The sequence below is a fragment of the Corynebacterium halotolerans YIM 70093 = DSM 44683 genome (genome assembly GCF_000341345.1).
Lineage (GTDB): Bacteria > Actinomycetota > Actinomycetes > Mycobacteriales > Mycobacteriaceae > Corynebacterium > Corynebacterium halotolerans.
The window spans coordinates 1,713,567-1,828,491 of sequence record NC_020302.1 but is presented as its reverse complement, the minus strand read 5'-3'; the positions used below and the strand labels follow the sequence as shown (position 1 = coordinate 1,828,491).

Sequence of the window (114,925 nt, the reverse complement as noted above, 5' to 3'; positions counted from 1 at the left end):
CCTCCGGGTCCGCCAGTGGGCGCAGGTCGTGGACCTCGTTGAGGTACTGCGGCTGCCACAGCGGGGTGACGAACCAGTCGCCGTTGTCCATCCGCCGGTTCACGGTGTCGATGATGGCGTGGAGGTCGCCGATCTCCTGGCGCCAGCCGAGCGCAGCGAGTCCGTAGGTCTCCAACAGCGCGTCCCCGCGCATGGTCAGCCCCGCCGCGGCGGTGGTGCCCTGGACCGTCAGCGTGGTCATCCTCTCCCTGACCTCGGGGCGGGCGAGATCCGACAGCGAGGAGACCAGTTCGGCGGGGATGTAGGCGGGCACGGCCCAGTAGAAGGCCGCCCCGTCGTAGAGCGAGGCGACCTCCACCACCGAGTCCTTGACCTGCTCCCAGTACACCTCGTGGCCACCGGGCAGCCACGCGTCGGCGAACAGGTGCTGCCTCCTCGCGGCCAGCTGCGGGTACATCCGCGGGTGCGGTCCCTCGACGACGTCGACCTCGTGCCCCAGCCGCCGCAGCACCTCCTCGACGACAGCCGCGGCGACCTGGTGGAAGGACTCGTCGATGCGCCCGTAGACCACGGGGCCGGGGAACTGGTGCCCAGGTGACGTCATGCTCGGATTCCTCGTCTCTTATGGGAGGTCACGGTCGTGTGCCGGCGATCCTACGGCGGTGGCGGCGCGAAAACGGGCGAACCGGGAAATGACGACGGCTCCCCGTGCCGGGAACCGGGACGGGGAGCCGCAGGGAGTGGCAGAGAGGAGCACCTATCCGGCGTCGAGGTCCTGCTCGATCAGACCGGCGATCTTCTCCACGGCCTCGGCGTTGTCCGAGGTGACGGTGACCTGGTCGCCCTGCTCCGCGCCCAGGGCCATGATCATCAGGGAGGAGGCCGCGTCGGTCTCCTCCGGATCCTCGTCACCCACGAGGGTGAGGAAGATGTCGTCGTCGTACTCGCCGGCGGCGTCGGCGATGATGGAGGCCGGCCGGGCGTGCAGACCGACGGCGGATCCGACGGTCACGGTCTTCGATGCCATGGAGTGTCCTTTCGTCCGGGGCACGCGGCCCGCGGTGGTTGGTTGATCCGGCGCCGCCACTAGAGGGGCGGGCTCACCGGTGTCCGTTCCTGAGTCTAGGGAGTTCATACTCCGCCCGCCACGGCCGGGGTGGGTCCCCGCCCACTGCGGACGGGTGGGGTTCAGCCGGCTACCGGAGAGCGCTCGGCCGCATCGTCGGCGGTGGCCGCTGCGGCGTTGGCCTCCTTCACCGCCCGGCTCGGCCAGAACTGCTTGAGGGCGAGGACCGCGACCGCGGAGACCACGGTGCCCACCAGGATGGACAGCAGGAAGCCCCACCAGGGGTCGATGGCGAACAGGACGAACACGCCGCCGTGCGGGGCGCGGGAACCGACGCCGAACGCCATCGACACCGCACCGGTGGCGGCACCGCCGGCCATCATGGACGGGATGACGCGCAACGGGTCGGCCGCCGCGAAGGGGATCGCGCCCTCGGAGACGAAGGACAGTCCCAGCAGCCAGGCGGACTTGCCGTTCTCCTGCTCCGCGGGGGAGAAGAGGTTCCTGCGCACCAGGGTCGCCACGGACAGGGCGATCGGCGGGACCATGCCGGCGGCCATGACCGTGGCCATGATCTCCATGCTGGCCTGATCACCCGTGGACAGGCCGGCGGTGGCGAACAGGTAGGCCGCCTTGTTCACGGGGCCACCCAGATCGAAGCACATCATCAGGCCCAGGATGACGCCGAGCAGGACGGCCGAGGAGCCGGACAGGGAACCCAGCCACTCGGTCAGGCCCGTCATCACCTGCTCGAGGGGGCGGCCCAGCAGGAGGAACATGGCCAGGCCGACGGCCAGCGAGGTCAGCAGCGGGATGATCACCACCGGCATCAGCGAGGCCACGATGCGCGGCACCTTCCAGCCGCCGATCCAGCGGGCGATCAGGCCGGCGAGGATGCCGGTGACCAGACCGCCGATGAAGCCGGCCCCGACCAGGACGGAGATTGCGCCACCGACGAAGCCCGGGGCGATGCCCGGGCGCCCGCCCAGGGCGAAGGCGATGTAGCCGGACAGTGCGGAGACGATGAAGCCCATGGCCATCTGCCCGGTGGCGAAGAGCACCGCGCCGAGGTAGAGCGACAGCCCCGAACGACCGAAGGACACCGGTTCCCCGTCGACGACGACGGTGTTGCCCGGCAGGTCGGCCAGCGAGTGCCCGAGGACGATCTGCTGCCAGCCGTTGGCCATGTCGTAGCCGCCGACGAGGAAGCCCAGGGCCAGCAGCAGACCACCGGCCGCGACGAAGGGGATCATGTAGGACACGCCCGTCATCACCGCCTGCTGGATGCGCCGCGCCCAACCCGGCTCCCCGCTCTCCCCGGCACCGGCGGCGGCGTCCTGCGCGCCGCTTGCCGACGCCCCCGACACGCGCCGGGCGGAGGGGTCACCGGCGGCCGCGACGGCCTCGTCGAGCATCACGCCGGGTTCGTTGATCGCGCGCTTGACGCCGGACTCGATGACCGGCTTGCCCGCGAAGCGCTCGCGGTCACGCACCCCGACGTCGGTGGCGAAGATGACGGCGTCGGCCGCCTCGACCAGGGCCGGGTCCATGGGCCTGGTCGACGACGAGCCCTGGGTCTCGACGGTGAACTCGAGGTCGTCGCGGTCGGCCGCGGTCTGGCTGAGCGCGTCGGCGGCCATGTAGGTGTGGGCGATGCCGGTGGGGCAGGCGGTCACCGCGACGATGCGGGTGACCCGGGGACCCTCCGCGGACACCGGTTCCGACGGGGCGGGTTCGGGGGCCGCGGTTGCGGTGGCCGCGGGCTTCGCGCGCTTTTCGGCGGTGACGACCTCGGTGACCGCGGTGACGATCTCCTCGTCGGCCTCCGCCTCCCGGAGCCGGGTGACGAAGTCCCCGCGTACCAGGGCGCGGGCGAGCTTCGAGAGGATCTTCAGGTGCTCCTTGCCGCCCCCGGCGGGCGCGGCGATGAGGAAGACGAGGTCGGCGGCGCCGTCGGGGCCACCGAAGTCCACGGGATTCGACAGGCGGGTGAAGGCGAGGGTGGGTTCGCTGACGGCCTCGGAGCGGCAGTGGGGGATGGCCACCCGACCGGGCACACCGGTGCCGGACTTCGATTCGCGGGCGATGGCGTCCTCGGCGAGTGTCGCGGCATCGGTGGCGCGGCCGGCGGAGTGGACGAGTCCGGCCAGGGCGGTGATCACCTCAGAAGCGGTGGACCCCGAGTCGACGTCGAGCCGGACCAGCTCGGCGGTGATGATGGGAGATGACATGGCGTATCCTCAGAGGGGAGCAGGGACGGATGGGGAAGATCAGCGGGATGCGGGCACGGCACGCACGTGCGTGTCGGCCAGGTTGACCAGGTCGGGGGTGGGCAGCGTCGTGCCCGGCAGGGCGGTGGCGGCCGAGCCGTAGGCGACGGCGCGGGCGAGACAGTCGGCGGGGGAGGCTCCGGCGCGGCGGGCCATGATGTAGCCCGCCAGGGAGCTGTCACCGGCGCCGACGGTGGAGTTGACGGTGGTCGGCGGCGGGGAGGCGTGCCAGGTGCCCTCGGCGGTGACCAGTACGGCGCCGGCGGCACCGAGGGTGACGAGCACCTCGCGCACACCACGGTCGAGGACGCGGCGGGCGGCCGCGACGACCGGGGCGAGGTCGCCGTCCGCGGCGGCGGTCTCCAGGGCGTCGCCGTCCTCGCCCACCAGCTGCCCGAGCTCCATGCCGTTGGGCTTGATGAGGGTGGGGGCGGCGTCCTCGAGGCCGCGGCCGAGCTCGACCATCGCGGCGTCGGAGGTGTCCACGGCGATCGGCACGTCCGGGTGCACCGAGCGCACGGCGTTGACCAGCGTGGTGTACCAGGTGGCGGGGATGCCCGGTGGCAGCGAACCGGCCATCACGATCCAGTCGGCCTCGCCGGCCAGCTCGACGACGAGCCCCTTGATGCGCAGCCGGGTCTCCCGGTTGATGAACGCGCCGGGGCCGTTGATCTTCGTCGTCGTGCCGTCCGGCTCCGCCAGGGTGTTGTTGATCCGCACGCTCTCCGCGACGGGAACAGACCGGTAGGGCAGGCCGGCCTCCATGACCAGGGCGATGAAGGGATCGTTGTCGCGGGCGGGAAAGACGGCCAGGGTCTCCTCGCCGGCGAGGTGCACGGCGTGTGTGACGTTCACGCCTTTGCCGCCGGCCACTCGCGTGACCGTGTCCGGCCGTTGCACGGCACCGCGCTTGAGCGGCCCCTGCAACTGCATCGTGGTGTCCATGCTCGGGTTCGGGGTGAGGGTGAGTATCACGGGTGTGCTCCCTGTCCGGTCGGAGGTGCCGCGGCGGACCGTCGTGGTTGACGTGGCCTGGAAAAGATGACCCCGGGTGATCCCGCTGAGATGCCCACCCGTGAGCGGCGTCAATGTTAACGGGCGGTTTTCAGGTGACTCTCAGGACACTGGCGGGAACGCCGGTAATGTGAGGGACCTCACTATGGGATTGTCTTTGTGATGATTTTTGTCCGGTTTTGCCCGTTTGTCAAGTGCGCCGTGTCTGCTTTGTTGCGAACGGGATAAAATTGTGGTGATCTGGGGGATAACTATTCCTGTGACGTGAGATTCGGAGACCGGCATGAGTGACGCGCTGTCCACCACTGTCATGAAGGGGACCGGCGTCGTCGCCGGCACCGCCTACGCCCGCGCGGTCCGGGTCCGACCGCGCCCTGAACTGCCCACCGCCGACGGCACCGTCGCCGAGGGGGACCGTCCGGCCGAGTACGATCGTTTCATCACCGCCGCAGACACCGTGGCCGCGCGTCTCGACGCCCGCTCGGAGCAGGCCGAGGGTTCGGCCGCCGAGGTGCTCAAGGCCACCGCCGGCATGGTCGCCGACCGCGGCTGGCGCAAGGCGGTGCGCAAGGCCGTCAGCTCCGGCCAGTCGGCCGAGTACGCCACGGTCGTCGCCACCGACAAGTTCGTGGCCATGTTCGAGGCCGCCGGCGGAGTCATGGCCGAGCGCACGACCGATCTGCGGGACATCCGCGACCGCGTCATCGCCGAGTTGCGCGGGGAGGCTGAACCCGGCCTGCCGGAGATCGACGGCGAGGGCGTGATCTTCGCCGAGGATCTCTCACCCGCCGACACCGCCACCCTCGACACCGACCACGTCGTCGCCCTGGTCACCGAGCTCGGCGGCCCGACCAGCCACACCGCGATCATCGCCCGGCAGCTCAACCTGCCCTGCATCGTCGCCGTCGGCGCCACCGTCCGTGACATCCCCGCCGACGAGATGGTGCTCGTCGACGGTGCCCTGGGCACCGTCACCCGCGGCGCCGATCCGGATCTCGCCCTCGCCGCCGTCGCCGAGTCCCGCGAACGCGCCGCCCTCATCGCGCAGTGGCGCGGCCCGGGCCGGACCTCGGACGGGCACCGGGTGCAACTGCTGGCGAACGTCGCCGACGGCAACGCCGCCCGCCTCGCCTCCGACGCCCAGGTGGAGGGGGTGGGCCTCTACCGCACGGAGATGAGCTTCCTGTCCACGACCGAGGAGCCGGGCGTCGATGAGCAGGCGAGAGTCTACCGCCGGGTCTTCGACGCCTTCCCGGAGTCCAAGGTCGTCATCCGCACCCTCGACGCCGGCTCCGACAAGCCGATCGCCTACGCCAACCTCGACGAGGAGGAGAACCCGGCCCTCGGGGTGCGGGGTCTGCGCATCGCCCACGGCAACGAGGGGCTGCTCACCCGCCAGCTCGACGCGATCGCCCGGGCCGCCGAGGGGCGCGGCGACAACGCCCCCACCTGGGTCATGGCGCCGATGGTCGCCACGGCAGAGGAGGCGAAGTGGTTCGCCGGTCTGTGCCGGGAGCGGGGCCTGACACCCGGCGCCATGATCGAGGTCCCGGCCGCCGTGCTCATGGCCGACAAGATCATGCCGCACCTGGACTTCGTGTCCATCGGCACCAATGACCTGACCCAGTACACGATGGCCGCCGACCGGCTCTCTCCGCGCCTGGCGCATCTGACCGATCCCTGGCAACCGGCCGTGCTGCGGCTGGTCCGCCACACCTGCGAGGCCGGCGCCGAGGCCGGTATCCCCGTCGGCGTGTGCGGTGAGGCCGGCGCGGACCCCGCACTCGCCTGTGTGCTCACGGGCCTGGGCGTGAACTCCCTGTCCGCGGCCGCCACCGCGGTGGCCGGGGTGGGCGCCCAGCTCGCCGAGGTTGATCTGGAGCGTTGCCGGGAGATCGCCGACGCCGCACTGGCGGCCGAGGGGGCCGCTGAGGCCCGCGAGACCGTGCGCACCATGCTGCGGGCATAGTCCACGCAGAGACCAGGGGCGGGTCCCGGGGAGAGAATTCCCCGGGGCCCGCCCCTGTTCGTCCACGCATATCAGTCGGCGACGACGACCTCGATCTCCCGGTCGCGCAGGGCTGTGAGGAAGGACTCGGGGGCCGAGGGGTCGGTGATCACGACGTCGATGTCGTCGATGCCGGCGAAGCTGACCAGGTAGTCGTTGCCCAGCTTGGTGGAGTCGCACAGCACGACCACCTTGTGGGCGTTGGTGACCATCGCCGCCTTGATGGCGGCCTCCTGCGCGTCGGCGGTGGACAGGCCGTGGTCCAGGGTCAGGGCATTGGTGCCGATGAAGGCGACGTCGGCACGCATCAGGGCCAGCGTGCGCAGTGCGGTGTCGCCGACGACGGCCTGGGTGATGGCGCGGACGCTGCCGCCGAGCAGCTGCACCTCGGGAAGGCCCTTGTTGGCCAGGTTGAGGGCGATGGGCAGGCTGTTGGTCACGACCGACCAGTACCGGGACTGTGGTCGCTCCGCGATGAGCTCGGCCAGGGTGCCGATCGTCGAGCCGGAGTCCAGGAACAGTCCGCCGTCCGACTCGGGGAGGAACTGCAGGGCGGCCCGGGCGATCGCGGACTTGGCGGTCGGGGCGGAGCGGAAGCGGGCGTCGAGCGAGAATTCGGTGGTCTGGAAGGTCTGGCTGGCGACGGCGCCGCCATGGACACGGTGGACCACGCCCTCGCGGTCGAGCACGGCGAGGTCACGGCGGATGGTCTCGGCCGTCACGTCGAACCGGTTCGCCAACTCGGTGACGTTGACACGCCCCTCCACGGCGGTGAAAGAGGCGATCTGGCGGCGGCGCTCCTCTGCGTACATGTTTCCTCACAGACAAACAAGGTGATCGGGCGGATGCCCACGCCTGCCATTGTGGCAAATTTGTCCGCCCCGGTGGCGGGTTTTTCCACGTCGGCAGTGGGCAGGGGAGCGGCGGAATGGCTCGAAGGGGCGGAAGATGCGGGTCAGAGGGTCCGGAACCACCTTCCGTTCACGTGGGAACATGTGACTTTTCCCGTCGGACAGCTCAACCCAATCCGGGGGTGAGAGAGCAGATCACGGGGCGCGCCCCATGTGGGCGCCTGAAGGCGGGAGGGGAGGGCCGGCCCCGTGGGTGGGCCGTGGCCCGGAAGCTAGAGCTTGCGCATCACGGAGACAACCTTGCCCATGATCTCGGCGTTCTCACCGGGGATCGGGGCGTAGGCGTCGTTGTGCGGCAGCAGCCACACGCCGGTGGAATCGCGGTGGAACTCCTTGACGGTGGCCTCCCCGTCGATGAGCGCGGCGACGAACTCGCCCTCCTCGGCCACGGGCTGGGAGCGGACGACGACCCAGTCGCCGTCGAGGATGCCGGCGTCCCGCATGGACTCGCCGATGACCTTGAGCATGTAGAGCTCGCCGTCGCCGACGATCTCGGTGGGCAGCGGGAAGTAGTCGTCGACGTGCTGGTCGGCCAGGATCGGGGAGCCGGCGGCGATGTTGCCCACCACCGGGATGTAGTTGGCGGCGCCGGCGTCGGCCGGGGCTTCCGCGGCGGGGGATGCCTTGCGTCCCGGCTTCGAGGGGCCGTCGGTGTCCGGAAGGTGGCGCACGTCCACGGCCCGCGGCTTGTTCGGGTCCCGGCGCAGGAAGCCCTTCTTCTCGAGCTCCTTGAGTTGATAGGCCACCGAGGAGGTGGACTGGAGGCCGGCCGCGTCACCGATCTCGCGGATGCTCGGCGGGTAGCCGCGCAGCACCACGGCGTCGCGGATCACCTCGAGGATGCGACGCTGGCGGTCGGACAGGGAGGCGGGATCGGGCTTGCCGGTGGGGGAGGTGGTGACTTTGGTCCTCGAGCTCTGGCGTGCCATGTCTGCGGACTCCTTTGTGGGTGGCGGGGCGTGGTCGGCTCGGATTGGCGGGATCGGCGTGGCCGGTCGAGTTGTTCGAATCGGCGGATGGCCGCGGGCCATTCATCTAATACATGTCTATCACGAACTGGCACTAATGTTCGACTATTTCCCCGGGCGGTGTGGACAGGTGTTCGAGTGGGTGCTATAAATCGAACACGAAAGCGGTATCGAACACCTGAACGGGCGTTCTGTTCGAGACCGTCCGGTGCCCGGATATGCTCGACGGCGACAGGAAGGACGACGCCATGACCACCTCGCTGAACCAGCTTAACCCAGCTCACCCTGCCCGTACATCCTCCTCGTCCATTGTCCCGGCTGCGGCTGTCTGGGATCCCGTCCGGGGCGGGCAGGGGGAGGCGGACGTGGCCGATGTTCGAACTCTGCGTCCAGCGAATCGAACGGAGGGACGAGTTCAGTCTCGGCTTCCAGGCCGCGCTGTGGGGCGCGACCGCGAGACTCCGCAGGGCACGGCGGGTGGAGCCTATCTGACGGGGGCGGTCTTCGGGCTGTGCGTCGTGCTCGGCACCTTCTTCATCGGCGGCGGCGGGGAAGCGGCGCCCCCTGCGCAGCCGAGTTCGCTGACCACCCCGGTGCCGGATCCCCGGTGACGCGGCCGCCCCGGAGGGCCGGCGGGGGAGAGGTAGGCTGATAAGCCGAGCCCCGCCCGTCATCGACACCGGAAAGGCCAGGGATTCCTCCCCGTGTACTGCCCCTTCTGCCACCACGACCACTCCCGCGTCATTGATTCACGCGTCGTCGAGGGCGGGTCCGCCATCCGCCGTCGCCGGGAATGCACCAGCTGCCAGGGACGCTTCACCACCATCGAGAAGGCGGTTCTGCTGGTGGTCAAGCGCAACGGCCTGACCGAACCCTTCAGCCGGGAGAAGGTCATCCTCGGCGTGCGTCGGGCCTGCCAGGGCCGGGACGTCTCCGATGACGCGCTCAAGCGTCTCGCGCAGGAGGTCGAGGAGACCGTCCGCAGCCACGGCAGCTCTCAGGTGAACGCCAACGAGATCGGCCTGGCCATCCTCGAGCCGCTGCGCGAGCTTGACGAGGTGGCCTACCTGCGCTTCGCCTCCGTCTACAAGTCCTTCGAGAGCGCCGAGGACTTCGAGTCCGAGATCCGCCTCATGCGCCGCCGCAACCGCGAGCGGCCCGAGCGGGTCTGATCAGCGGAGCTTGTCCACCGCCTTCTCGATGCGGCGTCGCGAGATCGGTCGGGCGGTGCCCAGCCGCTGGGCGAACAGGCTCACGCGCAGTTCCTCAATCATCCAGCGGATCTCCCTGACCTCCCGGGTCTTCCCCCGGCCCTTCGGGAGTTTGGCCAGCTTCCGGTCCAGGTACTCGCGTGCGGCGGCGACCTCGTCCTGCCGGTCGGCGTCCTTGTCCGGGTCGAGCGCCATCTCCTCCAGCCGGATGCGCATCGCCTGCAGGTAGCGCGGAAGGTGCCGCAGGTGCGCGATCCCGTGGAGCGTGACGGCGTTCTGCGGCAGGAGGAAGGCCAGCTGCGCGGTCATGTCCTCGATCGCCTCACCGGTCCAGTTCTTCAGCTCCTCGACCACCGACTGGTACTCGACCAGCGCCGGGGCCAGCGCGACGACCGTGCGGCGCACCATACCGGGCACCTCCGGCTTCACCTTGTTCCGCAGCTCGGTGAACGCCTCGGGATCGCGCACCGGCCCGCCGTGCTCGAGCATCAGGTCACGGATCGCCGCGACACGGGCGTCCTCGACCAGTCCCGCGGCCCCGCCGTGCGGGTAATGGTCCACGGCCACGCGCTGTTGCAGCGGCAGCCCCTTGACCATCTGCTGCGGATTGACGGTGATCTCGCGCATCAGCAGCGTCAGGGTGGTGGTCATCATCGCGGCGTCGGCGGCCGCCTTCGTCGGGTGGACCTTGACCTCGACGCCCTCGGCCGTCGCCACGAGCGCCGGGTAGGCGGTGACCTCGTGACCGTCGACGGTGGTGGTGACCTCCTCGTCGACCGCACCTATCGTCTCGGCGGTCCACTCCGGGACGGCCTTCGACTCCGACTTCCGGCTGGCCCGGCTAACCGACGAGCGGATGTGCCCGGCCTGGCGCTCGACGAGCGCGGCGAGACGCTTGTCCGTGTCGATGACCTTCCCGCGCCTGTCCACCGCGCCGTAGGTCATCCGCAGGTGCGGCGGCAGCGCCGAGGGCCGGAAATCGGAGGCGTTGATGCCGCTGCCACCCAGCTCGCGCAGCACATCGGCCAGCTGGGCGGTCACCGGCCCCTCATAGGGCACCAGCTTCGGCAGGGCGCGGGCGGCGAAGTCGGGGGCGGGCACGACGCTGCGTCGCAGCGCCTTGGGCAGGGTCCGGATGAGCTCCGTGACCAGTTCCTCGCGCAGCCCCGGCACCAGCCAGTCGAAGCCCTCGGTGTCCATGCCGGCCAACAGCGGCACCGGCACCAGCACCGTCACACCGTCCTGCGGGTGGCCGGGCTCGAAGCGGTAGGCCAGGTCGTAGTCGATGCCGCCCTTGCGCCAGCGGTCGGGGAAGGCCTGCTCGGTGACGGTCTCGGCGTCCGCGCTGACCAGATCGGCCGGATCGAAGTCCAGCAGTCCCGGATTCTCCTGCCGGGTCTTCTTCCACCAGGAGTCGAAGTGGCGGCCGGTGGTGACCTTGGCCGGGAGGCGGGCGTCGTAGAAGTCGAAGAGGGTGTCCTCGTCGACGACGATGCCGCGCCGGCGCGCCTTCTCCTCGATCTCCGCGGCCAGTTCGAGTTTCTCGACGTTCGCGTGGAAGAACGTGTGGTGGGTGCTCCAGTCACCCTCGATCAGCGCATGCCGGATGAACATGTCGCGCGCTGCCTCCGCGTCCACCCGGTGGTAGGGGACCAGGCGGTCCGCGATGACGGTCACCCCGTAGAGCGTCGACTTCTGGTGCGCCATCGCCGCAGCCCGTTTCCGTGACCACGTGGGCTCGCTGTACTGGTGCTTGAGCAGGTCGCCGGCGAGCTTCTCCACCCAGGCGGGGTCGATCTTCGCGACGTCGCGCGCCCACAGCCGCGAGGTCTCCACCAGCTCGGCGGCCATGATGAACTCCGGCGGCTTCTTCGCCAGGGAGGACCCGGGGAAGATCATGAAGCGGGTGCCGCGGGCGCCCTTGTACTCCTTGGTGTTCCCGTCGCGGGCACCGATGTGCGAGAGCAGGCCGGAGAGCAGTGACTGGTGGATGGCGTCGGGGTTGCGCTCCCCGGCGACGTCCCGGTGGTGGGTCCAGCCGAGTTGCTTGGCGACGTCGCGCAGCTGACGCACCAGGTCCCGCCACTCGCGGATGCGCATGTAGTGCAGGAACTCGGCCTTCATCCGCTTACGGAAGGCATTGCCCGTCAGATCGTCACGCGACTGGCCGATGTAGTCCCACAGCTTCAGCGACGACAGGAAGTCACTGCTGGTGTCCTTGAAGCGGGCGTGGGCCTGGTCGGCCTGCGCCTGGAACTCCAGGGGGCGTTCGCGCACGTCCTGCACGGTCATGGCGGAGACGATCACCAGCACGTCGTCGAGGCAGCCCAGCCGGTTCGCCTCGACCAGCATGCGGGCCATGCGCGGGTCCACCGGGATGCGGGCCAGGTCGCGACCGACCGGGGTGAGCACGGGCTGCCCCTCGTTCTCCCGGGAGGTCAGCGCCCCGAGCTCGTGGAGAAGCAGCAGACCGTCGCGCACGGCGCGGTTGTCCGGCGGCTGGACGAACGGGAACTCGGAGATGTCGCCCAGCCGCATCATCGCCATCTGCAGGATGACGCTCGCGAGGTTGGTGCGCAGAATCTCCGGATCCGTGAACTCCGGGCGGGAGTTGAAGTCCTCCTCCGAGTAGAGGCGGATGGCCACGCCGTCGGCGACGCGGCCGCAGCGGCCCGAGCGCTGGTTCGCGCTGGCCTGGGAGATCGGCTCGATCGGCAGACGCTGGACCTTCGTGCGCACCGAGTAGCGTGAGATGCGTGCGGTACCGGTGTCCACGACGTAGCGGATCCCGGGCACGGTCAGCGAGGTCTCGGCGATGTTGGTCGCCAGGACGATGCGCCGGCCGGAGTGCGGCTGGAAGACCCGGTGCTGCTCCTGATTGGACAGGCGGCCGAACAACGGCGTGACCTCCACGCCCCGCCATTTCCGGCCCTCGATGGTCTCCATGGCGTCGCGGATGTCGCGCTCACCGGCGAAGAAGCAGAGGATGTCGCCCGGCCCCTCCGCCATGAGCTCCTCCACGGCCTCACACAGCGCGTCGAGCGGATCCTGGTCGACGATCCTGCCGCCCGCCTCGAACTCCAGCGGACGGTAGCGGATCTCCACCGGGTAGGTGCGCCCGGAGACCTCGATGATGGGGGCGGGTCCACCGTCGGCGTCCGCGAAATGCTCCGCGAACCGTTCCGGATCGATCGTGGCGGAGGTGATGATCACCTTCAGGTCCGGCCGCCGCGGCAGCAGCTTCTTCAGGTAGCCGAGCAGGAAGTCGATGTTGAGGCTGCGCTCGTGCGCCTCGTCGATGATGATCGTGTCGTAGGCGTTGAGGAAGCGGTCCCGCTGCATTTCCGCGAGCAGGATGCCGTCGGTCATGAGCTTGACGGCGGTGGTGCGCGAGACGCGGTCATCGAAACGGATGGCGTAACCGACGGAATCGCCGATCTCCTGGTCGAGCTCGTCCGCGATGCGCTCGGCGACGGTGCGGGCGGCCAGGCGGCGCGGCTGGGTGTGGCCGATCAGGCCCCGGCGGCCCCGGCCCAGTTCCAGACAGATCTTCGGGATCTGGGTGGTCTTGCCGGAGCCGGTCTCACCGGCGATGATGACGACCTGGTTGTCCCGGATGGCCTCGGCGATGTCCTCGCGGCGACCGCTGACCGGCAGCGATTCGGGATAGGTGATCTCCGGGACGCCGGCGTCGATGAGCGCGACCTTCTCGCGCGCGGCACGCATATCCTCCGCGATGGCGGTGAGCGCCTGCGGGGCACGGGCCTTGCGCAGACGGCGTCGGAAGGAGCGCTCGTCGGCGAGCGAGACCTCGTCGAGCTGATCCAGCAGGTCCTGGCGGGCGGGGTGGGTGGGGGAGTTAGTCATGGCTGACTGTGGATGATACCGTGGCCGGCTCCTTCATCCCAGGTGGGCAGGGTAGGTGCGGTACCGTGGGGCGGGTACGACAGCAGCGGAGACGAGAAAGGTGACCGTGTATGACCACGCCTCCCGGTAACGGCGGCAACCCCTGGGACGACGAGGATCGATCCGGGGACCGTCCTGAGGACCGGCCCGAGACCAACCGGGGTGCCGGGCCCTCCGGGCCCACCCCCTCCCCGGACGCCGGCGGACAGGGTTACCCGAGTTACCCCTCCTACCCCTCGACCCCGCACCCGGAGGACAATCCCTCCTACGGCGGCTACGGTGCGGGTGGCGCAGGTGGTCAGGGGTACCAGGGCTACCAGGGGTACCAGGGCTACCAGGGGTATCAGGGTTACGGTGGCGCCGCAGGGCAGCCCGGGCAGGGCACCGGGAAGGTGACCGTCACCGACGCCGTCGGCTGGGCCTTCCGGGCCGTGTTCGCCAACTGGCCCATCTGGATCCTCGGCACCCTGGTCCTGCTCGTCCTGACGTTCGCGGTGTCCGCGTTGATCGAGTTCACGCTCGGGGGACCGCAGTCCGGCGTGTACCTCATCGCTCAGCTGCTCTTCGCCGTGGCCTCGGGACTGGTGACGGTGCTCATCTACACCGGCGCCCTGCGGGAGATCGACGAGCCGAAGGTCGGGCTCGGTGCATTCGTGCGGGACGTGAACCTGTGGCCGTCCTTCATCGTGCTCATCCTCGTCCAGATCTTCACCTTCGTGGTGATGATGGTCATCGCGCTGCCGCTGATCGGCCCGGCCTTCCTCGGCTCACCGATGGAGCTCCAGACCGAGGAGGCCGCCCTGGCATTCGCCGGTCGTGCCCTGGCGTTCGCCGGTCTCACGATGCTGGTGGCGGTTCTGTTGTCCCCGCTGACCGCCTTCCTGGCCTGGTACGCCGTCGACCGCCGGGCGGGCGTCGGGGGCGCCATCGGCACCGGCCTGCGCGACGCCCTCCGCAACTACGGCAAGTTGCTGCTGTTCTTCCTGGTGAGCTTCATTCTCATCGGCCTGGCCGCCATCATGACGTTCGGCCTGGCGATGCTGGTGCTGGGCCCGGCCATGCTGCTGATCCAGGCGCACCTGTACCGGCAGATGTCGGGTGGGCGGCTGCCCGCCCCGGCGGTCCGGTAGGACCCGCCCGCCCAGGGCAACAATGAAACGACCCCCTGGCCGGTAGGTTCACCACCTACCGGCCAGGGGGTCGGCTCATGCCTGACACCGGGTGTCAGGCGGTGGCCAGTTGATTGCTGACGGCGTCCTGGTGGGCCGCGGTGACGAGTTCGCCGAAGGCCCGGAACTCGTCGGCGCGGGAGCTGGAGTTACGGAAGACCAGGCCGATCTGGCGTTCGGCCGTGACGTCGTCACTGAAGTGCGCGATGGCCAGGCCCGGGCGGGTGCACTCGGTCTCCAGCGCACTGGCCGGCACCAGCGTCGATCCCAGCCCGCCGATGACCAGCCGCATGATCGTCGTGAGGCTGGAGGCGCGGGTGACGGAGTTGGTGGCCTCGCTGGGGTTGATGTCGGCCTTGCGGCACAGATCCACGATCTGGTCGTGGAGGCAGTGCCCGTCGTCGAGCAGTAGCAGATCCAGTTCGTTGAGGGTGCTCAGGCTCAGGTCGCGGCGGCCGGCGAGCGGGTGGTCGGAGGGGACGACGACGGCGAAGTCTTCGCGGTAGAGCGCCACCTCGGTCATGCCGGAGGCCTCCGCCGGGACCGCCATGATGCCGAGGTCGAGCTGGCCGTCGCGCAGCATCTGGACGAGGTGCCGGGTCTGGTCCTCGACGAACCGCGGCTCCAGATCGGGGTAGTGCTCCTGGATGGAGGTCAGCAGGGAGGGGAGGATGTAGGGTGCGACCGTGGGAATGATGCCGATCGTCAGCGGTCCCGAGAGGGTGCCGTTGGCGCCGCGGGAGTGGGCGAGGAAGGCATCGGCGGCGTCCAGGGTCGCCTTGGCGTAGGGGAGCAGCTCCTCGCCTGCGGCGGTGACGATGACCTTGCGGGTCGAACGCTCGATGAGCTGGACCCCGAGGCCGTTCTCGAGTGCGACGAGTGCCTGGGACAGTGAAGGCTGGGAGATGCCGAGCTTGGTGGCCGCGGTGCCGAAGTGCTTGTTCTCCGCGATAGTGACGAAGGTGCGCAACTGCGAGAGAGTCGGCTTGTAGTCCTTATTGCTCATGCCTATGACTATACACAGAATGCAAGCGGATTACTATTGACGCAAGCGGTTATTGACGTATACTGGAATGCGGCCTGCAGAGCGACCCATTTCACAGTGGGTGGCATGCTGGAGGTGCACCGCACTCGCGGCCGGGTGGAGCCGGAATGGTACCACCTGAATCCCCGATCATTCTGAGGAGACACACATGGCTATCCTTACCGTTGGAGAGAAGTTCCCGGAGTTCAAGCTGACCGCTCTCAAGGGCGGCAACCTGCAGGGCGTCAACGCCCAGCAGCCGGAGGACTACTTCGAGACCGTCGGCCTGGACAACTACCCGGGCAAGTGGAAGATCGTCTTCTTCTACCCGAAGGACTTCACCTTCGTCTGCCCGACCGAGATCGCTGCCTTCGGTAAGCTCGACGAGGAGTTCCAGGACCGCGACACCCAGGTCCTCGGCGGTTCCGTCGACAACGAGTTCGCCCACTTCAACTGGCGCGCGACCCACCCGGAGCTGAAGGACGTCCCGTTCCCGATGTTCTCCGACATCAAGCACGAGCTGATCCGCGCCCTGGGCGTCGAGAACGCTGACGGTGTCGCCGACCGCGCCACCTTCATCATCGATCCGGACGGCATCATCCAGTTCGTCTCCGTCACCCCGGACGCCGTCGGCCGCAACGTCGACGAGGTCCTGCGTGTCCTCGACGCGCTGCAGTCCGAGGAAGTCTGCGCCTGCAACTGGGAGGCCAACGACCCGACCAAGAACATCGACAAGATGGATGTTGTCCAGGGAGCCCTCAAGTAATGTCGATCGAGAATCTGAAGAACTCCCTGCCGGAGTACGCCAAGGATCAGAAGCTCAACATCGGCACGCTGACCCGCTCCACCGAGCTGAGCGAGCAGCAGCTGTGGGGCACCCTGGTCGCCTCCGCCGCGGCAACCCGCAACGACACCGTCTTCTCGGAGATCTCCGAGGAGGCCAAGGAGCACCTGTCCGAGGAGGCCTACGAGGCCGCTCTCGGTGCCGCCACGGTCATGGCGATGAACAACGTCGCCTACCGTGCCAAGGGTTGGCTCGGCGATGACTACACCCAGGTCAAGTTCGGCCTGCGGATGAACATCATCTCCAAGCCGGGTGTCGAGAAGGTCGACTTCGAGCTGTGGTCCCTGGCCGTGTCCACCATCAACGGCTGCGAGCACTGCGCCGTGGCCCACGCCAACACCGTGCGTGAGGCCGGACTGACCAAGGAGCAGGTCTGGGAGTCGGTCAAGGTCGCCGGCGTCGTCCAGGCCCTGGCCCAGGCCATCCAGATCGAGGCCGCCCGCTAGGGAGCATCTGAGTCTCTCCACAGAGGCTGACGCACCAGCAAGCGCCGCCCCGGAATATTCCGGGGCGGCGCTTTTGCGCTTCTCGGTGCTGCACACCGCGCGGCCCTGTTGACTGAGCTGTTAGGTCGCCGGGACGGTCAGCTCGGTCAGATCGTTGCGGTCGGCGTCGTCCAGGCTGATCTCCCACCGGAGGTTGCCGTCCTCCTCCTCGAGCTCGGCGTCGTCAAGCACGCCGTCCGGGTGCTGATCCAGTGCCTGGCGGATGGCGTCGGTGGCGGTGACGGTGGCCTCCTGGGCATGAGCGACTACTTCGTCCCCGCTCTCGCGCTCATCCTCCCGCACGGTGCCGTCGGCGCCGACCTCAAGCTCGATGACCTCGTTGCCGGTCACGACGTCGATGTCGTAGGTGTCGCGGTCGTCCTCGCGGTCGACGGTGACGATGATGCCGTCGGAGTGCTCGTTCAGGACGGCGCCGATCGCCCCGAAGACCGGATCCTCGCCGGTCTGCTGATTGCCCTGGTTGTCCTCGGTGGTGGTGGCCGGGGACTCGGTGGGGGATTCGGCCGGGGCGGTGGTGGTGGCCATGGTGGTGTCGGCGCCGTTGTCCGGGGTGGCGGTGTCGCCGGTGTCGCCGCACGCACTGAGGAAGAGGCCGGCACTGACGGCGATGCCGGCGGTGATGATCGTCCGGGAAGCCATGATGGATTCACTCCTGATGCTTTCGGGAACGTGTGGTATTCGGTTCTGCCCCCCACCATAGGGAAACGAGATGAAATGGGCATTGAAACTTTCGATGCGCCTTGATGCCGCGTTGTGGTGAGGCGGCCGCCTGGGAAGAATCCACGATGATACGACACAGATTGGACTCGGTGTGGACTCTGTTGCTGACGACGGGGAAATCGACGAGGAGTGGATGGGGCACATCGCAGGGAAGAAGGAGATTGAGCTTGCCCGGATCATCACAGGAGAAGCACCTTCGGGCGGATGGGACGAAGGTGCTCGTTGCGCGGTCCTTCCGTGATGGGGCGATCCAGGCCGCCCGGAACCGCGGTGACCAGGATCCTTCCGCTTGTCTCCCGCTTCGCCCCGACCGGAGGCCACGGGGAGAAGAAGAGCAGGGTGCTGAAGAAGCTGGGCGGGTTCTTTGATCGGTTGAGCGCGGTGTCAACTGCCGGCGGGTCTCCGCTCGCTGTCAATGGCGCGGGGACCGCCGACCTGATCAGTCCCTCGTCTCATCTCCAGTACGAGTTCGCTGCTGCCCGGAGCGGGCAGACCGTGAGGTAGGTCGGGGCCAGGCCGGTACCACCTGGCAGTACCTACCTCTGCTCCAGCTCGAGCTTCGCCAGCCGCACCTCGCCGGCCTCGTCGGAGGCGTCGAGGTCGACCGTGGCCACGAAGGCGAAGGAGTTGTCGCCCTCCGGATCCTTGATGATCTGCCTGGCGGTCCACTCCCGTCCGGTCTGCTCGAGGAGGAAGTACTCCTTCCCGCGGGCGTCCGCCCCGGTGTCCAGGTCGGCGTACTCGTCGAAGTAGGCGTCCATACCGGCGGCGAAATCGGGTTTGTCGTCCCGTTCGAGGTAGTCGGTCAGCTCGGCCAGGCGGTCCTCCTTCTCGAAGGCGAACAGCTCGACGATCCGGAACATCAGGTTGCGGACCATGATGGTGAACGCGCGGCGGTTCGAGGTCAGCGCGGCCGGATCCTCGGTGCCGAAGGCCAGCTCGCGCTCGAGGGCGTCCTTCGAGATCGGGGTGTCCTCGTCGGCCATGTGCGCCCACTCGTCCACCAGCGAGGAGTCGACCTGACGGATCAGCTCGCCCAGCCACTCGATGACGTCGTCGAGTTCATCGGTCAGGTACTCCTGCGGGACCGAGTGACGCAGGGTGCGCCACGCGTCGGTCAGGTAGCGCAGGACCACGCCCTCGGAGCGGGCCAGTCCATAAGTGGCCACCAGATCCGAGAAGGTCATCGCGTGCTCGATCATGTCGCGCACGACCGACTTCGGGGAGAGTTCGAACTCCCGGACCCAGGGGTGGCCCTTGGCGAAGGTCTCGTAGGCCTCGTCGAGTTCATCGCGCAGCGGCTGCGGCCAGGTGATGTCCTCGACGATGGCCATGCGTTCGGTGTAGTCCACGCCCTCGGCCTTGAGTGCCGCGATCTCCTCGCCGCGCTCGGCCTTCTGCTGGGCGACCAGGACGGGGCGGGGATCGTCGAGAATCGACTCGAACACGGAGATCACATCGAGGGTGTAGCTGTCGGACTCCTTGTCCAGCAGCGTGAGTGCCGCCAGGGCGAAGGGGCCCAGCGGCTGGTTGAGCGCGAAGTCGCGCTGGAGCTCCTGGGTGAGGTGGTAGACCCGGCCCGCCTCGTCGGTCCCGTCCTCGGCCTTGACCACGATCCCGGCGTTGAGCAGGCCGCGGAACAGGTCGAGGGCGGTAAGGATGTCCCGGTTCTGCTTCGCGCGGGTGTCGTGGTTGCCGCGCAGCAGCCCCTTCAGGTGCCCGTAGCCGTCGCCGGGGCGGGCGATGACGTTGAGCAGCATCGAGTTCGACACCCGGAACTGGGAGCTCATCGCCTCCGGCTCGGCCGTCGTCAGGCGTTCGTAGGTCTTCTCTGACCACGTGACCTCGCCCTCGCGGGCGGACTTCTTGCGCAACTTCTTCAGCTTCTTCGGATCCGTCCCGGCGCGCTGGCGCAGCCGCCAGTTCTCGATCTCGTGCTCGGGCGCCTCAACCACGACGGTGCCCTCGGTGTCGTAGCCCGCCCGGCCAGCGCGCCCGGCGATCTGGTGGAACTCGCGCGACTTGAGGATGCGCTGGCGGGTGCCGTCGAACTTGGCCAGCCCGGTCATCAGCACGGTGCGGATGGGCACGTTGATGCCCACGCCCAGGGTGTCGGTGCCGCAAATGACCTTGAGCAGACCCGTCTGGGACAGCCGCTCGACCAGGCGGCGGTACTTCGGCAGCATGCCGGCGTGGTGGACGCCGATACCGCGGCGCAGCAGCTTCGACAGAGTCCTGCCGTAGGTGCTGGTGAAGCGGAAGGAGCCGATCTCGGCGACGATCCTGTCCTTGGTCTCGTCGTCGATGATCTTCAGCGAGGTCAGTGCCTGGGCGCGTTCCGTGGCCTCCCGCTGGGAGAAGTGCACCACGTAGATCGGCACCTTGCCGGACTCGAGCAGTTCCTCGATCGTCTCGTGGATCGGGGTGTGGACGTAGGAGAAATCCAGCGGCACCGGACGGGTGGTACCCGCCACCAGGGTGGTGGTCCGCCCCGTGCGCCCGGTGAGATCCTCCTCCAGGAAAGTCGTGTCCCCCAGAGTGGCCGACATCAGCAGGAACTGGGCCCGGGAGAGTTCCAGCAGCGGCACCTGCCACGCCCAGCCGCGCTCCGGATCGGAGTAGTAGTGGAACTCGTCCATGACCACCTGGTCGATGGCGGCGTTCTCCCCGTCGCGCAGCGCGATATTGGCCACGACCTCCGCGGTGGCGCAGATGATCGGGGCGCGGCCGTTGACGGTCGCGTCGCCGGTCATCATGCCGACGTTCTCCGGACCGAAGATCTCGCACAGGGCGAAGAATTTCTCGCTCACCAGCGCCTTGATCGGGGCGGTGTAGAAGGAGCGCTGCCCACGGGCCATCGCGATGAAGTGGGCGGCGGTGGCCACCATCGACTTGCCCGAGCCCGTCGGGGTGGACAGGATGACGTTGTCGCCAGCGAGAATCCCCAGCGACGCCTCCTCCTGGGCGGGGTAGAGGGTGATACCGCGCTGCCTGGTCCACGCCAGGAAGGAATCGAAGATCGATTCCTCCAGCAGGGATTCGGGGACGTCTGTCAGGTCGGGCAGCATCTGGCTAAGATTCACACCCTCCAACCTAGCCGTTTCCGCCCCCGCCACGAGGAACGCCCCCGCGACGCGGCCACGGAATTGACCGTGGCTGCGTCGCGGGGGCGTCGCCCGGCGCCCTGAGGAGTGGGGACTACTCGTCGTCGTCCGGGGAATCCGGGTCCGGGCCGGTGTCCGGGGTATCGTCCCGGTCCTCACCCAGGTCGCTGTCGTCCTGGTTGTCGGGGGTCTGGGCGTCGCCCCGGCCGTCACCGCTGCCCTTGTCGAGGGTGGCCAGGAAGCGCTCGAACTCCTCGCCGATCTCATCGCCGGTGGGCACGTTGTGCTCCCCGGGCAGCATCGCCTGGGGGTGGGCCTGGCGGTAGCGCTCGACCTCCTCGTCGTACTGGATCTCCAGCGCGCGGACGACCTGCTGGATCTCCCCGGAGTCGTCGACCTGCTCGGCCAGCTGGCCGGCCACCTTCGTCATGTCATGCTCGAGGCTGCGCAGCGGAAGAGCCAGGTCGGCGGCCTCCGCCACCGACTGCAGCAGCTGGTGGGTGGCCTCGGGGTACGGGGAGGCGGCCAGGTAGTGCGGCACATGCGCCGTGTACCCGGCGACGCTGCGCCCGCGCTTGTGCAGGGTGCGCTCGATCATCATCGAGGCCGAGCCCGGCATGATCACCCGGGAGTCATAGGTGAACATGCTGCCCACCAGCTCGACGGAGTTGCCGTGCGCGGAGATCACCAGCGGACGTGTGTGCGGGACCGCCATGGGGGCGGCGTACAGGCAGATGGTGCGCTGCACCCCGAAGCGGTCGACGAGGTCGGCCACGGCCTCCGTGAACGTCTCCCACCGCAGGTCCGGCTCCGGTCCGGACAGCATCAGGAAGGACTTGCCAGCGGTGTCGCGCAGCACGCGGATACCCAGCTGCAGATCCTCCATGTCGATGAGACGGTGGTTGTCCATCGTCACCGCGGGACGCCGGGAGCGGTAGTCGATCAGCTCGTCGTTGTTGAAGGACGCGACGGGGCGGGAATCGAGCGCCGCCAAAAGATGATCGGCGCTGCCCTCCACCGCGTGTCCGGCATCGGCGTATCCCTGGAGTGCGACGATGAGGGTCGGGCCGTCGGCGGATTCCGAGCCCACCTCCGGTGCCGGGTACTCCAGCTCGTACATGCGGCGCTCTTTGTCCTGCATGCCCATTGTCCTCCTTCACTGTCGGGCCGCCGTCCCGGTCAGTCCCAGGGGTGGTGTGCCATGTTCCCCCGTGGCCGGTAACGGCGTGTCACCTGATCCAACATCTCTGCCCCCGGAAATAATCCAGGCCGGGGACCACGGCTCAACCATCGTGCCGGGACCACCGGTGACACCCGGCGTCCGGTTCGGCGGATGGTGTCCGACAATTCTAGCCGCATTATCCTGCCCGATGACGAGGGACACCGCCACCCGGCACCGGATCGCCTGTGGATAAGAAGACGTTATCCACAGAACCGGCCCGCTGCGGCCCCCGGCCCGCTGACAACGCGCGTGAGCTGCGGGATGCTCGGCCCATGACCACACCACTTCAGTCACCTGGACAGCTCCTCGCCAACCTGCCCGGCATCCTCGGCTTCTACCCGCACGAATCCGTCATCTTCGTCGCCTTCCACCAGGGTGCCTCGCCGCACCGCTTCACCCTCGGGCCGGTGCTGCGCATCGACCTCGACGACCTCGCCCTGCTCCGGGAGGTCGGGACCACGCTCACCGACACCGACTGCGACCTCGTCTTCGCCTTCGTCATCACCCGGCGCGACCGCGGCCACGTCGAGCAGGTCGTCGACCGGCTCTTCGAGGCCGCCGAAAACGGGGAGGTGGACATCCAGGCCTGCTGGCTGACCCGAAACATCCTCACCGGTGAGCCCTACCGCATCGCCTTCGGCCCCGAACCCGTGGAGGACCCGGACGGCGCCGACCGGACCGGCCGGAGCGCGTGGGGCGCCGGGGAGATCGCACCGGTGTCCCAGGCGCAGGCCATGACACCCCTGCTCGAACACGGCCAACTGCCCGAGCTCACCCGCCGGGAGGCCTTCGACCACTTCGTCCGCTTCAACCCGCACCTGAGCGTCGACGACGCCGACCAGCTCGAGGGGTTCGCCCACCGCCACGCCGCCGACCTGGTGGCCGTGATCCGTGGTGAACGGCGTCCCCACGGACCCAGGTCCGGGCCCCAGGGCAGCGCCCCGTGGGGGATTCTGCGTGGCCTCATCGACGACCACGCCCTCCTGCTCGACGAACTGGCGGAGGAAAAGCGCCACAGCGGGGAGATCACCGGACTGCTCATGGCGGACGAGGAGACCCTGGCGGGAGTGGCCGTGCTGCTGTCCGACAGCCTCCTGCGCGACGCCGTCCTGGTCGACGCGCTCCGGCGGCCGGACGCGGCGGCCGACCTGTTCCTGGCTGTCGCGCGCACCTTCGGCGGGGAGATCCGCGCCAACGCCTTGTCCTACTACGCGCTGGCGGCGGTGCGGATGCGGCTGTCGATGCGGGCCATTCCCGCCCTCGCGGCGGCGCTCCAGGAGATGCCCGGGCACTCCCTGAGCTCCCTGGTCCTGCAGAGCTGCCGCGCCGGGGCCTTCGAGGAGGTGTTGTCCGCCGCCGCCCGCGGCAGTCATATCGTCCGCTCGCGGTACGCGCGCCTGGACGATGAGGGAAACGGGGCGGATGACAGTGACAACGCCCCCGACGACAGTGCATCGGAGGCGTTCAGCGTGGAGGGGGACCAGACCGTGGTCCGCGGCGACGCCGCCTGACTAGCGGCGGGCCGCGGAGTGCGCGCGGTCGCCCAGGCGGCCGGTGAAGTCCCAGGCATCGCGCACGATCGTCCCGAGGTCGGTGCGCGCCGGGTTCCACCCCAGCTCCTCCTTGATCTTCGCGGAGGAGGCGATCAGGACCGCCGGGTCGCCGGCCCGCCGCGGCGCCACCTCGGCGGGGATGGGGTGGCCGGTGACCTCCCGGCACATCTCGATGACCTCGCGCACGGAGTAGCCGTCACCGGAACCGAGGTTGTAGATGCGGTGCTCACCCGGGGTGTTGGACTCCAGGGCGAGGACGTGGGCGTCGGCGAGGTCCCGAATGTGGATGTAGTCGCGGACCGGGGTGCCGTCCTTCGTCGGCCAGTCATCGCCGAACATGTAGATCTTGTCGCGGTGGCCCAGCGCCACCTGCAGCACCAGCGGAATCAGGTGGGTCTCGATCTCGCGGTTCTCACCGATGGAACCGTAGGCGCCGGCGACGTTGAAGTACCGCAGGCTCGTCGCGGCGAGACCGTGGGCGGCGGCGTAGGAGGAGATGGCGTAGTCGATCGCCAGCTTCGTCGCCCCGTACGGGTTCGTCGGGGCGGTCGGCATGTCCTCGGTGATCGGTACGGTCTCCGGCTCGCCGTACGTGGCCGCAGTGGAGGAGAAGACCAGGTTGCCCACCCCGTGTGCCCGCATGGCGTCCAGCAGTGCGAGCGTCGTCACGACGTTGTGCCGCCAGTACTCCTCGGGCTTGTCCATCGACTCGCCCACCAGGGAGCGGGCCGCGAAGTGCACCACGCCCTCGAAGCCTCCCTCGGCGAGGACCCCCTCCGCGGTGTCGCGGACGTCGCCCTCGACGAGGCGGGCGCCGGCAGGCACCGCCTCCCGGTTACCGGTGGAGAAGTTGTCGATCACGGTCACGTCGTGGCCGCCCTCGATGAGGACGGCGGCGCAGACGCTGCCGACGTAACCGGCACCGCCGGTGACGAGAAGCTTCATGGAGAAGAGTCCTTTCGGAAGGCTAGATTTTCTCGATCCGGATGGCGTGGCTGAGGTCGGGGTGCAGCTCCACCTCGTGACCGCCGGAGCTCAGTCGCACGGTCCCGTTCTCGTTGACCACCGTGACGGTGGCGCCGACGCAGATGCCCGCATCCTCGAGCTTGCGGAACTGTTCTGCGTCCACCTGCAGGATCTCGTTGAGCTGCAGGACGCGGGCCTCGACGGGTCGGCCCTCCGGCAGGTCGACGATGCGGATGCCGTAGTCGGCGTTGTCGGCGGAGGGGAAGCCGAGTTCCTCGAGTCCCGGGATCGGGTTGCCGAAGGGGGAGCGGGAGGCGTCCCGGAGGACGGCCACGACCCGCTGCTCCACGGCCTCACTCATGACATGCTCCCAGCGGCAGGCCTCGTCGTGGACCTGGTGGATGTCCAGGCCGAGGACATCGGTGAGCAGTCGCTCGGCGAGGCGGTGCTTGCGCATGACGGCGGTGGCCAGGGCGCGGCCCTCCGCCGTCATCTCGAGGCTGCGGTCGGGGCGGACGATCACGAGGTTGTCGCGCTCCATGCGGGCGACCGTCTGGCTCACGGTGGGGCCGGACTGTTCCAGGCGCTCGGCGATGCGGGCCCGCAGGGGAGTGATGCCCTCCTCCTCGAGTTCGTAGATGGTACGCAGGTACATTTCGGTGGTGTCGACCAAGTCCTTCACGGTGGGAGAACCTTTCTGCAGTAAAGCGGGCACGCACGGCACCGCCGACGGTGTACAGGCTGCGGACACATCGGGCGAAAGTGACGGTGCAATCTCGGATTATCTTACCTCATGCCCGTACCGGGGTCGGACGGGAAGACGGGTACGGGGGAGGTGGGAAAACGGAGGCATCCCGGCTCCGCGTGACGCGGAGCCGGGATGCCGGAAGGGGTGACTGGTGGTGTTACAGCGCGTACTCGCGCAGGCGGGCGGCGCGCTCGCCGTCCCGCAGCTTGCTCATGACCTCACGCTCTATCTGACGGACCCGCTCACGGGAGAGACCGAACTTGCGGCCGATCTGATCGAGGGTGCGGGGGACACCGTCGTCCAGGCCGTAGCGCAGCCGGATGACGTCCTGCTCGCGCTGCTCCAGCGTGCCGAGCACGGAGCGGATGTCGGAGTGGCGCAGGGAGGCGACGACGGCGGTCTCGGCGTCGGTGGCCTCGGCGTCCTCGATGAAGTCGCCCAGCGGGGCCTCCTCGTCCGCCCCGACCGGCATGTCCAGGCTCACCGGGTCGCGGGACTGGCGCAGCAGCATCTCGATCTTGGACTCGTCGATGCCCGATTCCTCGGACAGCTCCTCATTGGTGGCCTCGCGGCCCAGGTGCTGGTAGAGCTCGCGCTTGATGCGGGAGAGCTTGTTGACCTGCTCGACCAGGTGGACGGGCAGCCGGATGGTGCGGGACTGATCGGCCATGCCACGGGTGATGGCCTGCCGGATCCACCAGGTGGCGTAGGTGGAGAACTTGAAGCCCTTGGCGTAGTCGAACTTCTCCATCGCACGGATGAGGCCCAGGTTGCCCTCCTGGATCAGGTCGAGCAGCGGCATACCGCGTCCCGTGTACCGCTTGGCCAGGGAGACCACCAGGCGGAGATTGGCCTCCAGCAGGTGGGCGCGGGCCTTGTTTCCCTCCTTCGCCAGCACCTTCAGGTCGCGCTTCTTCGCGCGGGTCAGAGGCTCCTCGGAGTTCTTGAGCAGGTAATCGGCGTACAGTCCCACTTCGATGCGCTGGGCGAGTTCCACCTCGTCCTCTGCGGTGAGCAGGGCGGTCTTGCCGATGCCGTTGAGATAGACACGGACAAGATCGGCCGCCGGGTTATCGTTGGTCTGGCCACGACGGCTTCCGCGGTCGTGCTCCTCTGCGTCGTACTCCTGCGGGGAAGGAATAGTCATAAAGCCTCCTCAATGTCGCCAGTCTTACAAGTACAACGGCACCGGGTCGGAAATAGTTCCCTGCTTTTCCGAATTGAAATTCTTTTATGATCTGACCTGCTCCTCACCCGGGGAAACGGCGGCAAGGAGACGGGGCAGATTTCCCGACGGTAGGGCTCAGCACTCGACGAGGACCGTGAAGGGGCCCTCGTTGACGGAGGTGACCTTCATCATGGCGCCGAAGACGCCCTCCTCCACGTGGATCCCACGCTCCCGCAGGCCCGCGGCGATCTCGCCGATGACCGGCTCGGCCTGCTCGCCCGGGGCGGCGTCGGACCAGGAGGGACGTCGGCCCTTCGCGGTGCGCCCGTGCAGGGTGAACTGGCTGACCAGCAGCACCGGGGCACCGGCGTCGCTGACGGAGCGCTCTCCGTCGAGGATGCGCAGCTCGGCGATCTTGCGCACCATCGTCTCCCAGGCGTCGGGGGAGTCCTCCCGCCCCACGCCCACCAGTGCCAGCAGGCCACCGGTCCCGGGGCAGTCGATGGCGCCGACGACCTCGTCGTCGACGGTCACGGAGGCGGAACTCACGCGCGTCAGGACGGCCTTCACCCGGTCACCTCCACGAGGTCGGCGGGCAGGACCAGCCCGTGCCGGATGAGGTCGATGACGGCGGGCACCGCCGTGTCCACCAGCTCCTGCGCGTCGAGCCCCTGCGCCAGGGCGTAGAGCTCGACGGTCTCCCGCAGGCTCAGGCCCTGCGGGTGCAGCCCGGCCACGATGGCGGCGAGGTGCCCGTCCACGTCGTGGGACCAGCGCGGTCCCTCGGTGCGGGTCAACCGCAGGGCCGCAGGGGCGAAACCCACGCCGGCGTCGGTGTCGGCGAGGGAGACCTCCTCCCGGGCCAGCCCCGGACGGGCGAGGTAGGCGGCATCGGCGACCTCGTCCTTCGTGCGCTGGCGGAGCCACGAGACCCGGGCGAAGTACTCCTCGACCTCGGCGCCCAGCGGATCGGTGAACGGCTGCGTCAGCTCCTCCGCGAGGACGTCGGAGGGCTGGTCGCCGATCTCCTGGATGGCGACGAAGCCGAAGCCGACACCGGTGACCCCCGCCCGGGTGAAGTGCTCCAGCCAGGCCCGGGTGCGTTCGGCGGACTCGCGGCTGCGCGGGTCGAGGGACTCGTCGCGCAGCCAGGTGCCCACGTACAGGGCGGGATCGGCGACATCACGCTCGGTGATCCAGGCGGCGACCCCCCGATCGGGCAGCCAGGAGGCCACCCGGGACTGCCAGGACTGGTCGGCGGTGTGCACCCAGGCGGCCAGCAGATGGGCCGTACCGCCCTCGGTGAGGTGCTCCGCCGCCTGGGAGACCACCAGCCGGCTGGCGCCGTCCAGGTCGAGACCGGAGTCCCGGTAGACGTGACCGACCTCCGGTGGCCCCACCACGAACGGCGGGTTCGCCACGATGCGGTCGAAGCGCCGCCCGGCCACCGGCTCGAACCAGGGCCCCTCGAGCAGCTCGACGTCGGCCCCGGCACCCGCGAAGGTGGCCTCCGCGAGGTCGAGTGCCCCGGGGTGGACGTCCGTGGCGGTGACGGTCTGCGCACAGCCGAGCTGGCCGAGCGCCTGGACGCCGGAGCCGGTGCCCAGGTCGAGCACCGACTCGACGGGGGAGACCGGCGTCGACTGGAGCAGCGAGAGGCTGGCGGCACCGACGCCGAGCACGTGGTCGCGGCCGGGGATGTGCTCGGTCATCGAGGCGTCGGCGTCGGAGAACACCCAGCGGTTCTCGCCCACGATCACGTGGGGGCGGACGTCGAGCGTGACCGTCAGCGCGCCGTTGGCGTCGGCGCGGAACAGGCCGGCGTCGAGAAGCCGCGAGACCAGCGGGGCACCGAGCAGTGCGGCGACCTCGGTGGCCGGCGCCGGGTCACGGAGGATGAACAGGCGGATCAGCCGCGACAGGCGGGAGCGGCCGTCGGCGGCGTAGCGCACGGCGGCGGGCTCCCCGCGGTGGAGGGCCTCGGTGTAGGTGGGGCCGAGATGGGCGGCTATGCCGTCGGCGGTGAACCCCGCGGCGGCGAGGATGCGCGTCAGCTCGGGGGCGAGTTCGGCCAGCGGGGTTCGGCTCGGGCGGGTGGTCACGATCGGCTCTCTCCTGGATGGTCGGTGTCGGTGTCGGGGGCTCCGGGGTCCGGTTGGTCGTCCACACCATTGTCCCCCGCGGTATTGTCGCCCGTGGCGCGGGAGCTGTCAGCGGCGGAGTCGCCGTCGCCCGGATCGTCGAAGATCTCCGGCTCCGCCGCCGCCTCGAGTTCGGCCTGCCGGGAGGCCGCGAGCTGGCGCCGGATCTCCGCCTCACGCGCGATGCCGGGCTTGTACACCTGCGGTGCCCGCCTGTCCCGCGGCTCGCCCTGCGCGTTGGCGAAAACCACCGCGATCCACGGCATCGGAATGGAGATGACGAACAGCAGCGCCGAGATGATCCAGTTCTCCCACCACAGGAACGCCACAACGGCCAGGATCAGAAACGGGATGCGCGACAGTTGCAGGATCATGTACAGCCGTTCGCGGTGGCGGAGGTTCTCCGCCGGGGATCGGCGCTTGTCGGTGATCAGCTCGGCACGTCGCGGCACCAGACGCCGCAGCCGACGGCGCGTGCGGTCGGCCTCCTCCGCCTGCCCGGCGGAATCGTCGTCGTAGGTGTCGTCGCTCATACCGGACAGGGTAGCCCCCGACTGCCCCTTTTCCGGATGATGGGGCATGATGGGAGGGGTGAAAACGAGTACGAAGACCATCGAACGCCCCGACGTCAGGGAGGACACCGGCCTTGACGACGACACTCCGAAGTTCTTCCACTACGTCAAGAAGAACCAGATCGTCGACTCCGCCGTCAGCGGAAACATGGTCGTCGCCCTGTGCGGCGAGACCTTCCCGGTGACCAAGCAGGCCAAGCCGGGTTCGCCGGTGTGCCCCGACTGCGAACGGATCTACAAGGGCCTGCGTAAGAAGTGAGTGGGGGAGCCAAGGGGCAGCTGCGCGCATGGCAGCGCCAGGCGCTGACGAAGTTCCTGCTCCATAAACCGAAGGATTTCCTGGCGGTCGCGACCCCGGGTGCGGGTAAGACCACCTTCGCACTGCGGGTGGCCACGGAGCTGAAGGCGGCGCGCACCGTCGACCGGATCATCGTGGTCGTGCCGACCGAGCACCTGAAGGTGCAGTGGTCGGCCGCCGCCGCCCGGAACGGACTGGCGCTCGACCACGAGTTCACCAACTCATCGGCGGTCAACCCGTCCTATGACGGCATCGTGGTCACCTACGCCCAGGTCGGCATGCACCCCTACAAGCACCACGCCGTGGCCTCGGCCCGGCGCACGCTGGTGATCCTCGACGAGATCCACCACGCCGGTGACGCCAAGAGCTGGGGCGACGGCATCCGCGAGGCCTACGCCGACGTCGAGCACCGGCTGTCACTGACGGGTACGCCCTTCCGCTCCGACGACTCCGCGATCCCCTTCGTCCGCTACGAGGAGGACAGTGAGGGCCACCTGGTCTCGCGGTCCGACCACAACTACGGCTACGCCGACGCCCTCGCCGACGGTGTCGTCCGTCCGGTGGTCTTCCTCGCCTACTCGGGCGAGGCCCGCTGGCGCGACTCCGCGGGTGACGAGTACGCCGCCCGGCTGGGTGAGCCGCTCAACGCGGAGCAGACCGCCCGGGCGTGGAAGACCGCGCTCGATCCGAAGGGCGAGTGGATCCCCGCCGTCCTGCAGGCGGCCCACACCCGCCTGCAGCAGATCCGCCGGAACATGCCCGACGCCGGCGGCCTGGTCATCGCCACGGACACGAAGACCGCCCGCGCCTACGCGAAGATCCTGGAGAAGCTCTCCGCGACCCCGGTGGCGCTCATCCTCTCCGACGAGCCGGGCTCCTCGGAGCGCATCGACGAGTTCTCGAATTCCACCGACGAGTGGATGGTCGCCGTGCGCATGGTCTCCGAGGGCGTCGATGTCCCGCGGCTGGCCGTGGGGGTCTACGCCACCTCCGCGTCCACGCCGCTGTTCTTCGCCCAGGCCATCGGACGCTTCGTGCGTTCGCGCATGCCCGGCGAGACCGCGAGCGTCTTCCTGCCGAGCGTGCCCGTCCTGCTGGACCTGGCCTCGAAGCTGGAGACCTCCCGCGACCACGTGCTGGGCAAGCCCGACCGTCCGAAGGAGGGCTGGGACGATGACCTGCTCGCCGAGGCCAACCGGGAGCAGAACGAGCCCGACGAACAGACCGGCTACGAATCCCTCGGCGCCGAGGCTGAGCTCGACTCGCTGATCTACGACGGCTCCACCTACGGCACGGCCACCCTCGCCGGTTCAGCGGAGGAGGCGGACTACCTCGGCCTGCCCGGGCTGCTCGACGCCGATCAGGTCCGCGCCCTGCTGCGCAAGCGACAGGAGGAGCAGCTCGACTCCCGCGAGGAGGAGGAGAAACGACGCCGGGAGCAGGAGGAGGCGGCACGCAACTCCAAGGGCAACCAGGCCGCGGCCGCCCGCGTGGCCAGCGAGGAGATCCCGAAGCTGCGCAAGGAGCTCAACGCGATCGTCTCCATCACCGCCGGGCGCACCGGACGCCCGCACGGCTCGATCCACAACGAGGCCCGCAAGGCCTGCGGTGGACCACCCACGGCCATGTGCACCGCTGAGGAACTCCGCGACCGCATCGCCTACCTGCGCCGCTGGTGACCGTCCGGAGCCGGGGGAGGGGTGGTGGGGGAAACCCTGATTTCGCCCCCGCCCGCCGCCCGGGCGTGCGGGAGCCGTTATACCCTGGGCGGGACACGGATTCCACGCCCGTTCCGGCCAGCGCGCCGGGGCAGGGCGACCCGCGACGCGAAAGGTGACAGACAGTGACGAACCCCTCCGACCCCCGCGACCCCGGCCCCGGCCCCGGTTCCGGCCCCACGGATTACGGCGCCTACCAGTACCCGGTCGGCGGCTCCGGCCCGCAGCCGGGGAATGGTTACCAGGGTGGGCACCAGGACGGGTTCTCCTCCCACCAGGCCTATCCGGGCGCTTCCTCCGGTTCCCACGAGCAGTTCAACTACGGGGGAGCGGGCACCTGGGCGATCAACGAGGAGAAGAACTCCGTCGCCCCCTGGGCGCTGGGCGTGTCGATTCTGGCCGTGGTGGTCGGCCTGACCATCATCGGCGCCCCCCTCGCGTTCATCCCCGGCCTGATCGGCCTCGTCCTCGGCATCATCGGCGTCGTCCGGGCCCGCAGGATCCGGGGGCCGCGCCGGCGCATGGGCATGTCGGTCACCGCCATCGTGCTGTCGGTGATCGCGGTGCTCATGACCGTCGCCCTCGTCGTGCTCGCGTTCTTCGTGGCGGGCTCCGGGGCGATGGATTGCTTCATGCTCTCGACCCCCGAGGAGCAGCAGGCCTGTCTCGACGAGTGGGCGCGGAGCACCAACTAACCGGAAAAGGACGTCACCGTGAGTGAATCCCACTCTCAATCTCCCGCCGTGCCGGCGACCGTCGGTCAGCCCCGTGGTGGTCAGCTCAGCGCCCAGCAGCGGCGCATCATCGCCCCGGACCTGGCCCGCGGCCTGGCGCTGCTCGGCATCGCCCTGGCGAATATCGCCACCGCCTGGACCACCGCGGAGGGCGCCGAGCGTGCGGTGAGCCTCGGTGGCGTGTACGACGGCAGCGCCCTGGACCGGGCGGCGGCCGTCTTCAGCGCGATGTTCGTGCACGTACGCGGTCTGCCGATGTTCTCCACGTTGCTGGGCTTCGGTGTCGGCCTGATCACCATGAGCCTGTGGCGCCGTGCGTATCCGCGCTCGACGGCCCGCTGGGTGCTGGTGCGCCGCTACGGACTCCTGGCCGCGTTCGGCGCACTGCACATGGTGCTCCTGTTTTTCGGCGACATCATGGTCCTCTACGGATTGTCGGGCATCGTCCTGGCGCTGCTGATGCCGCTGCGGGACAGGACGTTGATGTGGATCGCCGGTGTGCTGCTGGGGCTCCAGTTCATCGGCTTCACCGCCATGGGCGTCGTCTCCGTCATCTTCCCGGAGGCCGGGGCGGCGGCGGACACGCAACTGCCGGTCGCCGAGAGCTACGGCGGGTGGGTGCTCAACAATCTCCTTGTCCTGCTTCTCGCGCCAGTCTCCTTCATCCCCCAGGCGCTGACGCTGATACCGGTGATGATCATCGGTTTCGTCTGGGCCCGCCGGGGAGTGCTCATCGATCCGGACGCCCACGCCCGACTGCTGTGGCGGTGGGTGTGGGTCGGCGCCGCCGTCGTCCTGCTGATCGGCCTTCCCCGCGGCCTCGCCGAGATCGGGGTGATCGCGCCGGGGAGCACCGGGCTGTGGTCGATGCTCAACACGAGCTTCGGCCTGCTCACCGGCCCGGCCATCGTCGCCGGTGTCACCCTGGCCTGCCGCGGGCTGCAGCGGCGCATTGACGACGCCCACGCGGACGGACGCGGCGCGCGCCTCTCGCCGCCACTGGTGGCGTTGACGGCACTGGGCAAGCGCTCCATGAGCGGCTACATCCTGCAGTCGCTGCTCTTCGTCATCCTGGTCCTGCCCTTCGGTTTCGGGCTGGGGCAGAATGAGGGTGCCTTCCAGCTGCTGATCTGGGCCACCGTCGTCTGGCTGATCACCCTGGCGGCCGCCTACGGACTCGAGCTCGCCGGCAAACCGGGCCCCTTCGAGTGGGTCCACCGACGGCTGAGCTACGGCCGCGACGGGCTCCGGGAGCGCTACGCCCCCACGGCGGGGCAGCCGATGCCCCTGCCGCCGCGGCAACCGGGGCCGCCGGAGAACCCCCACCGCCGGGGCTGACCTCCCGGTCCGATCCCGGGAGCGACGAGGCCCCGCCTCCCGCGCACCGTTGAGACGGTGCCCGGGAGGCGGGGCCTTCTGCGCCGCTGGGGGGGGACTAGTCGAGGTAGTCGCGCAGCACCTGCGAGCGCGACGGGTGGCGCAGCTTCGACATCGTCTTCGACTCGATCTGACGGATACGCTCACGCGTGACGCCGTAGACCTGGCCGATCTCGTCGAGGGTGCGCGGCATGCCGTCCGTCAGGCCGAAGCGCAGGCGGACGACGCCGGCCTCGCGCTCGGACAGCGTCGTGAGGACGTCCTGCAGCTGGTCCTGCAGGAGGGTGAAGGAGACGGCGTCGACGGCGACGACGGCCTCGGAGTCCTCGATGAAGTCGCCGAGCTGGCTGTCGCCCTCGTCACCGATGGTTTGGTCCAGGGAGATCGGCTCGCGCGCGTACTGCTGGATCTCGAGGACCTTCTCCTCGGTGATGTCCATCTCCTTGGCCAGCTCCTGCGGGGTGGGCTCGCGGCCCAGATCCTGCAGCAGCTCGCGCTGGATCCGGCCCAGCTTGTTGATGACCTCCACCATGTGCACCGGAATGCGGATGGTGCGGGCCTGGTCGGCCATCGCGCGCGTGATGGCCTGGCGGATCCACCAGGTGGCGTAGGTGGAGAACTTGTAGCCCTTGGAGTAGTCGAACTTCTCGACCGCGCGGATGAGGCCCAGGTTCCCTTCCTGGATGAGGTCCAGGAAGGCCATGCCGCGGCCGGTGTAGCGCTTGGCCAGGGAGACCACGAGACGCAGGTTGGCCTCGAGCAGGTGATTCTTGGCCTTGCGTCCGTCACGGGAGATGGCCCGCAGGTCACGCTTGAGCGCCGGCGTGAGCTTCGCGTCCTTGTCGCCGGCGGCGAAGGCCTCCTCCATCTGCTGCATGCGGTAGTCCGCGTACAGGCCGGCCTCGATGCGCTTGGCCAGGGAGACCTCCTGCTCGGCGTTGAGCAGGGCGACCTTGCCGATCTGCTTGAGGTAGGCACGCACGGAGTCGGCCGAGGCCGTCAACTGGGCGTCCTTGCGGGCCTGCCGCAGAGCGGCGGACTCGTCCTCGTCCCAGACGGAGGCGCCGGCGTCCTCCGCCTCCTCTTCCTCCTCGTCATCATCCTCGGTGAGGTCATCGCCCTCGAGGTCGGTGTCGAACTCCTCGTCCTCGTCGGCGATCGCCGGATCAAAGTCCGGGTCCTCCTCGACGGGTTCGAGCTCGTCGACCTCGAGCTCCGGATCCTGGGCCTCCGCCTCCGCCGTCGCTTTCTTGGCGGTGGTCTTCTTGGTGGTCTTCTTGGCCGTCTTGCGGGCGGTCTTCTTGGCCGCCTTCTTCGCCGTCTTCTTGGCCACCTTCTTGGCGGCCTTCTGCACCGGAGCGGCCTCCTCGCTCAGGTCCGCTCCGGTGGTGTCCCCGGACACGCCGGAATCGGCGGAGCCGACCGCAGCCGCCGGTTCCGGTGCCGGAGTCTGCGCCGGTGCCGGGGTGGTTGTGCGGGGGGCCGCCTTGCGTGCGGTCTTTCTGGCGGTCTTCTTCGCCGTCTTCTTGGCGACGGTCTGCTTCGCGGCGGTCGCCGCGTTGTCTTCGCCGCCGTCCGCGAGTGCCTTGCCTGAAGATTCAGTGGCTGCCACGTACGCCCTTTCGCCTTGCTAACTCGTCCGTGTGGTCAGGTGTCGACGCCCCTGCGGTGCCGCACCACGTTATGTCTAGGCCACACTAGTGAAAAAATAGGGCCGCCTGCCCGTCGACTTGCCCCGCTCCGTTCCCTCCGGGACGGTGGGGTGGCGACGACGACGTCCCACTTTCAACACGATCGACCGCCCAGTATAGAGGATCCCCTGCGGCAACGCCGCAACAGGCCCGGTAACCCCGTATCCCGGGGCAGTTCCGGGACCGGTGGATTCCCGCTGTCGGGGCTAGGGTGCCAGATGCGTGGAGACGGCCATCGCGGCCCCCACGATGCCGGCGCGGTTGCGCAGCTCGGCCGGGATGACCGGGGTGTCGATGGTCAGGTGCGGGACCCAGCGCTCGTGGTCACGGGAGATGCCGCCGCCCACGACGAAGGCGGTGGGGGAGAAGAGTCGCTCGTACTCGGCGAGCACCTTCGAAACCCGCTTGGCCCACTTCTTGAAGCTGAGCTCCTCGCGGTCCTTCGCGGCCGACGAGGCCAGCCACTCCGCCTCCTCGCCGTCGACAATGAGGTGTCCGAGCTCGGAGTTCGGGAACAACCGGCCCTCGGTGAGGAAGGCGGAGCCGATGCCGGTGCCGAAGGTGAGGAAGATGACCGCACCCTGGGCGGCGGCGGGCTCGCCGAAGGAGACCTCGGCCAGGCCGGCCGCGTCCGCGTCGTTGAGGACACTGATCTCCCGGTCCTCGCCCAGGTGCCGGTGGAACAGCTCGTGGACATTGGTGCCGATCCAGGAGGGGTCGATATTCGCCGCGGACAGCGCCACCTGCTCCCTGATGACCGACGGCAGTGCGATGCCGACCGGGCCGTCCCACTCCTCCTGCCGGAGGATCTCCGCGACGACCTCCGCGACCGCGTCAGGGGTCGCCGGCTTCGGCGTCGCGATCTTGGCGCGCTCGCCGATGAACTCCCCGTCGTCGAGGTTCACGCGCGCCCCCTTGATGCCGGAGCCGCCGATGTCGATGCCGAAGCCGATATTGGTCATGGCGGTCAGTGTACAAAGGAACACACACGCGCGCGTGACGAATGGCACGGGCACAATGGATGGTATGGACTACACCGAGCAGCCCTCCACCGGCGTGCCCGATTCCGCCGTTCTGCGCGACATCGCCGTCGACGTCGCCCTCCGCGCCGCTGGGCGGGTGAGCGCCAAGCGCAGTGAGCTCGGGGACGTCCGGCAGTTCGCCACGACGAAGTCCTCGGCGGTCGATCCGGTGACGGTCGTCGACACCATGGCGGAGGACTTCATCGCTGACCGTCTCGAGGTCCTGCGCCCCGACGACGGGCTCATCGGCGAGGAGGGGGCCGAGCGGGCGTCGCTCAGCGGTGTGGCGTGGGTCGTCGACCCCATCGACGGGACCGTGAACTTCCTCTACGGGGTACCGCAGTACGCCGTGTCCATCGCCGCCGCCGTCGACGGCGAGGTCGTCGCCGGGGCCGTCGTGAATGCCGCCACCGGGGCGGTGTACTCGGCCGCGGCGGGCCACGGGGCGACCGTCGAACGCGGGGGAGTGCGCCGCGATCTGCGGTGCAACCCCGTCGCCGATCCCGCTCTGGCGTTGGTGGCCACCGGCTTCGCCTACACCTCCACTCGTCGGCAGGCGCAGGCCGACCTGCTGGGCCGCGTGCTGCCGCAGGTGCGTGACATCCGTCGCATGGGTGCCGCGGCCCTGGATCTGTGCCAGGTCGCCGAGGGCACCGTCGACGCCTACTACGAGCACGGCATCCACTGCTGGGACTACGCGGCAGGCATGATCATCGCGCGTGAGGCCGGGGTAATCGTCCACGCACCCGGCCTCTCGACGCCTGGGGTCTCCGGCGAGCTGACGTACGCGGCCGCCGGGGCATTGGAGCCCGCGTTGTCGGCCCTGCTGCGCGAGGCGGGCGCCTTCGCCGCGCTACCTCGCTGACACCCCCTCGGTCCAATCCCCGTAAGAGCCGTCTGAGCTGGGCATATGACAGGGGGCGGATTGTCGTTTAGTATGCGCCTCGACATACCGAATTACCGGGCATTTTCCAGACCCCCGGTGGAACAAATTGAGCGAGCAGAGGATTTTGCGCATGGCCACTGATTACGACGCCCCCCGCCGCCGGGCGGAGGACGAACTGGACGCCGACTCCCTCGAGGGCCTGAAGGCCGCGGAGACCGACAACAACGGAATGGACGAGGACGGCGAGATCGTCGAGCCCTTCGAGCCGCCGACCGTGGACCTGACGGGTGAGGAGCTCAACGTCACCGTCGTGCCGCGCCAGGCCGACGAGTTCACCTGCTCCAGCTGCTTCCTGGTCCAGAAGATGAACCGCAAGTCGCACACCGAGGACGACGGCTCCGTCATCTGCCTCGACTGCGCCTGACGCACTCCGCCGCCGGGATCTGCTGGCCCGGCGGCCGTCACTCTGTCACTTTGAGGGGTAGTGGGACAGCGACGTGTCCGTCTGCTCCGGCAGGAATGCCGCCAGCAGTTTTTCGGGGTTCTTCGTCGCGATGAGCCAGTAGGGGGTGGGGTCCTCCGGATCATCGAGCACCAGCATCACCATCTCGTGGATCCAGCCGTGGGAGACCACGAAGGCCGCCGGATCCAGTTGACGCCCCATGGCGTTTCGCTTCGCCGTCGCCGGCACCGCCAGGGAGCGGGAGACCACATCGGACGGCAGTGCCGCCGACTTGACCAGGAGCCAACGGGTGCCCTCCGCGTCCTTCTCCACCTGGACGACGGTGGAGGACAGGGACAGCAGCACCCAGATCGCCACGAGTGAGAGCACGACCGCGGGCACGATCAGCCACCAGATGTTGCGGTTGAGGGCAACCTGCGCGGTGGTCAGGGCGACGAGGAAAGCGGCCAGTACCCACCAGTAAACGGGCACCCATTGCCGCTCGCGGTACAGGATCTGCGTGTCAGGGGAACCGGTGTCAGTCACGGTTAACCACTCTACTGCACCCTCGTGGGGGCCCAGCCGCGCCGGTCGGGCACCCCTGCGTACCCTGAGCACCGTGACTGACTTCCACGATGAACCCCCGGCCCCGGCCTCCTCCGACCCCCTCGGGCCGGTTCGGGTCCACCGCCTCGATCCGGAACTTCCCCTCCCGAAGCGCGCCCACCCGGGGGACGCCGGAGCGGACCTGTACTCCACCCACGACGTCGAGCTGGCCCCGGGCGAACGGACCCTGGTGGGCACCGGCGTGGCCGTCGCCCTGCCCCTGGGCACCGTCGGTCTCGTCCACCCGCGATCCGGGTTGGCGGCGCGGGAGGGGCTGAGCATCGTCAACGCCCCCGGCACCGTCGACGCCGGCTACCGCGGGGAGATCAAGGTCTGCCTGATCAACCTCGATCCCCGCGAGACCGTCCGGATAACCCGCGGCATGCGGATCGCTCAGCTGGTGGTCCAGCGCGTGGAGCTGGTGGACTTCCTGGAGGTCAATGAACTCGACGACACCGAGCGCGGGGCCGGCGGCCACGGCTCTACCGGCGTCAACTAGGCGGACACGAGTTATCGCCCCCGGTAGAGTGGGGCCGGTACTCCGGGTCCCTTCGTGCTGCACAGGGGCGGCCCGGACCACGAGAGAAAGGATGTGAGCGGACCATGGCACTGTGGCCATTCGGCAAGAAGAAGGACGACGAGGCCGCGGAGGCCGCGGAGACCGCCGACGCGGCGGGCCGGGACGTCCCCGCACCCGCCCCGGGAGCCGCTCCGGCAGACTCCCCGGCGGACGCGGCCGCGGCCAGCACCGCCGCCCCGGCCCCGGGAACCGGGCCCGACGACGAGCCGGACCCGGTCCACGACGCGGTCAACGGCTCCACGGGGCCGTTCGACGGTGATTCCGTCGACATCGCCGACTTCGACTTCTCCGACTTCGCCAGCGGGGTGCTGAACCTGGGTTCGATGCAGATCCCGCTGCCGAAGGAGTCCCAGGTCCAGGTGGAGATGGGTGAGCAGGGGCCGAAGATGCTCCACATCGTCACCCGCCACGGCCGGATCACCCCGGTCGCCTTCGCCGCCCCCACCTCGGCCGGCCAGTGGCGGGAGGCCTCGCAGGAGATCGCGGAGGGCATGAGCCGGGACGGTATGACCGTCCGCATCGACCGCGGTCCCTGGGGCCGGGAGGTCGTCGGCGAGGGGCCGGCCGGCATCATCCGGATCATCGGTGCCGAGGGGCCGCGTTGGATGCTGCGCATGACCCTGGCCGCCCCGGCCGACCGCGCCGAGGAGCTGGCGGCCCTGGGCCGCGAGGTCACCGCCCGCACCTTCGTCTACCGCGGCGACAACCCGGTGCTCGCCGGTAACTCCCTCCCGGTGGCGCTGCCGCAGCAGCTCGTCGACCAGGTGCAGCAGGCGATGCAGCAGCGCGCCCGGCAGCAGGGGCAGGGCAACCAGCCCCAGCCGGGCGCCGCACAGCAGAACCGGCAGGACCAGCAGGCCGTCGACGAGGCCTCGCAGGCGCTGCGTGATCTCGGTGGGGCCACTCCGCCGGACAAGCCCACGGAGAAGTGACAGTGACCGAACCCAACCGAGCCACCGACTCGGCGGCCCACGTCGCTCCGGGGCAATCCGACGGAGCAACGGATCTGCCGGAGACCCCGCAGCCCACCCTGTTGGAGCAGATGGGCGGCATCTCGGGACTGGTGTCCTCGACGCTGCCGATTCTCGTGCTCGTCCCCGTCAACAACTCCTACGGGCTCATGCCCGCGTTGTTCGCCGCGCTCGGCGTCGCCCTGCTGATCTTCCTGTGGCGGCTGGTGCGCAAGGAGAATCTCCAGCCGGCGTTCTCCGGCCTGATGGGGGTGGGCATCGGCGCCGCCATCGCCTGGTGGACCGGCGACGCGAAGGGGTACTTCCTCTACGGCATCTGGATGTCGCTGCTGTTGTGCATCCTCGCCGTCGGTTCGGTGCTGCTGCGCTGGCCGCTGGTCGGCGTGGTCTGGAAGGGCATCAACGGCGACGGCATGACGTGGCGTTCCAACGCCACCGCCCGCCGCGCCTACGCCTGGGCCACCCTCGGCTGGGCCGTGGTGTTCCTCGCCCGCTTCATCATCCAGAACGGCTTCTACAACGCCGACGACACCAATGCGCTCGCGATCGCCCGCATTCTCATGGGGTGGCCGCTGACCGGCCTGGTCACCCTGTTCACCTTCTTCATGGTCCGCCGCGCCAACCGGGCGATGCGCGCCGACAGGCCTGGGGACACCACCGACCACACCGATAACGACGACACCGACGACACCGAAGACACCGACGATGCGGGGGAGGTCGGGGGAGCGCAGGCGGAGCCCGGCACCGGATCCGTTTCCGGACAGGAGAACCGACCATGACCGAGATTGCACAAGGAACCACCCTCACGCTGACGGTGGAGAGAATGGCCCACGGCGGGGAGGGTATCGCCACCCATGAGGGGCGCGTCATCTTCGTGCGCGGCGCCTATCCGGGCGACACCGTCACCGTGACGGTCAGCGAGGTCAAGAAGCGCTTCGCCCGTGCGGGCGTGGACACCGTGGTCGAGGCGGGCGAGTTCCGCGCCCCGCAGGCCTGCCCGGCCGCGGCCGCCGGAGCCGGCTGCTGTGACTACGGCGACGTGGATCCGGCGGGCGAGGCACAACTCAAGGCCCGGGTCCTGACCGATCAGCTCACCCGTCTCGGAGGCGTGGACGAGCTCCCACCCACCGAACACCTCGACCTGGTCCCCGCCCGCGGCTGGCGCACCCGTGTGCGTCTCGGCGTCGACGAGCAGGGGCGCGCCGGTGTCCGGGCCCGCGGTTCCCGCGAGTTGGTCACCTCCGTGGCGTGCACCCAGGTTGTCCCCGGGCTGCTCGACGGCCTGGTCGGGGAGGGGGCGCGCACCTTCACCCCGGGTGCGGAGATCATCGTCGTCCTCGACGGTGAGGGCCAGCGCCACATCGTCGAGACCCGCCGCGCCCCGCGTGGGCGCCGGGTGGAGAAGATCACCGATGTGCTCGAAGGTTCCGGCACCGTCACCGAGACCGCCGACGGGCACACCTTCACCTTCCCGGCCACCGCCTTCTGGCAGGGCCACGTCCAGGCCCCCGACGCCTACACCGGCCTCATCCGCCGCTGGCTTGAGGATCTGCCGGCCGCCGAGGATACCGGGAACACCGCGAACACCGGCTGGGACCTCTACGGCGGCGTCGGCCTGTTCGTCCCCGCCCTGGGCGACAGCCTGGGCGCGGGTGCGCGGATCATCACCGTCGACTACTCCCCGGCGGCCGCCGGCCGGCCGCAGGGCTCGCTGGCGGACTACGACGTCCAGTTGCGCAACGCGCGCGTCGAGAAGGCCGTGGACACGCTGCCCGCCCCGCGCGTCGTCGTCCTGGATCCGCCGCGCACCGGCGCCGGCCGCGAGGTCGTCGCCACGGTGGCGAAGGCCGGTCCAGAGCGCATCATCCACATCGGGTGTGATCCGGCCACCTTCTCCCGCGACATCGCCTCCTGGCGGGAGTCCGGGTACCGGCCCACGCGCATGGCCCTGATCAACGCCTTCCCGGGCACCCACCACTTCGAGGTCATCGCGCAGCTGGAGCGGTGAGTCCGCAGGTCCGTGCACCCCACCGGCCCGGGCGCCGGTTTAACGCCGCAGCGGTGGCGCGGGGTACGGTTGCGGGCAGGTATGATGACCGGATACGGCTGTCCGAACCGCGGACCGCGTTCCGGCCCGTGGGTCGACGATGGCGGCCCGAAGTCCGGACCAGTCTCCGGTAGCCGAGCACGAATAGGAGTTGGAGAGCGTCTCCATGGGAATCCTCAGCGGACTGTCCTCGCCGAAGGACCTCAAGGCCCTGGCACCTGAGCAGCTTGACGACCTCGCCGCCGAGATCCGGGAGATGCTGATCGAGAAGGTCTCCGCCACCGGCGGGCATCTCGGTCCCAACCTGGGCGTGGTGGAACTGACCATCGCGCTGCACCGGGTGTTCGACTCGCCGGAGGAGCCGCTGATCTTCGACACCTCCCACCAGTCCTACGTGCACAAGATGCTCACCGGGCGGGTCCACCAGTTCGACACCCTGCGCCAGAAGGGCGGGCTGTCCGGCTACACCTCGCGCGCCGAGTCGGAGCACGACTGGACGGAGTCCTCGCACGCCTCGGCGTCGCTGTCGTACGCCGACGGCCTGTCCAAGGCCTTCGCGCTGACGGGGCGCGGCGAGCGCAACGTCGTCGCGGTCGTCGGTGACGGCGCCCTGACCGGCGGCATGTGCTGGGAGGCGCTCAACAACATCGCCACCGGGCGTGACCGCAATGTGGTCATCGTGGTCAACGACAACGGTCGCAGCTACTCGCCGACGATCGGCGGCTTCGCGGAGAACCTCGCGCAGCTGCGCATGCAGCGCGGCTACGACGAGATCATGGAGCAGGGCAAGAAGACGCTGAAGTCCATGGGGTGGGTCGGGGAGCGCACCTTCGAAGCACTCCACGCCTTCAAGGAGGGCGTGAAATCCACGGTGTTGCCCACGGAGATGTTCCCCGAGCTGGGCATGAAGTACATCGGCCCGGTCAACGGCCACGACCTGGACTCCCTCGACAACGCCTTCCGTTACGCCAGGACCTACGAGGGCCCGATCATCGTACACGTGGTCACGGAGAAGGGCCACGGGTTCGCCCCGGCCGTCAACGACATCAAGGACCAGATGCACGCCACCGGCATCATCGACCCTGTCACGGGGGTGCCGAAGTCGAAGTCCGCCCCGGGGTGGACCAGCATCTTCTCCGAAGAGCTCGTGGCGGCGGCGGAACGCCGCGACGACATCGTGGCGATCACCGCCGCGATGGCCGGGCCGACCGGACTGACGGGCTTCGCCGACCGCTTCCCGGCCCGTTTCTTCGACGTCGGCATCGCCGAGCAACACGCGCTGACCTCCGCCGCGGGGCTGGCGCTCGGTGGCCTGCACCCGGTGGTGGCGGTCTACTCGACCTTCCTCAACCGCGCCTTCGACCAGCTGCTCATGGACGTCGCGCTGCTCGACCAGCCGGTCACCCTGGTGCTCGACCGGTCGGGTGTCACAGGCTCCGACGGAGCGAGCCACAACGGGGTGTGGGACATGTCGATCACCTCGATCGTCCCGGGCATCCGGGTGGCCGCCCCTCGTGACGGCGCACAGCTGCGGGAGCTGTTCAACGAGGCCGTCGAGATCACCGACGGTCCCACCGTGGTGCGTTACCCGAAGGGGTCGCTGCCGGCCGAGCAGGAGGCGCTGACCCGTTTTGACGACGGCGTCGACGTCCTGCGGTACACGGACAGCACCGGCGCCGAGGGCGACGGCGACAGCGTGGACGTTCTGCTGGTCTCCGTCGGCAGCTTCGCCGAGGTCGCCGTCCAGGTGGCCGACCGGCTCGGCGAACTCGGCGTCAACGTCACGGTCGTCGACCCGCGCTGGGTGGTGCCGGTCGCCCAGTCCCTGGTCGCCCTGGCCGACGACCATGACCTCGTGGTCACGGTCGAGGACGGCGTCGTGCGCGGCGGCGTCGGCTCCCTGATCGGCGAGGTGCTGTCCGCCGCCGAGGTGGACACCCCGCTGCGCCAGCTGGCCTTCCCCGATGTATTCCCCGAGCACGCCTCCCGCAACGAGCTGCTCGCCGACGTTGGTCTCGACGCCGACGGCGTCACCGCCTCGATCACCGACTGGCTGGAGAACCTCTTCGGCGACGCCGCCGCAGCGGCACCGACCGAGTAGGGCAGGCACGCCCGGGCGGCACGGGCAAGGGCATCCACACCGCGCAGATGATGCTCGGCCCGGAGCCCGAACCGTTGTCATCGATAGCCGAATCCCGGCTGGACAACCCCCGGCGGTACCGGTGGACCTCGGTGGGTGCTTTCCTCGGCTGTCCGCTCAGCGGCGCCTCTCCGTCTGCGTTCGCTCACCCGGGAGCGGTGACGCCCGTCCCGGGGTGGCGCGGGTCCGGAGCCCGCGTCCTAGCGGAACAGGACGTCGGTGAACAGCGGGTAGGTCAGCTCGATCTGCCAGTCCCGGGCCCCGTGGTCACGCAGCAGGTCGGTCAGCTCGTCGCTGGTGCGGATCTGCCCGCCGTCCGTCGCGGCCCACACGGCCGTCCGCAGGGTCGCCGGGCGCAGGATGTTCTCCGTCGGGACCTCGATCTCCGCGGCCAGTTCCTCGATCGACTCCCGCACGCGCTGCAGCAGATCGTAGGAGGCGGGGTAGGAGTTCGCCCAGGTCTGCCTGCTCGGCAGTACACGCTCCATGCGCGGGCGGGTGGGCCAGGTCGCCGGGTCTGATTCCAGGGCGCGCTCGACGGCCTCGTACCAGAAGGTGGCCGCCGACTTCCGGCGGGCGGGAAAGCCCCGCACCCGTCCGAGTTCCCGCGCGCTGCCCGGTGGGCGGCGGGCGATCTCCACGAGCACCTTGTTCGGCAGGATCCGGCTGACGGCCCGGTCCTCGTCCACGGCGATGGCCTCGCGGATCATCCACAGCTCACGGGCCACCACCAGCTGCTCGGGACGGTGGAGGGTGGCCACTCCCTTGGTGGACCGCCAGGAGGGCTCCGGTGGGCCGGTGATGTCCGCGTGAATGGCCCGGATGTACTCGAACTCCTCCTCGGCCCACTCGAGCTTGCCCTGGGCGTCGAGCAGTTCGGCCATGGCCTCCGCCAGCTCCAGCAGCAGTTCCACGTCGAGGGCGGCGTAGATCAGCCAGTCGGCCGGCAGCGGACGCTTCGACCAGTCCTCGGCCCCGTGCCCCTTCTCCAGGCGGAGATCGAAGACCGTCCCGATCATCGCGGCGAGGTTGACATGGTCGAACCCGGCCAGCCGCCCCGCGAGCTCGGTGTCGAAGATGCGGCCCGGGTGCAGCCCCAGCCACGCCAGGCTCGGTAGATCGGAGGCCGCGGCGTGGATGACCCAGTCGTGGCCGCCCAGCACCGGTGCGAAGGCCGCGGTGAACTCCTCGCGGTAGCCCTCCGGGTCGATCAGGAGCGTGCCGACGCCGCGGCGGCGCAGCTGGACGAGGAAGGCACGGTCGTCGTAACGGAAACCGGAGGCACGCTCGGTGTCGACGGCGACGGGGCCCTGCCCGGAGGCGAGCGCGGCGGCGGCCTCACGGAACTGTTCCGGGATGTGCAGGAGCGGAGGAACCCCGTCACGCGGGGTCGACAGGAGGGTCGCCATGAATATTGAGCCTAGACCCCGCCGTGCGGCGCGCGTCAGCGACCCAGCTCGGTCACGCCCTCCGGGGGGAGGCCGGCGACGTGCGCCAGAACCCGGGAGAAGGCGGTGACGTGGGTGGTCAGGTCGGTGCCGGAGGCGGTCCAGGAGGCGCGCATCTCCAGCTGGTGGGCGCGCGGTGGGCCACCGATCTCACCGAAGCGCACCGAGGTCGTGGAGGTGACTGTGCCGCCCAGGTTGGTGTACTCCGCCCGCGCGCCGGACAGTCCCTCAGTCAGCCACTGCCACGCGACATCGGGCAGCAGGGGATCGGAGGCGACCTCGTGATCCATGTCCGCCTGGATGTAGGCGACCAGCCGCATCGAACCCTCCCAGGCCTCCTCGGCTTGCGGGTCGTGCAGCAGGATGAGCCGGCCGAAGGCGTCGCCCTCGGTGTCGGTGGCGATCTCCCCGGTGTTCTCGTGGACCACCTCGAAGCCGACGGCGTGACTGAATGGAGCCAGCCGCTGGGGTGGCCGGATGGTGCCGAGGGCGATCTCGGGGCGGAGGCGGGCGGCGTGCATGGACTCCACGGCGTCGGTGAACGCCTGCGGGGTGGCGTTCCTGCCCGTGTCTGCGGAGTCGTCGGCGGTGCGGGACGACAGTGCCGAGGTCGGCGTCGAGGAGGCATCGGAGTTCATCACGCCCCAAAACTATCGACGGCAGTGCCGTACGCGCGGGAGGCGCGCCGTGGAGCCGCAGGTGCGGGTCGGGTGGGGCGGTCCGTCCCGGGTGGGGGCATCCAACTTATGATGGGGGTCAACGCCGCGTTCCACCGGCCGCCAGGGGCCGTCAGGTGCGGCAGCCGACCCCCAAGAAAGGACACGAGACGACGTGAGCAAGCTCAACTTCGAAGAGCTCAACAGCATTCAGCGCTACACCCAGTGGGCCACTTTCCGGGTGATCCCGGGTGCCCTCGGAAACGATCGCTCCGAGATCATCACCGAGGCGCGGGAGTTCTTCTCCCGTCTGGCGGAGGAGGGGACCGTCACCGTCCGCGGCATCTACGACATCTCCGGCACCCGTGCGGAGGCCGATTTCATGATCTGGTGGCACGCGGAGAAGTTCTCCGACATCCAGGCCGCCTACAACGCCTTCCGCCGCACCACGGTGCTCGGCCAGTCCAGCGAGGTCTTCTGGATCGGCAATGCCCTGCACCGTCCCGCCGAGTTCAACAAGTCCCACCTGCCGTCGTTCATCATGGGCGAGGAGCCGCAGGAGTGGATCACGGTCTACCCGTTCGTCCGCTCCTACGAGTGGTACCTGATGGAGCCGGCCGATCGCCGCCGCATCCTCGCCGAGCACGGCCAGGCCGCCCGCGACTACCCGGAGGTGCGCGCCAACACGGTCCCGGCCTTCGCGTTGGGTGACTACGAGTGGCTGCTGGCCTTCGAGGGGCCGGAGCTCGAGCGCATCGTGGACCTGATGTACAAGATGCGCTACACCGAGGCCCGCCTGCACGTGCGTGAGGAGACCCCGTTCTTCACCGGCCGCCGCGTGGCCGACGTCTCCGAGCTCATCGAGGTTCTTCCCTGAGTTTTCCCCTCGCGTGGCAGGAATCAAAGCCCCGGACCTTGGTTGGTCCGGGGCTTTGGGGTTCCTCTGTCGCGGCGCCTCGTGCGGCGCGCGGTCCCTAGTCCTGGGCCGCGGTGTCCTCGACGGGCTTCTCCTCGAGCCGGATGCTCAGGGAGTTGATGCAGTAGCGCAGGTCGGTCGGGGTGTCGTAGCCCTCACCCTCGAAGACGTGGCCCATGTGCGACTCACAGTTGGCGCAGAGAATCTCGGTGCGGACCATGCCGTGCGAGCGGTCCACGCGCTCGATGATGCGGTCGCCGGCCAGCGGCGAGAAGAAGGACGGCCACCCGCAGTGGGAGGCGAACTTCTCCGTGGAGCGGAACAGCTCGGCACCGCATGCGCGGCAGGAGTAGACGCCCTCGGTGGTGGTCTCGGTGTACTCGCCGACGTGCGGCGGCTCGGTGCCCGCCTGGCGCAGGACGTAGAACTCCTCGGGCGAGAGGCGCTCGCGCCACTGGTCGTCGCTGATGAGCTTGAAATCGGTCATGGTGATCCTCCCCGATGTGGCGGTATGGTCGTAGCCCTCTAGTCTAACGCCTCGCGGGTGGGCCGGAAAGGGCCGGTCGGACGCTCAGTCCGAGGGGCGGGAGACGCGGTCGTCGGCGAGCGTGCCCGTGCCGGGCACGGTGCCCGCCTCGGACGCGAACGGGCGTTCGCCGCGCCACCACACCACCGCGCAGGTGGTGACGGCGATCAGCAGAATCCCCCAGCCGATCGTCGCCTGGAAGAAATCGGCCCAGCGCCCCCAGTCGACCCACCGGTTGGAGTGCCAGGAGTCGGGGGAGAGGAACAGGTAGGCGCCCACCCAGGCCGGCCACGTGTGGAACACGCTGCGGCGCAGCAGGAGGGTGAAGAACATGGGGAAGATCATCATCGAGTAGTACATCTGCCCCAGCGACGACAGGAAGAACACCCCGGTCAGCAGTAGCCCGGTGGTTGTCGTGGCCCACAGCAGCGGGTCGGAGTAGCGCCAGCGCAGCAGCACGATCACGCCGACGCCGACGACCGCGGCGAACAGCAGCCACACCAGGGTCTCCAGGGCGGCGGGCATGCCGAAGTAGACGGCCATGCCGGTCAGGGAGGAGTTGGCGTAGTCACGCACCTCGCCGAGGTAGGGCACCAGCCGGGTGAGGTAGTCCCCGGCACCGGGCACCAGCGGCCAGGCCACCACGTTGGCGGCCACCGGCACTGCGAGGCCGCCGACCAGCGTGCGCCAGTCCAGCTTGACCAGCGGGAGGAACAGCAGCGGGGCGAACATCGGCTTGATCAGGATCATCACCCCGATGACCAGCCCGGCCCACCAGCCGCGCCCGCTGAGCAGCAGCCAGAGGAACACCGCCAGACCGAGCAGCAGGAGGCCGTTGATGTTGGAGAAGATCAACGTGTTGCGCACGGACTCGGTGAGGAAGGCCGCAGTGATCGACGCCGGCCAGACCAGTGAACGCAGACTGAAGTCGAACAGGCGCGTCAACAACGCCAGGGCGGCCACGATGGCCGCCGCGTTGACCACGATGAACGCCAGGCGCGCCAGCTCGAAGTTGCCGACCATCCCCAGCGGGGAGAGCAGCAGCGTTGCGCCCGGGTTGTAGAGGTAGTGCGGGTCGACGTAGTGGTAGACCTCGTTGTAGACCGGCACGCCGTCGAGGAAGCGGCGGACCGCCGAGTAGACGGTGGTGAAGTCGTCGGTGACCGAGCCGTTGACCGCCAGAACCGCGATCCGGTGGATCACGAGGATCACGGCCAGGGGCCAGGCCACCGCATTGCCCACCCGATCCCAGGGGGTGCGCCGCGGTTGGGCGGGCTCCGGGTCTGTCAGCGGCGTCTCGGCCACCCAGAGCTGTTTGAGTCGGTCGGCTGCTGGCGAAGTCACGGGCCCACATTATCCGAGGAGTCGCCGGGCGACCGAGACCAACACTCAGCGTCGGCGGCGGTACCGCAGGAACAGGGAGCTGTCCGCGGTGGCCCGGAAGTCCTCGAGCTCCAGGCGGTGGGCGAAGGGTTCGGTGCCCCGCAGCATGCGGACCAGCGGCTGCTCGACGGGGGCGGTGGCAAGCGGATCGAGCGTCAGGTGCAGCACGTCGATCAGGTCGGCGCTGAAGAACAACCCGAGGACCCCGGGGCCGCCCTCGCAGCTCAGTCGCACCAGGCCACGGTCGTGGAGGGCGGCGATGACCTCGGCCGGGGAGCCGGAGCCGGTGGAGATGAGCTCCGCGCCGGCCGCCTCGAGCTGCTCCCGCCGTCTGGCCTGCACGGCGTCGGTGAGCACCCGCTCGGGCACCAGGATGAGCGGGGAGTGCTCCGGATCCGTGAATATCCGGGCGGACGGGTTGAAGTCGAGGGTGAGGGAGAGGACCGCCATGACCGGGGTGGGCGCCTGGCCCCGGGCGACGCGCTCGGCCTGCTCCCCGGAGGTGCCGGTCGCCGGTCCGTAGTCCTCGGTCCGCACGGTCTCCGCCCCGACGAGGACGGCGTCGGACCACTGGCGCACACCCAGGAAGAGAGCGGTGTCCGTGGCGTTGCCCAGCTTCTGGGTGTTGCCGCCCCAGGACGCGGACCCCGTGGCGGTCGAGATCATGACCGCGCGGGTCTCGGGAGTGCCGACGGGCTGCGTCGGGCCGATGAGGGTCTGGACGGGGATCTCGACGGGGTAGGGGCGCATGGGCAGCATGCTACCCAAAAACGAAACCCCGGAGCCTGAATCAGGATCCGGGGTGGTGGAGCGGATGACGAGACTCGAACTCGCGACCCTCACCTTGGCAAGGTGATGCGCTACCAACTGCGCTACATCCGCATCGAGGATTACTCCTCAGTGCGCGATACTGGGATTGAACCAGTGACCTCTTCCGTGTCAGGGAAGCGCTCTCCCGCTGAGCTAAACGCGCTTGAACTACGAGGTGGAAACGGGAATCGAACCCGTGTGCACGGTTTTGCAGACCGTTGCCTCACCACTCGGCCATTCCACCGTGGCGCTACCGCCTCAGGCACAAAGTACCAGAGCGGATGACGAGACTCGAACTCGCGACCCTCACCTTGGCAAGGTGATGCGCTACCAACTGCGCTACATCCGCATCGAGGATTGCTCCTCAGTGCGCGATACTGGGATTGAACCAGTGACCTCTTCCGTGTCAGGGAAGCGCTCTCCCGCTGAGCTAATCGCGCGGATTCATTTCATCGAATTGGCCCGGTGAAATGAGAGCGGATGACGAGACTCGAACTCGCGACCCTCACCTTGGCAAGGTGATGCGCTACCAGCTGCGCTACATCCGCATTGCACTGTCCGCCGTTGTTCTCGGTGGCTTGGTGCGAGACAAAACTTTATCCTGAACGCCGCTCACTTTACAAATCCCGAGGTTACGGCGCTTATTTGCCGAATAGTCGCCGAGGGTCGAACCCGGGGTTGAATTACACCGGTGTCATTCCACCCGCCCGCCGGGATCCCGGAAGGTTCCGGGGGTGGCATGGAGTGGAGGGGGCGACTGCGGGGTGGGGGGCAGGGTGAAATTAGCGACGCCCCTGGGTGCCCGGGGACCCGCCCTACTGGGGCCGTTACTTCTTGGCTGAATCGGTACCGGCCGTGGGGAGCCTGGAGGGGGTGTGGAAGTTTGTGCGCCTTCCGTTCCGTGTTGCCCCATATCCGGGATGCGGCCACCGGTAGAACCGTCACTGTGTCGTTGATGTCGTGGGCGTCGCTGCGGGGCCGTCGGCAGCTCGCCGTCATTTCAGCGGTGGACGAGCGGGGGTTCCACCTGCGGATTAGGAACCCCATCGATGGTCGTGCTAGGTTTTCTAGCGCAGCCACGGACGCCCGTGGTCATCTGCAGCACTACGGTCCCATGGCTCAGTGGAAGAGCGTTCCGTTCACACCGGAAAGGTCGCTGGTTCGAACCCAGCTGGGACCACCACAGACAGTCCCGGTACCCCAGTGGTACCGGGATTTTTTCGTTATCCGGAAAGCTGGGCAGGGGAGCGATCCCGTACCCGGTGCGGAACGGGCATCGCCGTTGCGGGCGGCCGAATGTGCATGGAAACACGTTGCCGGTCGGAGCTGCCCGGGAACTTTCCCGGTCCGGGCTCCGACCAGTCTTCTGGTAGCTCCCGCCGGGAGGTACCGTGTGCCCAGCACCCCTTCAACACGATCTGACCAGTCCAGGAGGACCTTTCGTGATCATCCCGCGCACGCTCCAGCGACCCGCCCTGGCCGCACTCGCGGCGGCCGGCGCCGTCACCATCGCGGCCGCCCCGGCCGCCCTGGCCCATGACGTCGTCGTCAGCGGCGATCCCGCCGACGGGGCGGTGGTCGAGGAGTTCCCGCGCAGCATCGAGCTGGAGTTCTCGGGGATTCCCCGGGAGGGTTTTAGCACCGTGGCCGTCACGGAACAGGACTCCGGTGAACTGCTGTACTCCGGCGAACCGACGATCGACGGCCAGATGGTGACCCTGGAGCTGCCGGAGGACGTCACCGGCGGCCCCGGCGAGTACACCGTCGGATTCCAGATCACCTCCTCCGACGGCCACGCCACCCGCGGGATGACCACCTTCACCGTCGCCGGCGATGAGCAGTCCCCGGAGGCCGGTGCGGAGCCCACGAACAACCCGGACAACACAGACAACACGGACACCGCCGCAACCGCCGAGAACGTGGACACCCCGGACACCACGGACACCACGGAGACGGCGGATACCGCGGAGACGGCGGAAGACACCGACGGGGGCCTCCTCAGTGGACCGCTGGCCTGGGTCGTCGGGGCAGTGGGCATCCTCGCCATCCTCGGCGTCATCATCATGATGATCGCCAAGGGTCGTAACACGCCACAGGAGTAGAAGCCTCATGAACATGCGAACCCCCCTCGGACTCACCGCCCTGACCGCCGCCGCGCTGGCGTTGGCCGCCTGCACCCCGCCCAACGAGAATCCCTCGCCCGAGAGCACCGGGGACACCACCGCCACCACGGCCACAACGGCAACCACAGGGAACACGGCCGATGCCGTGGCCGACACCCCGGTCTCCCTCGAGGACGGCGTCGTCCGCGCCAAGGGCACCGACAACGACATGACCTCTGTCTTCGGAACCCTGGTCAACAACACTGACGAGGAGGTCCAGGTCACCGGCTTCACCACGGATCTCGACGCCGAGTCCTTCGAAATCCACGAGGTCGTCAACGGCGTCATGCAGGAGAAGCCGGGCGGCTTCACCATCGACGCCGGAGGCAGCCACGAGCTCGCCGCCGGTGGCGACCACCTGATGATCATGGGCCACCCCGGGGAGATCCCGGCCGGGGACGCCATCACCATGACCCTCCTGCTGGGTGACGGCTCCGAGGTCGAGCTCGACCCGGTGCCGGTGCGCACCATCGGCGCCGGCGAGGAGAACTACGGCGAGGACGGCGGGCTGCAGAGCGGCACCACGCCGGACGCCGCGGGTCACGGTGGACACCAGGGGTAGGGGAGGAAGCTTCCATTGCGCCCGCTCTCCCGTAGGGGTTTTCTCACCGGACTGTCCGTCACCGCCGGTGGTGCGGCGCTGGCCGCCTGCTCGACCGACGTCCGCTCGTCGACGCGCACTGCAGACACCACCGCCGACATCGATCCCGCGGCCGTCGAGACGCGTCTGGAGGGGGCCATCGTCCCCTTCGACGGCGTCCACCAGGCAGGCATCGCCACCCCCGCGCAGGCCCACCTCAACCTGGTGGCGTTCCGCCTCGGGGAGGAGGTGGACCGCGCGGGTCTCGCCCGCCTGTTGCGGCTGTGGACCGAGGACGCGCGCCGGCTGTGCACGGGGGAGGCCCCGTTGGGCAGCCTGGAACCGGAGATGACCACCGTGCCGGCGAACCTGACGGTCACCTGCGGTTTCGGCCCGCGCGTCTTCGAGGTGGCGGGGGCGCGGGACCGGCGCCCGGACTGGCTGGCACCGCTCCCGGAGTTCAGTCGCGATCAGCTGGATCCGGCGTGGGGGCAGTCGGACCTGGTGCTCCAGTTCTGCTGCGACGATCCCACCATGCTCTCCCACGCGGTGCGTCACATGGTCCGCTCCGGCACCGACTACGCCGGGGTCCAGTGGATGCAGCAGGGTTTCCTGCGTGCCGACGGCGGGGCACCCACGGGCTCCACCCCGCGCAACCTGTTCGGCCAGCTCGACGGCACCGTCACCGCCCGCTCCGACCGGGAGTGGGACGAGCAGGCGTGGATCGGCGAGGGGCCGGACTGGCTCGTCGACGGCACCGCGATGGTCGTCCGCCGCATCAGCATGAACCTGGACTCCTGGGAGATGCTGGACCGGACCTCCCGCGAGGAGTCCACGGGCCGCACGCTGGACACCGGCGCCCCGCTGACGGGCGGCGGGGAGTTCACCGAGGCGGACTATGAGGCGCGTGACGGGTTCGGGCTGCCGGTCATCGATCCGGACAGCCACATGGCCCGGGCCCGGCCAGCGGCGGATCACCCGGAGCAGAGGCTGGCGCGGCGCTCCTACAACTACGACCTGCCGCCGGTCCCGGGCAGCGGCCAGCTGTCGAACTCGGGCCTGGTGTTCATCTGCTTCCAGCAGGATCCGGACAAGCAGTTCACCCCGATCCAGGCCCGACTGGACGAGGCCGACCGGCTCAACGAGTGGATCACCCACATCGGCTCGGCGGTCTACTGGATCCCTCCCGGAACCAGTGCCGACGGCCGCGGGCGCGACGCCTGGTGGGGAGCCGGGCTGCTGGAGTCCCTCTGACGCCCACGCCCGACCTCCCCGACTGCGCGGGGGCGTCACCTTGCGGGGTAACATGAACGGGAACGTCACGCAGGCCACCGTCGCCCGGTCAAGGGGGACCGGGCCTGGGGGCGTGCCCGGATACAAGTGGGGCGCGGCCAGGTATGCCGCACCCCGCGTGAGCGCAAGAAGGAGCGCAGCACACTCATGGTGAACGCCACCGACCATTCCCCGGCCGTCTTCCCCTCGTTCCAGGTTCCCGCGGGCACTGCCGTGGGCGCCGCGATGCGGGAGCTGGATCTGCCGAACAAGGGCCCCGACGCCATCGTCTGCGTCAAGGACTCCGAGGGGACCCTGAAGGACCTCTCGCACGTGCCGGAGACCGACGCCGAGTTCACCCCCGTCCCGGCGAACACCGAGGACGGCCGCTCCGTGATCCGCCACTCCTGCGCCCACGTCCTCGCCCAGGCCGTGCAGGCCGAGTTCCCGGGCACCAAGCTGGGCATCGGCCCGGCCATCGAGAACGGCTTCTACTACGACTTCCAGGTCGCCGAGCCCTTCACCCCGGAGGACCTCAGGACGCTGGAAAAGCGCATGAAGAAGATCATCAAGTCCGGTCAGCGCTTCGAGCGCCGCGTCTACGCCTCGCCCGAGGCCGCCGCCGAGGAGCTCGCCGACGAGCCGTTCAAACTGGAGCTCATCCAGGACAAGGGCAACGTCGACCCCAACTCCGACGAGGCCACCGAGGTCGGCGCCGGTGACCTGACCGCCTACGACAACCTCAACCCGCGCACCAGTGAGATCGAGTGGTCGGACCTGTGCCGTGGTCCGCACATCCCGACCACCCGCTACATCCCGGCGTTCGCCCTGACGCGTTCGTCGGCCGCCTACTGGCGCGGTGACCAGGACAACGCCGGCCTGCAGCGCATCTACGGCACCGCCTGGGAGGACAAGGAGTCCCTCGAGGCCTACCAGCACATGATGGCCGAGGCGGAGAAGCGCGACCACCGCCGCCTGGGCAACGAGCTGGACCTGTTCTCCTTCCCCGATGAGATCGGCTCGGGCCTGCCCGTCTTCCACCCGAACGGCGCCATCGTCCGTCTGGAGATGGAGGAGCACTCCCGCCGCCGCCACATCGAGGCCGGCTACTCCTTCGTCTCCACCCCGCACGTGACCAAGGGCGACCTCTTCGAGAAGTCCGGCCACCTCGGGTTCTACAAGGACGGGATGTTCCCGCCGCTGCAGCTCGACGCCGAGTACGACGAGGAGGGCAACGAGACCAGGCCGGGGCAGGACTACTACCTCAAGCCGATGAACTGCCCGATGCACAACCTGGTCTTCGACTCGCGTGGCCGCTCCTACCGGGAGCTGCCGCTGCGCCTGTTCGAGTTCGGCACTGTCTACCGCTACGAGAAGTCCGGCGTGGTGCACGGGCTGACCCGTGCCCGCGGCTTCACCCAGGACGACGCCCACATCTACTGCACCGAGGACCAGCTCGAGGATGAGCTGACCACCGTGCTGGAGTTCATCATCTCCCTGCTGCGGGACTACGGCCTGGACGACTTCTACCTGGAGCTGTCCACCAAGGACCCGAAGAAGTACGTCGGCGACGACGCGATCTGGGAGCGCTCCACGGAGATCCTGCAGCGCGTGGCCACCAACTCCGGCCTGGAGCTGGTGCCGGATCCGGAGGGCGCGGCCTTCTACGGCCCGAAGATCTCGGTGCAGGCCAAGGACGCCATCGGCCGCACCTGGCAGATGTCCACCGTCCAGCTGGACTTCAACATGCCCGAGCGCTTCAAACTGGAGTACACCGCCTCCGACGGCTCCAAGCAGCAGCCGATCATGATCCACCGCGCGCTCTTCGGTTCCATCGAGCGCTTCTTCGGTGTCCTGCTCGAGCACTACGCCGGCGCCTTCCCGGCCTGGCTGGCCCCGCAGCAGGTCATGGGGATCCCGGTTGCCGACGACTTCATCCCGCACCTGGAGGAGATCACCGCGCGGCTGCGTGCCCGCGGGATCCGGGCGACGGTGGACACCTCGGACGACCGCATGCAGAAGAAGATCCGCAACCACACCACCGGCAAGGTGCCCTTCATGCTGCTGGCCGGCGCCCGTGACGTCGAGGCCGGCGCCGTGAGCTTCCGCTTCCTGGACGGCTCGCAGGTCAACGGTGTCCCCGTCGACGAGGCCGTCGAGCTGGTCGACTCCTGGATCCGCGACCGCATCAACGAGCAGCCGAGCGAGGACGCCCTTGCCGCGCGACGCTGAGGAAGCCAACCAGCCGACCCCCGGCGACCCCGACCACGTCTACGTCGACCGCGGGGTCGGGGAGCCCGACCACCTGACCCGCCTGTGGGCGCCCTACCGGATGGGCTACATCTCGGAGCGCCCCAAGGCGGGGGAGCGCGGCGTGCGCACCCGTCGGTCCGACCCGTTCCTGGAGGCCCCGAAGCACTCAGACGAGGAGTCGTTGATCATCGCCCGCGGGGAGGAGGTCTACGCCATCCTCAACCTCTTCCCCTACAACTCGGGGCACCTGATGGTTGTGCCGTACCGCAAGGTCGCCGAGCTGGAGAACCTCACGCCCGCGGAGACGGCCGAGATGATGGCCTTCGCCCAGCACGCCATCCGGACGCTGAAGAAGGTCTCCCGGCCCGACGCCGTCAACGTCGGCTTCAACCTGGGCAAGGCCTCCGGCGGTTCGATCGGCGACCACCTGCACATGCACATCGTGCCGCGCTGGCCCGGCGACGCGAATTTCATGACCATCCTCGACGGCACGAAGGTCCTGCCGCAGCTGCTGCGCGACACCCGGGCCCTGCTCGCCGACGCCTGGCAGGCCATCAGCCGCGAGGACCGCAAGGCACAGGGGGAGAAGGATGCTTAGTGTCCACGGACGTCGACCGGTGGCCGTCGTCGTTGAGCCGGTGGCCCGCGGGCTGCTGAAGCTGGGGTTGGGCCCCAACGTCGTCACCGTGCTCGGCGCGGCCGTGACCACCGGCATCGCGGTGCTCCTCATCCCCACCGGCCACCTGGTCTGGGCGGCGGTGCTCTCCGGTATCTTCGCCGCCTTCGACATGGTCGACGGCACCATGGCGCGCCTGCGCGGCGGGGGCACGAAATTCGGCGCCACGCTCGACGCCACGTGCGACCGCATCACCGACGGGGCGCTGTTCGCCGCCATCACCTGGTGGCTGATCCACAGCTACGACGCCCACCCGGCGCTCGTCGCCGCCTCCTTCACAGTGCTCGTGTCCTCCCAGGTCATCAGCTATGTCAAGGCCCGCGGCGAGGCCAGCGGCTTCCGCATGGTCGGCGGCCTGGTGGAACGCCCCGAGCGGCTGATCATCGGTCTGGTCGGCATCGGTCTGCACGGCTTCGGCGTGTCCTACGCCGTCGACGTGGCGATCTGGCTGCTGGCTCTCGGCAGCGTCTACACCGTCATCCAGCGCCTGGTGATCGCGGCCCGGGCCCCGCAGGCCAATGACGTCATCGCCCCGCCGGCCGGCAGCCGCGAGGCCGGGCAGACCCGGAAGGCCGAACTGTGAACCCCCTGGCACGCCTGCGCGGCCTCGGCGGCATCGACCCCGCCGCGGTGGGCTACCTCGCCGGATGGGCTCTGGTCCGCCGGTTGCCGGAGCCGCTCGCACGTGCGCTGTTCCGCTTCGGCGCGGACCGGGCCAGCCACGACGGTCGCGGCATGGACCAGCTGCGCCGCAACCTCGCCCGCGTCGTCGGTCCGGAGAACGTCACCCGCGATCTGGTGCGGGACTCGGTGCGCTCCTACGCGCGCTACTGGCGGGAGGCTTTCCGTCTGCCCGCCATGCGGGAGGATCCGGTTCTCGACGCCCGCCTCGAGGACTCGGTCGTCGGCCGGGACGCCTTTGAGGCGTCCCTGAACTCGGGGCGCGGGGTCATCCTCGCGCTACCGCACTCCGGCAACTGGGACATGGCCGGGATGTTCCTGGTCAGGCACTTTGGGCAGTTCACCACCGTCGCCGAACGGGTCAGACCTGAGGTGCTGTTCCGGGCCTTCGTCGACTACCGCGAGTCCCTCGGCTTCGAGGTGCTCGCGCTGACCGGGGGGCAGCCGCCGTTCCCGCGGCTGCGGGAGGTGCTGGCCTCGGGCGGTGTCATCGCCCTGCTCGGCGAGCGTGACCTGAAGCAGTCGGGCGCGGAGGTCGAGTTCTTCGGCGAGGCCACCACCATGCCGACCGGCCCCGCCCGCCTGGCGTTGGAGACCGGCGCCGCCCTGCACGTGGTGCACTGCTGGTTCACCGACGGGCCCGAGGGGGAGGGGTGGGGCTTTTCCGTCTCCGACGAGGTCGAGGTCGACGAGCTCGGCCCCACGGTGCAGCGGGTGGCGGATCTCTTCGCCGCCAATATCGCCGCCCACCCGGAGGACTGGCACATGCTGCAGCCGCAGTGGACGGCCGATATCGAGGCGCGGCGGAAGCGCCGGGACCGGGAACGCCGGGCACGCGGGACCGGGGGGATGCCGTGAGAATCGGTATCGTCTGCCCCTATTCCTTCGACGAACCCGGGGGAGTTCAAGCCCACATCCTTGATCTCGCCCGGGTGCTCCTGGAGGCGGGGCATCACGTCCGCGTCCTCGGTCCCGCCGGGAAGGACGCTGAGCTGCCCGACTTCGTGGTCAGGGGTGGCCGCAGCCTGCCCATCCGCTACAACGGCTCCGTGGCGCGGCTGTCCTTCGGGCCGCACGTCCACGCCCGCGTCCGGGATTTCCTGACCGAGGGCAGATTCGACGTGCTGCACATCCACGAACCGAACTCGCCGTCGTTTTCCATGGTGGCGCTGTGGATGGCCACCGGCCCGATCGTGGCCACCTACCACGCCTCCAGTTCCGGTTCCCTGGTGCTGCGGTTCTTCCGGCCGGTGCTGCGCCCGATGCTGGAGAAGATCCGCGGCGGCATCGCCGTGTCCGAGATGGCGCGCCGCTGGCAGGTTGAGCAGCTCGGTGGCGATCCGGTGCTCATCCCCAACGGCGTGGACACCTCCGTCTACGCCGCCGCCCGCGTGCCCGAGGCGGAGAAGACCGGGCCCGTGGAGATCGTCTTCCTCGGCCGGCTCGACGAGTCCCGCAAGGGCCTGGACATCCTGCTGCGGGCGCTGACCCGCATCGACCGCGAGGTGCGGGTGACCGTCATGGGTGGCGGCCGTCCCCGGCAGATCGCGGGCGTCGACTTCGTCGGCCGCGTCAGCGATGAGGACAAGGCGGCCATCCTGGGACGCGCCGACATCTACGTCGCCCCCAATACCGGCGGGGAGAGCTTCGGGATCGTGCTGGTCGAGGCGATGGCCGCCGGCTGCGCCGTGGTCGCCAGCGACCTGGAGGCCTTCGCCGCGGTCTGTGACGCCGGTTCCGAGGAGCCGGCCGGACTGCTCTTCCGCACCGGCTCCGACGCCGACCTCGCCGCCCAGCTCACCTGTCTGATCGACGACCGCGAGGCCCGCCTGCGGCTCGTCGACGCCGGCGCCCGGCGCGCGCGGACCTACGACTGGACCTCGGTGGCCCGGGACGTGCTCACCGTCTACGAGACCGTCGTGGACGGTTCCATGGTGAGTGCCCGATGATGATCTGGTACATCGTCCTGGCGATCATGGTGACCGCGATCGCCCTGTGGGCCTACTTCACCGCGCAGCGGCTCAACCGCCTGCACATCCGTACCGACGCCGCCCTGGCCGCGCTGCAGGCCTCCCTCGACCGGCGGGCGGCGGTCGTCGCGGCGCTGCTCCCGGAGGCGGGGCCGACCGCCGCGGCGGCCGAGGCGGTCCCGCTCGAGTACGGCAGCTTTGATCTGCGGGCCGCCCGGGAACGCGCCGTCACCGCCGCGATCGGTGGGCTGGGGGACAAACGTCCGGCCCAGATCGTCGACGCCGAGGTCCGCGTCCAGCTGGCCCACCGCTTCTACAACGACGCCGTCGCCGACACCCGTGCCCTGCGCCTGCGTCCCGGCACCCGGCTACTGCGGCTCGGGGGCACGGCCCCGCTGCCGGAGTTCTTCGAGTTCTCCTCCTACCCGCCGGCCTCCTGAGCGGCCCCGGTCCGGACCTGGGCGCGCGTGCAGGCGCCTTCGTCGCGGCGCGTGTCGAGCGCCCGGTCCTCGCGCCACAGCCACGTAGCCGCGAGCACGCAGATCACCACGACGAGGACGTTGCGCACGGCCAGCACGACGACGGCGGCGCCCGCGTCCTGCACGTCATGGACCAGGCTGTCGTAGAGGAAGGGGAAGAGCACGGTGCCCAGGGCCGCGGCCAGGACCGTCAGCCAGGTCATGGCGCGCACCAGCCGGGAGTCGGTCAGGCACAGGCACACGGCCAGCAGCGGACCCAGCCACACGATGTACTGCGGGGAGAAAACCTTGTTGGTCACGATGAGCAGGGCCACCATCAGCAGGGCGAAGGCGATCGCGGTGCGTGGGCGCCACCGGTGCAGGATGAGGGAGCGCAGCGCCCAGGCCACCGCGAAGACCAGTACCGCGATCATCAGCCAGTCGGTGACCGCGACCGCACCGGCGGTCCCGGCGCCGCTGACCTCGAAGCTCTTGGACGAGGAGTAGGCGATCCGCCACTCCTCCGGGTTCAGGTGCGCAGCCACGATGAAGGGGGTGGCCGTCAGGGACTCGACCTGCAGGCCGCGCACCTCCTGGTAGGTCAGGGGGCTGAGCAACCGGTCGGCACCCGAGGTCAGCACCGTGACCAGGCACAGGAGCGCCAGGGCAACGGTGAACCAGCCGACCCGGATCCAGGTGCCGGCCCTGCGCCAGCCGCCCACCAGTCCCGCGGCGAGCACCCCTGGCCACAGCTTCATGGTGGTGGCCAGCGCGAGCGCCGCCGAGGCCCAGCGGGGGTGGCGGAAGAGCAGTGTGGCGAAGGCGGCGACCAGCACGGCGGGGTAGAGGTCCAGGCGCAGGACGAACACCGGCCCGGCGGCGGTGCCGAAGGCCACCCAGAACCAGGCGGCGGTGAAGCGGCGCCCACCGCCCCAGTGCAGCACCAGGGCGAGGAAGACGGCGTCGACAAGCAGGCACAGAACCACGAAGCCGATGACGAAGCGGTCCAGATCCGCGCCGGTGAACAACGCGAGCAGGCGCAGCGGCCAGACGCCGGCGTCCGGGTACTCGGTCAGGTCGGAGGGGTCATCGCCGAACAGGCCCGCGTGGTAATAGTGCACGTCGCCCACGGCGGCCGTCGTGCCGATCACCATCCACACCAGGAGGAGACGGGCGAGCACCCACCCCATCCAGACCACGGGTGCCGTGGAAAGTCTGCGCATGGGAGGGAGTGTATCTAAATCCGTCTCCGACTCACGGTCCAGGCACAGGCGGGGCTAAAGTAACGGTGGTCCAATCACTGCGATAAAGGAGAACACGCACCGTGACCACTATCGAGCCGACCCACGGTACCGCCCGCGTGAAGCGGGGCCTGGCTGAGATGCTCAAGGGCGGCGTCATCATGGACGTCGTCACCCCGGAGCAAGCGAGGATCGCCGAGGACGCCGGGGCCACCGCCGTGATGGCGCTCGAGCGGGTCCCCGCCGACATCCGCGCCCAGGGCGGGGTGTCCCGCATGTCGGATCCGGACATGATTGACGGAATCGTCGACGCCGTCTCCATCCCGGTCATGGCGAAGGCACGGATCGGCCACTTCGTCGAGGCGCAGGTCCTGCAGTCCCTCGGCGTCGACTTCATCGACGAGTCCGAGGTGCTCACCCCGGCCGACTACACCAACCACATCGACAAGTTCGACTTCACTGTGCCGTTCGTGTGCGGCGCGACCAACCTGGGGGAGGCCCTGCGCCGCATCAACGAGGGGGCGGCCATGATCCGCTCCAAGGGTGAGGCCGGCACCGGTGACGTCTCCAACGCCGTCACCCACATGCGTACCATCCGCGCCGGAATCAACCGCCTGCGCTCGATGGCCCAGGACGAGCTCTACGTCGCCGCCAAGGAGCTCCAGGCGCCCTACGAGCTGGTCCGCGAGGTCGCCGAGACCGGCCAGCTGCCGGTCGTGCTGTTCACCGCCGGCGGCATCGCCACCCCCGCGGACGCCGCCATGATGATGCAGCTGGGCGCTGACGGTGTGTTCGTCGGCTCCGGCATCTTCAAGTCCGGCGACCCGGCCGGGCGGGCGCGCGCCATCGTCCGGGCCACCCAGAATTACGACGACCCCGACACCGTCGCCGAGGTCTCCCGCGGTCTCGGCGACGCCATGGTGGGCATCAACGTCGACGATATCCCGGTCCCGCACCGACTGGCGGAGCGCGGCTGGTAGGAAGGACCACCGGCGGCACACCGACCGCTCCGGGATCAGGAAACCCGCCCGTCCCCGAAAGGGCGGGCGGGTTTCATGCTCCCGGGGAGCGGGAATCAGCTGACGGTGTCGACGATCGCGTCCGGATCGTAGGGCTGGCCCATGTTCAGCAGCAGGGTGAAGACGACCGCGATGATCACCAGCACGATGAGGATCGTGCGGACCGGGTGGCGCACCATCTGGGCCAGTCCCCAGTCCGCGATGTTCGCCGGCCTGTCGTCGGTGCCCAGATAGCGCCAGCCGCCGTCCAGGTGGCCCCTGCGATCCGCCCACAGGGTGAAGGGCAGCGCGGCCCACGGAATCACGGAGACCAACAGCCCCAGGACACCGAGTCCGAGGGACCAGCGGTTGTTCACCCACAGCAGCACCGTGATGGCGGCGAAGCAGAGGAAACCGAAGCCGTGGATGGGGCCGGCGATCGGCACCAGCCCGTCCGTCACCCCGCTGTACTTGAGGATCATGCCGAGGATGAGCAGGGTCCAGGTGACCATCTCGATGGTGGCGGCGATGCGGTGCAGCGTCTTCGGACTCACGGCACCGCGCTGCTCGGTGGTCGGGGTCTTCGGGCTCACGGACGAGGTCATGACCGTGATGCTACCGTTCCACCCCCGCGGAACCGAATGGCCGCGGGGACGGGGCGCGGGGCCGCGACCTGGCCGCGGTAAGGTGGCCCGGGGGATATCACCGGATATCACAAAGGAGGCCCTCCTTGAGCGACATTGAACACATCCTCGGCCTGGAACGGATCGACCGGGACATCTACCGCGGCCCGGCCGTCGAATCCGAGCTCACCCGCACCTTCGGCGGGCAGGTCGCGGCCCAGGCCCTGGTCGCCGCCACCCGCACGGTCGAGGACAAGGCCGTCCACTCACTGCACGGCTACTTCGTCGCGCCGGGCAAGGCCTCGGAACCGACGATCTTCCTCGTCGACCGCATCCGTGACGGCCGAAGTTTCTCGTCCCGGCAGGTCAGCGCCGTCCAGGACGGCGAGACGATCTTCTCCATGCAGGCCAGCTTCCACCGCCAGGACGACGACGGCCCGGAGCACTCCGACATCATGCGCGACGTTCCCGCCCCGGAGGAGATCGGCAACGGCCGGGAGACCCTGCCGGCGAGCTCGCGGGCGCTGCTCGACGAGTGGGGTGACTGGGATATCCGGGTGGTGCCGAACGGCGGGTACGAGCACAACCGCTTCGCCGTCAGCCAGCAGGTCGTCTGGTTCCGCTCCAAGCGGCCGCTGCCGGACGACGACACCTTCCACGTGTGCACGCTGGCCTACATGTCCGACATGACGCTGCTGCACTCGGCCCTGGTGCCGCACCCCGGCCACGAGGTGCAGATGGCCAGTCTCGACCACGCCATGTGGTTCCTGCGGCCCTTCCGGGCCGATGACTGGCTGCTCTACGACCAGATCTCGCCGTCCGCCTCGGGCGGGCGCGCGCTGACCCACGGCCGGATCTTCGACCGCTCCGGCAATCTGGTGGCCATCGTCACCCAGGAGGGGCTGACCCGCACCCTGCGCTCCGGCGCCAAGGCCATTCCGATTAACACGCTGGAGGAAAAGGAATGATCGGCGTCCTCGCCGTACAGGGCGGTGTGCGCGAGCATGAACGCGCCCTCGACGTATGCGGCGTCGAACACCGGCAGATACGCCGGCCCGGACAGCTCGCCGGGATTAACGGGCTGATCCTGCCGGGAGGGGAGTCGACCACCATCTCCCGCCTGCTCGACCTCGGCGGATTGCTTCAGCCGCTGCGGCAGGCACTGGCCGACGGCATGCCCGCCTTCGGCACCTGTGCCGGCATGATCCTCCTGGCCACCGAGGTGCTCGACACCCGTGCGGACGCTCACCAGTTGGGCGCGATCGACATCACGGTCCGCCGCAACGCCTTCGGCCGGCAGGTCGACTCCTTCGAGGCGGATCTCGAGGTCGCCGGGGTGGCGGAGGCCCACGCCCCGATGCCCGCCGCGTTCATCCGCGCGCCGTGGGTGGAGCGGGTCGGCGAGGGCGTCGAGACGCTGGCGACGGTGCCCGACGGCCCCGCCGCCGGCGCCGTGGTGGCGGTGCGTCAGGGGACGGTGTTGGCGACCTCCTTCCACCCCGAGGTCACCGGCGACACCAGACTGCACAGCTACTTCGCCGCCCTGGTCGGCGACACCGGCTACACCCACCCGTGAGGTGTTGGCAGGGGTCGCGCAGGCGTCCGTGCGGAGGGTCGGGCGGGGCTGCGTATAATCGGTCGAGTCATAGATTTGAGCGCACCTGCCGCTCCCTTATACCTTTCACGGGTTGAGCCGGCACGGTGCGGGCGAGAGAAAGGGTTGAGATGGCAGGCCATTCCAAGTGGGCGACCACCAAGCACAAGAAGGCCGCGAATGACGCCAAGCGCGGCAAGGAGTTCGCGAAGCTCGTCAAGAACATCGAGGTCGCGGCCCGCACGGGCGGCGGGGATCCCGCCGCCAACCCGACACTCGACGACATGATCAAGAAGGCCAAGAAGGCCTCGGTCCCCAACGACAACATCGAGCGTGCCCGCAAGCGCGGCTCCGGCGAGGAGGCCGGCGGCGCCGACTGGGAGACCCTGATGTACGAGGGCTACGGCCCCAACGGCGTCGCCATGCTCATCGAGTGCCTGACCGACAACCGCAACCGGGCGGCCACCGAGGTGCGTACCGCCATGACCAAGAACGGCGGCAACCTGGGTGAGTCCGGTTCGGTGTCCTACATGTTCACCCGCACCGGTGTCGTCGTGGTCAACAAGGGCGAGCTGGGCGAGGACGACGTCCTCATGGCCGTCCTCGAGGCCGGCGCCGAGGAGGTCAACGATCTCGGCGAGCAGTTCGAGGTGGTGTGCGCCCCGACCGACATCCAGGCCGTCAAGACCGCCCTGGAGGAGGCCGGCATCGAGGTCGAGGACTCCGACCAGGAGTTCCGCGCCTCCGTCGAGGTGCCGCTGGAGGCCGACGAGGCGAGGAAGATCTTCCGGCTGATTGATGCGCTCGAGGACTCCGACGACGTCCAGAACGTCTTCACCAACATGAATCTGTCCGACGAGGTCCTCGCGGAGCTCGACGCCTGAGACCCGCAGTTCTCCCCGCCCCGCGCCCCGGCGCCGCAGCCAGCGGCCGCCGGGGCGCGCGTCGTTGCGGGCAAGTTAGGACAAGTGTGCTAATAATGGTGCTGTGATGAGCGGAGGTGGGCAGCGGGTGAGTTACGAGGGACTGCGGGTGATGGGCATCGACCCCGGCCTGACGCGGTGCGGCCTGTCCGTGGCGCAGGCCGGCCGCGGCCGCGCCGTCGTCCCCGTCGCCGTCGGCGTGGTCCGCACCCCGGCGGGCGCCGAGCTCGCCGAACGGCTCCTGCGTCTGTCGGACGCGGTCAACGAGTGGATGGACGACTACCGTCCCGACGTCGTCGCCATCGAGCGCGTGTTTGAGCGCGGCAATGTCTCCACGGTGATGAACACCGCCCACGCCGTCGGGGTGCTCATGCTCGCCGCCGCCCAGCGCGGCATCCCGGTGCACATGTACACCCCCTCCGAGGTGAAGAAGGCCATCTCCGGCAACGGGCGGGCCGACAAGAAGCAGATGACCGTCATGATCACCCGCATCCTCGGCCTGTCCGAGCCGCCGAAGCCCGCCGACGCCGCCGACGCACTCGCCCTGGCGGTCTGCCACTGCTGGCGGGCCCCGTTGCTGGCCCGCACCGCCGAAGCGCTCAGCCCCCAGTCCACCCACCCTGAAGGAGTCCGTCCATGATCGCCTCCCTGCGCGGTCCCGTCATCGCCGTCGGTCTCGACCACGCCGTCATCGAGTGCTCGGGCGTGGGCTACCGCTTCACTGCCACGCCGCTGACCCTGTCCGGCCTGCGCCGCGGGGAGGAGGCCACGGTGCTGACCAGCTTGGTCGTCAAGGAGGACTCCATGACGCTCTACGGCTTCACCGACGACGGGACCCGGGAGATGTTCCACCTCCTGCAGACCGTCACCGGCCTGGGCCCGCGCCTGGCGCTGGCCTCGCAGTCCGTGCTGACCACCCCCGAGCTGTCCCAGGCCATCGGGGGCGGCGATGCGAAGGCCCTGCAGCGCATCCCGGGCGTCGGCAAGCGCATGGCCGACCGCATGGTCGTCGAGCTCAAGGACAAGGTCGCCGCCTTCGCCCCCGAACCCGGCACCGGGGCGGACGACGGCACCACCGCGGCCCCGCTGTCGGCCGGCGCGGAGGCGGTCGCCGAGCAGGTCACCGAAGCGCTCATCGGACTCGGGTTCACCGAACGGGTCGCCCAGCCCGCCGTCGAGGGCGTGCTCGCCTCCCGGCCGGAACTGGACACGGCCGCGGCCCTGCGCGCGGCGCTGTCCGAGCTGGGCCGTAAGTAGAAGGGAAGGCCGATGTCGGATATCGAACGCACCGAGTTCCAGTTGCCGGAGGACCTGCCGCTCACCCGCGCGCCGGAGGCCCCCGTCGACGCCCACCAGCACCCCGGTGAACAGGACGCCGAGACCTCCCTGCGCCCGCGCAGCCTGCAGGAGTTCATCGGCCAGCCGAAGGTCCGCGACCAGCTCTCGCTGGTGCTCACCGGAGCGAGGAAGAGGGGAGTGGTGCCCGACCACGTCCTGCTCTCCGGCCCGCCCGGCCTGGGCAAGACCACCATGGCCATGATCATCGCCCAGGAATTGGGCACCAGCCTGCGCATGACCTCCGGTCCCGCCCTCGAGCGGGCCGGTGACCTGGCGGCCATGCTGTCGAACCTCATGGAGGGCGACGTCCTCTTCATCGACGAGATCCACCGCATCGCCCGCCCGGCCGAGGAGATGCTCTACATGGCGATGGAGGACTTCCGCATCGACGTCATCGTCGGCAAGGGGCCGGGCGCGACCTCCATCCCGCTCGAGATCCCGCCGTTCACACTGGTCGGGGCCACCACCCGCTCCGGCATGCTCACCGGGCCGCTGCGCGACCGCTTCGGGTTCACCGCCCAGATGGAGTTCTACGGCAGCGACGACCTGACCCGCGTGGTCACCCGTGCGGCCGCCATCCTGGACGTGCCCATCGACGTGGACGCGGCCGTCGAGATCGCCTCCCGCTCCCGCGGTACACCGCGTATCGCCAACCGGCTGCTGCGCCGCGTGCGGGACTTCGCCGAGGTCAACTCCGACGGCCACATCGATCTCGCCGCCGCCCAGGGTGCGCTCGCGATATTCGACGTCGACGAGCTCGGGCTCGACCGCCTCGACCGGGCTGTGTTGGAGGCGCTGATCAAGGGGCACGGCGGCGGTCCCGTGGGCGTGGGATCGCTGGCGATCGCCGTCGGCGAGGAGTCCGCGACCGTCGAGGAGGTCTGTGAGCCCTACCTCGTCCGCGCCGGCCTGGTGGCCCGCACCGGTCGTGGCCGCGTGGCCACGGCCGCGGCCTGGCACCACCTGGGCCTGACCCCGCCGGAGGGGACGCTCGGACTGTTCTGACGTCCCGGTTAACCTGCTGCGATCCGACGGGACAGCGGCGGCGCGGGATTGGTGGGCCCCGTCCCCGGTCTGGCACACTGGTGCACCATGGACCTTATTCTCATCCTCATTCTTCTCGCGGTGTTCCTGCTCCCGTCCTTCTTCATGATGCGCAACCAGCGCAAGCGGCAGGCAGAGATCCAGACCCTGCAGAACTCCCTCAACATCGGTGACCGCGTGGTCACCGCCGCCGGCCTGCACGGTACCGTCGCCGGCATCCGGGAGACCGAGGTCGATCTGGAGCTGAGCCCCGGCGTCGAGGTGACGATGGAGAAGATGGCCGTCGTGCGTCACGCCACCCCGGCCGGCGAGGTGCCCGGCGCCCCCGGCCAGCTCGGCCAGTCCGGTCAGCCCGGGGAGGCCCAGCCCGGTATGTACCCCGACCGCTACAACGACGGTCACCCGGAGAACCCGCAGAACCCGGGCAACCCGGACGAGCGCGGCGACTACGGCCACCCGGAGAACCCGCGCTAACCCGACCCTGACCACCCCTGGCCCGCCGCCCCGCCGGTGTCGCAGCGCGGGGCGCGCCGCGCCGTCGGGGGAGGCATGACGTAGCATGGTCGGTTGTGCACTCGCCCCCTGCGGGCGGGCAACATCGTCGAACCGCACGTCGCCCGGGCGTCGATCCGCGCGGCGACCCCCACCCCGTGCCGCCGGTCCCGTGGACCGTTCCGGCCGGGGGTATTTGTCCCAGAGGAGAAACCTCATTGTCCGCTTCACCCAGACGCCCCGCTAACGGGGGTGGCCGGAAGACGTGGCCGAAGCGCGCGCTGGCACTGTTCGTGCTCATCGTCGCCGTGGTCTACGCCCTCGTTTTCTTCACCGGCGACCGTTCCGTGACGCCCAAACTCGGCATCGAGCTGCAGGGCGGCACCCGAGTGACACTCGTCCCGCAGGGTCAGGAACCGACCCCCGAACAGCTGTCCCAGGCCCGCGTGATCCTGGAGAACCGTGTCAACGGCATGGGCGTCTCCGGCGCCAGCGTCGTCACCGACGGCAACACGCTCGTGATCACCGTTCCCGGGGAGGACACCTCCCAGGCGCGGGCCGTCGGCCAGACCTCTCAGCTGCTGTTCCGCCCCGTGGCCACCCCGGCCAGCCCGGACATGGCGCGGCTGCCGGAGACGCTCGGTGAGATAGCCAACAACTGGGTCGAATACGGGGTGATCACCCCGGAGCAGGCGGAGAGCTCCATCACCACCGTCATCGACGCCCTCAACAGTCAGCAGCCGGAGGGCGCCGCCGAAGTCGAGGCCCCGGCCGTCGACGCCACCCCGCTGCCGGAACCGGCGAACTCCCTCGAGGCCGCCGACCGCCGCCAGGCGACGACCGAGATGCTGCGCGAGGACCGCCAGTCCGAGGATCCGACCGTGCAGGCCGCGGCCAGCGCACTGATGCAGTGCACCGGGGAGACGGATCCGCTCGCCGGCTCCGACGACCCGGCACTGCCGCTGGTGACCTGCGAGCCGTCCACCGGCCAGGTCTACATCCTCGACCCGGCCCCGCTGCTGTCGGGCGTGGAGGACCCCGAGGGCCCCCGCCTGACGGGCAATGAGATCGACACCGACCGCCCGATCACCGGTGGCTTCAACGCACAGAGCGGCCAGATGGAGATCAGCTTCGCCTTCAAGACCGACGGCGAGGTCAACGGCTCTGAGACCTGGGCGAACCTGACCCAGCAGTACCTGCAGCGCCAGATCGCCATCACCCTGGACTCCCAGATCATCTCCGCCCCGGTCATCCAGTCGGTCACCCCGGTCGGCTCGGCGACCTCCATCACCGGACAGTTCACGCAGGAGGAGGCTCAGGAGCTGGCCAACAACCTCCGCTACGGCGCGCTGCCGCTGTCGTTCGCGGGTGAGGACGGCGAGCCGGGCGGCACCGCCGAGTCGGTGCCGCCGTCCCTGGGCGCTGCCTCCCTGCAGGCCGGCCTGATCGCCGGCGTCGTCGGCCTGATCCTGATCGCGATCTTCGTGTTCGCCTACTACCGGATCTTCGGCTTCATCTCCCTGATCACACTGACCACCGGTGGTCTCCTGACCTACGGTCTGCTCGTCCTCCTGGGCCGCTGGATCGGCTACTCCCTGGACCTGTCGGGCGTGGCCGGTCTGATCATCGGTATCGGCGCCGCGGCCGACTCCTTCGTCGTGCTCTACGAGCGCATCAAGGACGAGGTCCGCGAGGGCCGCACCTTCCGGTCCGCCGCCCACCGCGGCTGGGACCGCGCCAAGCGCACCATCGTCACCGGCAACATGGTCACCCTCATCGGCGCCGTGGTCATCTACCTCCTGGCCGTCGGTGAGGTGCGGGGCTTCGCCTTCACCCTCGGCCTGACCACCGTCTTCGACCTGGTGGTCACCTTCCTGGTCACCGCGCCGCTGATGCTGCTGGCCTCCCGCCACCCCTTCTTCGCCAGGCCGTCGGTCAACGGTATGGGCAAGGTCTTCGAGCTCGCGGCCGAGAAGCGCGCCGAGCGCGGGGGAGGGGACGCCGCCCCGGCCCGGGAGCCGGTCACCGTGGGCGCCTCCGCTGCGACGGATTCCGACGCCCCACGGGGCGGGGCCCCCGCGCAGGGCTCCGCCACCGAGAACAGCGAGGAGAAATAGCATGAGCACCACCGCCACGTCCCGAAAGCACGGCGTGTTCAGCCGCCTCTACACCGGTGAAGGCGGCGTCGACTTCATCGGCCGCTCCCGTCTGTGGTACTGGATCACCGCCGCCCTCCTCGTCATCAGCATCGGGGCCATCGGCATCCGGGGTTTCGACCTGAGCATCGACTTCGAGGGCGGCACCAAGATGAACATGCCGGCCGGCGATCTCGTCGCCGAGGAGGTCGAGGAGACCTTCGTCGAGGCCACCGGCGTGACCCCGGAACTGACGCAGATCGTCGGCGCCGGTGACAGCCGCACGCTCGAGATCAACTCCGAGCGGCTGGGCCAGGACCAGATCGAGTCCGCGCGCCTGGCCATCTATGAGGAGCACCAGCCACTCAACGCGCAGGGCGAACCCAGCCCCGACGCGATCGGCGACTCCACCGTCTCCGAGTCGTGGGGCTCGACGATCACTCAGCGCATGCTCATCGCGATGGCCGTGTTCCTCGTCCTCGCCTTCATCTACATCGCGCTCCGGCTGGAGCGGGAGATGGCCGCCGCGGCGATGCTCGGCCTGGCCGTCGACGGCGTCGTCATCGCCGGCATCTACGCCCTGATCGGCTTCGAGGTGTCCCCGGCCACCGTCATCGGCCTGCTCACCGTGCTGGCGTTCTCCATCTACGACACCGTCATCGTCTTCGACAAGGTGCGCGAGAACACCGCCGGCGTGCTCGACACCCGCCGCAGGACCTACGCGGAGGAGGCGAACCTGGCCGTCAACCAGACGATCATGCGCTCGATCTCCACCTCCGTCATCTCGGCCCTGCCGATCATCGCGCTGATGGTCGTCGCCGTGTGGCTGATGGGTGTGGGCACCCTGCGGGATCTGGCGCTCATCCAGTTCATCGGCGTGGTCGTGGGCGTGTTCTCCTCGATCTTCCTGGCCACCCCGATCCTGGTGACCCTCATGACCCGCCGGAAGGACGTCCGCGCGCACACCGCTGCCGTGGAGGCCCACCGACGCGGTGAGGAGATCACCGACGGCACCGAAGGCGACGGGACCGAGGGGTACGACGCCCGCCCCAAGCGCACCGTCGCCGCCCCCGGCCCGGCCCGGCCCGCCGACCCCCGCCCGGACTCCGGCACCGCGGGAACCGCGGACGGCCCGGGTGTCGGCGCGAGCTGGCGCCCGAACCGCCGCTGAGCCCGGTAGCGTCCCACCGACCCCGATCCCTGCCGTCCCCGCACCGCGGAACGGCGGGGATCGGGGTCGTTATTGGTTACACATCAGCAACCGTATACTGAGCGGGTCAGTCTCCCGCACCAGGAGTGCGGCGCAGGCAACCCAGTCACAAGGAGGGTGCACAGTGACATCCACGGCGTCCGGAATCCCGGGGATCGGCCCGGGCCGCCGTTCCCGGGGCCGACGCGACCACGGACACCATCACCGGCCCGGCCTCCGGGCCGGGCGCGCGGTCCTCGCGGTGCTCACGGCGCTGACGCTGATCACCCTCACCGCCTGTTCCACGGGGCCGGAGGAGCCGTCCGCGACGAAGACGGCGGAGCACTTCGGCTACCTGGTCAACGCCCCGCTGGAGACAGCCAACGCCGCCAGCAATCTCGGGGTGTCGACGAACGCCCAGCTGCTCTCCGGCCGCCTCTACCCGGCGGTGTTCGTGTCGGGGCCCGCGGGCCAGATGATCCCCAACACCGACCTGGTGCAGACCCAGGTCCTGCCCGGGGCCAACCGGCAGGTCATCTACACCTTGACCGAGCAGGCGCGCTACTCCGACGGCACGCCGATCACCTGCACGGACTTCCTGCTCCACTACAAGGCCGGGGTGATGGAGGACCTGTTCGGCTCGCACCTGCCCCTGACCCACCAGATCGAGCGGATGGACTGCCTGCCGGGGGACAAGCGCTTCACCGTCGTCTTCGAGGAGGGTGAGGGCGGCCGGTGGCGCCACCTCTTCGGCCCCGGCACGGTCCTGCCCTCGCACGTGATCGCGCGGCAGGTCGGACTGTCCGAGGAGGAGCTGGTCACCGCCCTCCAGAACGAGGACTACGCCACCCTCCAGGAGTTCGCCCCCATCTGGCGCGACGGTTTCTCCCTGCGGGAGTTCAACCCCGAGCTGCAGGTCTCCTCCGGGCCGTTCATCATCGACGGCGTCGGGGAGCACGGGGAGGTCTCCCTCGTGCGCAACGAGAACTACTTCGGCGACCAGGCAAACCTGCGACGGCTGGTGATGTGGCCGCGCGGGACAGACGCCGCCGAGCTGGCGGACGAGGGCACGCTGCGCGTGGCCGACGTGCCGGACGCCACGCCCGAGTGGGTCAACCGGGACGATCCCATGAACCCCTACGAGATCGAGAGCGGCGTCGGGGATCTCACCGACTTCCTGCTGCTCGGTGACGCCGGCGTGTTCAGCTACCCGGGGGCGCGGCAGGCCTTCGCCGCCTGCGTCGACCAGCAGGCGGTGGCGGCGGCGTCGTCACGGGTCTCCGGCGTCGAGGTGCCCGCGGTGGGGGTGCACTCCGTCACCCACGACGACCCGGTGCGCTACCAGCTGGCGGACATCACCGATCCACATCTGGCCGTCGACCTCGAGCGGGCCCGCGCGCTGGCCGGAACGACGGTGCGCATCGGCTACGTGGGGCCCAACGAACGCAAGGCCGCGATGGTCGAGGCGATCCGGGCCTCGTGCGAGCCGGCGGGCATCACCGTGGTCGACGCTTCCACCGAGGGCGACGCCCTGGGCGATCTCACCCGCGTGACGGTGGGACAGTGGGGCCAGCAGCAGGTCCAGCAGGGTCCGCTCGACGCCGTCCTGATGGCCGTGGACCCGATGGCGGAGGCGGACACCGCGTCCGCGCGGGCGACGACGGTCGAGGAGCTGCGGGCGACGGAGACCGAGCTGTGGGAGCGGGTCCCGTCGATCCCGTTGGCGGCCCAGCCCCGGACGTTCGTGATCGACCGTGAGGTGGGTAACGTAGTGGTGTACACGGGACTGGCCGGCATTGGCTGGAACATGGACCGATGGCAAGTGAGTAGTGAGGACAACGGTGCCGCAAGAGACCCAGAAGCGACTGAATAAGTACGGTGACGCCCGCGAGGCGCTCGCCGACAAGATCCGTTATGTGCGGGATTTCCCGGCGGACGGGGTGCTCTTCGAGGACCTGACGCCGGTGCTCGCCGACGCGGACGCTTTCCATATCGTCGTGGATGAGCTGTCGGAGGCGGCCGAGAAGCTGAGCGCCGACCTGATCGGGGGGCTCGATGCCCGCGGTTTCCTGTTGGGATCCGCGGTCGCGTACAACCTGGGTCTGGGCATCCTGGCGATCCGTAAGCGGGGCAAGCTCCCGCCGCCGGTGCACACCCAGGAGTACGCCCTCGAGTACGGCACCGCCGCACTGGAGATCCCGGCCGACGGCGCGCGCCTGGAGGGCAAGCGTGTCGTGCTGGTCGATGACGTCCTGGCCACCGGAGGCACTCTCGTGGCCGCCCGCAAACTCCTGGAATCCTGCGGAGCCGAGGTCGTCGGCAACGTGGTGGTCCTCGAGGTCGCCGAACTCGGCGGGCGTGAGCGGCTCACGGACGTGCCTCTGGTGGTGATCAACGAGCCTGCCCTGCAGGACTGAGCGAGGCGGACAATGACGCAGGAACGCCCCAGGACCCGGTCGACGGCCGGCATGCGCAGCATGTCGGCCCGGCTCGCGCGGTCGCTGACCGGCAGCCGGGCCAAGACGAACCCGGTGCTCGACCCGATGCTGTCGATCCACCGGCAGTTCCACCCCAAGACCGACATCGAGGTGCTCGGCCGCGCCTATGACACGGCCGAGCGGCTCCACGAGGGCGTCCTGCGCAAATCCGGTGATCCCTACATCACCCACCCGCTGGCGGTGGCGACGATCTGCGCCGAGATCGGCATGGACACCACGACGCTGGTGGCCGCGCTGCTGCACGACACCGTCGAGGACACCGACTACGGTCTGGAGCAGCTGACCGAGGAGTTCGGCGCGGAGGTCGCCCGGCTCGTCGACGGGGTGACCAAGCTCGACAAGGTGGCCCTCGGCGCCGCCGCGGAGGCGGAGACCATCCGCAAGATGATCGTCGCCATGGCGCAGGACCCGCGGGTGCTCGTCATCAAGGTGGCCGACCGCCTGCACAACATGCGCACCATGCGTTTCCTGCCGCCGGAGAAGCAGGCCAAGAAGGCCCGTCAGACCCTGGAGGTCATCGCCCCGCTGGCGCACCGCCTCGGCATGGCCAGCGTCAAGTGGGAGCTCGAGGACCTGTCCTTCGCGATCCTCTACCCGAAGAAGTACGACGAGATCGTCCGCCTGGTGGCCGACCGCGCGCCCTCGCGTGACCGGGCGCTCAAGGAGATCACCACCCAGGTCACCGCCGCGCTCAAGGAGAACAACATCACCGCCGAGGTGATGGGCCGGCCGAAGCACTACTGGTCGATCTACCAGAAGATGATCGTCCGCGGCCGCGACTTCGATGAGATCTTCGACCTGGTGGGCATCCGCATCCTCGTCGACAACGTCAACAACTGCTACGCCGCCATCGGTGTGGTCCACGCCCTGTACGCGGCGCTGCCCGGCCGTTTCAAGGACTACATCTCCTCCCCGCGGTTCGGGGTCTACCAGTCCCTGCACACCACGGTGATGGCCGGGGGCGGCAAGCCGCTCGAGGTGCAGGTGCGCACCCACGAGATGCACTACAACGCCGAGTTCGGCGTGGCCGCCCACTGGCGCTACAAGGAGACCAAGGGCAACCACAAGGGTGACCAGGCCGAGGTCGATCAGATGGCGTGGATGCGCCAGCTGCTCGACTGGCAGAAGGAGGCCGCGGACCCGAACGAGTTCCTCGACTCGCTGCGCTACGACCTGACGGCCAAGCAGATCTTCGTGTTCACGCCCAAGGGGGACGTGGTCAACCTGCCGGCCGAGTCCACGCCGGTGGACTTCGCCTACGCCGTGCACACCGAGGTCGGGCACCGCTGCATCGGCGCGAAGGTCAACGGCAAGCTCGTGGCGCTGGAGTCCAAGCTCAAGTCCGGTGACCGCGTGGAGGTCTTCACCTCCAAGGACCAGAACTCCGGTCCCTCGCGGGACTGGCAGGACTTCGTCGTCTCCCCGCGGGCCAAGGCCAAGATCCGGCAGTGGTTCGCCAAGGAGATGCGCGAGGAGCACCTGGAGGCCGGCCGTGACGCCCTGGCGGCCGAGGTTCAGCGCGGCGGGCTGCCGATGCACCGGCTGTTCACCGCCCAGTCCATGAAGACGGTGGCCACCCAGCTGCACTACCCGGACGTCGACGCCCTCTACACCGCCATCGGTGCGGGCAACGTCTCCGCCCAGCACGTCGCCCACCGGCTCATGGCCATCTTCGGCGACCAGGACGACGCCGTCGACGCCCTGGCCGCGCGCACCCCCATCTCGGAGATCATCAGCTCCCGGAAGAAGGTCGCCGCGGAGCTGGACTCCGGCAACGGCATCCTCGTCGAGGGCAGCCCCGACGTCATGGCGAAGCTGGCCAAGTGCTGCCAGCCGGTGCCCGGCGACGAGATCTTCGGTTTCGTCACCCGTGGCGGGGGAGTGTCCGTCCACCGCACCGACTGCACGAACGCGGAGAAGCTGCGCGGGGAGCCGGCGCGCATTATCGGGGTCGCCTGGGCCGCGGAGAATTCCGGCGCGACCGCCGGCGCATTCGCCGCGACCCTCCAGGTCGAGGCGCTCGACCGGGCGGGCCTGCTCTTCGAGCTGACCCGGGTGGTCCACGAGCAGAAGCTGTCGGTGATCGCGTTGAACTCGCACTCCTCCGACGACCACATCGCCACCGTGCGGTTCACCTTCTCGGTCTCGGACACCAAGCAGCTGGGCCAGCTGATGACCACCCTGCGCAACACCGAGGGCGTCTTCGACGTCTACCGGGTCACGGCCTGACGGCTGCGTCATGCGGCAGACCTACGCCCCCTCCCTGGCCCCGGACGGCTCGTCGATCGCCTATCTCGTCCGGGAGGGCGGCTACCCGTACGCCGTGCGCTGCACGCTCGACGCCGGGGGGCTGGGCGTCGAGCGGGAGGTGGGGCTGCCGGCCACCGGCACCGGCCCGGTCACCCGGGTGCTGCACTCGCCCGACGGGGAGTGGATCGCCTGCGAGGTCTCCCCGCGGGGTAGTGAGCGGCTGACCACCTGGATCGTCGCCACCGACGGTGCGTCCGGTACGGCACGCATGCTGCACACCTCCGACGACGTGAAGACCACGCTCGTCGAGTGGGACGGCAACCGGCTGGCCATGGACGCCGTCACCGCGGACGGAATCACCGAGGCGCGTTCCGTCGATCCGCGGTCGAGCACCTATCGGGTGCTCGACCGCCGCACCGATTCGCTGCTGGTCGCCGCCGAGGGCGGGCACGCGTTGATGCGGGTCGGCCCCCGCGGCAGCCGGGAACTGCTGCTGACCACCCCGGACGGGCGCTGGCTGCCGTTGCTGCCCCCGGACCCCGGCTCGATGACCGAGCGCGGGGTGATCCTGCCCGCGACCGGCGCCGGCGAGGACGAGCTGGCGGTCATCGTGTGCAGTGACCACGGCGGCGACCGGCAGCGCATCCTGCGCCTGGGCGTGACGGGCGAGCAGGTCACCGCCACGGAACTGATCGCCAGCCCCGAGGCGGACGTCGACGAGTTCGTGATCAGCGAGGACTGCACCACCGCCGCGGTGCTGTGGAACCAGGCCGGCGTCTCCGCCCTCGAGCTGCTCACGCTGGATGAGCACCAGGCGGTGCTGATGCGTCGGCCGGTCGAGCTGCCGGGCCTGGTCGCCTCCGATCTGACGATCACCGGTGACGGCCGACTGCTGGCCCTGACCGTGGAGGGACCGAACCTGCCGAGGAGCGTCGAGGTGATGTACACCGACATCGGACAGGTGGACTCGCTGGACCCGGAGCGCGCCGCCCGGCTGGCGGAACGCGCCCGCGCCAGCGACCTGCCGGAGTTGGTCCACTACACCGCCCGGGACGGCCTCGAGCTCTCCGGCTGGCTCTACCGCGGCTACGGGCCCACGGAGGGAGCGGAGGGGGCCGCGGATCCCCAGCCCGTGCACATCCACCTCCACGGCGGCCCCGAGGGCCAGTCGCGCCCGGTGGACCATGACATCCTCACCGCCCTGACCGACTCCGGGGTCACGGTGTTCACCCCGAATATCCGGGGCTCGAAGGGGCACGGCCGGGCGTTCCAGCACGCCGACGACCGCTACGGCCGACTGGCCGCGGTCAAGGACGTCGTGGACACCGCGCAGTTCCTCATCGACGCCGGGGTGGCCGATCCCGCGCGGATCTCGCTCGGCGGACGCAGCTACGGCGGCTACCTCGCGCTGCTGACCGGCTGTCTGTTCCCGGGGCTGTTCGCCGCGGTCGTCGACGCCTGCGGCATGACCAGCTTCGAGACCTACTTCGCGGGCACGGAGCCGTGGCTGGCCTCGGCGGCCTACCCGAAGTACGGCTACCCGCTCCACGACCGTGAACTGCTCAGGCAGATCTCCCCGCTGAATCTGGTGGAGCACCTCGATTCGCCGGTGCTGTTCATCCACGGCGACGGCGACACCAACGTGCCGCCCACCGAGTCCGGGCAGATGGCCGACGCGCTGCGGGCCAGGGGAGTGGAGCCCCGCGTGCTCATCGTGGAGGGCGAGGGCCACCAGTTCGTCAGGCCGGAGAGCCGGCGCACGATCGCGCGGACCATGCTGGAGTTCCTCGGGGAGCTGGGCATCGCGGACCGGTGCGACCTGTCGCGTTTCGACGACTCCGGGACGCGTGGCTGAGCGGACGCTGGCAGGGCGGGCCGGTCGGAGGGAAAGCGGCGGGAAATGAGGTTACCTTTCGGTGGCCCCGCTGAACCCGTGGGGTGCCGGAGGTGACGGCGGCATGAATTTTTGGGACCTCATTGGTGAAAGCTGCAGGTTACCTGAATTTCTGTCGAGAACTTTGTGGACATAACCGCTAAAAAGAGACGACCGTTATACGCTCGTCATCTTTCAGGAGTTTCCCCGTGACCAAGTTCCGCCGTATGGGCCGCCTCATCGCAGCCTCGACCACCACTGCCGTCGCCCTGTCCGTGGTGCCGTTCGCCGCAGCCCAGGAGAACACCGTCGAGTTCTCCGTCTCCAACATCACCGACTTCCACGGGCACCTGGAGCCGGCTTTCAGTGATCCGGTCGAGGAGGGCGACGAACTCGGTGCGGCCAACCTGGCCTCTCTGATCGAGTACGTCAACCGGGACGAGGAATACGTGATGACCACCTCGGGCGACAATGTCGGCGGCTCCGCCTTCGTGTCGGCCATCACCGACGATCAGTTCACGATCGACTTCCTCAACGCCATCGACGTTCAGGCATCCGCCGTCGGCAACCACGAGTTCGACCGGGGCATGGATGATCTGACCGGCCGCATTCAGCCGGAGTCTGATTTCCCGATCCTGGGGGCTAATGTCTACCGGGGCGAGGAGCGTGTCCTTGACGCCTCCCACGTCGTCGAACTCGAGTCGGGTGTCAGGGTCGGCTTCGTCGGCACCGTCACCCAGGCCACCGCCACCAAGGTGTCCCCGGCCGCGATCGAGGGCATCACCTTCACCGACCCAGTCGAGGCCACCAATGACGAGGCCACCCGCCTGAAGGAGTCCGGGGAGGCGGACGTCGTCATCGCCCTGATGCACGAGGACGCCTCGGCCTTCGCCGACGGCTTCAACGCCGACGTCGACGCCCTCTTCGGCGGCGACAGTCACCAGCGCTACGTCGATGAAATCGAGCGCGAGGGCGCACTGCCGCTCGCCTACGCCCAGGGGCATGAGTACGGCAAGGTCCTCAACGACATGGACTTCACCTTTGACCTGGACAGCGGTGAGCTTGTGAATATCGAGGTTGCCCAGTACGACGCCACTGACTTCGCGAGCCTGGCCCTGGAGCCCGACGCCGAGGTGGAGGCCACCGTCGCCGACGCCAAGGCACAGGCCGATGAGGCCGGTCAGGAGGTCGTCGCGGAAATCGAGCACTCCTTCACCCGCGGCTCGAACCCGGGGGCGGATTCCGGCTCCAACCGTGGTGTCGAGTCCACCCTGAACAACCTGATCGCCGAGGCCACCCGCGCATCCATGGAGAACTTCACCGGCAGGAACATGGATCTGGGCCTGATGAACGCCGGTGGTGTCCGTGACGATCTGGCGGCCGGTGAGATCACTTACCAGGAAGCCTTCAATGTCCAGCCCTTCGGCAATGACGTGGCTTACGCCACGATGACGGGCCAGGCGATCATCAATGCCCTGGAGAACCAGTGGGTCGGTTCCGAGGATCACGCCCGTCTGGCGCTGGGCGTCTCCGACAACTTCAGCTACACCTACGATCCGACCGCGCCGCAGGGTGAACGCGTCATCGGTGCGATGATCAACGGCGAGCCGCTGGATCCGGACACTGAGTACACCGTTGCAGCCTCCACCTTCCTCTTTGAGGGCGGCGACGCCCTCATCGGCCCAGCCGAAGTCCAGAATCTGGTTAACGCAGGAGTCGTTGATGTCCAGGCTTTCATCGATTACCTCGAGTCCAACCCGGACGTGACCCCCCGCAGCGGACAGGCCGACGTCGGTGTCTCCGTTGAGGGAGATCTTGTCGCGGGCGAGACCGTCACCGTGCACCTGTCGTCCCTGAACTACTCCTCCGAGGGCGAGCCGATGGCCGACGAGGTCACCGTCCAGCTGGGCTCTGCGTCCGTGAACGCTCCGATCGACACCTCCACCACTGAAGCGGACGCCGGCTTCGGCGAGTTCGGTCGTGCCACCGTCGAGCTGACCATCCCCGAGGACTACACCGGTGAGCCGCTGATCATCACCACTGACACCGGTACCGACGTCGTCGCCCCGCTCGAGGCGGCCGAGCTTCCTGATGATGGCGACAACGGTGCAGACAACGGCTCCTCCGCTCCGAGCCTCTCCTCCGAGGAGCCTGCCGCCGGCTTCCTCGGCCTGATCACCGGCGCTCTCGCCGGCCTGGCTGCGGCGCTGGGCATTGTGCAGTTCTTCGTCCCGAACGTCCTCGGTGACATCCAGACTCAGATCAACGCCCTGATCGGTCGCTAACCGCGTCTTTCGGAATGGGGGCCTGACACGTCCATCATTGACAAGGCCGGGTGTCTCCCCGCGCAGGGCAAGGGAGGCGCCCGGCCTTGTGCTGTCCCACTCACTGAGGGGACGGGCGTCCCGTCGGGAGCAGAGCGGGGAACAGGGCAGGGCACCGGCTTATCTTCAGAGACAACAGAACCGCCCCCGGTGCAGTCGAACACCGGGGGCGGTGATGCTGGAAGCTGAGCGCGCTGTCCGCGCCGAGCGCCTAGTCCTCGATGACGTGGCGGTCCATGAAGACGAAGAGAGCGGACAGGGCACCGATGACGGTGGTGAACACGCCGATCCAGTCCTGGATGTCATCCGGGTCGGTGTCCTCGGAGGACAGCGAGGAACCCGGCTCAGCGGTGACGGTGACGGTGTTCTGGGTGTCCTCGTCCTGCTCGGGGGTGTCGTTGTCCGGCTCGTCGGCCGGAGAGGTGGTCGCGGCCGGAGAGGTGGTCTCGACAGAGGTGGTCTCGTCCTGCGCCATGGCCGGAGCGGTCAGAGCGGTGGCGGTCAGGGCGACGGTGGTGGCGGCAGCGGCCAGGCCCTTACGGGAGAACAGCTTCATGGCAGTCAGATCCTTAGATGGACGACAATCGATTACAACAGCATAAACATTAACTGGCAACCAACTGGTGTGCAACAGATATACCAGTATTTCACCGCTCCGGTTTTCAGGGGGTGACCTGCATTTACCCCCGGAGATCATTTTCTGGCCGGACAGCCCGGGCAGGAAGCTGGACGAACCCGTCGGGTCAAGAATCGGAAACGGCGGTGCCCCGGAACACTCCGGGGCACCGCCTGACGAAGGCCGGTGAGGCCTAGCCGATGGTGGCGGTCTCGATGCGGACCTCCTCGGCCGGCGCGCCGTCGGCGGCACCGCCCTCGACGCCCGCGGCGGCGATGGCGTCGAGCGTGGCCAGGCCCTCCTCGCTGATCTGGCCGAAGTAGGTGTAGTTGGGGGCCAGGGTCGAGTCCTGGTAGTTGAGGAAGAACTGGGAGCCGTTGGTGTCGGCGCCGGCGTTGGCCATCGCGATGGAGCCGCGCGGGTAGATCACCGGGGTGGAGGTGTCCTCCATCTCATCGGTGGGGTACTCGTTGGCGAACTGGAAGCCCGGGCCACCGGAGCCGGTGCCGGTCGGGTCGCCGCACTGCAGGACGTAGATGCCGGAGGTGGTCAGGCGGTGGCAGACGGTGTCGTCGTAGTAGTCGGTCTCCACCAGGTGCTCGATGGCGTTGACGGTGCAGGGGGCGGTGGAACGGTCGAGCTCCATGCCGATCTCGCCCTGGTTGGTGGCCAGGGTGACGTTCAGCGTGCCGGTGGTGGGGATGTCCTCGGTCTGCTCCGGGGGAGTGGCGCCCCGGGCGGCCTCCCCGGCGGCCGGGTACTCACAGGTGATGGTCTCCGGCAGCGGGGTCTCGCGCTCCATGGCCAGCGTCTCGATTTCCGGGGTCTCGGTCGCCGAGGTGGTCTCGTCCTCGGCGACGACCTCCTCGTCGCTGGAGCGGGTGGCCGCGTAGAAGATGCCGCCGACGATGACGAGGATGGCGACCGCCGAGGCGAGGACCACCTTGAGCGGCTTCGACTTCTCGGCGCGGTCGCGGCTCTTGAGCTCCCGCTCGAGCTTTGAGAGGGCCTCCTCGCCCCGTTGCTGGTTGCTGGTCACCGTTGGATCATCCTCCCGGTCGCGGTTTCAGGGCCGTACCCTGTGGCACGTCTGCGGCAAGTCTAGCGGGAGGGGGACTGTGCGGAGCCCACCACCACCATCGGGTGGGGCGCGGCCGGTTCCGTGGCGGGGTGTGGGCGGAATCTCTACGCTGGGGGCCATGGCTACCGTTAACTTCCAGAACACCGCAACGTCCACCGTCGGCGAGCTGCCGAACGTGGGCGACCAGCTCCCGTCCTTCACCCTCGTCGGCACGGACCTCGGGGAATTCACCAACGAGGAGTTCGCCGGCAAGCGTGTCATCCTCAACGTCTTCCCCTCCCTCGACACCGGCGTGTGCGCGGCGTCCGTGCGCCGCTTCAACGAACTGGCCTCCGAACTCGACAACACCGTCGTGGTCGGTGTGTCCAAGGACCTGCCGATGGCCCAGGGCCGTTTCTGCGAGGCCGAGGGCATCGAGAACGTCACCGCCGGTTCCGCTTTCCGTACCTCCTTCGGTGAGGACTACGGCCTGACCCTCGAGGGCTCCCCGCTGCAGGGTCTGCTCGCCCGCGCGGTCGTCGTCGCCGATGAGAACGGCAAGGTCGTCTACACCCAGCTCGTCGACGAGATCACCACCGAGCCGGACTACGACTCCGCCCTTGAGGCGCTGAAGTAGATTCGTCTCCGCCGCTTGGTCCGCCCCGTGACGTCCCGCAGAACCGGGGACGGCACGGGGCGCCGCTGACTTCGAGAGGGCCTCGATGCGTAATAAGCGCTCCGTCAGGATCATTCTCGCCGTACTGGCGGTGCTCGCACTCGTCGCCGCAGGCATGAGTGCCGTGCAGATGTACCGGACTCCGGATGATTCCGGCGAGTGGGAACCGGCGGTACCGACCACCACAGCCCCTGTTCCGGGAACGGAAGCCGCCTCCACGCCGATACTGCAGCTCATCCACGGCTGATCGTGGACATTGGAGGTTTCGGCGTTAGACTGCCCGGCATGCAGCTGATGGGATTCGCCGCCGGACCGTACAAGACCAACTGTTACCTGCTGGCCAACGACGGCCGCGCCGTGGTCGTCGACCCGGGCATGCACGCCCACGACCGCGTCGTCGCCACGCTCGACGAGCACAATCTCACCCTCGAGGCGGTCGTGCTCACCCACGGCCACATCGACCACACCCGCGACGCCGGGCAGCTCGCGCGCCGCTATGCGGTGCCCGTCCACATCCACCCCGACGACGCCTTCATGCTGGAGGCCGGCGAGGGTGTTTCGCGGGAGTCGCAGGTGCTTTTCGACGCCGCGCACATGACGCCCGTCGACGACCGCCGCGACCTCGTCGGAGGCGAGACGCTGACGCTGGCGGGCGTCGAGTTCACGCTGCTGCACGCGCCGGGTCACTCGCCGGGCTGTGTCATCCTCGCCGCCGGGGAGTTCGCCTTCACCGGTGACGTGCTCTTCCGTGGCTCGGTCGGACGCACCGACCTGGCGCACTCCGACTCGGCGGCGATGGACGCCAGCCTGCGTGGTCCGGTCTGGGGCCTTGACGATTCGCTGCAGCTGCTGCCCGGCCACGGACCCACCACGACCATGCGCGCCGAGCGCACCACGAACCCGTTCCTTCTCCGCCTGGGTCTCTGAGCCGATCCCCGGAGCCGGCGCGGTACTGTAGGTAGCCGTGAGCGACAAGCAGAAGCCCGAGAAGTCAGCGAAGTTCAAGGCCCTCTCCGCGCCGAAGGGCGTGCCGGATTATGTCCCGCCGGTGTCCCCGGTGTTCCTCGCCGTGCGCGACACCTTCGTGCGCCAGGCGCATCTGGCGGGTTTCCAGCACATCGAGATCCCGGTCTTCGAGGACACCACCCTCTTCGCCCGCGGCGTCGGTGAGTCCACCGACGTCGTGAGCAAGGAGATGTACACCTTCGCCGACCGTGGCGAGCGGTCCGTCACCCTGCGTCCCGAGGGCACCGCGGGTGTGATGCGCGCCGTCATCGAGCACAATCTTGACCGCGGCCAGCTGCCGGTCAAGCTCAACTACTACGGCCCCTTCTTCCGCTACGAGCGTCCGCAGGCCGGCCGCTACCGCCAGCTGCAGCAGGTCGGCGTCGAGGCCATCGGCGTCGACGATCCGGCCCTCGACGCCGAGATCATCGCCCTGGCCGACCGTTCCTACCGCGAGTTGGGGCTGAGCGGATTCCGCCTCGAGCTGACCAGCCTGGGCGATGCGAACTGCCGGCCGGCCTACCGGGAGAGGCTCCAGGAGTTCCTCTTCGCCCTGCCGCTGGACGAGGAGACCCGTCGGCGCGCCGAGCTCAACCCGCTGCGCGTCCTCGACGACAAGCGCGAGGAGATCCGCGAGCTGACCGCCGACGCTCCGCTCATGCTCGACCACCTCTGCGACGAGTGCCGCAGCCACTTCGAGACCGTCACCGGTCTGCTGGATGAGATGGGTGTGCCCTACACGATCAACCCGCGTATGGTCCGTGGCCTTGACTACTACACCAAGACCACCTTCGAGTTCGTCCATGACGGCCTCGGCGCCCAGTCGGGCATCGGCGGCGGCGGGCGCTACGACGGGCTGATGGCCCAGCTGGGTGGCCAGGACCTGTCCGGCATCGGTTACGGTCTCGGCGTCGACCGCACCGTGCTGGCCCTGGAGGCCGAGGGCGTGGATCTCGACGAGAAGTTCGGCACCGGCCGCCGCGTGGACGTCTACGGCGTGGCGCTGGGCGCAGACGCGAAGAAGGCCATGGCCCTGCTCGTCAACGACCTGCGCGCGGCCGGTGTCGCCACCGACATGGCCTACGGCGACCGCGGCCTCAAGGGCGCGATGAAGGGGGCGGACCGAGCGCACGCGAAGTTCGCGCTGGTCCTCGGCGACCAGGAGCTCGAGCGGGGCACCGTCGCCGTGAAGAACCTGGCCGACCAGTCGCAGCAGGACGTGGCGCTGGCTGACGTCGTGACCGCACTGCAGGCAGTGTTGGTCGACTGACCGCGGATCCGACCACGCAGCGGAAAGCCCCGGCACCGGAATCGGCGCCGGGGCTTCCCGTCTGTCATGTCCCGGCTGTTGTGGTGGGTAGGGGGCCGTGGTCGGCCCACTCGAATGGTCAATGCCCGGGTGGCGGATGATCCCTCGCAAACCCTATGAGCACCCACAACATGAACAGGGTTCCCAAGAGGAAACCGAGCCAGATCCCCCACACGAGGACGCGTCGGGCACCCCGCCATCTGAAGGACAGCAGGACGGCGCCACCGGTCGCGAAGAAGATCAGCAGGAACTGCAACACCACCCAGCCGAGGAACCAGGGGAACACCGCGTCGGCGGCGATCCCCAGGAAATTCATCCCATACCACAGCGCGAGTCCGAGTACGCCTCCGAAGAGGAATACCAGGGCGTACCCGACGATTCTTCTTGCCCTGACAGTCAAGGTCATGTGCCGATGGAAGCACATTCTCGGTTGTTCCGCCGGAAGAGCGGAACAACCCCCGGGGAATAGACGGCCAGATCCGTTTGCTCAGTGGAACCGTCAGCGTTGACCAGCACTCTTCGAACGTGGCCCGTCACGCTGTGGGCGCCTATGCTGGGCCGCATCCGACGCGGCATTACACCGCGGATTCTCTGAGACAGGAGGTAAGCGCCATGGCTGATGAAATCACCAAGGAAGATGTCGTGAGCAAGCTCCGCGACGCGAGCTGGGTCATGATGACCACCGCGGGTGCGGACGGCAAGCTGGTGTCCCACCCGATGGTTCCCCAGCAGGTCACGGATGACGCGGACGTGTGGTTCTTTGTCTCGCTCAAGGGTGGGAACGCGGAAGCGCTGAAGGCCAGCCCGCAGGTGAATCTGTCCGTGGCTGAGGCCGGCTCCTGGCTGTCCGTGGCGGCCGAGGTCGAGTTCATCGACGATCGCGCGAAGGTCGACGAGTTGTGGAACAAGGATGTGGAGGGCTGGTTCGAGGGCAAGAACGATCCCGCGGTCGGTTTGATCAGGGCCAACTCCGAGTCCGCTCAGTTCTGGGGCCTGCCGGGAGGGAAGATGTCCGCACTGGCGCGCATCGTGAAGTCCCGCGTCTCCGGCGACGACACCGGCGGCGACTCCGAGACCATGGAGCTGTAGCGCGCCTTTTCCGGGGCTCCCGGGAAAGTCCGGCCGGGACGTGGACGTGAACCGCGCCGCAACCGGGCATTCCCGGGTGCTCATTCCGTGCTCGGCCCGTGCCGCGTGCCCGTGCGATGCTGCCGTGTGAGCGGGATGAACGGGTCGAGGAGGATGTGCCCCACAGCGTCGTCCGCCTGCTTTTCGCGGCTCGGGATGGCGGTTCGCAGTGAGGCCGGCGATGGCACGGACGGCTACGCCCCACACTGTCACACGGGTCTTGTTGCCGAGCGGGTCCGCTGGCCGGAGAACAGGTGACCATCAAGCAAGGTCAATGACCGCGGAGACACGGCAGGGAGAACCAGGCCCGCCCCCGGAGTGCCGCAGCCACGTCAGCACTCCGTGAGGTTGACCGGCAGCCCCAGCGTGGTGGCCAGCCCGCCGGTGGAGGTCTCCTTGTACTTGGTGAGCATGTCCCGGCCGGTCTCGGCCATGGTGCGCACCACCTCGTCCAGGGTCACCCGGTTGGTGCCCTCGCCGAGGCGGGCCAGTCGGGCGGCGTTGATCGACTTGACCGAGCCGATGGCGTTGCGCTCGATGCAGGGGATCTGCACGAGCCCGCCGACGGGATCGCAGGTCAGGCCGAGGTTGTGCTCGAGGGCGATCTCGGCGGCGTTCTCCACCTGGGCGGGGGAACCGCCGAGGACCTCGCACAGACCGGCGGCCGCCATCGCGGACGCCGAGCCGACCTCGCCCTGGCAGCCGACCTCCGCGCCGGAGATCGAGGCGTTCTCCTTGACGATGATGCCCACGGCCCCGGCGGTGAGCAGGAAGCGCCGGGCCTGGGTGGCGGTGAAGTCGCCGAGGAAGTCGCGGGCGTAGTGCATGACGGCCGGGATGATGCCGGCGGCTCCGTTCGTGGGCGCGGTGACCACCCGGCCACCGGCGGCGTTTTCCTCATTGACGGCCAGGGCGTAGAGGTTGACCCACTCCATGGCTCCGAGGGCGTCGCCACGGGGGCCCGACTTCGCCTCGAGCAGCTGGTCGTAGAGCCGGGGCGCGCGCCGGGTCACTTGCAGCCCACCGGGCAGGACCCCGGAGGCGTCGATGCCCGCGGTCACACACTGGCGCATGGTGCGCCACACCTCGTCCAGGTGTGCGGCCACCGCCTCGTACCCGCCCTCATCGGCGTGGAGGACGGCCTCGTTGGCGGCCATCACCTCGGAGATGTCCTTCTCCGCCCGGGCGCAGTGCGCGAGCAGTTCAATCCCGGTGGTGAAGGGGTAGGGGACCTCCTGCTCCTTGGCGGCGGTCGCCGCGCCCCAGGGCAGGTCGGGGCCGGCGTTGAGACGGGCGTCGAGATCCGCCCGGGAGAGGATGAAACCGCCGCCGACGGAGAAGTACTCCGCGTTCTCGGCGAGGGTTGCGCCGTCGGCGTCGCGGGCGGTGAAGATCACGCAGTTGGGGTGCTCGGGCACCGGGGTGCGGTCGAGCTCGAACTCGTAGCGCACGCTGCCGGCCGGGCCGGAGATCTCCCCGTTGGCGGGGATGTCCGCCCCGTGGGCGGGTTCGACGTCGGCGGGCACGGTCGTCGGCTCCCAGCCGGCGAGGCCGAGGAGCACAGCCCGGTCGGTGCCGTGGCCCCGGCCGGTGGCCGCGAGCGAACCACGCAGGGTGACGTGGACCTCGGCGGGCCACGCGGGCAGGGAGTCGATGAAAGTCCGGGCGGCACGCATGGGGCCGACGGTGTGTGACGACGACGGGCCGATGCCGATGCTGAACAGATCGACGACGCTGACGGACATGACGGTGACCTCCTGGATGATCGTGATCCGGGTGCCCCGAGGATAGTCGATTCCCCGGGCCCCTCGTCGGGGGAACTGAGGTCTGCCTCCGTGTGGCGGAGGGAGGCCGGAGTGGTTGTGGCGAAAGAGTGCGCAGCTGCGCACTCTTTTTGTGCACCCTAGGTAAAAGTCAAGGCCCGGGACCTGATTTAACAGGTTCCGGGCCTTTCAACGCTGCATCGTTCTAGCGGCCGTCGTGGCCCTCGAGCAGCCGGGCGAAGGGGGTCAGGTTCTCCGCGGGGTCCTCACCGCTGCTGCGGCGGCGGGTGCCCTGGCCCTCGGCGGTCACCCCGCCGAGACCACCGACATGGCCGGACTCGGCGACCATGAGTTCGGCGAGCTCACCGGCGGCGCGGGCGGTGCGGGTCTCGAAGGCGGCGCCGTTGTCGGTGCCCCAGTCCTCGGCGGCGGCGAACAGCCCGGTCGGGACGACGACCGCGCGCAGGTAGGTCAGCAGCGGGCGCAGCGCGAAGTCCAGCACCAGCGCGTGACGGGAGGAGCCGCCGGTGGCCGCGATGATGGTGGGCATGCCGTTGAGGGCGTCGGTGTCGAGCACGTCGAAGAAGGTCTTGAACAGCCCCGAGTAGCTGGCCTTGAACACCGGGGTGACCGCGATGAGCCCGTCGGAGGCGGAGACCCGTCGCTTCGCGTCGGCGAGCGCCGGGGTGGACATCCCCCCGCCGGTCAGCGCCTTGCCCAGGTCGTTGACCAGCTCGCGCAGCTCGATGACCTCCACGTCGACGGACTCGCCGCGGGCGCTGACGGCCGTCGAGACGGCGTCCGCGATGGAGTCGGCGACCTGGCGGGTCGTGGACGGGTTGGACAGGCCGGCGGTGATCACCGTCAGGGTGCGCATGGTGGGGAGCGTCCTCCTTGCTCAGGGTGGGGTGGAAGTCCTATTCAGTGTCAACGGACACCGGCGGGACGATATTCCCGGGCGGTACGCCCGGAAAGACGGACTGGTCCCGCCAGTATAGACAGAGCGGTACAAAAGGGGGGAACGGGGTCCCGGGTGCCGACCGCCGCCGTGGGCTACTCCGCGGTGTCCTCGCCCGGGGTGACGCGGAAGTGCGGGTGGTCCGGGTTGGCCTTGAGGGTGGCGTGGGTCGGCGGGTTGGACGGCACGTGTTCGGGGCGGCGGGCCTCCATGCGGCGGCGGACCTCCGGGACGACCTGGGTGCCCAGGATCTCGATCTGGTCGAGCACGACCTCCAGCGGCAGGCCGGCGTGGTCCATGAGGAACAGCTGGCGCTGGTAGTCGCCCACCCATTCGGCGAACTCCATGGTGCGCTCGATGACCTGCTCGACGGTGCCGACCGTCAGCGGGGTCATGGAGGTGAACTCCTCCAGGGAGGGGCCGTGGCCGTAGACCGGCGCGTTGTCGAAGTAGGGGCGGAAGAACTTCTTGGCCTCGGCCTCGGTCTCGCCGATGAACACCTGGCCGCCCAGCCCCACGATGGCCTGGTCGGCGCGGCCGTGGCCGTAGGACTCGTAGCGGCGGCGGTAGATGTCGACCATCTTCGCCGTGTGCTCCTTGTTCCAGAAGATGTTGTTGTGGAAGAAGCCGTCGCCGTAGAAGGCGGCCTGCTCGGCGATCTGCACCGACCGGATGGAGCCGTGCCACACGAACGGCGGGACGTCGTCCAGCGGCCACGGCGTGGAGGTGTAGCCCTGCAGCGGAGTGCGGAACTTGCCCTGCCAGTTGACCACCTTCTCGCGCCACAGGCGGCGCAGCAGGTGGTAGTTCTCGATCGCCAGCGGAATGCCCTGGCGGATGTCCTTGCCGAACCACGGGTAGACCGGGCCGGTGTTGCCGCGGCCCATCATCAGGTCGACGCGGCCGCCGGACAGGTGCTGGAGGAAGGCGTAGTCCTCGGCGATCTTGACCGGATCGTTGGTGGTGATCAGGGTGGTCGCCGTCGACAGCTGCAGATTCCTCGTCTGGGCGGCGATGTAGGCCAGATGCGTGGTCGGGGAGGAGGGGACGAACGGCGGGTTGTGGTGCTCGCCGGTGGCGAAGACGTCCAGGCCCACCTCCTCAGCCTTGAGCGCGATCTGGGTCATCGCGTTGATGCGCTCGTGTTCTGTGGGGGTCTGCCCCGTGATGGGGTCCTGGGTGACGTCACCGATGGTGAAGATGCCGAACTGCATGGTGCGGGCTCCTGATTCTCGTGGGGAGGTTCGTGGAAGAACTGCCTTTGTTGTTATGTCAACAACATTAGCGTCCTTCTATTCCCCGGGCCAGTCACCGCCCCGGCGGGGATGCTGCGACGAGAGGTCGGAACATGGCCCCGTAGCAGCTCACACGGCGTCCAGAGCCTCCAGGAGGGCGGCCATATCCGACCCGCCGACCACGCGCAGCGGCTGCTGGTCCATCCGCCCGTGCTCGGTCAGCAGCGCCGCGCGCGGCAGGGAGCCGTCCCGGGCCGGCATGGTCAGTTCGTCCACCACCTCCTGGGCGGTGGCGGTGCGGGGCAGGAAGACCGCAAAGTCGTTGTCCTCGGCGAACTCGAGCACCTCCCGGACCGTGCGGCCGTCCAGGTGGTCATTGTCGTCCAGGTCGGCCGCCACCCACCGGGCGATCGTGTTCGTGGTCAGCAGCGCCTGGAACACGCCCGACTCATACACCGGAAACTGCGAGATCCGGGTGGTCCGGATGATCTGCAATGCCTCCCGGACGTCATCGTCCGGGGCGAAGGAGCGCACGCGGTGCGGGCCGAGCACGCTGAGCGCCAGCGGGGGATCCAGCAGCAGGTCCCGGATCCGGGTGATCTCCCCGACGGTCTCCGGCAGTGGCTCAGCGATGGGCCGGTGGTTCCGGTAGGTGCCGTGACTGATGGCGTTGCGCAGGTCAGCGAAAGCCTGGAGGGCTTCGGCATGGCCGTCCCGGACCAGATGCTTGCGCTGGGCCAGCCTCACCATCCACGAGAAGCCGTCCGACTTCTTCGCGTCCAGTTCCTGCCGGAGGAACTGCTCAATCTCATTGAAGGCCGCCAGAAAGGGGATGGCCCGGTTCACGGCGGGATCGGCGGGAGACTGGTGGTCCGGGAGGTTCTCGCTCACCAGCCCGAGGGTAGCCGCCCGCCCGGAGCCATGCTGGGCGGGCTACTCCGGGTCGCCCGGCGTGCCCGGTCCATGGCGCAGGCCGGACAGGTACAACTGCACCAGGGCCTCGGTCAGATCCGGGGCGAGTTCCGCCACCGCCGAGACCTGCGGCCGCGAGACCGTGATCAGGCCGATGATGAAGGTGCTCGGCATGACCGTGGGGTGGACCAGTCCCGCATCCTGGGCGGCCGTGACAATCTCATGCCCGCGCTGCTCCACCGCCTCGCGCCGGGACTGCAGATCCGCCGGCAGATCGGCGAGCCGGGCCGGTGCCAGGAGTGGGACCACCGCGCCCAGTCCCAGGCCCACCAGGCCCCGGACATAGCGCCCCCACGTGTCCGCCGGGGCACCGGGAAACTCCCGCAGTGTCTCATCCTGGAGTGCGATCACCTGGTCGAAGAGGTGGGCGGCACAGGCGTGCAGCAGCTCCCGCCGGTCAGCGAAATTTCGGTACAAGGTGGCGATGCCGACCCCGGCGGCGCCGGCCACCTCCTCCAGCGTCAGGCTGGCCTCGTGCCTGTTGCGCAGCAGGTCACAAGCGGCGACGATGATGCGGTGGCGTCGTTCCCGGGCGTCGGCACGCATGGCACGGTCCTTTCAGATGCAGAGAGTTGACGGGTGCTATTTGACAGGCAACCACGGTGGGGAGCACCATACATGAGCATAACTGATAGTTCTTCCTCCGGTTAGCCGAGGTGCTGGCCAGGGGGAGCAATCCACGAGGTAACGCATGACTTCCGCTTCCCCCCACGGCCACCGGCTGGTGGCCCAGCACCTGGAGCTCGGGGACGACCAGCCCTTCGACCTGTCCCTTCCGGCGACCGGCCTGACCCTGGTGCAGACCCGGCGCGAATCCCGGTCCACCACGCTCGCACTGACCCTGGCCGGGCGGATGCGCGTCAAGGGCGGCACCGTCACGCTTCACGACGCCGCCGGGACCACGGTGGCGGACACGCCCCGGCACCGCACCCGCCGCGTGGCCCTGGCGGGCGTGCCGGAGATCGACGGCCTGGAACGTCTGGTTCCGGTCCGCACGGTGGTCCGCGAACAGCTGGCGTGGACCGGTTCCTGGTTCGCCCGTACTCCCCGGGACATGGGGGACACGGACTTCTCGGCCTGGGCCGGGTTGCTGGGACTGACGGTGGAACCGGGGGACAAGGTCGGGGACCTGCCGCCTGCCCAACGGTTGCGGCTGCGCATCATGCTGGCCCTGCTCGCCCGGCCGCGGGCGGGCCTGCTGCTCATCGATGACATCGACCAGCTCCGCAGCCTGGCGGACCGCCGGGACCTGCTGCGTGATCTTCGGCAGGTGGCCCAGCGCCTACCGGTGACGGTGTTCAGCTCCAATCCGGACCTGGACGGACTGGCGGACACCGTCGTGGATCTCACCGGCCCAACGCCGGAACGGCCCGGCCGGGAAACCGGCGACCACCACGCTCATGTCAAGGAAGGGGAGTAGACCATGAACCTCACGCACCTCGGATCCGAGCTGCGCCGCTTCGGCCACGGCACGCTCCCGCCGCTCGGACTGGCTGTCATCGTCTTGTTGCCCCTGATCTTCGGTGGCCTGTTCGTCTGGTCCTACTTCGACCCGATCGGTGGGATGAGCCGGCTGCCGGTCGCTCTGGTCAACTCCGATCAAGGCGCGGAACTGGACGGCGAGAAGTTCTCCGCCGGCGAGCAGGTGACCGGACAACTCCTGGACAACGAGCAGGTTCACTTCGTCGAGGTCACGGCGGACCAGGCCCGGCAGGGTGTGGCGGACGGCACCTACTACTTCGCCCTGGAACTGCCCCGTGACTTCAGTGAGGCGGCCGTCAGCGCGGGCACCGGACAGCCGCACCCGGCCACGATCAACGCCACCTACAACAACACCAACGGTTTCATCGGCACCACGCTGGGCAACCAGGTGACCACCCAGGTGGTGCGCACGGTGGATGCCGCCCTCGGGGAAAAGGTCACCGACACCCTGCTGGTCGGCTTCAACACCATCGGCGCCGGGCTGGACGAGGCGTCTTCCGGGGCCGCGGCCCTTGCCGAGGGAACCGGATCCGCCCGGGAGGGCGCCGGCGAGCTCGCGGACGGCGCCAGCGCATTGGACGACGGGGCGCGGGAACTCAATGACGGCGCGGTACAGCTGCGCGATGGCGCCACCGAGCTGGATACCGGCCTGGGCACCGCCGCGCAGGGGGCGGATCAGCTCTCCGGCGGGCTGGATGAACTGGTTGCCGCCACTGACTCCCTCGGCGAGGGGGCCGGTGCCATCGCCGGTGGCGTGGACCAGATCGCCGGGTTGGGGGAGCAGGCGGGTGGCGCCCAGGACCAGCTCGCCGCGCAATTGACCGGCATTTCCGCCCAGTTGCGCTCGACCGGGCTGCCCGGCGCGGCAGAACTGTCCGATCGGATCGACGCGGCCGTCGCGGAACTCAACGCCAGTGGGCTGGGGGTAGACAGCCCGGCCCGCGGCCAACTGGCCGAGCTCCAGGAGGGTGCGGCAGAGCTGCAACGACAACTCAGCGATTCAGACGCACCCTATCGCAGTGGTGTGGACAGTGCCGTCCGGGCGGCTGCGGAACTGGCCACTGGTCTCCACATGCTCTCCGACGGCTCGGCCCAGCTCGTGGTGGGCACCAACCGGTTGGCGGACGGCACCAGCGAACTGGTCGGCGGCACCCAGCAGCTGACGGTCGGGGCCGCCCAGCTGCGCGACGGCCTGGTGGACCTGGACGAGGGGGCGGGGCAACTCAGTCTCCGTCTCAATGAGGGGGCGGGCCAGGTGCCGCGCTACCCCGACGGCAACCGGGCCGATACCACGGCGACGGTGGCCACCCCGGTGACGGAGAAACTGACCGGGGACCAGCTGACCCGGTTCGGCGTGGGATTGGCGCCGTTCTTCATCTCCCTGGGTCTGTTCATGGGCGGGACCGTGATGTTCATGGTGCTGCGCGCGCTGCAGCGTCGCGCGATCGACTCCGGGATGCCGGCGTTCCGGGCCGTGCTGGCCACGTTCCTCCCGGCGGTCCTGGTCGGCTGGGCCCAGACCACGATGATGTGGGCGGTGCTGGTGGGGCTGATCGGCCTGGCACCGGCGCATCCACTGGGGCTGCTGCTGGCGATGGGCGGGATCTCCACCTGCTTTGTGGCCATCACCCAGGCCATCAACGCCTTCTTCGGCTCCGCGGTGGGCCGGGTGCTGTGTCTGATCATCATGGCCCTGTCCCTGGTTTCCTCCGGTGGGCTGTACCCACCGGAGACCCAACCGGCGTTCCAGCGGGCGGTCCACGTGGTGGATCCGATCACCTACTCGGTGAACCTGCTGCGCCAGGCCATCATCGGCACCAGTGAGCTGGATCCCCGGCTGTGGCAGTCCGTGGCGGTGCTGGGGGTCTTCCTCGTGGGGTTCCTGGCGGTTTCCACCTTCGCGGCCTGGCGGGGGCGGATCCTGCGGCAGAAGGATCTGCACCCGGAGCTGGCGTTGTAGCTGAGGAGGGGAGCGGCCCTCGGGAGCTGCCTGAGCAAGGCAGACGTAAGTTAAGCGGGGTTTTCGGCGGAATCCGCGCCTTTCGGGCCTCAACTTACGTATGTCTTGGGGTGCAGGACAGGGGGCCTGCCGGGGGAGTCAAAGGAGTTCCTCTCCCAAAGATATTCTCATTCAGCGCCCCTCGGCACCTAGCTTCTATTAAGCTCCTGCTCATGAAAATCTTCTTGCGTGGCGCGATCAGCGCCGTCATCGTGGCGGCCGGCCTGATGGCCGTCCCCCAGGCAGCCGCCCTGACGCCTGAGGAACAGGATCAGTTCCGTACCGACCCCGTGGGTGCGGTCGCCTGGCAGGGCATCAAGGGTTCCATGGACCTTCTCACCGCCGATCAGGGCGCGTACATGGCCGTGTCCATCTACGCGCAGGGGGATCCGCGGATGACGTATCCAGGCCCCTACGGCGAGATGGACCGCTGCGCGAAGTCATTGACCTCGTCCAGCCCCACCGGAGCTCTCCGTTTCCTCGGGGCGGCGGCCTGCCTACTGACGAACCCGCCACTCAAGAGCGCGGTCAGCGCGCAAGTGATGCCCTGACATGGGGCAGTGGGGCACACGCTCTCCTTGAGGTTCGCTGCCCCGCGTAACGCCCCGTCTCTCCCTCCCCGGCATCCGGGGGAGATGTCCCCGGTCTCTGGCACAATCATCGGACGTGAGCACAGTGGACAAGACGGAACTGGCAGGCCTGCTGGCCGAGGCGGACCGGGCCAGCCAGATCGCCGCGGACGCCCGACAGATGATGGGCGACCTGGCCGCTCCCGAAGCCCGGGCGGCGGGACAGGTGTTGGCCGGCACCCGCCTGCATGACCCGGAATTCACCGCCGACATCATCACCCACGGCGGCCTGCGGTGGCCGACCGCCTTTTACACCCTCCACGAGCTGGAGCACATCCGGAGCGGCGCAGACATTCTGAACCGGACGGTGGACAGCTGCCGGGAGATTCCGGCACTGCGGGAGACCGCCCGGCACGCTGACGCCGGTTTCCTCGGGCGGCTCTTCCGCGGTGACCGGGTCCGCCGTGGGGAGGAGGCTGCGGGACAGCTGCGCCGCATGCTGGCCGACCCGCAGCGGCAGAGCCTGCTGGGCGACACCACCTCGATCCTGGCCAGGATCCGGCACGCCGCCCAGTTGCAGCAGGGCGGAGTCCGGCTCTTCCCCGGCGCCCACGGCACCCCCCCAACACCTGATCGACGCCGCCCGCAGTGCCCTGGCGACCGGCCTCGGCCACGATCACCCCAGCTTCACCCAACTGGTGCAGAAGGACGTACAGCCCGTGCTCCGTGCGGTCCGGAAACTGACGGCGGATCCGGACAGTGAACCGCGGCTGCGGCAGTAGGCCCAGACCCAGCTGGACGCCCTCCACCACGAACGCGCGGAGATCCTGCTGCGCCAACTACCCGTGGAGGCTCTGAAGACGGCCACCGATGAACGACTGCGGTTCAGTGGCCTGGAGCAGATCAACATCTCCACCGTCGCCGATGTCCTGCGCGCGGACTTCAGGCTGCTCACCCGGGTCAACGGCATCGGGGAGGTCACCGCCCGGCGGATGAAGGCCGCCGCGCAGACCCTGCAGCGTGAGGCCCTGGACGGCACGGCCACCGCCATCGGGGACACCCCCACGGCGGCGGCCCTGGCCCTGCTCGGCGTCCTGCGCCGGTTCGACGCCGTCAACACACTCGACGAGGTGGAACGCGAACGCCGCAACCGGCTGCTCGACGACCTTCAGCACCTCCCGGTCACCGACTCCCTCGAACCCTGGACCGTCGTACTCAGCGATCCACCGCACCGGCACCGGCTGTGGCAGCGCTTCCTGGACGACCTGGCGTGGGCCCGTGCCCACCCGGAATCCCTGCGCCCGGCCGGGGACCTCGGCCCGGAAGCCCCCGGCGGTTCGGCCTGGGAGGACTACCTGGGCCGCCCGGCCCACTACCAGGGTCTGCTGGTCACCCTCCTGCGGCTGGAGGTCGAAGGGTCCGGCGACCTGGCCGGCGACACCGTCGAGCAGATCCGCGCCCTCAAACTCGACCGGACCCACCTCAAGGACCTGCACCTGCGCGGCTACCAGTCCTTGGGCGCCCGGTTCACCCTGGTCCAGCGCAAGGTCGTCCTGGGCGATGACATGGGCCTGGGCAAGACCGTCCAGGCGCTGGCGGCCGCCGCCCACGTGGCCGCACACCGAGACAACGCCCGGATCCTGGTGGTCTGCCCGGCATCGGTGCTCAGCAACTGGGTCCGGGAGACCGGACGCTTCACCGATCTTGCCGTGTACCGTGCCCACGGCACCGCCAAGGCGGATGCGGTGCGCTCCTGGCGCAGCAGCGGCGGAGTCTGCATCTGCACCTACGACGGCGCCCGCTCCCTGGAGCTGGGGGAGCCGGACATGGTCGTCGTCGATGAGGCCCACATGATCAAGAACCCGCAGACCCAACGCTCCCAGGCGCTGGCCCGCCTGATCGACGCCGCCGACTACGCCCTCCTGATGACCGGCACCCCGCTGAAAAACAAGGTCGCCGAATTCAGCAACCTCATCGCCTACGTCCAACCAGAGCTGGTCACCGAGGCCATGTCCACCATGGCGGCCGTCGATTTCCGCCGCCACATCGCGCCGGGCTATCTGCGCCGCAACCAGGCCGAGGTACTGGACGAGCTGCCGGAGAAACTCGACCAGATCGACTGGGTGGAGCTCACCGACACCGATCAGCGGCACTATGCCCGCACCGTGGCCGAAGGTGACTGGATGGACATCCGCCGGGCGGCACTGACCACGCCGGCCACTGAGCCGGCGAAACTCACCCGCGTCCGCGAGATTCTCGCCGACGCCCGGGAAACCGGTCGGCGGGCGGTCATCTTCACCTACTTCCGCGACGTCCTCAGCCGGCTGGAACACGAGCTGGGCGCCGCCGTCACCGGCACCATCTCCGGCTCGGTGCCGCCGGCCCGGCGCCAGGAACTCGTGGACGCCCTGACCACCGCCCCCGGCGGCTCCGTTCTGCTCATCCAGATCACCGCTGGCGGAGTGGGACTGAACATCCAGGCCGCCAGTGTAGCCATCATCGCCGAACCCCAGGTCAAACCAAGCATCGAGGCCCAGGCCATCGCCCGGGTCCACCGCATGGGGCAGGTCTCCACCGTCCAGGTCCACCGGTTGATCGCCGATGACACCGCCGAGGAACGGATGCTCGAGATGCTGGCGGACAAGCGTCAGCTCTTCGACACCTTCGCGCGGCCCAGTGAATCCGCCCGGGTCCACGACGCCGTCGACGTCAGCGAAACCGCCCTGGCGGCGGACATCATCGCACAGGAACGCCGCCGCCTGGGATACTCCACCGAAGCCGCGACCGCCCTGAGCGGACCAGCCCACTGATCACAACGGCCAGAGCGAGCGGGCCATCAGGGACACAACAGCACCTTCCCGCGGGAGGAGTGCTCCACCGCAAGCCAGAGGCCCGCCCGGAACTCCGCCAGGGGCAACCGCTCCTGCACCCTGGTGCGCACAACTCCGGTCCGCACCAGCTCGAAGACACCGTCGAAGGCGGCGAGCAGCTCCGCCCGTCCCACCGTGTGCACCCAGCCCCGCAGCCGGAACAGATCAATGACCAGGTCCGGACGATGCCGCCACAGGGAGGGCGGGAGCGGGCGCCCGGACAGTAGGCCGTAGTGCACCAACGTCCCACCGTGCCGCAGCAATCCGGCCAGGGCGGCACCCTCGGCGCCACCGACGCAGTCGAACGCCAGATCCACCGGCCCCAGCCGGGCAAGCCGCGCCTCCCAGCCGCCTCCGGCGGTGGGGATCAGGGCGTCGAAAAGCGAGGCATCCGCCACCGAGCCCGGCTGCCGGCACAGCCCAATGGTGCGGATACCCCGGCCGCGCAACAGTCGCACCAGCACCTGGGCGATGGCGGAGCCGCCCGCATTGACCACGGCAGTGCGGACATGTGGGGCGACGGCATGGGTTTCGACCATCCGGAGCGCGGTCAGGGGATTGATGTAGGCGGTCGCCGCCTGTTCCTCGCTCACCTCCTCCGGCACGGGGATGCACCAGTCCACGGGACACTCTTTCACGGTTTGCCAGCCGCCCGCCGACCCCACCGGCAGTACCCGCCGCCCGATCAGAGTGGCATCCTCACCCGGATGGACCGCAGAGATGACCCCGACCCCCTCGAACCCCGGGACAACGGGCAGGGCTGTCCGTGACCGGTAGGCCCCGGTGACCGGGATCAGATCAGAGGGGTTGATCGGGGAGGCGAGCATCCGCACGGCCACGCGACCGGCGGCGGGCACGCTCGAGGCGACGGTCTCCAGATTCAGGACCTCCAGCGGTGGGCCGAATTCCCGGGCGAGGACCGCCCGGCGGGAATGGGACATCTATTTCCGGTACCCGCCGCGGTCCAGGGTGTCGCAGGCCGACATGGCGCCCGACTCATAGCCCGCCAGGAACGCCTGCTGCCGCTGCTCGGACGAACCGTGCGTCCAGGTCTCCGGGGTGACCTCGCCGCCGGAGCGGTTCTGGATGTTGTCGTCACCGACCGCCCCGGCCGTCGCGATGGCGTCAGCGACCTGGTCGGGGGTGATCGTCTCCAGCAGTGCGTCCGCCCCGTCATCGGCGTAATGCGCCCACACCCCGCCATAGCAGTCCGCCTGCACCTCGATCTTGACGGCGTTGGAGTCCGCGCCGGGGTTGTTGTAGTCGCTCATCCCCAGGGTGCCCTCCAGGTGCTGGAGGTGGTGGCCGAACTCGTGGGCCACGATGTACTCCTGCGCCAGGGGAGCGTTTTCCCCGCCGAGCTGTTCGAGCTGCTCGAAGAAGGAGACGTCGAAATAGGCGGTCTGGTCGGTGGGGCAGTAGAACGGCCCCGTCGCCGCGGAGGCGGCACCGCACCCGGAGGACGTGGACTGCTCGAAGATCATCAGGCCCGGCTCGGTGTACTCCAGTCCCGCCTGGGCAGGCAGCTGCTCGCCCCAGACCTGGTCGAGGGAGAGCGCGGTGGCCGCCACCCGGCAGTCCGCGTAGGTGTTGGCGTCCTCGGCGGTCTGGCAGTGCTCCAGGCCACCGGTGTCGGTCCCGGGATCGAGTTGCTGCTGGTCCCCGCCGCCGAGCAGGTTTCCGACGTCGCCGGGACTACCGCCGAGCAGCAGGAACAACCCCACCAGGACCAGGGTGCCGACGCCGCCGCCACCGACGATCAGCCCGCCACGGCGGCCCCCGGTGCGGGCCCGGCCACTGGATCTACTCACATCACCACGGAAGGTCATGGGAAAATCATGCCACGGAAGCCGGTGGGTAGGCCGCGGCGCGTCCGGGAGTTCGGCCGGTTGCCGGCGCACAGTGGCGGTGAGCCAGGGCCGCTCCCTGAGGGTGTCCGGCCAAGAAGGTAAAGTGATCGGCTGATAGAACCTGACGTTGTTACTGGAAGGACGTAGACGCCTTGCTGCGTACTCATCTCGCGGGGGAGCTCCGCAAAGAATCCGCTGGACAGACCGTAACCCTGACCGGTTGGGTGTCCCGTCGTCGCGACCACGGTGGCGTGATCTTCATCGATCTGCGCGACCGGTCCGGCCTCGCGCAGGTGGTGTTCCGTGAGTCCCAGGTCGCCGAGCGGGCACATGACCTGCGGAGCGAGTACGTGCTGCAGGTCACCGGCGTGGTCGAGGCCCGGCCCGAGGGGTCGGAGAACCCGAACCTGCCCTCCGGTGACATCGAGGTCAACGTCACCGAGCTCACCGTCCTCAATGAGTCGGCGGCCCTGCCCTTCCAGCTGGACGACGTCTCCTCGGCCGGTGAGGTCGGCGAGGAGACCCGTCTGAAGTACCGCTACCTCGATCTGCGTCGCCCGGTCCAGGGTGATGCCCTGCGGCTGCGGTCCAAGGCGAACCAGGCCGCCCGCCGGGTGCTCGACACCCACGACTTCACCGAGATCGAGACCCCGACGCTCACCCGTTCCACCCCGGAGGGCGCCCGGGACTTTCTGGTGCCGGCACGGCTGAAGCCGGGTTCCTTCTACGCCCTGCCGCAGTCGCCGCAGCTGTTCAAGCAGCTGCTGATGGTCGCCGGCATGGAGCGCTACTACCAGATCGCGCGCTGCTACCGCGACGAGGACTTCCGCGCCGACCGTCAGCCGGAGTTCACCCAGCTGGACGTCGAGATGAGCTTCGTCGACCAGGAGGACGTCATCGCCCTCGCCGAGGAGATCCTCGTCGAGCTGTGGAAGCTGATCGGCCACGAGATCACCACCCCGATCCCGCGCATCACCTACGCCGAGGCCATGCGCCGCTACGGCTCCGATAAACCGGACCTGCGCTTCGACATCGAGATCACCGAGTGCACCGACTTCTTCGCCGACACCACCTTCCGGGTGTTCCAGAACGAGTACGTCGGCGCCGTGGTCATGGAGGGCGGCGCCTCCCAGCCGCGCCGACAGCTCGACGCCTGGCAGGAGTGGGCCAAGCAGCGCGGCGCCAAGGGCCTCGCGTACATCCTCGTCGGCGAGGACGGTGAGCTGTCGGGCCCCGTCGCCAAGAACATCACCGAGGCCGAGCGCGCCGGCATCGCCGGGCATGTCGGCGCCAAGCCGGGCGACTGCATCTTCTTCGCGGCCGGCGACACCCGTTCCTCCCGTGCCCTGCTGGGCGCGGCCCGTGGTGCGATCGCCGAGAAGCTCGGCCTGATCAGGGAGGGCGACTGGGCCTTCACCTGGGTCGTCGACGCCCCGCTGTTCGAGCCGGCCGCCGACGCCGTCGCCTCGGGCGACGTCGCCGTGGGCAACTCCGCCTGGACCGCCGTGCACCACGCCTTCACCTCCCCGAAGCCGGAGTACCTGGACACCTTCGACTCCAACCCGGGCGAGGCCCTGGCCTACGCCTACGACATCGTCTGCAACGGCAACGAGATCGGTGGCGGTTCCATCCGTATCCACCAGCGTGACGTGCAGGAGCGCGTGTTCCAGGTCATGGGCATCACCGAGGAGGAGGCGCGCGAGAAGTTCGGCTTCCTGCTCGACGCCTTCGCCTTCGGCGCCCCGCCGCACGGCGGCATCGCCTTCGGCTGGGACCGCATCGTCTCCCTGCTCGGCGGCTTCGACTCCATCCGCGACGTCATCGCCTTCCCGAAGTCCGGCGGCGGCGTGGATCCGCTCACCGACGCCCCGGCCCCGATCACCCCGCAGCAGCGCAGGGAGTCGGGCATCGACGCCAAGCCCAAGCAGGAGAAGAAGGCCGACCAGAAGGCCGGGACCGCCGCGAACTAGGGCGCCCCGTCGTCCGGCCCGGGGCACCCGGGCCGGCGGAACCCCTGTCCGGCCGTCCGGACATCGGGCACAATGAAGGAGGAGGCGGACCCGCTGAGTGCGGGTCTGTCATCCGGCAGGTCCGGGGCCGCATCGGTGACCCCGTCGAGTCATATGTAGGCGCCCCACCGTAGACCCGCCGGAGCGCTGAAGGAGAGCGACCGTGCAGCTGACCAACGAGGACATCGTCGAGACCGCTGAAGATCTGCTGTCGAAACGTTTCGGGGGTGCTCAGCGGCTCTCCGAGGTACAGGAGCTCAGCGGCTCCGGCAGCGCCGTCGTCCTGCGGGCACGGGTCGCGTCCTCACCCTTCCTGCAGCAGCGTTCCGTCATTCTCAAGTACGTGCCCGTCTCCGGGGAGGCCCTCGACGACGCCGCCCTGGTGCGGGAGGTCGTGGCCTACCAGTTCACCAACTCCCTGTCGGAGGAGGTGCGCCCCGGCCCCGTCCTCCTGGCCCACGACATCGACCGGCGCATCATCGTCATCACCGACTCCGGTGACGGCGACACCTTCGAGGATCTGCTCAACCAGCGCGATCCGGAGATCCGGGTGCAGATCCTGCGCAATCTGGGCACCGCCCTGGGCCGTATGCACTCGGGCACCGCCGGGCGGGAGCAGGACTTCGAGATCCTGCTCACCCGCATGCTGCGCCAGCACCCCGGCTCCGCCGAGATCCAGCACCTGCGCGACCGCTCGCTGCTCCAGTCGATCCAGCTCGGCGAGGAGCTGCTGCGCCAGGGCGGCGTCGAGGTCCCCGAGGTGGTCTCGGAGATGGCCCGCGATGCCGCCGGACGGTTGATGTCGGCCCGCCACCGGGCGTTCACGCCGTTTGACCTGTCCCCGGACAACATCATCGTCGCGGACAAGACCCACTTCCTCGACTACGAGTGGGCTGGCTTCCGGGACGTCAGCTTCGATCTCGCCTGCGTGATCGCCGGTTTCCCGCAGTTCGTCTTCTCCCGCCCGGTCAGCGACGACGAGGCCGACGTGTTCGTGGAGTCCTGGACCCAGGAGGTCTCCGCCCTGTGGCCCAACGTCAACAACGAGAGCCACCTCCACGCCCGTGTCCTGGCGGCGCTCATCGGCTGGGCGCTGTCGAGCGTGTCCCTGATGCACTTCGGGTCGATGTCCAACGCGGTGGCCACCTTCCACCGTGAGGGGCTGATCAGCGAGGAGGAGTGGCAGGCCATCGGCCGGCCCCTGCAGGAGGAACCGGATCTGGAGGTCACGGGGGATTTCCTCCGCCCGGCCGACGAGGGGCCGTTCACCGAGGACGAGCTGCTCGTGCGCCGCGACCTCTACGAGACCTTCGAGGCACTGGCCCGCTACGCCGCCCGCGGCACCGAACCGTACTGCGCTGTCGTCGCCGCCTTCGGCGCCGAGATCGCCGAGCGGGTCACCGAGCCACGGATCTAGGCCAGCGGTCGACATGTCCCAGGACGCCCTGTTCGGAACCCCGGACGACCGGGAACCGGGAGCATCCGGCGCCGACTCCCGCGGCTCCGCCTTCTTCCGGGCCGGCCCCGGCGCCCCGCTCGCCGCGCGGATGCGCCCGCGCACCCTCGACGAGGTCGTCGGCCAGCAGCACCTGCTGGGCCCGGGCCGCCCGCTGCGCCGCCTGGTGGAGGGCTCCGGGGAGGCCTCCGTCATCCTCTACGGCCCGCCCGGCACCGGCAAGACCACCATCGCCTCGCTGATCAGCTCCGCCACGGGCCAGCACTTCGTCGGCCTGTCCGCCCTGAACTCCGGGGTCAAGCAGGTCCGGGAGGTCATCGACACCGCCCGCCGCGATCTCATCCACGGCGAGCGCACCGTCCTGTTCATCGACGAGGTGCACCGCTTCTCCAAGACGCAGCAGGACGCCCTGCTCGCGGCCGTTGAGAACCGCACCGTGCTGCTGGTGGCCGCCACCACCGAGAATCCGTCGTTCTCCGTCGTCGCGCCCCTGCTCTCGCGCTCGCTGCTCCTGCAGCTCCACCCGCTGGAGGACGTCGACCTCCGCGGGCTGCTCGAGCGTGCGCTGACCGATGAGCGCGGCCTGGCCGGGCGCATCACCGCAGAAGACGGCGCCCTCGACCAGCTCGTCCTGCTCGCCGGCGGCGACGCCCGCCGCGCCCTGACCTACCTCGAGGCCGCCGCAGAGGCGGTGGCCGACGGGGCGTCGATGAGCGTGGACACGGTCCGTGAGAACGTCAACCGGGCGGTGGTGCGCTACGACCGCGACGGCGACCAGCACTACGATGTCGTCAGCGCGTTCATCAAGTCGATCCGTGGCTCGGACGTCGACGCCGCGCTGCACTACCTGGCCCGCATGCTCGAGGCCGGCGAGGATCCGCGGTTCATCGCCCGCCGCCTGGTCATCCACGCCTCCGAGGACATCGGCATGGCGGATCCCACTGCCCTGCAGACCGCCGTGGCCGCCGCCCAGGCCGTGCAACTGATCGGCATGCCCGAGGCGCGGCTGACCCTGGCCCAGGCCACCATCCACCTGGCCACCGCCCCGAAGTCGCCGGCCGTGATCAACGCGATCTCCGCCGCCACCGAGGACGTGCGGGCCGGGAGGATCGGTCCCGTGCCGGCGCATCTGCGCGACGGCCACTACGAGGGGGCGAAACGGCTGGGCAACGCCGTCGGCTACCTCTTCCCCCACGATGACCCGCGCGGCGTCGTCACGCAGCGGTACATCCCCGAGAACCTCGACGACGCCGTGTACTACCGGCCGACCGGACACGGCGCGGAGAAGCGCATCGCCGAGTTCCTGGGTCGGCTGCGGCGGATCGTCCGGGGGAAGAAATAACTTCCGCGGGCTGGGGGTAGAGTAAGGCGCTGACACTTTCGACCGTCAATTCCGTAAAGCGAGGACACCTGCCGTGCAGACCCATGAGATCCGCGAGCGATTCACCGAGCACTTCGTCAAGGCCGGTCACGCCGCCGTGCCCAGTGCATCGCTGATCCTCGACGATCCCACGCTCCTGTTCGTCAACGCCGGCATGGTGCCCTTCAAGCCGTATTTCCTGGGCCAGCAGAACCCTCCCTACGAGAACGGCACCGCCACCTCCATCCAGAAGTGCGTGCGCACCCTCGACATCGACGAGGTCGGCATCACCACCCGCCACAACACGTTCTTCCAGATGGCCGGCAACTTCTCCTTCGGCCAGTACTTCAAGGAAGGCGCGATCACCCACGCCTGGACCCTGCTGACCGACCCCGTGGCCGAGGGTGGTTTCGGGCTGGACCCGGAGCGTCTGTGGGTGACCGTCTACCTCGACGACGACGAGGCCGCCGAGATCTGGGAGAAGAAGATCGGCGTGCCCGCCGCGCGCATCCAGCGCCTGGGCATGGAGGACAACTACTGGTCCATGGGCGTGCCCGGCCCCTGCGGGCCCTGCTCCGAGATCTACTACGACCGCGGCCCCGCCTACGGCAATGAGGGTGGCCCGGCCGCCGACGACAACCGCTACATGGAGATCTGGAACCTGGTCTTCATGGAGTTCGAGCGCGGCGAGGGCGACGGCAAGGGCAATTTCCCCATCGTCGGCGAGCTGCCGAAGAAGAACATCGACACCGGCATGGGCGTCGAGCGCATCGCCTGCCTGCTGCAGGACGTGGACAACGTCTACGAGACCGACCTGCTGCGCCCGGTCATCGACGCCGCCGCGCAGCTGACCGGCGCCACCTACGGTGAGAAGCAGGAGGATGACGTCCGCTTCCGTGTCATCGCAGACCACTCGCGCACCGGCATGATGCTCATCCTCGACGGCGTGACCCCCGCCAACGAGGGCCGCGGCTACATCCTGCGCCGCCTGCTGCGACGCATCATCCGCTCCGCCCGCCTGCTCGGCGCGAGGGGGGAGACCCTCGAGACGTTCATGACCACCATCATGGACACGATGACCCCGTCCTACCCGGAGATCCTCGACAACCGCGAGCGCATTACCCGCGTCGCGGTGGCCGAGGAGCGCGCCTTCCTCAAGACCCTGGAGTCCGGCACCCACCTGTTCGAGGAGGCCGCGGCCCAGGTCAAGTCCACCGGCCGCGACACCCTCGCCGGTCAGCAGGCCTTCACCCTCCACGACACCTACGGCTTCCCGATCGACCTGACCCTGGAGATGGCCGCCGAGGCCGGCCTCGAGGTCGACATGACCGGCTTCGAGACCGCCATGGCCGAGCAGAAGGCCCGCGCCAAGGCCGACAACAAGGCCAAGAAGCACGCGCACGCCGACGAGTCGCTCTACCGCGAGTGGGTGGACAACCACCCGACCGAGTTCACCGGTTTCTCCGAGCTGACCGGAGACGCCACCGTGCTCGGCCTGGTCGCCGGCGGCCAGGCCGTCACCCAGGCCACCGAGGGCCAGGACGTCGAGGTCATCCTCGACACCACCCCGATGTACGCGGAGTCCGGCGGCCAGCTCGGCGACCGTGGCCGCATCCTCACCGGCGACGCCGTCCTCGACGTCAACGACGTGCAGAAGATCGGCAAGAAGCTGTGGATCCACAAGGCCACCGTCCGCTCCGGCGGCATCGACCTGGGCTCCAAGGTCCGCGTCGAGGTCGACGGCGACTGGCGGCACGGGGCACGGCAGGCGCACACCGCCACCCACCTCATCCACGCCGCGCTGCGCCAGGTGCTCGGCCCCACCGCCGTCCAGGCCGGTTCCCTCAACCGCCCCGGCTACCTGCGCTTCGACTTCAACTACACCGACTCCCTGTCGCCCGGGCAGCTGGATGAGATCGGCCTGATCACCAACCAGGCCGTCGATGCCGACTGGCAGGTCAACACCGTCGAGACCAGCCTGGACGAGGCGAAGAAGATGGGGGCGATGGCGCTGTTCGGGGAGAACTACGGCGAGAACGTCCGCGTCGTCGAGATCGGCGGTCCGTTCTCCCTGGAGCTGTGCGGTGGCACCCACGTCGAGCACTCCTCCCAGATCGGCCCCGTCGCCCTCCTGGGCGAGTCCTCCGTCGGCTCCGGCGCCCGCCGCATCGAGGCCTACTCCGGCATGGACTCCTTCCGCTACCTGTCCAAGGAGGCCGCGCTGGCCGGTGGCCTGGCCACCGCCCTGAAGGCCCCGACCGACGAGCTGCCGGAGCGTATCAGCCAGCTGACCGAGAAACTGAAGGCCGCGGAGAAGGAGATCGAGAACCTCCACCGCCAGCAGTTGGCCGCCCGTACCGGCGAACTGCTCGAGCGGGCCACCCGCATCGGCGACATCACCGTGCTGGCCACCCGCCTGTCCGACGGTGTGTCCGCCGGCGACCTGCGCACTGTCGCCACCGACCTGCGCGGGCGCCTGGCCGGCACCCCGGCCGTGGTGGCGCTGGCCGCCGCCGACGGCACCAAGGTCCCCTTCATCGTCGGCGCCACGAAGGAGGCCGTGGAGAAGGGCGTCAGGTCCGGCGACCTGGTCAAACTGCTGGCCGGCTACATCGACGGCCGTGGCGGCGGCAAGCCCGACATGGCGCAGGGCTCGGGTGCGGACGTCGACGGCCTGGAGGCCGGATTCGCCGCGCTGCGCGACGAGATCGGGAAGTTCTAATTCGGCGTACCCCGTGCCGGGGGAACCTGGCCGGGGTAAACTGCTGCAACGGTGCCGGAACGCTCCGGCTCACCTTCCCCCTCGGCCGCCCGAGTTCCGCTACGTTGTAGTGGGCGAGGTCATAGGCGTTTCTCAGGAAGTTCCGGGCCGGCGCCGAGAACACCATCAGCGAAGGAAAGGGTCACGACACCGATGAAGGTCACCCCCGACACTCCCGGCGTCGACGATCCCGGGCCCGGGCGACGCATCGGCATCGATGTCGGCACCGTCCGGATCGGGGTCGCCTCCTCCGACCGGGACGCGGTGCTCGCCACCCCCGTGGAGACCGTCCCCCGGGAGACCGGATTCAAGGACCGGGACAAGGCCGACATCGACCGGCTGCTCACGCTCGTCGACGAGTACGACGCCGTCGAGGTCGTGATCGGTCTGCCCCGTGACCTCAAGGGGCACGGCTCCCGCAGCGTCAAGCACGCGAAGGAGATCGCCTTCCGCCTGCGCCGCCGCCTGCAGGCCGCGGACCGCGACGTTCCGGTCCGCATGGCCGACGAGCGCCTGACGACGGTCGCGGCGACCACCGCGCTACGGGCCGCCGGCGTTTCCGAGAAGGCCGGGCGGCGGGTCATCGACCAGGCCGCCGCCGTGGAGATCCTCCAGTCCTGGCTCGACGCCCGGACCGCGGCCCTCAGCCGCCAGGCCCAGCCCGGGGCGGCCCCCGGCACCGACGATTCCGACTCCGACGCACAGGAGCAGCACGTATGAGTACCACGAACCCGATGACCCAGTCCCGGGACCGCGGCCGGTCCACCGCCCTCCCGCCCCGGGGGCAGGGGGGCCGCCGCATGGAGCCGAAGTACATCAAACGGCGGCAGCGCGGCATGGCCCTGTTCATCGCGGCCGTCGTGCTGATCATCGGCGCGGTCATCTACATCGGCGTGCAGGTCTCCGGCGATGAGTCGCAGACCACCGCCACCGACTACGAGGGCACCGGAAACGGCGTGACCCAGCTCGTCGAGATCCCCGAGGGCTCGTCGATCTCCCAGCTCGGCCCCGAGCTGGAGGAGCGCGGCATCGTCGCCACCGACTCGGCGTTCCAGACCGCCGCGGCCGCGAACCCCGACGCCTCCTCCGTCCAGCCCGGTTTCTACCGGCTGCAGGAGGAGATGAGCGCGGAGTCGGCCGTCGCCGCGCTGCTGGATCCCGCTAACCGGGTGGAGCTGCTCGACATCCACGGCGGCGCCACCTTGATGGACGTCTCCGTCATCGGCGGCGACGTGCGCCCCGGCATCTACTCGCAGATCTCCGCGGTGACCTGCGCTGAGGGATCCCCCAACTGCATTCCCGCTGAGGAACTGCAGAACGTCGCGGCCACCGCCGACCTCGCCGAGCTGGGTGTGCCGGAGTGGGCCCGTGAGCCGGTGGCCGCCCGCGAGGGAGACCCGAAGCGGCTGGAGGGGCTGATCGTGCCCGGCCAGTACGTGGTCAACCCGACCCTGGACGCCCAGGGCATCCTCTCCGACCTGCTCACCCGCTCCGCCACCACCTACAACGACACGGGCATCGTCGAGCGCGCCCAGGCGATCGGCCTCACCCCGTATGAGCTGCTCACCGCCGCCTCCCTGGTGGAGCGCGAGGCGCCGGCGGGCGAGTTCGACAAGGTCGCCCGTGTGATCCTCAACCGCCTCGAGGAGCCGATGCGCCTCGAGTTCGACTCCACGGTCAACTACGGCCTGTCCGAGGTCGAGGTCGCCACGACCGACGAGGACCGTGCCCGGGAGACCCCCTGGAACACCTACGCCAAGGATGGGCTGCCGGAGACCCCGATCGCCGCGGCCTCCATCCAGGCGATCGAGGCGATGGAGAACCCCGCCGAGGGTGACTGGCTCTTCTTCGTCACCATCGACCAGGACGGCACCACCGTGTTCAACAACACCTTCGACGAGCACCTCGAGGACGTGCAGACCGCCCTCGAGTCCGGCGTCCTGGACCAGAGCCGATGACCGGGCCGCAGAACCCGGGCATCGCCCACCGCACGGCTGTCCTCGGTTCGCCGATCGAGCACTCCCGCTCGCCGATCCTGCACTCCGCCGGTTACCGCGCACTCGGCATGGACGACTGGGAGTACACCCGCATCGAGTGCGGGGCGGAGGAGCTGCCGCACATCGTCGGTGCTGCCGACGAATCCTTCGTCGGGTTCTCCGTGACCATGCCCGGCAAATTCGCCGCCCTCAAGTTCGCCGACGAGGTCACGGACCGTGCCCGCGAGATCGGCTCAGCCAACACACTCGTGCGCACCGACGGCGGGTGGCGGGCCGACAACACCGACTGCGACGGCATCACCGGCGCACTCAATGAACTCTTCGACGGGGAACTCGGACAGATCCGCCGCGCCCTGGTCATCGGCGGGGGAGGCACCGCCCGTCCGGCCCTGTGGTCACTGGCCCAGGCCGGGGTCGGGGAGATCACCGTGGTCAACCGCAGCGACCGCAGCGCCGAACTCGCTCCGCTGGTCAAGCCCCGGGGCGCGGATTTCCGGATGGTCGGTTACGACGCCGACCTGGAGACACTCGCCGTGGCCGCGGACGTCATCGTCTCGACGGTGCCCTCGGCGGCCATCGAGGGCCGGGAGACAGAGCTCGGCCACGCCCCGGTACTGGACGTCATCTACGACCCGTGGCCGACGCCGCTGATCGTGAGTGCCGCCGCCAACGGCTATCCCAGTGTCGGCGGACACATCATGCTGGCCAACCAGGCCTTCAGACAGTTCGAGCAGTTCACCGGCCGTCAGGCGCCGCGGGCGGCCATGCGCCGCGCGTTGGAGGAGTCGCTGCGGTAGAGGGGGTGCGCAGCTGCGCACCGATGGCCTTCACCCGGAAGGCGCACCGCCCGGTGGGTGACGGCCATCCCGCTGGGTCGATCCTGTTCGGTCGATCCCGCACCCCCGCTCGACCCAGCGACAATCCCGCGTTCTCTGGGAGCGGGAGCCCGCAGCCGGCACAATCGCTGCCCGCGGCACACTCCGGCCCCGTCGGCCCCGTCAATGCACAGCGCGCGAAAACAGCCGCTCTGGGTTAACCTGCCGGGTGTGTGGGGGAGTGTCCTGCTCGGGGGAGCAGCTGTTGTGGTCGTCGTCGCGTGGGCCGTGGCGCTGTGTCTGCACGACCTGCATCACCGCCGCCTGCCCGACGCCCTGACCCTGCCGGCCGCCCTCGGTGCGGGTCTCGGTGCGCTGTTGACCGCCCCGCCGGTCCTGCTCGGTGGCCTGGCCTGGGCGGGGCTCTACGTGCTTGTCGGGCTGCGGGGGACCGGCCGGACAGGCGGCCGAGCATCCCGCCGGGGCATCGGGGGAGGGGACGTGAAGCTGGCGCTGAGCCTGGGTACCCTCGCCGCGGCGGCGGGGGTCACGGCCTGGTTCGCGGCGGTGCTCGGGGCGTCGCTGATCACGCTGTCCGCGGCCGTCGGCACCCGCTCGAAGGCCCTGCCGCACGGGCCGTCGATGGTTGCGGCAACGGCGCTCGCGGTGGCCTTCGGGGCCGACGTGGTGACGTGAACCGCAATTAACGGAGCCTTCATCCCCACCCCCGCACGCTGTCATGAGACAATGACCGCATGCTTCGTTGGACTACTGCAGGGGAATCCCACGGTCAGGCCCTGATCGCCCTCCTTGAACACATGCCCGCCGGCGTCCCGGTCACCCGCGAGGAGATCTCGGACCAGCTCGCCCGCCGCCGGCTCGGCTACGGCCGCGGCGCCCGCATGAAGTTCGAGGCCGACGAACTGACCCTCCTGACCGGCATCCGCCACGGGCTGACCCTGGGCAGCCCCATCTCGATCATGATCGGCAACACCGAGTGGCCGAAGTGGACCACCATCATGTCCGCCGAGCCGGTCGACCTCAATGACGAGGAGATAGCCGCCGCCATGTCCTCCGGTCGCGGCGCCAAGCTCACCCGTCCGCGCCCGGGCCACGCGGACTTCGCCGGCATGATCAAGTACGACGTCGATGAGGCCCGCCCGATCCTGGAGCGTTCCTCCGCCCGCGAGACCGCCGCGCGGGTGGCCGCCGCGACCGTCGCCCGCAGCTTCCTGCGTGAGGCCCTCGGCGTCGAGGTGCTCTCCCACGTCATCTCCATCGGCCCGTCCGCGCCCTACGAGGGGCCCGCCCCCACCTTCGCCGACCTCGGCGACATCGACGCCTCCCCGGTCCGCGCCTTCGGCAAGGCGGCGGAGGAGTCCATGATCGGCGAGATCGAGGCCGCCAAGAAGGCCGGCGACACCCTCGGCGGCATCGTGGAGGTCATCGTCCACGGACTGCCCATCGGACTGGGCTCCCACATTTCCGGCGACGACCGTCTCGACGCCCAGCTGGCCGCCGCCCTGATGGGCATCCAGGCCATCAAGGGCGTCGAGGTGGGTGACGGATTCGAGGAGGCCCGCCGCCGGGGCAGCGAGGCCCACGATGAGATGGTTCGCGGCGACGACGGCCTGGAGCGGCTGTCCAACCGCGCCGGCGGCCTCGAGGGCGGCATGACCAACGGTCAGCCCCTGCGGGTGCGCGCGGCCATGAAACCGATCTCCACGGTGCCGCGGGCACTGAAGACCGTCGACATGGCCGACGGCTCCGCCGCCACCGGCATCCACCAGCGCTCCGACGTCTGCGCGGTGCCCGCCGCGGGCGTCGTCGCTGAGGCGATGGTCGCGCTGGTCCTGGCGCGCGCCGTGCTCACCAAGTTCGGCGGTGACTCGCTGGCCGAGACGAAGCGCAACATCGCCGCCTATCAGGAACGCGTCGCAGAACGCCTCAGGTTCGGGGGAAGCGACGGGGGAGACTCCGAGGAGAACGATGAGTAACGAGCAGGACACCACCGTGAACGCCGGGCTCGAGCAGGCCATCCAGGACGCCCGCGAGGAGCTGGCGCACCCGGAGGACCTGGACCTCAGCCACGCCGTGTGCCACACCCGCCCGAAAGTGGTGCTCGTCGGCCCACCCGGCGCCGGCAAGTCGACGATCGCCCGCCGGCTGGCCCGGGCCCTGAGCCTGCCGCTGGTGGACTCCGACAGGCTCATTGAGGAGGAGGCCGGGAAATCCTGCGGCGAGGTCTTCACCGAACTCGGTGAACCCGCCTTCCGGGAGCTGGAGGCCCGCCACGTCGCCACGGCCCTGGCCACCGGCGGCATCGTCAGCCTGGGCGGGGGAGCGGTGCTCACCGAGTCCACCCGTCAGCTGCTCACGCAGCATGACGTCGTGTGGATCGACGTCTCCGTGGAGGAGGGGGTGCGCCGCACCTCCGGCGAGTCATCGCGTCCCGTGCTCGCCGCCGAGGACCCCGCCGCCCACTACCGCACGCTCCTCGAGACCCGTGCCCCGCTCTACCGCGCGGTCGCCGGCTACCGGGTGCGCACCGACGGACGGACCCCGCAGCAGGTCGTCGCCGACGTCCTGGGCTACCTCGACACCCTGTAGAACGAGCCCGGCGGGAGCCCGCCGCCAGTGAAAGGAAAGCAGCCCACGTGACCACGATCCGGGTGAACGGACCCAGCCCCTACGACGTGACCATCGACCACGGTCTCAACGACGCCGTCGCCGACCGTGCCGCGGACACCGGAGCGGCCCAGGTCGCCCTCATCCACCAGCCCACGCTGGTCCAGCCCGCCCGCGAGCTGGCCGAGGCGCTCGAGGCCCGGGGCCTGACCGTGCACCTGCTCGACGTCCCCGACGCCGAGGCCGGCAAGACCCTCGAGGTCGCAGGCAAACTGTGGGACACCCTCGGCCTGGCCACCTTCGGCCGCCGTGACATCGTCGTCGGTCTCGGCGGCGGCGCCGTCACCGACCTGGCCGGTTTCGTCGCCGCCGCGTGGATGCGCGGGGTGAAGGTCATCCAGGTACCCACCACGCTGCTGGCCATGGTCGACGCCGCCGTGGGCGGCAAGACCGGCATCAACACCGCTGCGGGCAAGAACCTCGTCGGTGCGTTCCACGAACCCGACTCGGTGTTCATCGACCTCGACCGGCTGCCCACTCTGCCCACCGAGGAACTGGTCGCCGGATCCGCCGAGATCATCAAGACCGGGTTCATCTCCGACACGGTCATCCTGGACCGCTACGAGTCCGACCCGGCCGCCTGCCTGCGGGTCGACGGCCACCTGCCCGAGCTGATCGCGCGTTCCGTGACCGTAAAGGCGAACGTGGTCGGCCAGGACCTCAGGGAGTCCGGCCTGCGCGAGATCCTCAACTACGGCCACACCTTCGGCCACGCCGTCGAGTTGCGCGAGAACTTCCGCTGGCGTCACGGCAGTGCGGTGGCCGTCGGCATGATGTTCATCGCCCGTCTCGCGCAGGCGCGCGGCCTCATCGACGCGGATCTGGTCGAGCGCCACCGCCGCATCCTCGACGCCATCGGTCTGCCCACCAGCTACCCGGCCGGCCACTTCGACGAGCTCTACGCCGGTATGACCCGCGACAAGAAGAACCGCGACGGCCACATCCGTTTCGTCGCGCTGACCGGGGCGGGGGAGACCACCCGCCTGGAGGGCCCCTCCCGCGAGGAGCTGGCCGCCGCCTACGACGCCATCGCAGAAGGGAACTGACGCCATGAAGGTCCTCGTCATCAACGGGCCCAATCTCAACCGCCTGGGCAGGCGCCAGCCGGAGGTCTACGGCTCCACGACGCTCGCCGACGTCGAGGCGATGATCGCCGAACGTGCCTCCGGCCTGGGCGTCGACGTCGAGTGCCGCCAGTCCAACCATGAGGGTGATCTGCTCGACTGGGCGCACGAGGCCGCCGACCACGGCTGGGCCGTGATCATCAACCCCGGCGGTTTCACCCACACCTCCGTCGCCCTGCGCGACGCCCTGGCCGAGGTCGCCGACGGCCCCGGCTTCGTCGAGGTGCACATCTCGAACGTGCACGCCCGCGAGGCCTTCCGTGGCCACAGCTATCTCTCGCCGATCGCCCGCGGCGTCATCGCCGGCCTCGGGGTGCGCGGCTACCTGCTGGCGCTCGAGTATTTCGCCGAGCGGTAGGAGCCGGTAGGAGTCGGGAGCAGCGCCCCCGCTACCCCCGACACCACCTCCGTATCAGCGGGGTTCGGCCCATCCCCCGGTCCGGTTGAGGATAGGCTGGGCGCATTCAGGTCCCTCTCCCGAGGCGTCGCAGGCCGTCCATGGCAGACGCCGGGGACGGACGCCGTCACGACCAACCGGAGGTTTTCCATGGCTTATGCGGACACTCGTTTCCTGACGCGCCGGCGCGCCCTGTCGGCCCGTCTGGCCGGGCAGCGCATTGACGCGATGCTGGTCACGAACCTGATCCACGTCCGCTACCTGTCAGGGTTCTCCGGCTCCAACGCAGCGCTCGTCCTGGCCAAGGATCTCACCGCCGAGATCGCCACCGACGGCCGCTACCGCACGCAGATCGCCGAGGAGGTGCCGGACATCGAGGCCGTCATCGCCCGGCCCTGCGCGGAGGCGCTGCTCGGGCGCATCGAAGGTCCCCGCCGCATCGGCTTCGAGGCCGACTATGTCAGCGTCGCCCAGCTGGAGCAGCTGCGGGAGGCCTGCCGGGAGGACGTCACGCTGGTGCCGGTCACCGGTGTGATCGAGGACATCCGCCTGCGCAAGGATCCGGTCGAGCGTGAACGTCTGACCGAGGTGGCCGCGCTGGCCTGCCGCGCCTTCGAGGAGCTGCTCGACGCCGGTGAGCTGGCCGTCGGACGCACGGAGCGCGACGTCGCCGCCGACCTCGAGTACCGCATGCGTCTGCTCGGCGCGGAGCGGACCAGCTTCGACACGATCGTCGCCTCCGGCCCGAACTCCGCCAAGCCCCACCACTCGGCCGGTGACCGCGTCATCAAGGGCGGTGATCCCGTCACCATCGACTTCGGGGCGCATGCCCGTGGTTTCAACTCCGACATGACCCGCACGGTGGTCATGGGGGAGGCCGGCGACTTCGTGCGCGAGATCTACGACGTCG

General features: G+C 69.3%; 102 protein-coding genes and 7 tRNA genes (2 of these 109 only partly in view). 66 read left to right on the top strand and 43 right to left on the bottom strand.

The window, feature by feature from the left end:
* From A605_RS08520 to A605_RS08505, 4 genes are all read right to left on the bottom strand, one after another.
* Nucleotides 1-604, bottom strand: the 5' portion of a protein-coding gene (locus A605_RS08520) for a glycine betaine ABC transporter substrate-binding protein (RefSeq protein WP_015401099.1). Its footprint begins 221 nt before the window's first position; 604 of the gene's 825 nt are visible here — the first part of the coding sequence; its start codon is at nucleotides 602-604; the stop codon falls past the left edge of the window.
* 153 nt (nucleotides 605-757) lie between these two features.
* On the bottom strand, nucleotides 758-1,027 hold the full coding sequence (locus tag A605_RS08515) for an HPr family phosphocarrier protein (RefSeq protein ID WP_015401098.1): 270 nt from the start codon (nucleotides 1,025-1,027) through the stop codon (nucleotides 758-760).
* 161 nt (nucleotides 1,028-1,188) lie between these two features.
* Nucleotides 1,189-3,297, bottom strand: coding sequence for a PTS fructose transporter subunit IIABC (locus tag A605_RS08510; protein WP_015401097.1), 2,109 nt, complete (start codon nucleotides 3,295-3,297; stop codon nucleotides 1,189-1,191).
* A gap of 39 nt (nucleotides 3,298-3,336) precedes the next feature.
* Nucleotides 3,337-4,311 carry a 1-phosphofructokinase family hexose kinase gene (locus A605_RS08505; RefSeq protein ID WP_015401096.1) on the bottom strand — a complete coding sequence of 325 codons (975 nt, stop codon included), beginning with the start codon at nucleotides 4,309-4,311 and terminating at the stop codon, nucleotides 3,337-3,339.
* A gap of 322 nt (nucleotides 4,312-4,633) precedes the next feature.
* Between A605_RS08505 and ptsP the strand changes: the two genes are divergently transcribed.
* Nucleotides 4,634-6,319, top strand: a complete 1,686-nt coding sequence (gene ptsP, locus A605_RS08500; protein WP_015401095.1) for a phosphoenolpyruvate--protein phosphotransferase — start codon at nucleotides 4,634-4,636, stop codon at nucleotides 6,317-6,319.
* Between the two features lie 71 nt (nucleotides 6,320-6,390).
* Here the strand turns inward: ptsP and A605_RS08495 are convergent, their stop codons facing one another.
* Together A605_RS08495 and lexA are read right to left on the bottom strand one after the other, a co-directional pair.
* Nucleotides 6,391-7,170, bottom strand: coding sequence for a DeoR/GlpR family DNA-binding transcription regulator (locus tag A605_RS08495; protein ID WP_015401094.1), 780 nt, complete (start codon nucleotides 7,168-7,170; stop codon nucleotides 6,391-6,393).
* Nucleotides 7,171-7,481: 311 nt separating this feature from the next.
* Nucleotides 7,482-8,198 carry a transcriptional repressor LexA gene (gene lexA / locus A605_RS08490; protein ID WP_015401093.1) on the bottom strand — a complete coding sequence of 239 codons (717 nt, stop codon included), beginning with the start codon at nucleotides 8,196-8,198 and terminating at the stop codon, nucleotides 7,482-7,484.
* Nucleotides 8,199-8,941: 743 nt separating this feature from the next.
* On the opposite strand from lexA, the gene nrdR reads away from it, so the two are divergent.
* Nucleotides 8,942-9,409: a transcriptional regulator NrdR gene (nrdR, locus tag A605_RS08485; RefSeq protein WP_015401092.1), complete on the top strand. Its 468-nt coding sequence runs from the start codon at nucleotides 8,942-8,944 to the stop codon at nucleotides 9,407-9,409.
* On the opposite strand, the gene hrpA is transcribed toward nrdR, so the two are convergent.
* A complete protein-coding gene (gene hrpA / locus A605_RS08480) occupies nucleotides 9,410-13,315 on the bottom strand; it encodes an ATP-dependent RNA helicase HrpA (RefSeq protein WP_015401091.1) in 3,906 nt (1,301 codons plus the stop codon).
* Between the two features lie 110 nt (nucleotides 13,316-13,425).
* On the opposite strand from hrpA, the gene A605_RS08475 reads away from it, so the two are divergent.
* A complete protein-coding gene (locus A605_RS08475; RefSeq protein WP_015401090.1) occupies nucleotides 13,426-14,484 on the top strand; it encodes a DUF975 family protein in 1,059 nt (352 codons plus the stop codon).
* Between the two features lie 94 nt (nucleotides 14,485-14,578).
* Here A605_RS08475 and A605_RS08470 read toward each other — a convergent pair whose 3' ends face one another.
* On the bottom strand, nucleotides 14,579-15,529 hold the full coding sequence (locus A605_RS08470) for a hydrogen peroxide-inducible genes activator (RefSeq protein WP_027004124.1): 951 nt from the start codon (nucleotides 15,527-15,529) through the stop codon (nucleotides 14,579-14,581).
* Nucleotides 15,530-15,716: 187 nt separating this feature from the next.
* Between A605_RS08470 and A605_RS08465 the strand changes: the two genes are divergently transcribed.
* Both A605_RS08465 and ahpD read left to right on the top strand, forming a co-directional pair.
* Nucleotides 15,717-16,313, top strand: coding sequence for a peroxiredoxin (locus tag A605_RS08465; protein WP_015401088.1), 597 nt, complete (start codon nucleotides 15,717-15,719; stop codon nucleotides 16,311-16,313).
* Nucleotides 16,313-16,837 carry an alkylhydroperoxidase, AhpD family gene (gene ahpD, locus A605_RS08460; RefSeq protein ID WP_015401087.1) on the top strand — a complete coding sequence of 175 codons (525 nt, stop codon included), beginning with the start codon at nucleotides 16,313-16,315 and terminating at the stop codon, nucleotides 16,835-16,837. Before A605_RS08465 ends, ahpD begins: the two co-directional genes overlap by 1 nt.
* A gap of 120 nt (nucleotides 16,838-16,957) precedes the next feature.
* Here the strand turns inward: ahpD and A605_RS15490 are convergent, their stop codons facing one another.
* The 3 genes from A605_RS15490 to A605_RS08440 form a co-directional block, all read right to left on the bottom strand.
* A complete protein-coding gene (locus tag A605_RS15490; RefSeq protein ID WP_015401086.1) occupies nucleotides 16,958-17,536 on the bottom strand; it encodes a PepSY domain-containing protein in 579 nt (192 codons plus the stop codon).
* A gap of 617 nt (nucleotides 17,537-18,153) precedes the next feature.
* Nucleotides 18,154-20,700, bottom strand: a complete 2,547-nt coding sequence (locus A605_RS08445; RefSeq protein ID WP_015401084.1) for a DEAD/DEAH box helicase — start codon at nucleotides 20,698-20,700, stop codon at nucleotides 18,154-18,156.
* 115 nt (nucleotides 20,701-20,815) lie between these two features.
* The gene (locus tag A605_RS08440) at nucleotides 20,816-21,862 is read right to left on the bottom strand and encodes a PAC2 family protein (RefSeq protein WP_042440418.1); all 1,047 of its coding nucleotides are present in this window, start codon (nucleotides 21,860-21,862) and stop codon (nucleotides 20,816-20,818) included.
* Between the two features lie 353 nt (nucleotides 21,863-22,215).
* Here A605_RS08440 and A605_RS08435 point away from each other — a divergent pair, with 353 nt between their 5' ends.
* On the top strand, nucleotides 22,216-23,454 hold the full coding sequence (locus A605_RS08435; RefSeq protein WP_015401082.1) for a DUF4192 domain-containing protein: 1,239 nt from the start codon (nucleotides 22,216-22,218) through the stop codon (nucleotides 23,452-23,454).
* On the opposite strand, the gene galE is transcribed toward A605_RS08435, so the two are convergent.
* The 6 genes from galE to A605_RS08405 all read right to left on the bottom strand — a co-directional run bounded on the left by galE (nucleotide 23,455) and on the right by A605_RS08405 (nucleotide 29,052).
* Nucleotides 23,455-24,441, bottom strand: a complete 987-nt coding sequence (gene galE, locus A605_RS08430; RefSeq protein WP_015401081.1) for a UDP-glucose 4-epimerase GalE — start codon at nucleotides 24,439-24,441, stop codon at nucleotides 23,455-23,457.
* Nucleotides 24,442-24,463: 22 nt separating this feature from the next.
* Nucleotides 24,464-25,144: a metal-dependent transcriptional regulator gene (locus A605_RS08425; protein WP_015401080.1), complete on the bottom strand. Its 681-nt coding sequence runs from the start codon at nucleotides 25,142-25,144 to the stop codon at nucleotides 24,464-24,466.
* A 223-nt stretch (nucleotides 25,145-25,367) separates the two neighbouring features.
* Nucleotides 25,368-26,357, bottom strand: coding sequence for a sigma-70 family RNA polymerase sigma factor (locus tag A605_RS08420; RefSeq protein WP_015401079.1), 990 nt, complete (start codon nucleotides 26,355-26,357; stop codon nucleotides 25,368-25,370).
* 156 nt (nucleotides 26,358-26,513) lie between these two features.
* Entirely contained in the window at nucleotides 26,514-26,948 is a 435-nt protein-coding gene (gene dtd / locus A605_RS08415) for a D-aminoacyl-tRNA deacylase (protein WP_015401078.1), read from the bottom strand.
* On the bottom strand, nucleotides 26,945-28,480 hold the full coding sequence (locus tag A605_RS08410; RefSeq protein WP_015401077.1) for a N5-glutamine methyltransferase family protein: 1,536 nt from the start codon (nucleotides 28,478-28,480) through the stop codon (nucleotides 26,945-26,947). Before A605_RS08410 ends, dtd begins: the two co-directional genes overlap by 4 nt.
* Complete coding sequence (locus tag A605_RS08405; protein WP_015401076.1) at nucleotides 28,477-29,052, bottom strand: DUF3099 domain-containing protein; 576 nt, start codon at nucleotides 29,050-29,052, stop codon at nucleotides 28,477-28,479. The genes A605_RS08410 and A605_RS08405 overlap by 4 nt, the downstream gene beginning before the upstream one ends.
* 58 nt (nucleotides 29,053-29,110) lie before the next feature.
* On the opposite strand from A605_RS08405, the gene A605_RS08400 reads away from it, so the two are divergent.
* The 4 genes from A605_RS08400 to A605_RS08385 all read left to right on the top strand — a co-directional run bounded on the left by A605_RS08400 (nucleotide 29,111) and on the right by A605_RS08385 (nucleotide 33,179).
* Complete coding sequence (locus A605_RS08400) at nucleotides 29,111-29,350, top strand: DUF3039 domain-containing protein (RefSeq protein WP_015401075.1); 240 nt, start codon at nucleotides 29,111-29,113, stop codon at nucleotides 29,348-29,350.
* Nucleotides 29,347-31,068, top strand: a complete 1,722-nt coding sequence (locus A605_RS08395) for a DEAD/DEAH box helicase (protein ID WP_015401074.1) — start codon at nucleotides 29,347-29,349, stop codon at nucleotides 31,066-31,068. The genes A605_RS08400 and A605_RS08395 overlap by 4 nt, the downstream gene beginning before the upstream one ends.
* Before the next feature lie 164 nt (nucleotides 31,069-31,232).
* Nucleotides 31,233-31,802, top strand: a complete 570-nt coding sequence (locus A605_RS14800) for a hypothetical protein (protein ID WP_015401073.1) — start codon at nucleotides 31,233-31,235, stop codon at nucleotides 31,800-31,802.
* Nucleotides 31,803-31,820: 18 nt separating this feature from the next.
* Nucleotides 31,821-33,179 carry a DUF418 domain-containing protein gene (locus tag A605_RS08385; protein WP_244428969.1) on the top strand — a complete coding sequence of 453 codons (1,359 nt, stop codon included), beginning with the start codon at nucleotides 31,821-31,823 and terminating at the stop codon, nucleotides 33,177-33,179.
* Nucleotides 33,180-33,276: 97 nt separating this feature from the next.
* On the opposite strand, the gene A605_RS08380 is transcribed toward A605_RS08385, so the two are convergent.
* Together A605_RS08380 and ppgK are read right to left on the bottom strand one after the other, a co-directional pair.
* Nucleotides 33,277-34,830, bottom strand: a complete 1,554-nt coding sequence (locus A605_RS08380; protein ID WP_015401071.1) for an RNA polymerase sigma factor — start codon at nucleotides 34,828-34,830, stop codon at nucleotides 33,277-33,279.
* A gap of 285 nt (nucleotides 34,831-35,115) precedes the next feature.
* Nucleotides 35,116-35,871, bottom strand: coding sequence for a polyphosphate--glucose phosphotransferase (gene ppgK, locus A605_RS08375; RefSeq protein ID WP_015401070.1), 756 nt, complete (start codon nucleotides 35,869-35,871; stop codon nucleotides 35,116-35,118).
* A 64-nt stretch (nucleotides 35,872-35,935) separates the two neighbouring features.
* Here ppgK and A605_RS08370 point away from each other — a divergent pair, with 64 nt between their 5' ends.
* On the top strand, nucleotides 35,936-36,796 hold the full coding sequence (locus A605_RS08370) for an inositol monophosphatase family protein (RefSeq protein WP_015401068.1): 861 nt from the start codon (nucleotides 35,936-35,938) through the stop codon (nucleotides 36,794-36,796).
* A 151-nt stretch (nucleotides 36,797-36,947) separates the two neighbouring features.
* On the top strand, nucleotides 36,948-37,241 hold the full coding sequence (locus A605_RS08365) for a DUF4193 domain-containing protein (RefSeq protein ID WP_015401067.1): 294 nt from the start codon (nucleotides 36,948-36,950) through the stop codon (nucleotides 37,239-37,241).
* A 45-nt stretch (nucleotides 37,242-37,286) separates the two neighbouring features.
* Here A605_RS08365 and A605_RS08360 read toward each other — a convergent pair whose 3' ends face one another.
* Nucleotides 37,287-37,805: a DUF3093 domain-containing protein gene (locus A605_RS08360; protein ID WP_015401066.1), complete on the bottom strand. Its 519-nt coding sequence runs from the start codon at nucleotides 37,803-37,805 to the stop codon at nucleotides 37,287-37,289.
* Nucleotides 37,806-37,878: 73 nt separating this feature from the next.
* Here A605_RS08360 and dut point away from each other — a divergent pair, with 73 nt between their 5' ends.
* The 5 genes from dut (at nucleotide 37,879) to dxs (ending at nucleotide 43,564) form a co-directional block, all read left to right on the top strand.
* Complete coding sequence (dut, locus tag A605_RS08355) at nucleotides 37,879-38,364, top strand: dUTP diphosphatase (protein WP_015401065.1); 486 nt, start codon at nucleotides 37,879-37,881, stop codon at nucleotides 38,362-38,364.
* 104 nt (nucleotides 38,365-38,468) lie between these two features.
* The gene (locus A605_RS08350) at nucleotides 38,469-39,377 is read left to right on the top strand and encodes a DUF3710 domain-containing protein (RefSeq protein ID WP_015401064.1); all 909 of its coding nucleotides are present in this window, start codon (nucleotides 38,469-38,471) and stop codon (nucleotides 39,375-39,377) included.
* 110 nt (nucleotides 39,378-39,487) lie between these two features.
* On the top strand, nucleotides 39,488-40,195 hold the full coding sequence (locus A605_RS08345; protein ID WP_081602176.1) for a DUF3159 domain-containing protein: 708 nt from the start codon (nucleotides 39,488-39,490) through the stop codon (nucleotides 40,193-40,195).
* Nucleotides 40,192-41,424 carry a class I SAM-dependent RNA methyltransferase gene (locus tag A605_RS08340; protein WP_015401062.1) on the top strand — a complete coding sequence of 411 codons (1,233 nt, stop codon included), beginning with the start codon at nucleotides 40,192-40,194 and terminating at the stop codon, nucleotides 41,422-41,424. The genes A605_RS08345 and A605_RS08340 overlap by 4 nt, the downstream gene beginning before the upstream one ends.
* Nucleotides 41,425-41,629: 205 nt before the next feature.
* Entirely contained in the window at nucleotides 41,630-43,564 is a 1,935-nt protein-coding gene (gene dxs, locus A605_RS08335; RefSeq protein WP_015401061.1) for a 1-deoxy-D-xylulose-5-phosphate synthase, read from the top strand.
* A gap of 239 nt (nucleotides 43,565-43,803) precedes the next feature.
* Here the strand turns inward: dxs and A605_RS08330 are convergent, their stop codons facing one another.
* Together A605_RS08330 and A605_RS08325 are read right to left on the bottom strand one after the other, a co-directional pair.
* Nucleotides 43,804-45,012, bottom strand: coding sequence for an HRDC domain-containing protein (locus A605_RS08330; protein ID WP_015401060.1), 1,209 nt, complete (start codon nucleotides 45,010-45,012; stop codon nucleotides 43,804-43,806).
* Between the two features lie 35 nt (nucleotides 45,013-45,047).
* Nucleotides 45,048-45,689, bottom strand: coding sequence for a DUF3000 domain-containing protein (locus tag A605_RS08325; protein WP_015401059.1), 642 nt, complete (start codon nucleotides 45,687-45,689; stop codon nucleotides 45,048-45,050).
* A gap of 193 nt (nucleotides 45,690-45,882) precedes the next feature.
* Here A605_RS08325 and hemQ point away from each other — a divergent pair, with 193 nt between their 5' ends.
* The gene (gene hemQ / locus A605_RS08320; RefSeq protein WP_015401058.1) at nucleotides 45,883-46,584 is read left to right on the top strand and encodes a hydrogen peroxide-dependent heme synthase; all 702 of its coding nucleotides are present in this window, start codon (nucleotides 45,883-45,885) and stop codon (nucleotides 46,582-46,584) included.
* Between the two features lie 97 nt (nucleotides 46,585-46,681).
* On the opposite strand, the gene msrB is transcribed toward hemQ, so the two are convergent.
* The 9 genes from msrB to A605_RS08275 all read right to left on the bottom strand — a co-directional run bounded on the left by msrB (nucleotide 46,682) and on the right by A605_RS08275 (nucleotide 49,890).
* Nucleotides 46,682-47,110, bottom strand: a complete 429-nt coding sequence (gene msrB, locus A605_RS08315) for a peptide-methionine (R)-S-oxide reductase MsrB (protein ID WP_015401057.1) — start codon at nucleotides 47,108-47,110, stop codon at nucleotides 46,682-46,684.
* An 84-nt stretch (nucleotides 47,111-47,194) separates the two neighbouring features.
* The gene (locus A605_RS08310; RefSeq protein WP_244429036.1) at nucleotides 47,195-48,454 is read right to left on the bottom strand and encodes a glycosyltransferase family 87 protein; all 1,260 of its coding nucleotides are present in this window, start codon (nucleotides 48,452-48,454) and stop codon (nucleotides 47,195-47,197) included.
* A gap of 84 nt (nucleotides 48,455-48,538) precedes the next feature.
* Complete coding sequence (locus A605_RS08305; protein ID WP_015401055.1) at nucleotides 48,539-49,282, bottom strand: pyrimidine reductase family protein; 744 nt, start codon at nucleotides 49,280-49,282, stop codon at nucleotides 48,539-48,541.
* Nucleotides 49,283-49,338: 56 nt separating this feature from the next.
* Nucleotides 49,339-49,414: transfer RNA gene (locus A605_RS08300), tRNA-Gly, on the bottom strand.
* Nucleotides 49,415-49,433: 19 nt separating this feature from the next.
* Nucleotides 49,434-49,505, bottom strand: a tRNA-Val gene (locus A605_RS08295).
* 10 nt (nucleotides 49,506-49,515) lie between these two features.
* Nucleotides 49,516-49,586 (bottom strand) — tRNA-Cys (locus A605_RS08290).
* A 32-nt stretch (nucleotides 49,587-49,618) separates the two neighbouring features.
* Nucleotides 49,619-49,691, bottom strand: a tRNA-Gly gene (locus A605_RS08285).
* 19 nt (nucleotides 49,692-49,710) lie between these two features.
* Nucleotides 49,711-49,782 (bottom strand) — tRNA-Val (locus A605_RS08280).
* 35 nt (nucleotides 49,783-49,817) lie between these two features.
* Nucleotides 49,818-49,890, bottom strand: a tRNA-Gly gene (locus tag A605_RS08275).
* A 560-nt stretch (nucleotides 49,891-50,450) separates the two neighbouring features.
* On the opposite strand from A605_RS08275, the gene A605_RS08270 reads away from it, so the two are divergent.
* The 10 genes from A605_RS08270 to A605_RS08225 all read left to right on the top strand — a co-directional run bounded on the left by A605_RS08270 (nucleotide 50,451) and on the right by A605_RS08225 (nucleotide 59,376).
* Nucleotides 50,451-50,525: transfer RNA gene (locus tag A605_RS08270), tRNA-Val, on the top strand.
* Between the two features lie 259 nt (nucleotides 50,526-50,784).
* Nucleotides 50,785-51,444: a copper resistance CopC family protein gene (locus A605_RS08265; RefSeq protein WP_015401054.1), complete on the top strand. Its 660-nt coding sequence runs from the start codon at nucleotides 50,785-50,787 to the stop codon at nucleotides 51,442-51,444.
* Nucleotides 51,445-51,451: 7 nt separating this feature from the next.
* The gene (locus tag A605_RS08260; protein ID WP_015401053.1) at nucleotides 51,452-52,066 is read left to right on the top strand and encodes a copper chaperone PCu(A)C; all 615 of its coding nucleotides are present in this window, start codon (nucleotides 51,452-51,454) and stop codon (nucleotides 52,064-52,066) included.
* Between the two features lie 15 nt (nucleotides 52,067-52,081).
* Complete coding sequence (locus A605_RS08255) at nucleotides 52,082-53,338, top strand: Dyp-type peroxidase (protein WP_015401052.1); 1,257 nt, start codon at nucleotides 52,082-52,084, stop codon at nucleotides 53,336-53,338.
* A 189-nt stretch (nucleotides 53,339-53,527) separates the two neighbouring features.
* Nucleotides 53,528-55,588, top strand: a complete 2,061-nt coding sequence (gene thrS / locus A605_RS08250) for a threonine--tRNA ligase (RefSeq protein ID WP_027004128.1) — start codon at nucleotides 53,528-53,530, stop codon at nucleotides 55,586-55,588.
* Nucleotides 55,572-56,207, top strand: a complete 636-nt coding sequence (locus tag A605_RS08245; RefSeq protein WP_015401050.1) for an ATP adenylyltransferase — start codon at nucleotides 55,572-55,574, stop codon at nucleotides 56,205-56,207. Before thrS ends, A605_RS08245 begins: the two co-directional genes overlap by 17 nt.
* Nucleotides 56,200-56,868, top strand: a complete 669-nt coding sequence (gene pgsA / locus A605_RS08240) for a phosphatidylinositol phosphate synthase (RefSeq protein ID WP_027004129.1) — start codon at nucleotides 56,200-56,202, stop codon at nucleotides 56,866-56,868. Before A605_RS08245 ends, pgsA begins: the two co-directional genes overlap by 8 nt.
* Entirely contained in the window at nucleotides 56,865-57,824 is a 960-nt protein-coding gene (locus A605_RS08235) for a phosphatidylinositol mannoside acyltransferase (RefSeq protein ID WP_015401048.1), read from the top strand. Before pgsA ends, A605_RS08235 begins: the two co-directional genes overlap by 4 nt.
* Nucleotides 57,821-58,915 (top strand): glycosyltransferase family 4 protein, encoded by a 1,095-nt coding sequence (locus A605_RS08230; protein ID WP_015401047.1) that lies wholly within the window; start codon nucleotides 57,821-57,823, stop codon nucleotides 58,913-58,915. The genes A605_RS08235 and A605_RS08230 overlap by 4 nt, the downstream gene beginning before the upstream one ends.
* Complete coding sequence (locus A605_RS08225; protein ID WP_015401046.1) at nucleotides 58,912-59,376, top strand: hypothetical protein; 465 nt, start codon at nucleotides 58,912-58,914, stop codon at nucleotides 59,374-59,376. Before A605_RS08230 ends, A605_RS08225 begins: the two co-directional genes overlap by 4 nt.
* Here the strand turns inward: A605_RS08225 and A605_RS08220 are convergent.
* The gene (locus A605_RS08220) at nucleotides 59,358-60,617 is read right to left on the bottom strand and encodes a hypothetical protein (RefSeq protein ID WP_015401045.1); all 1,260 of its coding nucleotides are present in this window, start codon (nucleotides 60,615-60,617) and stop codon (nucleotides 59,358-59,360) included. The genes A605_RS08225 and A605_RS08220 overlap by 19 nt on opposite strands.
* 101 nt (nucleotides 60,618-60,718) lie before the next feature.
* Between A605_RS08220 and pdxS the strand changes: the two genes are divergently transcribed.
* Nucleotides 60,719-61,615, top strand: a complete 897-nt coding sequence (pdxS, locus tag A605_RS08215) for a pyridoxal 5'-phosphate synthase lyase subunit PdxS (protein WP_015401044.1) — start codon at nucleotides 60,719-60,721, stop codon at nucleotides 61,613-61,615.
* 95 nt (nucleotides 61,616-61,710) lie between these two features.
* On the opposite strand, the gene A605_RS08210 is transcribed toward pdxS, so the two are convergent.
* On the bottom strand, nucleotides 61,711-62,187 hold the full coding sequence (locus A605_RS08210) for a DUF3817 domain-containing protein (RefSeq protein WP_027004131.1): 477 nt from the start codon (nucleotides 62,185-62,187) through the stop codon (nucleotides 61,711-61,713).
* A gap of 176 nt (nucleotides 62,188-62,363) precedes the next feature.
* On the opposite strand from A605_RS08210, the gene A605_RS08205 reads away from it, so the two are divergent.
* The 14 genes from A605_RS08205 to A605_RS08140 all read left to right on the top strand — a co-directional run bounded on the left by A605_RS08205 (nucleotide 62,364) and on the right by A605_RS08140 (nucleotide 79,877).
* Nucleotides 62,364-63,224, top strand: a complete 861-nt coding sequence (locus A605_RS08205; protein ID WP_015401042.1) for an acyl-CoA thioesterase — start codon at nucleotides 62,364-62,366, stop codon at nucleotides 63,222-63,224.
* Entirely contained in the window at nucleotides 63,221-63,832 is a 612-nt protein-coding gene (pdxT, locus tag A605_RS08200; protein ID WP_015401041.1) for a pyridoxal 5'-phosphate synthase glutaminase subunit PdxT, read from the top strand. The genes A605_RS08205 and pdxT overlap by 4 nt, the downstream gene beginning before the upstream one ends.
* 149 nt (nucleotides 63,833-63,981) lie before the next feature.
* Entirely contained in the window at nucleotides 63,982-64,734 is a 753-nt protein-coding gene (locus A605_RS08195; RefSeq protein WP_015401040.1) for a YebC/PmpR family DNA-binding transcriptional regulator, read from the top strand.
* Nucleotides 64,735-64,861: 127 nt separating this feature from the next.
* Entirely contained in the window at nucleotides 64,862-65,413 is a 552-nt protein-coding gene (gene ruvC, locus A605_RS08190; protein ID WP_015401039.1) for a crossover junction endodeoxyribonuclease RuvC, read from the top strand.
* The gene (gene ruvA, locus A605_RS08185; RefSeq protein ID WP_015401038.1) at nucleotides 65,410-66,030 is read left to right on the top strand and encodes a Holliday junction branch migration protein RuvA; all 621 of its coding nucleotides are present in this window, start codon (nucleotides 65,410-65,412) and stop codon (nucleotides 66,028-66,030) included. The genes ruvC and ruvA overlap by 4 nt, the downstream gene beginning before the upstream one ends.
* Nucleotides 66,031-66,042: 12 nt before the next feature.
* Nucleotides 66,043-67,116 carry a Holliday junction branch migration DNA helicase RuvB gene (gene ruvB, locus A605_RS08180; RefSeq protein WP_015401037.1) on the top strand — a complete coding sequence of 358 codons (1,074 nt, stop codon included), beginning with the start codon at nucleotides 66,043-66,045 and terminating at the stop codon, nucleotides 67,114-67,116.
* A gap of 87 nt (nucleotides 67,117-67,203) precedes the next feature.
* Nucleotides 67,204-67,629 (top strand): preprotein translocase subunit YajC, encoded by a 426-nt coding sequence (gene yajC / locus A605_RS15030; protein WP_015401036.1) that lies wholly within the window; start codon nucleotides 67,204-67,206, stop codon nucleotides 67,627-67,629.
* Between the two features lie 236 nt (nucleotides 67,630-67,865).
* Nucleotides 67,866-69,764 carry a protein translocase subunit SecD gene (gene secD / locus A605_RS08170; RefSeq protein ID WP_149029402.1) on the top strand — a complete coding sequence of 633 codons (1,899 nt, stop codon included), beginning with the start codon at nucleotides 67,866-67,868 and terminating at the stop codon, nucleotides 69,762-69,764.
* 1 nt (nucleotide 69,765) lies between these two features.
* The gene (secF, locus tag A605_RS08165) at nucleotides 69,766-70,953 is read left to right on the top strand and encodes a protein translocase subunit SecF (RefSeq protein ID WP_015401034.1); all 1,188 of its coding nucleotides are present in this window, start codon (nucleotides 69,766-69,768) and stop codon (nucleotides 70,951-70,953) included.
* Between the two features lie 163 nt (nucleotides 70,954-71,116).
* Complete coding sequence (locus tag A605_RS08160; protein ID WP_015401033.1) at nucleotides 71,117-72,844, top strand: ABC transporter substrate-binding protein; 1,728 nt, start codon at nucleotides 71,117-71,119, stop codon at nucleotides 72,842-72,844.
* Nucleotides 72,813-73,388: an adenine phosphoribosyltransferase gene (locus A605_RS08155; RefSeq protein WP_015401032.1), complete on the top strand. Its 576-nt coding sequence runs from the start codon at nucleotides 72,813-72,815 to the stop codon at nucleotides 73,386-73,388. The genes A605_RS08160 and A605_RS08155 overlap by 32 nt, the downstream gene beginning before the upstream one ends.
* Before the next feature lie 12 nt (nucleotides 73,389-73,400).
* Nucleotides 73,401-75,698 carry a RelA/SpoT family protein gene (locus A605_RS08150; RefSeq protein ID WP_015401031.1) on the top strand — a complete coding sequence of 766 codons (2,298 nt, stop codon included), beginning with the start codon at nucleotides 73,401-73,403 and terminating at the stop codon, nucleotides 75,696-75,698.
* Nucleotides 75,699-75,708: 10 nt separating this feature from the next.
* Nucleotides 75,709-77,574, top strand: coding sequence for an alpha/beta hydrolase family protein (locus A605_RS08145; RefSeq protein ID WP_015401030.1), 1,866 nt, complete (start codon nucleotides 75,709-75,711; stop codon nucleotides 77,572-77,574).
* Between the two features lie 227 nt (nucleotides 77,575-77,801).
* Complete coding sequence (locus A605_RS08140; protein WP_015401029.1) at nucleotides 77,802-79,877, top strand: bifunctional metallophosphatase/5'-nucleotidase; 2,076 nt, start codon at nucleotides 77,802-77,804, stop codon at nucleotides 79,875-79,877.
* 250 nt (nucleotides 79,878-80,127) lie between these two features.
* On the opposite strand, the gene A605_RS08135 is transcribed toward A605_RS08140, so the two are convergent.
* Together A605_RS08135 and A605_RS08130 are read right to left on the bottom strand one after the other, a co-directional pair.
* Nucleotides 80,128-80,472 carry a hypothetical protein gene (locus A605_RS08135; protein WP_015401028.1) on the bottom strand — a complete coding sequence of 115 codons (345 nt, stop codon included), beginning with the start codon at nucleotides 80,470-80,472 and terminating at the stop codon, nucleotides 80,128-80,130.
* A gap of 253 nt (nucleotides 80,473-80,725) precedes the next feature.
* Nucleotides 80,726-81,571 carry a peptidylprolyl isomerase gene (locus tag A605_RS08130; protein WP_015401027.1) on the bottom strand — a complete coding sequence of 282 codons (846 nt, stop codon included), beginning with the start codon at nucleotides 81,569-81,571 and terminating at the stop codon, nucleotides 80,726-80,728.
* 160 nt (nucleotides 81,572-81,731) lie between these two features.
* Between A605_RS08130 and tpx the strand changes: the two genes are divergently transcribed.
* The 4 genes from tpx to hisS all read left to right on the top strand — a co-directional run bounded on the left by tpx (nucleotide 81,732) and on the right by hisS (nucleotide 84,543).
* Nucleotides 81,732-82,229: a thiol peroxidase gene (gene tpx / locus A605_RS08125; RefSeq protein WP_015401026.1), complete on the top strand. Its 498-nt coding sequence runs from the start codon at nucleotides 81,732-81,734 to the stop codon at nucleotides 82,227-82,229.
* An 85-nt stretch (nucleotides 82,230-82,314) separates the two neighbouring features.
* A complete protein-coding gene (locus A605_RS15295) occupies nucleotides 82,315-82,515 on the top strand; it encodes a hypothetical protein (RefSeq protein ID WP_015401025.1) in 201 nt (66 codons plus the stop codon).
* 38 nt (nucleotides 82,516-82,553) lie between these two features.
* The gene (locus A605_RS08120; RefSeq protein WP_015401024.1) at nucleotides 82,554-83,195 is read left to right on the top strand and encodes an MBL fold metallo-hydrolase; all 642 of its coding nucleotides are present in this window, start codon (nucleotides 82,554-82,556) and stop codon (nucleotides 83,193-83,195) included.
* 37 nt (nucleotides 83,196-83,232) lie between these two features.
* Entirely contained in the window at nucleotides 83,233-84,543 is a 1,311-nt protein-coding gene (gene hisS / locus A605_RS08115; protein WP_015401023.1) for a histidine--tRNA ligase, read from the top strand.
* A gap of 118 nt (nucleotides 84,544-84,661) precedes the next feature.
* Here hisS and A605_RS08110 read toward each other — a convergent pair whose 3' ends face one another.
* Complete coding sequence (locus A605_RS08110) at nucleotides 84,662-84,988, bottom strand: hypothetical protein (RefSeq protein WP_015401022.1); 327 nt, start codon at nucleotides 84,986-84,988, stop codon at nucleotides 84,662-84,664.
* A 206-nt stretch (nucleotides 84,989-85,194) separates the two neighbouring features.
* Here A605_RS08110 and A605_RS08105 point away from each other — a divergent pair, with 206 nt between their 5' ends.
* The gene (locus tag A605_RS08105) at nucleotides 85,195-85,671 is read left to right on the top strand and encodes a pyridoxamine 5'-phosphate oxidase family protein (protein ID WP_015401021.1); all 477 of its coding nucleotides are present in this window, start codon (nucleotides 85,195-85,197) and stop codon (nucleotides 85,669-85,671) included.
* A 371-nt stretch (nucleotides 85,672-86,042) separates the two neighbouring features.
* Here A605_RS08105 and A605_RS08100 read toward each other — a convergent pair whose 3' ends face one another.
* From A605_RS08100 to A605_RS08080, 5 genes are all read right to left on the bottom strand, one after another.
* Nucleotides 86,043-87,455 carry an L-serine ammonia-lyase gene (locus tag A605_RS08100; RefSeq protein ID WP_015401020.1) on the bottom strand — a complete coding sequence of 471 codons (1,413 nt, stop codon included), beginning with the start codon at nucleotides 87,453-87,455 and terminating at the stop codon, nucleotides 86,043-86,045.
* Between the two features lie 223 nt (nucleotides 87,456-87,678).
* Nucleotides 87,679-88,350, bottom strand: a complete 672-nt coding sequence (locus tag A605_RS08095; protein WP_015401019.1) for an FMN reductase — start codon at nucleotides 88,348-88,350, stop codon at nucleotides 87,679-87,681.
* A 176-nt stretch (nucleotides 88,351-88,526) separates the two neighbouring features.
* Nucleotides 88,527-89,645: an LLM class flavin-dependent oxidoreductase gene (locus A605_RS08090; protein WP_015401018.1), complete on the bottom strand. Its 1,119-nt coding sequence runs from the start codon at nucleotides 89,643-89,645 to the stop codon at nucleotides 88,527-88,529.
* A gap of 150 nt (nucleotides 89,646-89,795) precedes the next feature.
* On the bottom strand, nucleotides 89,796-90,557 hold the full coding sequence (locus A605_RS08085) for a hypothetical protein (RefSeq protein ID WP_015401017.1): 762 nt from the start codon (nucleotides 90,555-90,557) through the stop codon (nucleotides 89,796-89,798).
* Nucleotides 90,558-90,599: 42 nt separating this feature from the next.
* A complete protein-coding gene (locus A605_RS08080; RefSeq protein WP_015401016.1) occupies nucleotides 90,600-91,184 on the bottom strand; it encodes a TetR/AcrR family transcriptional regulator in 585 nt (194 codons plus the stop codon).
* Between the two features lie 145 nt (nucleotides 91,185-91,329).
* Here A605_RS08080 and A605_RS08075 point away from each other — a divergent pair, with 145 nt between their 5' ends.
* The 5 genes from A605_RS08075 to A605_RS08055 all read left to right on the top strand — a co-directional run bounded on the left by A605_RS08075 (nucleotide 91,330) and on the right by A605_RS08055 (nucleotide 97,498).
* Nucleotides 91,330-92,058, top strand: a complete 729-nt coding sequence (locus tag A605_RS08075) for a P-loop NTPase family protein (protein ID WP_015401015.1) — start codon at nucleotides 91,330-91,332, stop codon at nucleotides 92,056-92,058.
* Between the two features lie 3 nt (nucleotides 92,059-92,061).
* Nucleotides 92,062-94,080 (top strand): YhgE/Pip domain-containing protein, encoded by a 2,019-nt coding sequence (locus tag A605_RS08070; protein WP_015401014.1) that lies wholly within the window; start codon nucleotides 92,062-92,064, stop codon nucleotides 94,078-94,080.
* A 212-nt stretch (nucleotides 94,081-94,292) separates the two neighbouring features.
* Nucleotides 94,293-94,670, top strand: coding sequence for a hypothetical protein (locus tag A605_RS08065; protein ID WP_015401013.1), 378 nt, complete (start codon nucleotides 94,293-94,295; stop codon nucleotides 94,668-94,670).
* A gap of 115 nt (nucleotides 94,671-94,785) precedes the next feature.
* On the top strand, nucleotides 94,786-95,451 hold the full coding sequence (locus A605_RS08060) for a hypothetical protein (RefSeq protein ID WP_034990163.1): 666 nt from the start codon (nucleotides 94,786-94,788) through the stop codon (nucleotides 95,449-95,451).
* 82 nt (nucleotides 95,452-95,533) lie between these two features.
* Nucleotides 95,534-97,498, top strand: a complete 1,965-nt coding sequence (locus A605_RS08055; protein WP_015401011.1) for an SNF2-related protein — start codon at nucleotides 95,534-95,536, stop codon at nucleotides 97,496-97,498.
* A gap of 26 nt (nucleotides 97,499-97,524) precedes the next feature.
* Here A605_RS08055 and A605_RS08050 read toward each other — a convergent pair whose 3' ends face one another.
* Together A605_RS08050 and ypfJ are read right to left on the bottom strand one after the other, a co-directional pair.
* Nucleotides 97,525-98,499: a zinc-dependent alcohol dehydrogenase family protein gene (locus A605_RS08050; RefSeq protein WP_015401010.1), complete on the bottom strand. Its 975-nt coding sequence runs from the start codon at nucleotides 98,497-98,499 to the stop codon at nucleotides 97,525-97,527.
* Nucleotides 98,500-99,387 (bottom strand): KPN_02809 family neutral zinc metallopeptidase, encoded by an 888-nt coding sequence (gene ypfJ, locus A605_RS08045; RefSeq protein WP_015401009.1) that lies wholly within the window; start codon nucleotides 99,385-99,387, stop codon nucleotides 98,500-98,502.
* A gap of 173 nt (nucleotides 99,388-99,560) precedes the next feature.
* Here ypfJ and aspS point away from each other — a divergent pair, with 173 nt between their 5' ends.
* From aspS to A605_RS07980, 13 genes are all read left to right on the top strand, one after another.
* Nucleotides 99,561-101,378 (top strand): aspartate--tRNA ligase, encoded by a 1,818-nt coding sequence (gene aspS / locus A605_RS08040; protein WP_027004134.1) that lies wholly within the window; start codon nucleotides 99,561-99,563, stop codon nucleotides 101,376-101,378.
* 202 nt (nucleotides 101,379-101,580) lie between these two features.
* Entirely contained in the window at nucleotides 101,581-102,834 is a 1,254-nt protein-coding gene (locus A605_RS08035) for a phosphotransferase family protein (protein WP_015401007.1), read from the top strand.
* A 13-nt stretch (nucleotides 102,835-102,847) separates the two neighbouring features.
* A complete protein-coding gene (locus tag A605_RS08030; RefSeq protein ID WP_015401006.1) occupies nucleotides 102,848-104,215 on the top strand; it encodes a replication-associated recombination protein A in 1,368 nt (455 codons plus the stop codon).
* A gap of 73 nt (nucleotides 104,216-104,288) precedes the next feature.
* Nucleotides 104,289-106,955, top strand: a complete 2,667-nt coding sequence (gene alaS / locus A605_RS08025) for an alanine--tRNA ligase (RefSeq protein ID WP_015401005.1) — start codon at nucleotides 104,289-104,291, stop codon at nucleotides 106,953-106,955.
* Nucleotides 106,956-107,147: 192 nt separating this feature from the next.
* Nucleotides 107,148-107,714: a Holliday junction resolvase RuvX gene (gene ruvX, locus A605_RS08020; RefSeq protein WP_015401004.1), complete on the top strand. Its 567-nt coding sequence runs from the start codon at nucleotides 107,148-107,150 to the stop codon at nucleotides 107,712-107,714.
* Nucleotides 107,715-107,794: 80 nt separating this feature from the next.
* Nucleotides 107,795-108,952, top strand: coding sequence for an endolytic transglycosylase MltG (gene mltG / locus A605_RS08015; protein WP_027004135.1), 1,158 nt, complete (start codon nucleotides 107,795-107,797; stop codon nucleotides 108,950-108,952).
* On the top strand, nucleotides 108,949-109,788 hold the full coding sequence (locus A605_RS08010) for a shikimate dehydrogenase (protein ID WP_015401002.1): 840 nt from the start codon (nucleotides 108,949-108,951) through the stop codon (nucleotides 109,786-109,788). The genes mltG and A605_RS08010 overlap by 4 nt, the downstream gene beginning before the upstream one ends.
* A gap of 249 nt (nucleotides 109,789-110,037) precedes the next feature.
* The gene (locus A605_RS08005) at nucleotides 110,038-110,502 is read left to right on the top strand and encodes a prepilin peptidase (RefSeq protein ID WP_034990164.1); all 465 of its coding nucleotides are present in this window, start codon (nucleotides 110,038-110,040) and stop codon (nucleotides 110,500-110,502) included.
* 59 nt (nucleotides 110,503-110,561) lie between these two features.
* Nucleotides 110,562-111,803 (top strand): chorismate synthase, encoded by a 1,242-nt coding sequence (gene aroC, locus A605_RS08000; RefSeq protein ID WP_027004137.1) that lies wholly within the window; start codon nucleotides 110,562-110,564, stop codon nucleotides 111,801-111,803.
* Nucleotides 111,796-112,416, top strand: coding sequence for a shikimate kinase (locus tag A605_RS07995; RefSeq protein ID WP_015400999.1), 621 nt, complete (start codon nucleotides 111,796-111,798; stop codon nucleotides 112,414-112,416). Before aroC ends, A605_RS07995 begins: the two co-directional genes overlap by 8 nt.
* A 47-nt stretch (nucleotides 112,417-112,463) precedes the next feature.
* Nucleotides 112,464-113,540 carry a 3-dehydroquinate synthase gene (aroB, locus tag A605_RS07990; RefSeq protein ID WP_015400998.1) on the top strand — a complete coding sequence of 359 codons (1,077 nt, stop codon included), beginning with the start codon at nucleotides 112,464-112,466 and terminating at the stop codon, nucleotides 113,538-113,540.
* A gap of 4 nt (nucleotides 113,541-113,544) precedes the next feature.
* On the top strand, nucleotides 113,545-113,976 hold the full coding sequence (gene aroQ / locus A605_RS07985; RefSeq protein WP_015400997.1) for a type II 3-dehydroquinate dehydratase: 432 nt from the start codon (nucleotides 113,545-113,547) through the stop codon (nucleotides 113,974-113,976).
* A 189-nt stretch (nucleotides 113,977-114,165) separates the two neighbouring features.
* Nucleotides 114,166-114,925 carry the 5' portion of an aminopeptidase P family protein gene (locus tag A605_RS07980; protein ID WP_015400996.1) on the top strand. Its footprint extends 332 nt past the window's final position, so 760 of the gene's 1,092 nt are visible here — the first part of the coding sequence; its start codon is at nucleotides 114,166-114,168; its stop codon lies beyond the right edge, outside the window.

What these genes read in the sequence shown, in the direction of transcription:
- A605_RS08225 (WP_015401046.1), top strand. Translation starts at nt 58,912, where the DNA reads ATGATGATCTGGTACATCGTCCTGGCGATCATGGTGACCGCGATCGCC.
- ahpD (WP_015401087.1), top strand. Translation starts at nt 16,313, where the DNA reads ATGTCGATCGAGAATCTGAAGAACTCCCTGCCGGAGTACGCCAAGGAT.
- secF (WP_015401034.1), top strand. Translation starts at nt 69,766, where the DNA reads ATGAGCACCACCGCCACGTCCCGAAAGCACGGCGTGTTCAGCCGCCTC.
- A605_RS08305 (WP_015401055.1), bottom strand. Translation starts at nt 49,282, where the DNA reads ATGCGCCCCTACCCCGTCGAGATCCCCGTCCAGACCCTCATCGGCCCG.
- A605_RS08330 (WP_015401060.1), bottom strand. Translation starts at nt 45,012, where the DNA reads ATGGCGACCCTCCTGTCGACCCCGCGTGACGGGGTTCCTCCGCTCCTG.
- A605_RS08110 (WP_015401022.1), bottom strand. Translation starts at nt 84,988, where the DNA reads ATGACCTTGACTGTCAGGGCAAGAAGAATCGTCGGGTACGCCCTGGTA.
- ruvX (WP_015401004.1), top strand. Translation starts at nt 107,148, where the DNA reads ATGAAGGTCACCCCCGACACTCCCGGCGTCGACGATCCCGGGCCCGGG.
- A605_RS15490 (WP_015401086.1), bottom strand. Translation starts at nt 17,536, where the DNA reads ATGGCTTCCCGGACGATCATCACCGCCGGCATCGCCGTCAGTGCCGGC.
- pgsA (WP_027004129.1), top strand. Translation starts at nt 56,200, where the DNA reads ATGCTTAGTGTCCACGGACGTCGACCGGTGGCCGTCGTCGTTGAGCCG.
- A605_RS08090 (WP_015401018.1), bottom strand. Translation starts at nt 89,645, where the DNA reads ATGCAGTTCGGCATCTTCACCATCGGTGACGTCACCCAGGACCCCATC.
- A605_RS08135 (WP_015401028.1), bottom strand. Translation starts at nt 80,472, where the DNA reads ATGAAGCTGTTCTCCCGTAAGGGCCTGGCCGCTGCCGCCACCACCGTC.
- A605_RS08470 (WP_027004124.1), bottom strand. Translation starts at nt 15,529, where the DNA reads ATGAGCAATAAGGACTACAAGCCGACTCTCTCGCAGTTGCGCACCTTC.
- A605_RS08405 (WP_015401076.1), bottom strand. Translation starts at nt 29,052, where the DNA reads ATGAGCGACGACACCTACGACGACGATTCCGCCGGGCAGGCGGAGGAG.
- A605_RS08350 (WP_015401064.1), top strand. Translation starts at nt 38,469, where the DNA reads ATGGCACTGTGGCCATTCGGCAAGAAGAAGGACGACGAGGCCGCGGAG.
- pdxT (WP_015401041.1), top strand. Translation starts at nt 63,221, where the DNA reads ATGATCGGCGTCCTCGCCGTACAGGGCGGTGTGCGCGAGCATGAACGC.
- ruvB (WP_015401037.1), top strand. Translation starts at nt 66,043, where the DNA reads ATGTCGGATATCGAACGCACCGAGTTCCAGTTGCCGGAGGACCTGCCG.
- galE (WP_015401081.1), bottom strand. Translation starts at nt 24,441, where the DNA reads ATGAAGCTTCTCGTCACCGGCGGTGCCGGTTACGTCGGCAGCGTCTGC.
- A605_RS08150 (WP_015401031.1), top strand. Translation starts at nt 73,401, where the DNA reads ATGACGCAGGAACGCCCCAGGACCCGGTCGACGGCCGGCATGCGCAGC.
- A605_RS08440 (WP_042440418.1), bottom strand. Translation starts at nt 21,862, where the DNA reads ATGCAGGACAAAGAGCGCCGCATGTACGAGCTGGAGTACCCGGCACCG.
- A605_RS08220 (WP_015401045.1), bottom strand. Translation starts at nt 60,617, where the DNA reads ATGCGCAGACTTTCCACGGCACCCGTGGTCTGGATGGGGTGGGTGCTC.
- A605_RS08365 (WP_015401067.1), top strand. Translation starts at nt 36,948, where the DNA reads ATGGCCACTGATTACGACGCCCCCCGCCGCCGGGCGGAGGACGAACTG.
- A605_RS08100 (WP_015401020.1), bottom strand. Translation starts at nt 87,455, where the DNA reads ATGTCCGTCAGCGTCGTCGATCTGTTCAGCATCGGCATCGGCCCGTCG.
- A605_RS08340 (WP_015401062.1), top strand. Translation starts at nt 40,192, where the DNA reads ATGACCGAGATTGCACAAGGAACCACCCTCACGCTGACGGTGGAGAGA.
- A605_RS08510 (WP_015401097.1), bottom strand. Translation starts at nt 3,297, where the DNA reads ATGTCATCTCCCATCATCACCGCCGAGCTGGTCCGGCTCGACGTCGAC.
- A605_RS08370 (WP_015401068.1), top strand. Translation starts at nt 35,936, where the DNA reads ATGGACTACACCGAGCAGCCCTCCACCGGCGTGCCCGATTCCGCCGTT.
- A605_RS07995 (WP_015400999.1), top strand. Translation starts at nt 111,796, where the DNA reads ATGAGTAACGAGCAGGACACCACCGTGAACGCCGGGCTCGAGCAGGCC.
- A605_RS08475 (WP_015401090.1), top strand. Translation starts at nt 13,426, where the DNA reads ATGACCACGCCTCCCGGTAACGGCGGCAACCCCTGGGACGACGAGGAT.
- ppgK (WP_015401070.1), bottom strand. Translation starts at nt 35,871, where the DNA reads ATGACCAATATCGGCTTCGGCATCGACATCGGCGGCTCCGGCATCAAG.
- A605_RS08065 (WP_015401013.1), top strand. Translation starts at nt 94,293, where the DNA reads ATGAAAATCTTCTTGCGTGGCGCGATCAGCGCCGTCATCGTGGCGGCC.
- lexA (WP_015401093.1), bottom strand. Translation starts at nt 8,198, where the DNA reads ATGGCACGCCAGAGCTCGAGGACCAAAGTCACCACCTCCCCCACCGGC.
- A605_RS08050 (WP_015401010.1), bottom strand. Translation starts at nt 98,499, where the DNA reads ATGTCCCATTCCCGCCGGGCGGTCCTCGCCCGGGAATTCGGCCCACCG.
- A605_RS08465 (WP_015401088.1), top strand. Translation starts at nt 15,717, where the DNA reads ATGGCTATCCTTACCGTTGGAGAGAAGTTCCCGGAGTTCAAGCTGACC.
- A605_RS08325 (WP_015401059.1), bottom strand. Translation starts at nt 45,689, where the DNA reads ATGAACTCCGATGCCTCCTCGACGCCGACCTCGGCACTGTCGTCCCGC.
- yajC (WP_015401036.1), top strand. Translation starts at nt 67,204, where the DNA reads ATGGACCTTATTCTCATCCTCATTCTTCTCGCGGTGTTCCTGCTCCCG.
- A605_RS08195 (WP_015401040.1), top strand. Translation starts at nt 63,982, where the DNA reads ATGGCAGGCCATTCCAAGTGGGCGACCACCAAGCACAAGAAGGCCGCG.
- A605_RS08515 (WP_015401098.1), bottom strand. Translation starts at nt 1,027, where the DNA reads ATGGCATCGAAGACCGTGACCGTCGGATCCGCCGTCGGTCTGCACGCC.
- A605_RS08260 (WP_015401053.1), top strand. Translation starts at nt 51,452, where the DNA reads ATGAACATGCGAACCCCCCTCGGACTCACCGCCCTGACCGCCGCCGCG.
- msrB (WP_015401057.1), bottom strand. Translation starts at nt 47,110, where the DNA reads ATGACCGATTTCAAGCTCATCAGCGACGACCAGTGGCGCGAGCGCCTC.
- hrpA (WP_015401091.1), bottom strand. Translation starts at nt 13,315, where the DNA reads ATGACTAACTCCCCCACCCACCCCGCCCGCCAGGACCTGCTGGATCAG.
- A605_RS08420 (WP_015401079.1), bottom strand. Translation starts at nt 26,357, where the DNA reads ATGACTATTCCTTCCCCGCAGGAGTACGACGCAGAGGAGCACGACCGC.
- dxs (WP_015401061.1), top strand. Translation starts at nt 41,630, where the DNA reads ATGGGAATCCTCAGCGGACTGTCCTCGCCGAAGGACCTCAAGGCCCTG.
- A605_RS08095 (WP_015401019.1), bottom strand. Translation starts at nt 88,350, where the DNA reads ATGCGCACCCTGACGGTGATCACCGCCGGCCTGTCCAACCCGTCCACG.
- A605_RS08080 (WP_015401016.1), bottom strand. Translation starts at nt 91,184, where the DNA reads ATGCGTGCCGACGCCCGGGAACGACGCCACCGCATCATCGTCGCCGCT.
- A605_RS08075 (WP_015401015.1), top strand. Translation starts at nt 91,330, where the DNA reads ATGACTTCCGCTTCCCCCCACGGCCACCGGCTGGTGGCCCAGCACCTG.
- aroC (WP_027004137.1), top strand. Translation starts at nt 110,562, where the DNA reads ATGCTTCGTTGGACTACTGCAGGGGAATCCCACGGTCAGGCCCTGATC.
- A605_RS08070 (WP_015401014.1), top strand. Translation starts at nt 92,062, where the DNA reads ATGAACCTCACGCACCTCGGATCCGAGCTGCGCCGCTTCGGCCACGGC.
- mltG (WP_027004135.1), top strand. Translation starts at nt 107,795, where the DNA reads ATGGAGCCGAAGTACATCAAACGGCGGCAGCGCGGCATGGCCCTGTTC.
- A605_RS08495 (WP_015401094.1), bottom strand. Translation starts at nt 7,170, where the DNA reads ATGTACGCAGAGGAGCGCCGCCGCCAGATCGCCTCTTTCACCGCCGTG.
- tpx (WP_015401026.1), top strand. Translation starts at nt 81,732, where the DNA reads ATGGCTACCGTTAACTTCCAGAACACCGCAACGTCCACCGTCGGCGAG.
- A605_RS08120 (WP_015401024.1), top strand. Translation starts at nt 82,554, where the DNA reads ATGCAGCTGATGGGATTCGCCGCCGGACCGTACAAGACCAACTGTTAC.
- A605_RS08105 (WP_015401021.1), top strand. Translation starts at nt 85,195, where the DNA reads ATGGCTGATGAAATCACCAAGGAAGATGTCGTGAGCAAGCTCCGCGAC.
- A605_RS08010 (WP_015401002.1), top strand. Translation starts at nt 108,949, where the DNA reads ATGACCGGGCCGCAGAACCCGGGCATCGCCCACCGCACGGCTGTCCTC.
- A605_RS15295 (WP_015401025.1), top strand. Translation starts at nt 82,315, where the DNA reads ATGCGTAATAAGCGCTCCGTCAGGATCATTCTCGCCGTACTGGCGGTG.
- A605_RS08145 (WP_015401030.1), top strand. Translation starts at nt 75,709, where the DNA reads ATGCGGCAGACCTACGCCCCCTCCCTGGCCCCGGACGGCTCGTCGATC.
- ypfJ (WP_015401009.1), bottom strand. Translation starts at nt 99,387, where the DNA reads ATGACCTTCCGTGGTGATGTGAGTAGATCCAGTGGCCGGGCCCGCACC.
- ruvA (WP_015401038.1), top strand. Translation starts at nt 65,410, where the DNA reads ATGATCGCCTCCCTGCGCGGTCCCGTCATCGCCGTCGGTCTCGACCAC.
- aroQ (WP_015400997.1), top strand. Translation starts at nt 113,545, where the DNA reads ATGAAGGTCCTCGTCATCAACGGGCCCAATCTCAACCGCCTGGGCAGG.
- A605_RS08435 (WP_015401082.1), top strand. Translation starts at nt 22,216, where the DNA reads ATGACCACACCACTTCAGTCACCTGGACAGCTCCTCGCCAACCTGCCC.
- A605_RS08030 (WP_015401006.1), top strand. Translation starts at nt 102,848, where the DNA reads ATGTCCCAGGACGCCCTGTTCGGAACCCCGGACGACCGGGAACCGGGA.
- A605_RS08345 (WP_081602176.1), top strand. Translation starts at nt 39,488, where the DNA reads ATGGGCGGCATCTCGGGACTGGTGTCCTCGACGCTGCCGATTCTCGTG.
- ptsP (WP_015401095.1), top strand. Translation starts at nt 4,634, where the DNA reads ATGAGTGACGCGCTGTCCACCACTGTCATGAAGGGGACCGGCGTCGTC.